Raw genomic sequence first — 115,343 nt, forward strand, 5'->3', positions numbered from 1 at the left:
GAACTGAAGGAAACTCAGCTCTTGCGGGAAATCGCCCGTCCGACGAGGCCGGCGAAGACCGAGCCGAGGGTGGCGCCGGACGCCTCGATCGCCACCGGGACGATCGACGTCTCGGTCAGGCCCGGTGACAGGTTCACCGCGAGAAAGTAGACCGTGCCGTCTTCGGCGACCACGGCGTCGGTGCGGGAGATGTCGCGAAGCCCGAGTTGCCGGTGCACGGCGACGGCCAGCTCGCCGACCGCCTTGGCGGCGTCGTCGGGGATCCGCGCGGGGGTGAAGAAGTCGGTCAGCCCGGCGGTGTAGCGGGCGGTGTAGTCGTACACGCCGCTCTCCGGCACGATCTCGACCGCGGGCAGGGCTTCGGGCCCTTCTTCGCCTTCGATGACCGTCACGGCCACCTCGACGCCCGATACGAACTTCTCGGCGAGGACGGTGTCGCCGTAAGCGAAGCAGCCGACCATCGCGCCGGGCATTTCGGCGGCGTCCTTGACGACCTGGGCGCCCAGCGCCGAACCGCCCTGGTCCGGCTTGAGGATCATGGGCAGGCCCAGCGTTTCGACCATCGAGTCGAGCACGGCCTGCGCGCCGAGTTCGCGGAAGGTGCTGTGCGGCAGCACGACCCAGTCCGGCGTGGTGAAACCCGCGTCGGCGACGAGCGCCTTGGCCGTCGGCTTGTCCCACGCGCGGCGGCAGCCCCGCGAACTGGTGCCCACGTAAGGCACGTCGAGCATCTCCAGCACCGTCTGCACCGCGCCGTTCTCCCCCTCACCACCGTGAAGGGCGACAATGGCCGCGTCGGGCCGCTGGGTGCGAAGACGTTCGAGCAGACCCGCGTCGGTGTCCCACTCCTCGACGATGAGGCCTTCCGCCCGCAGCGCGACCGAGAGCCGGCGTCCGGAGCGGAGAGAGACATCGCGTTCGTGGGAAAGTCCGCCTGCGAGTACGGCAACGGTGCGGTCGACCACCGAGACTCCTTTGTGCTTGGGGACGTCCGGTCGATCAGACCGTGTCCGGAGAGGGGTTCTGCGGCCCCGAGATCGAGCGTGGGCTCGCGTTACCGAAGGTACGCGCAAGGTCCATTTCGGACTCGAGCACCGCGGCGAGCCGCCGGACGCCTTCGCGGATCCGCTCGGGCGTCGGGTAGCAGTAGGAAAGCCGAAGCTGTCTGCTGCCGAAACCGTCGGCGTAGAAACCGGTTCCGGAGGCATACGCGACGCGGGCCGTGACGGCCCGCGGCAGCATCGCCTTCGTGTCCACGCCTTCGGGGACGGTCATCCAGACGTAGAAACCGCCGTCGGGTTTGGTCCAGCTGCAGCCGGCGGGCATGTGCTGATCGAGCGCGGACAGGATCGCGTCCCGGCGCTCCCGGTAGTTCTCGCGGAAGGTCTTGATCTGACCCATCCAGTCGTGCGTCGCGAGGTATCGCGACACGATCAACTGGTTAAGCGTTGGCGGGCAAAGCGTCGCGGACTCGGCCGCGAGCACGAGTTTCTCCCGGACGGCATGCGGTGCGAGCACCCAGCCGACCCGCAGGCCGGAAGCGAACGTCTTCGAGAAAGAGCCCAGGTAAACGACGTTGTCGGGGTCGATCGAGCGGAGCGCGGGGTACGTCTGCCCGCCGAAGCCGAGCAGCCCGTACGGGTTGTCCTCGACGATGAGGATGTCGTTCTCTCGGCAGATCTCCACGATCTCCGCGCGCCGCTCGACGGCCAGCGTGACGCCGCCGGGGTTGTGGAAGTTGGGGATCGTGTAGAGGAACTTGACCCGGCGGCCCGCTTTCCGCGTCTCCGCGAGCGCGGCGCGGAGCCCCTCGGGGACCAGGCCGTGGTCGTCCATCGCGACGTGGACGACGTCCGCCTGGTACGCGGCGAACGAGCCGAGCGCGCCGACGTACGACGGGCCCTCGGCGATGATGACGTCACCCGGATCGCAGAACAGCCGGGTGACCATGTCGAGCCCCATCTGGGAGCCGACCGTCACGACGACGTCGTCCGGGTGGGCCTTGATGCCTTCGAGGGCCATGATCTCGCAGATCTGCTCACGCAGCGACGGGATGCCGTGCGCGGAGCCGTACTGGAGCGCGACCAGGCCTTCCTGGGCGATGAGCTCGCCGACCTGCGCGGACAGCGTGTCCAACGGGAGCGCGGCGAGGTTCGGCATCCCGCCGGCGAGCGACACCACTTCGGGGCGACTGGCCACCGCGAACAAGGCCCTGATCTCGGAAGCAGTCATCCCGGCCGTACGCGCGGCGTAGCGGTCGAGATGAGGGTCGAGGTTGTGTCGGCCGGGCTCCGGCCGGACAGGGCGATTCTCGGTCATCAGGCGCTTCACCCGTGCTTCGAAGTGGACATAGTCGCTACCGACTGGTAGTTCCATCGAGTGTAACCACCCTCCCTTGAGGGGCCCTGGCCTTTCGGTGTTCATCACATCGGCCTATCCTCGGTCTGGACCCCTTCGGTGAGCCCTGCTCGGGACAAGGCCGCGTCGGGTGTTTTTCATTCAGGGAGGTTTGTCTGTGTCGCGTCGCGTCGTGGGCGTAACCCTGGACAACCTCGAACACCTGCCCAAGAGCTGCCGCCGCTGCGTGTACTGGGAGCTGGCGCCGCATATGAAGGCGCAGGCCGAGGAATACGGCGCGACCGAGGTCGAAAAGGAAGCCTGGGTCTCCAGCGTGCTGCTGGAGTGGGGCTCCTGCGGCCGGATCGTCTACAGCGACACCCTGCCCGTCGGTTTCGTGCTCTACGCGCCGCCGAACGCCGTGCCACGCTCGCTGGCCTTCCCGACCTCGCCTCCTGGTCCCGACGCGGTCCTGCTGACCGCGTTCCAGGTGCTTCCCGAATTCCAGGGCGGCGGGCTCGGCCGGATGCTGGTGCAGGCCGTCGCGAAGGACCTCACCAAACGCGGTGTCCGCGCGATCGAGGCCTTCGGGGACGCCAAGCCCGACGAGACCGATCCGGACGGCGGGCACAGTTGTGTGCTGCCCGCCGCGTTCCTGCAGAGCGTCGGGTTCAAGACCGTGCGCCCGCATCCGCGGTGGCCGCGCCTGCGACTGGAGCTGCGGTCGGCGATCTCGTGGAAGGAAGACGTGGAGGCGGCCCTCGAACGGCTGCTCGGCCAGGTCTCCATCACGACGGCCGAGCCGAGCATGGGCCGCGCCTGACCTTCTTCGCCGCCTTCACCGACGCGCTTTAGCAGAGTTTTCGAGCGCGCGCAGCGACCATCCCCCGGCCTGGGGACAGCTGTGGGTAACCCGCCGAGTTATCCACAGATCGCTGATAGGAGCGGTGGAAAATCTGTGGATGGGTAGGCTGGACCTGGGGACGCCCCCCGGGAAGGGCGGGGGCTGCGCGCCGGGTGGAGCTAGGTGTGGCGTGCCCGGGCGAGGGGGCACACAACCGGTTGTGCCGAGGGCGTCGGCAGAGGGATGTGCGCCCGCGTGCGGGTGTGGAGGACTGGCTACTCCGCTTTGGCGAGCTCGTAGGCCAAGACGTCCGCGAAGGTGAACGTGCCGGTCGGCTGGTCCCCTTCGCCGAGGAGGTACAGGCGCTTCACGGCGACCAGGATGCCTTCGGCGACGACGTCGCGGAAAGCCGGGTCCGCCAGTTTGCGGCTGTCCTCCGGGTTGGTCAGGTAGCCGATCTCGATCCGGACCGCCGGGCAGCGTGTGCGGGTGAAGATCTCCCAGGTCTTGTAGTGCGTGCGGCAGTCGAGCATGCCGGTGCGGGCGGCCAGCTCGCGCTGGATGAAGCCCGCCAGCAGCTCACCGACGGTCGACGTGGTGCCGTTGCCGGTGCCGAAGTGGAAGCTCGCGATCCCCTGCGCCTTGGGCGAGGGGTTCTTGTCGTTGTGCAGCGAAAGGAACAGGTCCGCGCCCGCCTCGTTCGCGAACTTCGCCCGTTCACCCTCGCTCGGGCTCTGGTTCGGGCCGCGCGAGATCAGCGCCTCCATGCCCGTCGCCTGCATCCGGCCTTCGAGCCGCCGAGCCAGATCCCAGGCGATGTCCGCCTCACGCAGACCGCTCGCGACGACCCCGAGGTCGTCGCCGCCGTGGCCGGGGTCGATCACGATGCGCTTGCCGCGCAGCCGGGGGCCCGCCTGCCGCACCTGCTCCTGCTCGCGCAGGAAAACGGGACGGCCGCCGCGGGCGCGCGGCGAAGAGAGCCGGTGCAGCTCGCGGATGGTGGCCGGGCCGCACATACCGTCGGCGACCAGGCGCATGTCGCGCTGGAAGGTCTTGAGCGCGCGTTCGGTCTGGGGACCGAAGTGCCCGTCGGGGCGGCCGGCGTCGAAGCCGAGCTCGGTCAGCCGCTCCTGGAGCGCGAAGACGTCGTCACCCTGCATGGGGGCGGAGAACATGTAGGTCAGCGGACGGCTGCCGAGATGGAAGCCGGCGCCACGGAGCGCCTGGTAGGTCGCCGGACCCACCAGACCGTCGGTGATGAGCCCACGGCGCTGCTGGAACGCCCGCACGGCATGTTCCATCGCCGTGTCGAAGACCTCGTACTCCCCGGATTCGGTCACCGGCGGGAGCAGCTCCATCGCCGCCAGCGTGGACCTGATCTCGGCGACGTCCGGTCCGGCGTCACCGCGGCGGAGTACCCGCATGCACTCCTCGCTCTTCCCTTTGGGCACCGATCGAGCTCGATGCACGACTCTGAAAATCCTGCGGGGCGAACCCCGGTGCTCTATTGTGCCCTGTGAACTCTCGGTGAGCGCGGAGGCCCGGTCGGTGCGTCAAGTCCCCGTTCGTGGAACTCGTCCGGGCGTCGCCGTAACCGAGAGATCTACCCATTCCCCGTGACGACGAAACCCGGAGCCTGGGCAGGCCCCGGGTTTCGGCTGGTAAAACGCGAGATCAGAGGACGTCGGCGAGGTCCGACAGCAGCGCGGCCTTCGGCTTGGCGCCGACGATCTGCTTCACCGGCTTGCCGCCCTGGAACAGGATCAGCGTCGGGATCGACATCACCTGATAGTCACGCGCAGTGTTCGGATTGGCATCGATGTCGAGCTTGGCGACGGTCAGCTTCTCGCCGTTCTCCGCCGCGATCTCCTCGAGCACCGGGGCGACCATCTTGCACGGACCGCACCAGGTCGCCCAGAAGTCGACCAGGACGGGCTTCTCACTCGTCAGCACGTCGTCGACGAAGCTCTTGTCGGTCACCGTCACGGTGTTGGCCATGGTGTCTCCTTCTGGGTGGTGAAACTCCGGTGTGGGAAAAGTCAGTTGGTGGTGGCGCCGTAGCCGCCACCGACCAGCTCAGGGGTCTCCTGGGCGGCCTCGACACCGGCGTGCTCCGCCAGCCATCGTTCCGCGTCGATCGCCGCGGCGCAGCCCGAGCCCGCGGCGGTGATCGCCTGCCGGTACGTGCGGTCGACCAGGTCGCCCGCGGCGAAAACGCCGGGAAGGTTCGTGTACGAGGTGCGGCCCTTGGTGAGCACGTAGCCGTCCTCGTCGAGGTCCACCTGACCGCGCACCAGCTCGCTGCGCGGGTCGTGACCGATCGCGACGAAGAACCCGGTCACGTCCAGCTTGGACTCCTCGCCGGTCACCGTGTCCTTGAGCTTCAGGCCCTCGACCTTGCCTTCACCCTCGACCTCGGTGATCTGCTTGTTGAGCGCCCACTTGATCTTCTCGTTCTCGCGGGCGCGCTCCAGCATGATCTTGGAGGCGCGGAACTCCTCGCGGCGGTGGACGATCGTGACGGACTTGGCGAACTTCGTCAGGAAGGTCGCCTCCTCCATCGCCGAGTCGCCGCCGCCGGCGACCACGATGTCGTGATCGCGGAAGAAGAAACCGTCGCAGGTGGCACAGGCCGAAACACCGCGGCCGAGCAGCTCCTGCTCGCCGGGCACGTTCAGATAGCGGGCCGCGGCGCCCATCGAGAGCACGACCGCGCGGGCCGCGTAGCGCTTGCCGTTCGCGAAGACGTACTTGACGTCACCGGTCAGCTCGACGGACTCGACGTCCTCCTGGCGCAGGTCCGCGCCGAAACGCTTGGCCTGCTCACGCATCTCTTCCATGAGGTCGGGACCCTGGATGCCTTCGCGGAAGCCGGGGAAGTTCTCGACCTCCGTCGTCGTCATCAGCGCACCACCGAACTGAGTGCCCTCGAATACCAGTGGTTCGAGCTGCGCCCGTGCCGCGTAGACAGCGGCGGTGTATCCCGCAGGACCCGATCCCACAATGATCAGGTTCCTGATCTCCTCGGCAGCCACCCGTGACCTCCGCTCGTAGTGACCTGTTCACCAGGCTCAACACGATCGTAGGGGCCGGTGTTCCCGTGGTGACCGGCGCTACTTTCTCTCGCCTTGCGCCGCGACGGAGATCCGACCTCTAGCGCCGCTAGGAAAGCTAGCGCGATAGCAAAGGTCCCTCGCTCCCCCTGAAATGGGGCTGGTGGGGAGCGAGGGACCAGTGAGGTTTCGGTCGGCTACTTCTGTCCGATGATTTTGTCGAACAGGACCGCCGGGTTGCCCGGGCCGCAGTCGGCACCGAAGGCGACGATGCGGAACTGGGCGAGTTTGCCTGTGGTGTAGATCACCATCACGCCGTCCTTGCCCGCGACGTTCACCGGCCGGATGCCCTCCGGCCGCACGTCGGCGTCCATTCCGGCAGCGGCGACGCAGGCGTCGAGGCGCTCTTCGGTCTTCAGCGAGCCGAAGTCGCGGACGCCGATCGCCTTGCCGACGAGAGCTTCGGCCCCGCCGCCGTCTCCGCCGACCGAAGGTCCGGAAGAAGCCGATGGCGCGGGCTGGGCGATACCGCCCGAATCCGGCTCCCGAGTGGTCGGGACGACGATCGCCACGGCGGCGATGGCCGCCGCCGCCACGGTCGCTATCCCGGCGCCCCAGCCGATCCGCTTGTTCCGCCGCCGCCGTGCGGCCGCGAGGTCCACCACCGGGGCGACCTGCTCCTGCGGCCTTTCAGATGCGCCTTGAAACGCAGGCGACACTCGCATTTCGGCGGCCAGCGCGGCGTCGATCCGCGCCGCGTACTCCGCCGGCATCGGTGCGACTGGCTCGTTCGCGAGTTCCGCGAGGTCGGCCGTGGTCGCTTCGAGTGCTTCGATGATCGCCAGTGCTTCGGGGTCGGCGTTCACCAGCGGCCACAGCTCGGCCGCTTCCCGCTCGTCCAGCACACCTGCGTGCAGGTCGGCGAGCACATCGACAGACCACGGCGGACCGACGGTCCCACCGATCCCCCTGCTCTCGTCTGTCATCGTCCCTCCCCGTCACCCGGCGTGCCCTGAGGACGCCTGGCACCCCGTTGCGGGGTAGCGCGCTCTCGTTTGCTTTCGTGAGTTGGGACGTTCGCAATCGCATCGGGGTTCCGTAGATGTCCGAGAACCTTCGCGAGCTTTCCGCGACCTCGGGCACATCGGCTCTTGACCGTGCCCTCGGCGATGCCGAGCATCTTCGCCGTCTCGGCGACGGAGTATCCCTCGACGTCGACCAACACGATCGGGGCACGCTGCTCTTCGGGGAGCTGGTCGAGGGCTTCCTTGACGACCAGGCTCGTCTCGCGTTCCGACATCGAGTCACGCGGTGAAGCGGGCTCGTTGAACTGCCCGGTCTCGGGCAGCGGAACGGTCGGTCTGGCCTTGCCCCGCCGGATGCGGTCGAGGCACGCGTTCACGACGATCCGGTGCAACCACGTCGTGACCTGCGATTCGGCTCTGAAGTTGCCCGCTGCTCGGAACGCGGAGATGAACGCGTCCTGCAGGGCGTCCGCGGCTTCTTCCGGATCCCGCAAGGTGCGCAGGGCTACCGCCCACATGCGGTCTCGATGTCGCTGGACCAGTTCACTGAACGCGTGCGGGTCTCCAGCGGCATGCGCCGCTATGAGATCCGCGTCCGTGGGAGCTGCAGCTGTCACCCGGGAGAGCCTACTGACCCCGTGCCTTCGGTCACCCCGCAGGCAGGAAGGTCAGCTCTTTGAGTTCGGTGACGAACTTTCCTTTGCCATCTTCACCCAGCTGAGTGATCCAGAGGATGAAGTACTGACCCTGCTGTGGCTGCTGCAACGCGATGGTCGATTCGCCCGCCGCGAGGTCTCCGGTCCCGACGACCTTCGTCTCGTCGAGCTTCGGGTTCTTCTTGTCGGCGGAACGGATCTCGACCTTCGAGCCGGGGCTCGCCGCGTCGATCTTGACCTGGGTGAGGTTGATCGGGTCCTTGAAGGTCACGACCAGCCCGACGCCGTCCTTGAGCACCGGGAATTGCTCGTCGTACTGGTCGGTCTTCCACGAGGTGACCGTGTCGCCGTCGGTGGCGTTCCTGGCCTTGCCGGGGCTGTCGCCCTTGCTGCCCGGGTTGTAGACGGCCACGGCCGACGGCTTTACCGCGGCACCCACGGCGGGGGACGGCTTCTGCTGTGCGGGCGGCGGCTGCTCGCCCGAGGGCGGCGCGACCTGCGAAGAGGACGCGGCGACGTTGATCTTCGGGCCACTGGACTTCGACTCGCCCTGGAACAGGTTGATCAGCATCATCCCGCCCCAGGCGAGGATGACCACGGTCGCGACGACCAGCACGGTCACACCGAGCGCCAGCTTCTTGCGCCGCGCGACGTCCTTGACCGGCTTCTTCGTCGTCCAGACCGTGCCGTCCGATTCGGCCGCGGGCTCTTCCTCGCCAACGGCCTTGATCAGCTGGGTGCGCTCTTCGGCTTCGGCGACCTGGTCCAGCACGCGCAGGATGGCCGCGCTGGTGCGGATGCCGCCGTGGCCGCCGTCCTCGATGGTGCGGACGGCGAGCGAGGACAGCTCCACCGGCACCGTCGGGACCAGCGAACGCGGCGGGATGACACGGCCGGTCGGCGCGTGCGGCGCCGCCGGGATCGCGGCCGGGCCGCCGGGAAGGGCCCAACGGCCGGTCAGCAGCAGATACAGGACGGCACCGAGTGCCTTGACGTCGTCACGAAGGGTCGCTTCGGGCAACGGGCCCGGGAAGGCGAGCTTCAGCGCGCCGTCCGGCGTGAGCCGGAGACGCTGCGGGTGGTCGAGGCCGAGGACGAGGCCGTTCTGGTGGGCGTGGTCCACGGCTTCCGCCAGCGCCTGCACCATCCTGGCCGCCGCGGCGGGCGCCACCGGGCGCTGCGCCACCAGGTCGACCAGGTCGCTGCCCTTGGTCCATTCCGCGACGACGACACCGAGCAGACCTTCGCTCGAGGTGACGCCGCTGCCGAGGCTCAGCACGTCGAGCACGCGCGCGACCCCGCCGTGGCCGAACTTCGAGGCGTGCGCGGCACGCTCCAGCGTCCGGCGCGCGAGCCGGGCGGCTTCCGCGTCCGCGGGGTCGCCGACCAGCAGCGTCAGCGCCACGTCCCGCTTCAGCTGCCCGTCGCGGGCACGCCAAAGATGCGCGGCGGCCCGCTCGTCCACCCCGAACTGTGCGAGCAGGCGATACCGGCCGTCACCGACGACCCGGCCAGGGGCCAACGACCCGCCTTGGGCCCGGATGCCCATCTGGCCGGCCTCCCCTGCCTGTTCGCTCCGTCTCGTATCCACCGCACTCTCCCGCGTAGCTCCCGCCCCGAGAGTACCCAGAATACGACCCGTGAACGCGCGCCATCCGTACGTGAATCGTTATCCGCGCTTGATCAACCGGGTGATCCTCGCCGTGGCGGGCTTCAATTCCTCGACCTTCAAGGCCATGAGCACGCCGAACGACACCACGATCCCGACCACCGTCTGGAGCAGAAGTTTCACCCAGGCATGGAAAGTAGGCCCGAACGAGTCAGGGACGATCTGCCCGGCGAGCCACGCCGCGCCGACCCCGAGCACACTCGCGACGACCGTGAAGAGGATCACCCCGAGAACCCGCTTGCTCCGGAGATTCCCGAGGGTCACCCACAGCCAGACCTGACCGAGGATCGCGCCGACGACGAACGTGAGGCCGTTGACCATCATCACGCCGAGCACGATGTTGTCCGGCGACAGCAACGCGGGGCACAGGTACAGCAGCGGCACCTTGACCACGGTCATCACGATCATGATCAGCACCGGCGTCCGCGCGTCCTTCATCGAGTAGAACACCCGCATCTGGAGCATGACCAGCGCGTACGGCAGCAGCGCGAACGCGGAGATGGCCAGCGCCTCGCCCATCCGCGACGCGTCCTCCACCGTGCCCTTGCCCAAGGTGAACAGGGCGATACCGACCGAACCGCCCACGACGGTCATCACGGCGGAAATCGGCACGAGCATCACCGTCGAGATCCGGGACGCGTACGAGAGGTCGCCGATCAGCTTCTTGTGGTCGCCGTCGGCGGCCGCGCGGCTCATCCTCGGCATGATCGCGGTCAGTAGCGACACCCCGATCACGCCGTACGGCAGCTGGAAGAGCAGCCACGCGTTGCTGTACGCGGTCACACCACCCTGCGAACCGCTGGTCAGCACCCGGGTGGTGATCGTGTAGCCGACCTGGCTGACCGCGACGTAGCCGACGGTCCACAGCGCCAGCCCGCCGAACTCCTTCATGCGCTTGTCGATGCCCCAGCGCCATTTGAACTTGAACCCGGACCGCAGCAGCGGCGGGATCAGCAGGACCGACTGCGCCACGATGCCCGAGGTCACGCCGATGCCCAGGGTCAGCAGCTTGGGGTCGGTGATCGACACCGGATCGGTGGAGATGTTCCCCGGCATGATCCACACGACGAGGATCGTGAAGATGACCACGAGGTTGTTGATCACCGGCGCCCACGCCGTCGGGCCGAAGATGTTCTTCGCGTTCAGCACCGCGGAGAGCAGCGCGAACACGCCGTAGAAGAAGATCTGCGGCAGCAGCAGGTACGCGAACGCGGTGACCAGCTCGGGATTCGCCTGGCCCTTGTCGTCGACGTAGAGCTTGGTGATCAACGGCGCCGCGAAGACCGCGATCGTCGTCCCGACCACGAGCAGCGTGCCCGCCACCGTGACGAGCCGCTGGGTGTACGCCTCGCCGCCGTCCTTGTCGTCCTGCGACCGCACGAGCAGCGGGACCACGAGGCTGGACAGCACGCCGCCCATCAGCAGCTCGAAGATGATGTTCGGCATCGTGTTGGCGACGTTGAACGAGTCGTTCTCCACCTGGGCGCCGATGGCCGCCACCAGCAGCAGCTTCCACGCGAAGCCGGTGATGCGGCTGATCAGCGACGCGATCGCCATCCGTCCGCTCGACTTCGCGATCGACGGCGCCTTCGCCGGAGCGGCGACATCCTGCTCGCCCGTGTCCCCCGGCCGTGGTTTGACCAGCGGCGCGTCCTTGATCGCCGGCATGACCTGCGTGGCTAGCTGGTCGTACGGGCGGAGGACGTCAGGGTCGGCGACCGGCCAGCGCGAGCCCATCGGGACGCCGGGGGTGCGCGGGATGAACCGCGTCGCGTCGGGTTCGTCGCGGCGGTCGACCTGCCACGGGCGGACCGGTGGCGGCTGACGGCGCCCGCGATGCGGCGGAGGCGGTGTCTGGTGAAGCGCCTGGGGTGGCTGGGCAGGCGGGGGTGCTGCCGCCGGACGCCGCGGTGGCGGATTCTGGGACGGCTGCGGCAGCGGCGGGCCCTGCGGCGGCGGAACCGGCTGACGGCGAGTCGGCGGCGAAGGCGTCCCCTGGGCAGGGGGCACCTTCCGCGGCGGTGCCTGGTTCGGCGGCGGCGGGGTCTGCGGCGGCCTCAGCCGCCGTGTCTCGTCGTCGGGGCGGCCCGCCACCCGCTGGCGGCGTCCGTCCACCGGCGGCGGCGGAGGAGGCGGCACGGCCCGCCGCGGACGCTCACCGCGTTCGGGCGGGGGCTGCTGCGGGGGCGGCTGACGACGCTCCGGACGGCGTGGGGGTCCATCGGTGCGGCGGGGCGGTGGCGGAGTGTCTTCGCGCCGGGGACGGCCTGCACGCTCGGGCGGTACACCCGGCTCTCTTTCCAACGCGTGCCCAATCCTCGGTGCTCGGCTACGTGATGCCCGGCGGCATCGTTCGACCCAGGGTAATCGGCAACGCCCGGAAACACTTAAACCTGTGCGTCCTCGGTCACACGCGGGGCGGTTTCGTTCGCTCGATCGGCTCGCGAGTCCTTGATCCTCCGGTAGATCCGCCGGGACGACAGGAGCAGCAGCGCACCGGCCGCGGTGACGGTGATGATGATGGTGATCGCGCCGTACTCCGTGGACGTCAGCTCGAACCGCGCGGCCGAACCGAGCGGGGTCCCGTCGGGCGTGGTCAGCGAGACGTCGACGCTGAACCGGCCCGCCCGCAGCGCCTCGACCGGGAGCAGCCGGTTACGGGCGCTGTTGGCCGGGACCATCTGAGCCTGCAACTGGGTGTCGTCGGTCGGCCGCAGGCCCACGTTGTTCTTCAAGGCGACCTGGACGGCGACGCCGACCGGCAGGTTGTTGGTGATGAACACCGGCAGCGGCGCCGCGCCGGAAGCCAGCGCGATCGTCTGCTTCGGCCGCTCGACGGTGACCTGGCTGCGGATCGCCTCCAGATCGCCGCGGGCGTTGCCGGTGACGGTCGCGGCGTCCGCGCCGCGCCACGACGTCGACGCGGCCCGGATGAGGGCGAGCCGGACCGGGGCGACTACGTCGGCCGGATTCACTCGTTTGGTGGCGTCCATCGTCATCGCGGACGACAGGCCCAGCGTCTCGTTGTCGAGCTGGGACATCTTCGCGGTGACGTCGCCGCTGGTCGAGGCCGTCAGATCCTGCGGGTCGTAGTTGACCGAGGCCGTCCCGGCCGGGCTTTCGCCGAGCAGTTCGGGAAGCGGCGCCGACTTGAGGAGACCGGCGTCGTAGAAGTCGCCCATCCGCTCCAGGAACGTCGTGAGTTCGGTGCCGGTCGCGGCCCAGTGCCGCGGCGGCGCGATCAGCAGGCGCGAGCGCTGCGGCCCCTCGTTCTGCCCGCCGAGCCCGGCGCGGAAGGCGATGGCGCCGAGCCCGTTCTGGGTCGCCCCCGAGCCGTTCAACGCGGACGAGACCAGCGCGTCGATCGGCTGCGCCCGCAGGTCCGTGCCCTCGATCGACACCCCGCTCGAAAGGGGCGTGCGGGACTGGAGCTTGCCCGAATCGGTCAGCACGGTCTTGACGCCCGCCTTGCCGATCGCCTCGACGGTCTGCGAGTCGAGGGCGCCGCCGGGCCAGAGCACGCCGTCCTGCGGCTGGATGCCGAGCAGGTTCTTGATCGTCCCCGCGCCGCCGAGCGCGGTGGTCATGAGCGCGGTGTCGGTGGCATCGCCGGCGCGGACCTTCGTCAGCGCGGTGAGGTCGGCGTCGGCGAACGGGAGGGTGACCACGCACCGGCCCGCGACCAGCGCCTTCAGCCTGCCGAGCCAGTTCTTCGCGGTCTCGACGCCCTTGCCAGGAGCGCCGCCCGCGACCTGGTAGCCGCGGGTCATCGCGTCGACGGTCGCGACCAGGTCGGGGTCGATGGCCAGGCACAACGACGACGAGACCTTCGTGTCGGCCTCGGCCGCGCGCGCCGCCTCGACCAGCGAGTCCAGCCGTCCGCCGGCGGCCAGTTCGTCCGCGAGCCGCTCGTCCGCGAGGGTCAGCGGGCCGCCGAGCGGGGCGGAGACGACGTGCACGGCGCTGTTGGCGATCGGCCACAGCAGGCTCGTCGACGGCGCCGACGAAGGACGCGACGCGGGTGCCTTGCCGGGGACACCGAGCACCGGCATCAGCAGGGTGACCGCCGCCAGCCGTTCCGGGCCGCCGAAGTCCGGGGTGCCGTTGACGTTGACCAGCAGCGGGTACACGCCCGGCCTCGGGAACTGCAGTTTGGCGGCCTGGCCGAGCGGGACGGCCAAGTTCAGCGCGGCGCTCTGGCCGGGCTCCAGCTCGTCCGGTTCGAGGTCGACGAACTCGGTCGCCGCGAGATCCTTGAACTTGTCGCCGGCGAGGACATCGCCGATCTGCTGCTCGCTCTGCAGCCGCGTGCCCAGTTGCAGCCGGACCCCCAGCTTGCTGATCCGCCGGTCGCCGATGTTGGTGACACGGCCGGTGACGGTGAGCGAAGCCGACGTCGAGGTGATCACGCGGGGGTTGAGCTGGTCGAGGTCCACGCGCAGCCGGGGCTGCTCCTGGGCCTGCGCGCCCGCGACGGGCAACGCGATGAAGGCCAGGAACAGGATCGACAGGACAGTGGCGGCAAGCCGCTTCACTCAGGTGCTCCCTCGGCGGTGTGCTGTTGCTGCGCGAAGAGTTCTTTGGCCTTCCGGACCAGCTTGCGCTCGTCGGAGTAGGCGAGTTTGGTCTCCAGGTCGGCGAGCGGTACCCAGGCGACCTCGGTCACCTCTACATCCTCGTCCGAAAGTTCGCCGCCGGTGGATTCCAGGATGAAATGGTGCACCGTCTTGTGCACCCGCCGTCGCTCGGCCACGAACCAGTAGTCGATGGTGCCGAGGGGCCGCAGGACCTGCGCGGAGATGCCGGTCTCTTCCTTCACCTCGCGCACAGCCGTCTGCTCCACCGTCTCACCGTCCTCGATGTGGCCCTTCGGCAGCGACCACAGCAGTCTGCCGTGCCGGTCGAGCCGCCCGATCAGCGCGGCGTTCGCCCGTTCGGCGTCGACGACGAGTCCGCCGGCCGAGGTTTCGTCGACCGTGGTCAGCCGCCTTCCCCGCCTGCGCCTCCGCCGGCGGCCCGGCTTCGAAGCGCCGGAGCGCCCGGCTGATCCAGACATGCTGCGATGCTAGAGCAAACGGCGGTACGGGTACGCTGGCTCACCGTGCCCGTGTTGGGCCGGGCCGTAGTAAGTACATCCAAATCGTGGTGGGATTGTCGTGAACAAGGTGGTCGCCGGGCAGGCGATTGCGGGGAAGAGCACTGCGATGCAGAACGCCGTGACCGAGCTGATGCGCATCTCCCCGCTGGCGGACGAGCTCGCGAAGCTCTTCGTGAAGGCGGGGCACAGCCTCTACCTGGTCGGCGGCAGCGTCCGGGACATGATGCTCCGCCGGCTGTCGAACGACCTCGACTTCACCACCGACGCCCGCCCGGACCAGGTGCTCAAGATCGTCAGCGCCTGGGGCGACGCGGTGTGGGACGTCGGTATCGCGTTCGGCACCGTCGGCGTGACCAAACAGGGCATGACCCTGGAGATCACCACGTTCCGCGCCGACAGCTACGACCGCGTCGGCCGCAACCCCGAGGTCACCTTCGGCGACAGCATCGAGGGAGATCTGCTCCGCCGCGACTTCACCGTCAACGCGATGGCGATCGACCTCGCGAACAAGACCTTCGTCGACCCGTACGACGGGCTCCAGGCGCTGCAGGACAAGGTGCTCGACACGCCCGCGACCCCGCAGGAGTCCTTCGCCGACGACCCGCTGCGCATGCTGCGGGCCGCGCGGTTCTCCGCGCAGCTCGGGTTCACCGCGGCGCCGCGCGTGGTCGACGCGATGTCGTCGATGGCCGAGGAGATCGACCGGATCACCGCCGAGCGCGTGCAGGCCGAGCTGTCGAAGCTGCTGCTGGCGGACGACCCCCGGCCCGGTATCGAGCTGCTGGTCGACACCCGCCTCGCCGACCGCGTGGTGCCCGAGGTGCCGGGGATGCGGCTGGCGATCGACGAGCACCACCAGCACAAGGACGTCTACCAGCACTCGCTGACCGTGCTCGCGCAGGCGATCGACCTGGAGAAGTCGCACGAACCGACGTCCGAGCCGGATCTGATCCTGCGGCTCGCGGCGCTCCTGCACGACATCGGCAAGCCCGCGACGCGCGAGTTCCAGCCCGGTGGCGGCGTGAGCTTCCACCACCACGAGGTCGTCGGGGCGAAGATGGCGCGCAAGCGTTTGCGCGCGCTGAAGTTCTCGAAGGAGATCGTCCAGGACGTCAGCCAGCTCGTGTTCCTGCACCTGCGGTTCCACGGCTACGGCAAGGGCGAGTGGACGGATTCCGCGGTGCGGCGCTACGTCACCGACGCCGGCGACCTGCTGCCCCGGCTGCACAAGCTCGTGCGGGCCGACTGCACCACGCGCAACCGCAAGAAGGCGGCCGCGCTGCAGGCGACCTACGACGACCTCGAGCGGCGGATCGAAGCGATCCAGGCGCAGGAGGACCTCGACAAGGTCCGCCCGGACCTCAACGGCGAGGAGATCATGCGGATCCTCGATCTCAAGCCCGGGCCGGACGTCGGCAAGGCGTGGAAGCACCTGAAGGAATTGCGGCTCGACCGCGGTCCGCTGGAGCACGACGAGGCGGTCGCCGAGCTGAAGAAGTGGGCCGCCGAGAACGGCATCGGCGGCTGAGCCGGGCGAACACGCCCGGTTCGTCACGTTTCCGCGCCATCAGCTGAGATAAACCCCGTTGGTCTCTGGATCCATGTGGCGTAACCGGAGATACTCCTGCCGGTGCTCCGGGCAGGGGGAAGATCCATGGCGAAGCGGCCGCCCAGTTTTCTGGTGACGTTGCTGCGTCGTGGCGCGCCCGCGCTGGCGACGGCGACGAGCGAGCTGTCGGACGAGGTCGGCGACCCGACCCCGATGCGCGCGCTCCGCCGGATCCAGCACATGTCGGGCCCCATCGACACGGCCCATCGCGACAACCTGCTGCTCAGAGCCGCCCGTTACGTCGCCCTCGTCCCGCTGGTCTACCGGCTCTTCGCGGTGCCCGGCGCGTTCGGCGTCTACGTCTCCACGCACGGCATGATCGGGATCGGGCCGGTCGGTCTGGTGGCCCTCGGTTCGGTCGGGCTCTCGCTGTACGGCATCCGGTGGATGCTGCGCTCGGCGCCGTTCCGCCCGCAGTTCGCGGCCCGGCTGCTGGCGATCGACCTCGTGTTCACGCTGCTCGCGCCGCTCGCGGTCGGGGCGCTGGTGCCGTCTTCGGTCTTCACCGAGGCGATGGCGATCCCCGGCAAGCACCTGCTCGGCGAGGTCGCCCTCCTGGCCCTCGCGCTGGGCATGCCCGCCGCGGCGGCGCTCGCCGTCGGCAGTTTCCCGGTGCGGATGCTCGCGTCCCTGATCGGTACCGGCCAGGCCGCGCCCGGCGACGCCATGGCCACCTTCCCGTCGATCCTCGGTGTCCTCTTCACCGCGAGCGGCGCCCTGGTCCTGATCGGGCTCGGGACGCGGCTCGCCCTCGCGTACGGCATCCGCAACGGCCGCATCGCCGAACGCGCCCGCCAGCACCGGATGCTGCACGACTCCGTGCTGCAGACCCTCGAAGCGATCGCGCTGGCCAACAAGGGCGACCCGGTCGCGCGGCTCGCCGAGGTGCAGCGGCTGGCGCGGGCGCAGTCGATGGAACTGCGCCGGACGATCGAGAGCGAGACATCGGAACGGTCGGAGGCCGGTTCACGGCCGCTGGGCGAGAAGCTCGCGTCGCTGGCGGCGGAGATGGCGCGAGACGGGCTGCGCGCCCAGCTCGTGATCGCCGAACTCGACGACGACACGCTTTCGGAGGTCCGGCAGATCGCGATCCGCGACGCCGTCCGCGAGTCCCTGCGCAACACCCTCAAACACGCCGGGACGGACAAGGTCGTCGTCCGGGTCGAGGAGCAGGAAGGCGGCGTCGCGGTGATCACCCGCGATCACGGCGCCGGATTCAGCATCGACTCCCGGCCCGCCGGTTTCGGGATCAGCGAGTCCATCACCGCCCGGCTGAACGAGGTCGGCGGGACCGCCAGGGTGGAGTCGGCTCCGGGCAATGGCACCAGAGTCACCCTTTGGGTGCCTTTCTGACGGTAAACAGGAGAACATGAAGAAAACGGACGTCCTGGCCGCAGCGCTCACCGCGTACCGCGACGGTGACCGGGCCACGGCAGCGGACCTCGCCGAGCGTGCCGGATCCACGCTCGGCCGCGAACTGCACCGGTACCTGACCGAAGGCGGCGGCGGAGGTGTGTACGACCAGCCCGCCGCGTTCACCGCGTTCATCCGCGGCGGCGGGAACGTCAAGCTCTACCGGCAGCTCAGCGCCATGCTCGCCCGGCGCTACGGCAGCGTCGGTTCGCTGCTCGACCTCGGCTGCGGCGACGGGCTCGCCGTCGTCCCCGCCCTCGAACAGGCGGACCGGCAGCCGGGCCGGATCGACCTGGTCGAGCCATCGAGCGCGTTGCTCGCCGAGACGCGGAAGCATCTCGACGGCACCCACGGCCTGCACACCTGGGACGCCACCGCGCAGGAGTTCCTCGCCCGCGACGACGACCGGCAGTGGCAGCTGACGCAATCGACCTTCGCGCTCCAGTCGATCCCGACCGCCGAGCGCACCGAGGTCCTGCGGGCGCTCCGGCCGCGCACGTCGTGCCTGGTGCTCGCCGAGTTCGACGTGCCCGAGTACGACGAAGACTCCTCCGAGTACCTGCTTTCCCTGGTCACCCGCTACGAACGCGGGATCTCGGAGTACGGCAAGGAGGCGTCGCTGGTGGCACAGGGGTTCCTGCTGCCGATCCTGCTCGGCCTGGTCAAACCCGGCGCGGACCGCACGAACTGGGAGCAGCCCGCCACCGATTGGGCTTCGCAGCTGAAGGAAGCGGGTTTCACCGGCATCCGGATCGAGCCGCTCGCGGACTACTGGTGGTCGCCCGCCGTGCTGATCACCGCTTCCTGACCTCTGCTACCGCACTACTGGACGCGGGACAGCGCTCCTGCTTCGAGATGCTGGGCGATCGGCCGGGGCAGCACGTAGGCCACGGCCCCGCCCGGGGTCCCGTTCCACGGCGCGGTGATGCCGGTGACCACGCGCAGCGGACGCACGACGCGGTACAGCCGGCGTTCCCGTTCGCGGTCCGCAGCCAGCGACGTCTCGATGAACCGCGCCGATTCGGCGTGCACGAGGTTGCCGGTCTCGTTGCCGAACCGCTGCACCGTGGTGCCCGACGGCAGGACGACGATCCGCTTGCGGCGGAAGAAGTTCAGCGGCGGCTCGCCCCGCAGCGGCAGGATAGGCCAGTCGGCGGGGTTGTCGGACTCCTCGTTCGCGCCCACCGCGGCGCGCGCCGGGTACAGCAGCAGGGTGCCGAGGAAGAAGCGCGCGGCCTCTTCGAGCTTGGCGAACGCCACCGGCTCGTCCGTCGGCGGACGTGAGACCTCCCAGCCGCTCTCGGTTCGGCGCAGGGTCCAGAGCCCGGGCTCCGGCACCGCGTTCGCGCCGATCCGGTAGGACGTCGGCGCCACTCCGTGCTCGGCCAGCCGCTGGTACAGGACGTCCAGCACCTCCACAGCGCGGATGTCGCGCGAGGGTTCGCCGTCGCGTTCGACGCGGGTGCGGACGTTTTCGTCCGGCAGATCCGCGGCGGTCTGCGGAGGTCGCGGCTTGCCGACGATCTCCGCCTCCGCGGTCGCCCGCACCAGCTCGCCGACCAGCGGCGGCCGGAAGCCGGCGGCCCGGATGTGCTCGATCAGCTCCGGCTCCGGCGGCACCCCGTACTTGCGCAGGTAGTGCGGGACGGCCGCGGGCCAGATCCAGACGCCGTCGGTGTGGAAGGCGTTCGGCACGTCCGGGGGGCCGTTCGGGGTGAAGATGTCGGGCTGCGGACCCGGCCGGGTCAGCGCCACCGGCGAACGGAAGAGGTAGTCCAGGACGCCGCGCATCATCTCCGGCGGCACCGGCGGCCGGTTGACGACCGGTCGTTCGCCCTCGTTGTGCGCGTCGACGACCTTCGCGTGCCGGAACACGATGTCCAGCGGCAGTCCCGCCTTGGCCGAAAGCCAGGCCGGGACGTGCTTGGTGTCGCGCGGGAAGATCGCGAGCTCGGTCGCGTACGCGCGCGGTGACGGCTTCCCGCCCTCGTTCGGCGCCAGCCGCCAGGTCGGTTCCTGCTCGGCATCGAAGTCGAAGTCGAAATGCGATTCCGAGTCGAGCGTGAAGGTGCCCTGGAACCAGGTGCCGGTCTCGGGCTGATGCATCGCCGCGCGCAGCCGCGCGAAGAGCGAACCGAGCTCCGGCGGGGCCGCGATCGATACCGATACCGGGCCGTTGCCCTCGTCGCCGACCGAGCGGACCTCGAGTTCGGAGTAGTCGCCGACCTGCCGGAACTGGGCGCCGACCCGCTGCCAGCCCGGCGGCAGCACCCGCAGCAGGGTCCGGCCGATGGCACGCAGCAGCGCGCTCTGGTCACCCGTGCCGATCTCCGGCCGGGCTTCCGGCGACTCGACGAAGTCGTGCCTCGTCTGCCACAACGCCGTCAGCCGCGACGGCGAGGCGGTGGTCGAGAAATCCGTCAGGCCCAGTTCGGCCGCGCGGGCCGCGTCCTCGCCCGCCCAGCGCAAGGTCAGCTCGCCGCCGGTGTTCGGCGCGATCTGGAAGTGCTCGTCGTCGAACCGGCCGTACGACTGGAGGCTGAAGGTCGCGCCGACCTCGCCGTTCAGCACGACCCGGGCCGGACGGCCGTTCCAGTCGCGATCGAAACCCTCGGGCGCCGCTTCCCCCGGCGGCGCGATGAGCAGCAGCGTGCCGTCTTCGGTCGACCGCTGGGCCGCGAAGACGGTGTCCCCCCAGACGGCGTACAGGCCATCCGGCCGCTCCGCCGCTTGAACCCGGTAACGCACTATGTGTCCCCTCCCCAAGTTCCCCAAACCGGGGGTAAATCTAGTGGGCCGGATAGCGGGCGTACCACCGGTCGTCACCCGGGGCGTTCCCGCCGAACTCCGCGAGCGCGTCGTCCGCCAGCTGTCCGATCACTTCGCTCAGTTCCAGCTCCACGAGCCAGCTCGTCTCGAGCTCTTCCTCGCCGTACATGGCGCCGACGAGGTTGCCGCAGACCGAGCCCGTCGAGTCGCTGTCGCCGCTGTGGTTCACCGACGCGAGCAGCGCGACGTTCGGGTCCGTGGTGGTCAGGGCGACGTAAACCGACATGGAGAGCGCGGTTTCGCCGATGTTCCCCTGTCCGAGCGTCTCGAGCTTCTCCGGCGTCGGCGGCCCTTCTTCGGCCAGGGCGAGCGCCTGGTCCAGCGCGACGCTCTGCTCTTCGTGCCCCTGGTATTTCTCCAGCTCGGCACGGGCGGTCGTGATGGCGTCGAGCAGCGGTTTCCCGCGCAGCAGTTCGTGCACGATCACCGCGAAAGCACCCGACGAGAGATACCCGCTCGGGTGACCGTGCGTCAGCGCCGCGCTCTCCGCGCCGAGCCGGAACACCTCGGCCAGGTCGTCCGACCACAACGCGACCGGTGCGGCGCGCATGATCCCGCCGCAGCCCTTCGAGTTGTTGACCGGTTTGGCCATGCCGGCGCGCACTCCGGTCTTTCCGTACGCCTCCAGCTCGCTGAAGCAGGTGAGGCCGGGCGCGCGACGGCTGAACAGCTCACGGTTCGTGATCAGCCAGCCGTCCGGTTCCGGGCTCGTGTCCTGCGGGCCGCGTGCGCGCTCCCACGAGACGCCCTGGGTGTGCAGCCAGCGCTGGTAGGCCAGCTGGAGCGACTGCTCGACGGGTTCGGTTCCGTGGTGGGCTCTGATCAGGCCTTCCAGGGTGAACAGCGTCATCTGGGTGTCGTCGGTGATCCGCCCGAGCCCGCCGTACGCCGGGATCAGGCCGGTGATCCCGGCCGGTCCGGCGATCTCGCGGATGCGGTCGATCGAGTCGAACTCGGTCTTCGCGCCGAGCGCGTCGCCGAGCGCCCCGGCGTACAGGCTGCCGCGCAGCCGCGACCTGGTCGCCGAATCCTGAAGCCACTCGCGCATTTCTCTACTGATCTCCTCGTGGATACCGGTTCGCGTCCCAGCGTCGCCGCTCTTCGGGCTCGCGGGGCAGGCCGAAGCGGTTGAAGTAGTAATACGCGTCGCCCGCCATGGCGTCGACGACGCCCAGGTCGGCGTACGCGGCGAGCCACGACTCCGGCAGGCCGGGCACGGTGAGCCTGGCGCCGACCATCGCGCCGGTCAGCGCCGCGGTGACCGGGCCGCCGCGAGCGGCCAGCGCCAGCGCCGCTTCGGCGTCGTAACCGCGTTTCGCGGCGGCGAACACGGCCCGGCCGAGCACCGAAAGCGGCGTCCGGCCGTCACCGATGCTGTCGAACTGCTCGACGTCATCGCCGTCGATGTCGTTCCGGAGGTCGAGCACGGTCTTGACCAGCTCCCCGACCTCGCCGCTGTACTCGTCGAAGCCTTCGAGGAAGTTCGCGACCGCCGGTTCGCCGTTCCGGGCCGCGAGCTGGGCGCGGAACACGTTCACCAGCAGTTCGGCGCCGTGGACGACCTCGTGCCCCGCCGCGGATCCGACCAGTTCGCGGACGACCTTCATCGCGTAGAACGTGCTGTCTGCGGGGCCTTGCACCCCGCCGGTCACCGTCGCGGCGAGCGCGGTCGCCAGCATGGCCGAGAACTCCGCGGGGGGCGGACCCGCGCCTTCGGTGGCTTTGGCGACCCAGCCGTCGGGCCGTCCGCCCGCGGGCAGCGACGCCGGGATCTCGGGTTTGTCCGGGGTCGGGTCCAGGCCGCGGATCACCGATTCGGTGTGGAACAGCAGTTGCCGGGTCAGCCCGCCGAGTGGCAAACCGTCGGCGGGATCGGCGCCCGAGCCCAGCGCGTCTCCGAGCGCGAAGCCGACGTACGCGCCGAGAAGCCGCGGATACGCGAAGCTGCCGACGGGGAGCGTCGGGTCGTAGAACTTCCCGAACGTCCAGGCGCTCGGGCGCGGTTCGCCGTTGTCGTAGAAGTGCGTCACGAGCCCGTTGGCGAACAGGTCTTCGGGCAGTTCCGGCAGCGGACGGCCGTCGTGCTTCGCCCGGGAGCGCTCGAACGACAGCGTCGCGGCGCGCGTGTAGCGGGTGAGCTCGTCGCTGCTCAGGGTGTAGCCGTTGTCCCTGGCCTGGTCGACGAGGCTCCGCAGGTTCGCGACGGCGGCGCCTTCGTACTCGCAGCTGAAGTACGCGGGACGCCCGACGGATTCGGGGCGTTCGGTCCCCGCCGGGAGTTCGAGGTCGGCGACCTGCCGCAGCGTCTCCGGGTAGACGTTGAAGGTTTCCGGTCGTCCCGGGTTGACCAGCAGGCCGACGCCGGGGTTGTCCTTGGCCCGCCGCAACAGCACGCGGGGCTGGACCCGTTGCCACATCGTGTACTCCGACGGCACCTGCGCCTCGGAGGTGTAGACGACGAACCGCGCGCCCGCGTCGCCGAAGTCGCGGACCTGGAGGTGGCCGTCCTTCGCCGGGGCCAGGACGTCGAGGTCCAGCATCCAGTGGACGAACTCCTCCGGCGTGATCCACTCGACCCGGAGGTAGCCGAGCAGCGTTTCGACCGGGCTTTCCGGTGCCGGGCGGCCGGAGAACCGCGGTCCCGGCCGGTGCTCCGGGTTCGCGCGGACCGCGCCGGTCGGCTCGCCGAACAGCGTGTGCTGCTCCCAGCGCAGGATCGCCGCCTTCGGCACGGGCAGGCCAGGAACCGCGTCCGGGTCGAACTCGGGATCGACGACCTCGGCCCAACGGGTGAAGGCGTCGCTGTCGCCACCGGCCGCCGAAACGGCCATCAGCTCCAGGTCGAGGCGGATCTCGCCGCCGTCGTCCGGCACGAAGGCGACCGGACTGGGGAACAGACCGGCGCCGGGATCGGTCCCGTCGAGCCAGCCGACGGTGTTGTAGGTGACGTTCCAGCCGTCGGTCGCGCGCACGACGTAGTCGCGGCGGACCCGCAACGCGCCGGTCCCCTCCCCGCCTCGGCCGACCAGCCACTCCTCGACGCGGCTGACGGCTTCCTCTTCGTTCATCGTCCCCATTCCAGAATCTTTCACCAGCGCGGATACCGCTGGGCCCAGCCGTCGACCTCGTGCAGCGCCGAGTGACGGTCGAAGTGCCAGAACGCGTCCGTGGCGATGTTCTCCACCAGGTAGCGCAGTTCCAGCTGCTCGACCCACTTCTGCGGCAGACCGGGGATGCCGGTGCGGGCGCCGAGCAGGGCACCGGCGATGGCACCGGTGATCGCGCTGCGGCCCGAGTGGTTGACCGCCCGCAGCAGCGCCTGCTCCGGGTAGTTCTCGAAACCGGACAGCGCCGCGAACGCGCGGCCCAGCACCGAAAGCGTGCCCTTGCCGTCGCCGATCAGCTCGGGGACCCGCAGATCGGGCAGGCCGTGCTTGCCGAAGAACGGCACCGATTCCGCGACCATCGCCTTGAGATCCGCCCAGACCGGCCCCCGCTGGTGCGGGTTCTGGTCGCTGAAGATCTCCCGGGAGGTGTTCCAGATCGGGTAGCTGAACGCCTCCGAGGTCAGCGCGGGTTCGAACAGCCAGGTCAGGTAGGTCGCCGCTTCGACGTCGACCTCGCCCGGATGGGTCACCGCGACGAGGTCGCGTACCGCCTGGCGGACGCCGCCGCTCATCGCGCTCCCCGGGCCGGCCGCGGTCATCGCCGCAGGCAGCGCCGCGACCAGCGCGTCCGGTCCGCTCATCGGCATCGCGGTCGGCGAGATGGTCGCCAGCGCGTGATAAGCGTTCAGCTCGGCGTCGTCGGGCGTGCGGCGGACGCGGAGTTCGGGCACCTTGACGAGCCAGCCGTCGGCATTTTCCAGCGGTGCGCCCTGGGTGTGCAGCCAGCGCATCAGCGAGTTCCGCGCGACCGTCCCGAGCGCCTTCTCGGCGTCGCGGTTCTCCGGCTGCTCGCGATGCGGGCTGCGGATCACGGCTTCGGTGTAGAACAGCAGCCGCTGGGTGAGCGGCCCGATCCGGCCGGGCAGGTCGAACGCGACCGGCAGATCGGTGACCCCGTCGGGGCCGTAGGTGTTGTGGATCTCGTCGAGCCGCATCCGGTCGACGGCCGCGCCGAGCGCCTCACCGAGCGCGAAGCCGACGTACGCGCCCGTGACGCGCTGCCAGCCGTAGCGCGAGCTGGAGCGGTCTCGCTCGAAGTACTTGCCGAAGGTGTCCAGACGCGGCTGGATCTGCCCCTCGTTGTCGTAGGCGGGCGCCAGCCCGTTGGCCCGCAGATCGTTCGGACGGCCGCGAGGTGGTTCCGGCTGCCGGAGCCGTGCCAGCCACGACTGCCCGAGGACGGTCTTCTGGCATTCCTCGACGCTCAGCTCGAACCCACGTCGGCGGGCCCGTTCGGCGGCGGCCAGCGGCGGCTTCACCGGTTCGGACAGGCCCATCTTCGCGGCGGTGTCGGCGGCGAGCGCCTCCAGCTCCGGGTCGGCCTCCGGGCAGCGCTCGTTGACGTCGACGCCGGGGCCCCGGCGCGGGAACCGGAGCGCGGTCTCGGCGAGTTCCGCGCTGCTGACGTCCTCGAACGTCGCGGGACCGCCGTTGATCACCAGGTTCGGGGGGCTCTCGTAACCCGCGAGGGTGGCGATGTCGACCTTCCAGTACCCGTGTTCCCGGGACGGGAGGTTCCTGGTCGAGCTGAACACCCTCAGCTCGGCGCGTTCCTCGTTGAAGTAGAACCGTTCCGTCTTGCCCGACGCCAGGTCGAGCGGGACGTAGACCTCGCAGCGCAGCAGGCCGACGAGCAACTGCTCCCTGGTCAGCCAGCCGACGCTGGCGAACGACAGCAGCGTTTCGAGCTTGTTCTCCGGCTTCGGGTAACCGCGGCGGACCGGACCGGCCTTGTACTCCGGGTTCTCCCGTTCCTCCCCGGTCTGCACGCCTTCCGCGTTGACCTTGACCCAGCCCGCGACGACCGGCGGCGGGACACCGAGGTCACCGAGACCGGCCTTGGCGTACTCCGGGTCGACGACCTCGCGCCAGGCCTCCTGGCCCGGGAACGCGACCGGGACGCTGAGCCCGCCGGGCTGCGGATGCGCCTGGCGCAGTTCGCCGTCCGGTTCGCGGACGATCACCGACGGCGGCGGGAAGATCTCCTTCTCGGCATGACCCTCGTCGAGGAAGGCGATCGTGTTGTAGGGGACCGACCAGCCCTCGGGGATGCGCAGGACCTTCTCGTGGTTCACGCGCAGGCCGGCGCCGCCCGGTTCGGACACGTCCGGACCGTGGACCGCGCGCAGCCACTCTTCGACCTTGGCTACCGCTTCCGCCGATTCCACCTACTCGATCCTCTCCAGGCTGCCGTCGGACACGTGCTCGGCGATGGTCCTCGGGAGCACGTAGGCCACCGCCCCGCCGGGCATGTTCGCCCACGGGACGGTGACACCGATGATCACGTGGAGCGGGCGTCGCAGCCGGTAGGTCCCACCGACGCGCTCCCGTTCCAGCGGCAGGGACGTCGTGGCGAACCGTACCCCTCCGTGGTGAACCAGATTGCCGGTTTCCTCGCCGAACCGCAGTACGACCGTACCGGCGACCATCCGGCTCACGCGCTTGTTGCGGAGCAAGGTGAGGGGAGGCTCACCCGGCGCCGCCTGCACCGGCCAGTCGGCGAGTTCCTTCGCCGTCTCGAGTGGCGTCTCGTGCCCGGCGGTCATCCTCGCCGGATGCAGGAGAAGCGCGCCGAGGAGCTGATGCGACGCGTCTTCGAGTTTGTCGAAGTACTTCGGCGACACGGGGGCGCCGCCCGAGTAGGCCGCGACCTCCCAGCCCTTCTCGGTGAAGTTGAGGCACCAGGCGCCGTCCGCGCGGTCGCCGATGCGGTAGGCCTCTGGCCAGACGCCGTGCTCGCCGAGCCTGCTGACCAGCACGACCAGGAGTTCTTCGTCGGTCAGTGCCGGGTTCGGCGACGTCTCCAGCTCCGCGGCGATGTCGCCTTCGGTCTTCTTGACGTCGGAGCGGCCCGGCTTCGGCCGCGGTTTGCCGAGCAGATCCGCTTCCGCGGTCCGCCGCACGAGGTGCTCGACGTACGGCGGCTGGAACCGCTGGCCCCGGATGTGCCCGACCAGGTCCGGCTCCGGCGGGATCCCGTATTTCCGCAGGTAGTGTGGCACGGACGCGTGCCAGATCCAGGTGCCGTCGGTGTGGTAGCTCTCCGGGACGTCGCCGTCGGCTTCGGGATCGAAGATGTCCTTGCCGAGCCCGCTGCCGGAGAGGATCGCCGGCTCACGCTCGAGATACTGCGCGATGAGCGGCGCTTCGGACTCGTCGAGCTCCGGTCTCTCCACCACGGGCGGCTCGCCCTCGGTGTACGCGTCGACGATCCGGGCGTGCCGGAACTCGACGCGCAACGGCAGCTGCGCGCGCAGCCGCCACCAGTCCGGGACGTGCTCGTCCTCGCGCGGGAACGCGGCCAGCTCGTCCGGGTACGCCGAAGTCGCCGGTTGCCGGGTCCACGCCGGTTCATCGTCGAGGGTGAAGTCGAAGTCGAAGGTGCCGTCGGGTTTGAGCGTGAACCGCGACTGCAACCAGGTTCCCCGGCCGGTCGCGTACATGCCGGTGCGAAGCCTGCCGAAGAGATCGTTCAGCTCGGGCGCGGGCGCGCAGTTGTGGACCTCGAGTTCGGTGTGCTCCCCGGCCTGCCGGAAATCGGCGACGGCCGGATGGGCCGCGTCGGCGACACCCGAGCGGATGAGCTTGCCGATCTCGACCAGCAGCCCGCGTTGCTGTTCCGGAGTGAGTTGTTCCACGTGAATCATCGCGCCCGGTTCGGGAAACGGGGTTCCGCCCGGAACGACGGCGGCTCACCGGCGGCGCGGCGGGCCAGCTCGTCCTCCCACATCTTGAAGGTGCGCTTGCGCAGCGACTTGATCAACGCCGATTCCTGCGGTTCCACGCGGCGGTTTTCGCGCTTGGCCTGCGCGTACAGCCCGTCGATGGTCTCGTACAGCGCGAAGATCGGCCCGCCGCCTTTGAGCTCGTAGGCACGGGCGCGCTCGGTCTCCTGGACGAACTTCTCTTCGGACACCTTGCTGATGTCCGAGCTCGCCATCGCCCACATGACCTCACGCACGTGTTCCGGCTTTTCGTCGAACTCGCCGGTGCTCAGGTTCAGGAGAAAGCCGGTCAGACCTCCGTCGGGGGTCGGCTCGACGCGGTAGGTCTTCCCGAAGTACGTGTAGAAGGACGGCGTCTGGCTCACGTGGTCTCCTCAGGAGGCAGGCCCTTGCGGAGACCGGCCATGAACTTCTCCCGGACCCGGTCCATCAACGCGGCTTCCAGCAGGGCCTGTTCCGGGGACAACCTCTTCTTGGTGTTCTCGTCCAGTGTCCGGTTGTACGTCGGGAAGTCGCGGCGGACCTCGTACAAGGCGTGCTCGTAGGCCGACACGGTGTCGATGTGCTTCAGGTGCAGCCGCAGTTCGGCGACGTGCCCGTTCGGCAGCCGGACGTTCATCTGCAGATCGCGGTACCCGCTGTCCTGCGGATTCGCGAACCGGTCGTCGAAGCTGACGATCCGGAGATCCGGATCGTCCATCACCGCGTTCAGCGCGTTGTAGACGTCGGCCAGCGTGTCGAACTGGATCTTCACGCCCACCAGGTCGGTCAGTTTCGACGCGTCACCGTCGTAGCCCGCGATCTTCGCCTTCGCGCGGTCGTCGTCCTTCGGACCGGGCCTGCCCGACGCGTCGCCGTTGTTCTCCTCCGCGATCCGTTCGGCGATCCGGTTGAGGTCGCCCTGGTTCCGCGGCCACGCCGCCCGCTCGGCGTCCAGGAATTCCTGGATCTTCGCGGCATCGCCCTTGTCCGCCCGATCGAAGCCGGCGTGGTACTGATCGCCGGGCTCCACGTCGGCGGCGATGTCCGCCGCCGCGTTCGCGAGGTCCCGCTGCTCCTGCGTCAGCGGAGTGTCGCCGGGACCGTCCTCGCGGACGTCGTCGATCATCTGGTAGCCGCGTTCCTCGACGTCACGCAGGGCGTCTTCGAGGATCGGGATGGCCTCCGGGTGCAACAGCAGGCTGCCGATGGTCATCGGGTTGTTGAGCAGCGAAGCCCGCAGGTACGCGTTGTCCGGGTGCTCCATCAGCCGGACGAGTTCCGGATGCGCGGGCAGCTGCTCGCGGATGAAGTCCCGCATCGGCCCGACATCGTGCTTGACGCCGTTTTCGTCCTCGTGGACGGCCCGCTTCTTGTCCGGGTCGAGCCCGTCCACCGCGGCCGCGACCTCGGGATCGTTCAGGAACCGCTCGCCATCGGCCCGGTTGTGCTGGGCCGGCTCGTCGTGGGCCATGCCGTAGCCCGCGTCCACGATCGGACGGCCGTCCGGTCCGATCCGCGACGGCGGCACGTCGGGGGTGTCGTCCCTGGCGAACGCGATCCGCGGGTCGACGGGCTGCGCGGCCGGGCCTTCCGGGACGCCGACGTGCATCAGTTTCACGCCCAGCGGCGGATGCGGCAGGTTCATCAGCGCACCCGACTGCGGGTCGATGAACGCGACGCCGTCCCGCGTGTTCGCCACCATGGCGACGTGGCCGCGTTCGACGCCGTTCTCGTCGAGGTACTTCACCGCCACGACCGCGTGGTGATCGGTCGGCATCCCCCGCATCTCGCGGATGACGGTGTCGTAGTCGGCGCGGTCGGAGAACTCCCCGCCGAACCGCTCTTCGACGTGTTCCAGCGTGCCGCGGCTGTCCATCTCGTGGACGAGCAGCGGATCGGCGGTCGAGTCGATGCCGTTCAGCCGGTCCATGTACGCGCCCGGCGTGCGGGTGCAGTTGGAGCGGTAGCCGTTCGCGAGCGCGTCGGGGTCGTTGAAATGCGGGTTGACCTCGCCGAGCCGCGGGTGCCGGTCGGCGATGTACGCGGCCTGCTGCGCGGGGCTCGCGGAACCGGCGTGGATCGCCGGTTCGCTCGGCGGGTTCGTCGCGACCGCCAGCGACGAGTAGTCCCGCTCGGGGACCCGCAGTTCCAGGGTGTCGTCGGTGGCCGAGTGGTCCTGAGCGGGCTGGTCGCCGTACTCGGGTCCCTTGTCGGCGTCCGCGACGCTGTGCTGCGCCGGGTTCTCCGTGGTGACGTGCGGAGTCCGCGGCTCGTCGAAGCCGCCGAGGCGCGCCATCGACTGCGCCTGGGCGAGACGCGCGAGTTCCGGCGCCTCCGCGGCGTGCCGGGCCCGCCGCTCGTCCATCTTCTGCTTGGCGGTCTCGGCGTCGAGGTAACGCGGGTCCGGGGGAACGACCTCTTCGGCGTGGATGACCCACTTCGGCCGGTCGACCAGCGGCGGAGTCTTGAACTCCTTGCTGTGCACGTAAAGCTGCGTGGCCGGCTTGTTGATGGCCTCGTTCTCGCGCGGGTTCTCGGCGAGCGACGAGACGTCCTTGCCCGTCTTCGAGACGATGTGGATCTCGACGTCTTCGCCGAACTTCGACTTCGTGTCCGGCGACGTCTTGATGGTCGAGCTGGTCATCGTCGGCTCGGGGACGGTCTGACCGGGTTCGTAGTGCGCCGCCATGATCTCGGCGGCCCGCATGTCGCCCTTGGTGTCGATGCCGCGGATGGCCTCGCCGTGGAAGTCCGGCAGCTCGTTGAGCGCGCCGACGATCGCCCGGGTGCTGCGCTGGGCGTTCTCGAAGTCGGGGTGCGCCTCACCCCGGCGGTTCGCGTCGTTGATCGTGTACGCGTGTTCGCGCGAGTACGAGTAGATCGCTTCGGCGGCCTCGGGCGAGACGCGGTCCTTCAGCGGGCTGGCTTCGAGCCGCTTGAGCGCCTTTTCGCGAGCCTGCTCGGCGAGTTCGGCGCTGTCGTAGCGGTCCCGGAGGCTCTTGTGATCCTCCGGCGTGCCACGGAATCCGTCGTCGGAGAGGTAGCTCTCGTCGACCCGCGTGGGGGTTTCTTCCGGGCCCTTGAGGCGATCGGCGATGTCGAGTTCGGTCTTGGGCGCCTGCTCCTGGACCGGGGTTTCGGTGTGCGTGCGCTCCGGTGCTTCCGGCGTGTGCGGAGCGTCGCCGCCGCCCATCGGCATCGCCTTGATCGACGTCGGATCGTCGGGCAGCGTCGCGAGCCGCCCGGTCATGGGGTCGGCGAAGACCACGCCGTGCGGCGTGTTCACCGCGGCGACGATCCGGGTCTCGACCCGGTCCTTGGACCGCGGCGAGCCTTCCGGCGCGTTCGGATCGCCGGCGGCGTGATGTTCGAACGCCACCGCGGTCCGCGCGCCGACCGGGCGTTCGCCCACCTCGCGGGCGATGTCGGCGAAACCGTTCCGATCCGACCACTGTCCGCCGAGCCGGTCGCTGACGTGCTGCAGCGGTGAACCGCCCGCCGACGGCGCGGCGACCGAGTCGCCGCCGTTCATCCGGTCCTCGAACGCGACCAGCGCCTCGGCCGAGTTCGTCTGGTAGCCGTCCTTCCACGACTCGGGCGCGTAGTAGTTGCGGGTGTTGGCCTCGCCGATCGCGGGGATCTCGTCCATGACCAGCCGGACCTGCTGGTGCGGCGTCTCGGTCGAACCGGCGTGGATGACCGGCGTCCCGCCCGCTTCGAGCGGCTTGGCCAGCTCTGACCAGCCACCGTCGGGAGCGTGCTCCTTCGGCGGCTCGGGGGTGTCCCGGGCCGGGGCGTCGGTGGCGTCGATCCAGCCGCCCTTGCCGTCGGCCAGCTTGGTTTCGAGCCCCGCGAGGCCCTGGCCCTGGAACAGCTCCGGGTGATCGCGGCGCAGCTGAGCCTCTTGCTCGGCCGCTTCCTGCGCCAGCCGCTCCTGCACCGCGTTGTTGTAGTCGCGCCGTTCGGCGACCTTCTGCTGGACCTGGTCCGAGGTCAGATGGCCGTCGTCACCGGCGACGACCTCTTCGCATTCGACGATCCACTTCGGCAGGTCGTTGGGCGAACCGTCGTCGAGACGCTTCTTGTAGTGCGGGTGCTCGGGATGCCCCGGCCCCATCTTGACGTCGGTGACGCGCAGCTGCGTCGCCGACTTCATCAGGACTTCGCGTTCTTCCTTCTTCGAAGCGAGGTCTTCGATGTGGCGCCCGGTCTTCGACTGGATGCGCATCTCGACTTCGCCGGGGAAGTTGCTGTGCGGATGTTCGGCGGTGACCCGCGATGTGCTCAGCATCTGCGGGTCGACGATGACCTGGCCCTTGGCGTGCGCTTCGAGGAAGGCCCGGATCGCGCTTTCGTTGCCGCCGAAGTTCACCCGCCGCGAGACGAGACCCTCGTAGGCGGGCATCTCGTTGAGGCCGGAGGTGATCGCCTCGATGTGCGGACGGAGCGCTTCCAGCTCCGGGCCACCGTGCCGCTGGGCGTGCGTGATCCGCTCGGCCATGTCGGTGCGCGTGTAGCTGTGCACCGCGTAGGCGCCCTGATCCGACATCTGCTTGACGCGCGGATCTTCGTGGGCGTCGCGTTTGGCGAGACCTTCGCGGCGGACCTGTTCGCTCCGCGCTTCCCCGGTGTCCTTGTCGAAACCGCGCTTGTCGATCTGCGTCTCGGCGAGCGCGCGGTAGGCGGCGGGATCGTCCGTGTGGAAGTCCGGATCCGTCAGGTACCGCTCGTCGACAGCGGAAGCGAGGTCGTCGGCGGTCTTGTCGCCGGGCGTGACGTCCTTCGGGGTTTCGGCGTCCTTGGGAGTCTCGACGTCCTTCGGGAGCTCGGTGTCCTTGGGCAGGTCGTTCCCGACGCGGTCCTGGGGCGGCGCGTGTTCCATCGGCCGCACCGGCTGTTGCTGCGGCGGACGCTGCTGGGGGCCCGTGTTCCCGTCGTGGCCGGGACGCGGCGCCGGAACCTGCGGCGGACGCTGCGGACCGCCGAACCGCGGCGGCTCGGCGCCGGGCGGCATCGGCCTGCCGGGCTGCTGCCCCGGATGCCCCGGCCTGCCGGGGTAGTGACCGGGTGGCGGCATGGGGCCGCGGTTGCCGGGGAACGGACCGTTGCCCGGATGCTGGGGCCGCGGCGGAGGCGGCGGATGGCCGGCCGGACCACGGTTGCCCGGAGGCGGACCGGGCGGAGGCGTCTGCGGACGCGGCGGGACCCCACCGTTCGGGCCAGGTCCAGGCCTGCCCTGATAACCCTGAGGCGGCCGCGGCGGACCCTGCGGGCCAGGAGGCTGCGGCGGCTGCTGAGGACGCTGACGCGGCCCGCGGTCCTGCGGATATCCACCCTGACCGGGGTGCTGCTGCGGAGGACGCGGGCCCATCGGGCCGGGCTGCCCCTGCGGTCCTCGCGGCGGCATGGGGCCACCACCACCGGGAGGCGGCGGCGGAGGCGGCGCGAAACCACCCGGAGGCGGCGGCTGCATCGGCTGCTGGCCCTGGAAGGGCATCGGAGGCGGCGGCTGGTCGAAACGCGGCTGCTGCGGTCCGCCGTTGCCCGCGAAACCCGCGGCCTGGACGCCGTCGTTCGGCCGGACCGGCCGGGACGGATCGTGTCCGCCCGGCGGGAAACCACCGGGGGCGGGCCCGTTGCCGGGCGGGTTGCCGCCGGGAGCCATGCCGTAGCCACCCGACGGGGCGGGCGAGTTCGACGCCATGCCATATCCGCCCGAGCTCGACGGCGCACCCGTGGAAGCGGCGGCGGGCGGCATCGCGCTGGACTGCGAGGGGCTCGGCGAAGGACTGTGCGACGGGCCCGGCGCCGGACTGGACGCCGGTCCCTGAGACGGGCTCGCCGCAGGGCTCGAAGCCGGTGTCTGGGCCGGGGTCGCCGCGGGTGTCTGCGACTGGGCAGCGGGTGCCTGCTGCTGATTACCCGCCGCGTTTTGCTGCTGCTGACCGGAACCGTTGTCCGCGGCGGCCGCCGGAGCGTTCTGGTGGGTCTGCGGCGCACGCTGACCGTCACCGGTGTTCGCCGGGGCGTCGGCCGGACGTTCGGGGGCCTGCGTCGAGGACTGGCTGACCCGGTCGCTGTCCGCCGCTCGCTGCGGGCCGCTCTCGGAACGCGGCTGCGGATCAGCGGCGCCGTCCGAACCGCGGCTCGAAGCCGCCTGACTGTCCGAAGTGGACCGTGGCGCCGAGTCCGACGAAGAGTCCGACCGCGAAGAAGAACCGGAATCCGACGAGGAGTCCGAATCCGCGGAAGAACGAGAGTCCGAAGAAGAACGAGAGTCCGAAGAAGAACGAGAGTCCGACGAAGAACCGGAATCCGAAGAGCCCGGAGTACGCGAAGGCGTCCCCGCATCCCCGGTGTCCACATCCGGCGTGGAAGGGCCGTCGCCCGCCGAAGCGCCGGGCGTGTTCGCGGCCTTGATGTCGCCGATCTGGCTCTTCGCCCCGTCGACACCACCGCCGACCGCGCCGCCGGACGCGCCCATCAGGACGTCCTTGGCCGAAAGCTTGTCCAGGTCACCCGTGACGGCGGCCTGCCCGACCGTGCTGGCGACCCCTTCGGCCGCGCCGCGCACGGCACCCCGCGCCGCGCTGTCGACGATCTGGCCGCCGACGCTGTCGGAAAGTCCCTTGGTGGCGCCCTTGCCGATACTGCTGCTGCCCGCGCCGACCACGCCGTCGACGGCGCCGCTGATCGCGGAATCCTTGGTCTTGCTGAAGTCCCAGCTCTCGCGGTCGCCCTTGGCCATCTGCAGGCCCTGGATGCCCGCGTCCATGGCGAGGTTCATCGCCGTGTTCTGCAGGACCTCCTTGCCGATCTTCTTCAGGCCCTCCTTGAGAAGTTTCTCCAGGAGTTCCTTCGCGACCTTCTTGAAGCCTTCCTGCGCGAGCTTCTGCATCAGCTGCCGGAAGATCATCTGGACGGTCATGCGGGTGGCGATCTGCGCCGGGGCGATCCCGGCGGTCGACCCGCCGAACGTCACCGCCGCGGCCGCGATCATCGCGACGATCTGCGCGGCCAGGATCACCAGCGAGATGATGATCATGTACTTCGTGTACTCGACGTCCAGCGCGGTCGCGTTGCACGAGTCGCCGAGCGCCTTCGAGGAATCGGCCAGCGACTTGAAGTACGCCTCGTCGCCCTCGACGAACTTCTTCCAGGCCTCGGCGAACTTCTCCGCGCCCTCGCCGCTCCAGCCGCCGAGGACCTCGGTGGCGCCCTTGGTCGCGGTGTCGGCGATCGGCTGAATCGCCTTCGAAGCGTTGTGCCAGGCGTCGCGCAGTTCGCGGAGCTTGTCCTCGTCGCCTTCGGGCCAGCTTTCCCCGACGACGATCGGCAAGAGCCACTTGACCGCGTCGGGCATCTCCATACCCACGGCGCTAGACCTTCTTGTCCAGCGTCGACTTGATCTCTTCCTCGGCGTTCGTGTACGCGGTCATCGACCGTTCGACGTTGTGCTGCATGCCTCGCAGCGCCTCGACGATGTTCGCGAACCCTTCGGACGAGCCCTGCGCGCCGGGCTCGTAGTCCTTCGCGAACTCCTTGCCCGCGTCGTCGTTGCCCCAGCACTGGCCGAGCGAGTTCATCGCGGCCACCAGTTCCTTGCCCGCCTCGTCCAGCTGGTCCGCGGCGATCCCCAGTTTGGCCGCGGCCGACTTCACCGCATCCGGATCCGCGGTGAATCCGGCTCCGCCCCCACCGTTCGGCATCAGACTCCCCTGGTCAGCCAGCTCGAAGGCGGCTCTTCCTCATCGTCGTCCTGCTGACGCACACGCTTCGGCACCGGTTTCGGCGTCGGCGGGGCAGGCGGCGGAGGAGGCGGCGGCGGGGTTTCGTCCTTGATCATCAGCGGGGCGTCGAAGTCCTCGTCGGACTTCGACGGTGCCTCTTCCTCTTCAGCCGCGAGGAAGTCGGGGATCGCCGGCATCAGCCCCTGGAGTGAAGGCGCGCCTTCGATGAGGTCCGACAGGTCCGGCAGTCCTTCGGTGATCGGCGCCATCAGCTCGGCGACCTGCTGCTTGACCTGCAGCGATCCCTGACGGACCAACGTCAGCACGGTGTTGGCCAGCTGCGCGGGAGTGGTGCGCTCGAAGGCGTTCGGCTGGATCTCGAGCTTGGCGAGCGTGCCGGTCGCGTCGATGGTGGCGCGGACGAGGCCGTCCCGCGAAACCACCGTCGCCGACGTCTGCGAAGCGGCTTCCTGCGCGTCCCGGAGCTGGGCCGTCTGGCGCTCGAACTGTTCGAGCAGCGTGTCGACCTGGTCCTTCATGGCGGCATTGCGCGCTTCGAGGCGTGCGCTGTCGTCGCCGGCCGTCGTCACTTGAGCCCCCGCTAGTGCTTGATCCCGGGCATACGCCACCCGGTGTCGGTAAGCGTCACCCTAATGCCAAGGGCGGAGCCTTATCAGCCGTTCTCCTTTTTCGCACCGCGAGCAGGTATCCGGCGGCGCCCACCAGGTAGAGGACGGCCGCCGTGATCAGGAGTCCCGGCGACCGGCCGTCGTCCGGGATCACCGTCGCGGCCAGCGAGACGGCGGCGACCTGGGTGACGTTGAAGAGCGTGTCGTAGAGCGCGAAGACCCGCCCTCGCGCTTCGTCGGCGACGTCGAGCTGGACCGAGGAATCGACGCAGAGTTTCAGCACCTGCCCGGCGCCGGTCACCAGGAACGCCGCGAGCAACGCGGCCGGGACCACCATCGGCAGGCCGAGCGCGAGCTGCGCGATCGCCGCGAGCACCAGCGCGCCCACCACCAGCCGGACCCTGCCCAGCCGCCGGAGCAGCCGGGCGGTCAGCAGCCCGGCGACCAGGATCCCCGCGCCGGCGAACGCCGCCATCTGCCCCAGCCCCGCCATGCCCGCGCGGAAGACGCCCGCGTCGGTGAAGTGGTTGCGCATCAGCAGCACGGTCACCAGCAGCGAGATGCCGTACGACGCGCGATGGGCGAACAGCGCGACGAACCCGGCCGTCACGCTGGGCGTCCGCCAGGCCGCCTTCGCGCCGTCCGCCAGGCCGCGCGCGACGGCGAGTGCCGGGTTCGACGGCTCGTCGACGGTCGACGGCCCGAGCAGCCCGCGCGCGAACCCCGAGGCCAGGACTGCGGCGCCGATCCCGCCCAGCGCGGCGACGGCGGTGACCCACGCGGAACCGGCGTCGTCGGCGCCGGTCAGTGCCCGGAGGCCGATCGCGCAGCCGCCACCGACGACGGCGAGCACCGAACCCCAGGTCGCGGCGAAGGCGTTCGCGGCGACCACGGATTTCTCTTCGACGACGTGCGGAAGCGACGCGGACAGCCCTGAGCCGATGAACCGCGAGATGCCTTCGGACGCCAGAGCCAGGGAGAACAGCCCGATCCCGGCCGCTCCCGTGCCCACGGCGACGGCCGTCGCGAGGATGGTGAAGGACCGCAGAAGGCTCGCGAAGATCAGGACCTTCCGGCGGTCCCAGCGGTCGAGCAGCGCACCCGCGAACGGTCCGACGAGCGAATAGGGCAGCAGCAACGCCGCGAACCCGCCCGCCATGGCGAGCGCGTCGGCGGCGCGTTCGGGGTTGAAGAGGACGGCTCCGGCCAGTCCGGCCTGGTACATGCCGTTGCCCCAGTGCGCGGAGAACCGCGTGAACAGGAGACGGCGGAAGTCACGGTCGCGAACGAAGGTTCGAGAAGGCGCCGGGGCGCTGATCGTCACGGATCCGCAGCTTAGAGAAGGTGGTCGATGCGCTTTGAGGTCGCCTCTCGGCGGCTATGCGCAGTGTGGCTCCAGCCGGACGGTATTCCACAAAGGCGGTTCTTCAGTGAGCCCGGGGGACACGGAAAGCGCACCGACCGTTGTGTCCAACGGTGCTCGTGATGCTGTTGTTCCCAGAGCCGGACGATTTGTCTTCGCTCGAAGTGGGATCATGGCGGACGTGCCAGCGGACGCCGAGGTCGAACCGGGAACGCTCCTGGTCGCCGCCCCCACGATGTTCGATCCCAATTTCCGGCGAACCGTCGTGTTCGTCATCGATCACCGGGACGAGGGAACGCTCGGCGTCGTGCTCAACCGGCCGAGTGACGTCCCGGTGTACGACGTGCTCCCCAATTGGGGCGGGCACGTCGCCGAACCGCAGTCGGTGTTCGTCGGCGGTCCGGTCGAGAAGAAGACCGCGCTGTGCCTGGCCGCGCTGCGGACCGGCGAGACGGCGTCGAGCGTGCCCGGCGTGATCGCCGTCCGGGGCCCGGTCGCGCTGGTCGATCTCGACACCGATCCCGAGATCCTGGTGCCGAAGGTCCGAGGTGTGCGGGTCTTCGCCGGCTACGCGGGCTGGGACTCCGGCCAGCTGGCGAACGAGATCGAACGCGACGACTGGGTGATCGTCCCGGCGCTGCCCAGCGACGTCCTCGCTTCGCCGCACCACGACCTCTGGGGTCAGGTGCTGCGTCGTCAGGGCATCCCGCTGGCGCTGCTGGCCACGCATCCGGGAGACCTCCAGCGCAACTAGGCGGTGTCCTGGTGCGGGCCTGCGTTGTCGCCTGCGCCAGGCCACCGAGACCCGCTGTCAACCACGATGAAAAGGGCTCATTCCACGGCGATTCCGCGGGCCTTGAGAGTGTCCTCGGCGCCGGGGACGGCCATGATGGACCCGGCGATGTCGTGGATCACGCGGAGGTTGGGCAGCAGGGCGAGGTCGTCCAGTGAGGTGATGTCGAAGAGGTCGTCCTCGCCGTCCCAGAACGGCGAGCACTGGTGATAGATGTCCAGGCCGCCGTCCGTGATCAGTTCGTCCACGGCGGCCAGCTGGTCGGGAGTGAACTCCAAATCGGTGAAGTACTGGCGGGCTTCATCGAGGACGGTGTACAGCAGGTCCTGTTCGTCCAGGTACTCCCACAGGTCGCCGGTGGCGCCCTTGGCGTGGAGAACTTCGGCGATCTGGAAACGGGGCTGGATGAGCTTGTCCTGGTACATGAGCTTGTCGATGACCAGCAGCTTGAAGTTGAAGTCGCGGAACATGGCGCATGATCTACCAGACCGCTCCGACAATCCGGGCAGTCGGGACGCGACTTCTGATCGGCTAGGCGGTGGCGGTGTCGGCCTTCTTGAAGACGCCGCAGGTGCCGCAGGCGCAGCCACTGCATCCGGCGGGCCGCTCGGGCTCGGGTTCCGGCACCGTCGCGGCCGCGCGGTTGCCGAGCACTCCCCCGGCCGCGACCAGCGCGATCATCCCGAGCACGCCCACGAACGAGGCGAGCAGCAGCCCGAACGTCGTCGGCATGACCAGCGCGGCGATCCCCGCGAGCACGGCGATCACGCCGCCCGCCAGCGTCGGGACCCCGGCGACCTTGTTGCCGAGCCGGAAGGCGTCCTCGCTGCGCATCGTGGCGGCGGTGCGCACGCCGGCGCCGCGGTCACGCGGCAGCTTCTCGCGCAGGCCGAGGAACCCACCCCAGCCGACGAGGACACCCAGCACGATCGGGACCAGCGCTATGACGAACACTCCACGAGGATAAGCGTGACGTTCCGGCAACCTGCCGGATACCCTGATCGACTGTGCTACAGGCCATGTCACGCCGAGTTCTCGTTACCGCCCTGATCGGGGCCGTCCCCCTCACCCTGATGGCGGCACCCGCCGCCGAAGCGGGTCACCGTCCGCTTCGCCTGATCGGGGAACAGATCGTCCCGAACGCCCTGCCCTACGAGGGCACTGTCGTCGGCGGCCTGTCCAGCATCGATTTCGACCCCCGCACCGGCGAATACGCGCTGATCTGCGACGACCGGTCCGCGATCAACCCGGCGCGGTTCTACACGGCGAAGTTCTCCCTCGACGCCAAGGGACTCGGCCCGGTCACCTTCACCGGCACCAAGCCGCTCCTGCGTCCCGACGGCACGCCGTACCCGCCGCTCGCGAAGAACGACCCGGCGCAGCCGCCGAACATGCAGACCATCGACCCCGAAGAGCTGCGTGTCGACCCCTGGACCGGCCGGTACGTCTGGTCCCAGGAGGGCGAGCGGTCGGCGGCGGCCCGGATCGACCCGTCCATCCGCGAGGCGGAGCGCGACGGCTCTTACGTCCGTGACCTGCCGATTCCCGCCAACGAGAAGATGACCGAGACGACGGGGCCGCGGCAGAACCTCGCCCTCGAAGGCCTCACGTACGCGGGCTTCGGTTCGCTGGTCGCCAGCTCGGCCGAGGGGCCGTTGCTGCAGGACGGTCCGGAGGCGAACACCACGTCGGGCGCCCTGTCGCGCATCACGCTCCAGTCGCGGTTCGGGCCGGTCCTCGCGCAGTACGCGTACCCGCAGGAGAAGGTCTTCGCGTCGCCGAACCCGCCCGGCGCCTTCGCGACCACCGGCATCTCGTCGCTGCTGGCCGTCGACCAGGCCGATCCGACGCGCTACCTGGTGATGGAGCGTTCGTTCGTCACCGGCGTCGGCAACAAGGTCCGCATCTACGAGATCGACACCAAGGGCGCCACGAACATCCTGAAAACGCCCTCGCTGGCCGACGCGAAGAAGGTCAAGCCGGTCAAGAAGCGCCTGCTCGCGGACCTCGCGGACTTCACGTTGTCCACTGTGGACAACGTCGAGGGGATGACCTGGGGGCCGCGCCTGCCGAACGGCGAGCGCAGCCTGGTGCTGGTCAGCGACAACAACTTCTCCGCGACTCAAGTGACCCAGTTCATCGCTCTGGCGGTCCCCTCGGAACGGCTTTGACCAGCGCGTTAAACTGGCCATATGGACACGGCTCGGCTGCTCCTTAGCCTGCCGCGCTGAACTCGGCCCCACGGCCGGGACCAGCGCGGCGACCCCTCATGCCCTCCGGGCTGAGGGGTCGAGTTGTTTCTGGAGTGGCTTGACGTGGATGAGCACGGAGGATTTCGGCGATGAACCAGGCGAGCGAAGGCGCCGACGCGGCACCTCAGCACCGCTACACGGCGGAGCTGGCGGGCCAGATCGAGCAGCGCTGGCAGGACTACTGGTCCGACCACGGCACTTACCACGCGCCGAACCCGGTGGGCCCGCTCGCGGACGAGAGCGGGGAGGTCCCGTCGGACAAGCTGTTCGTCCAGGACATGTTCCCGTACCCGTCGGGCGCCGGCCTGCACGTCGGGCACCCGCTGGGTTTCATCGCGACCGACGTCTTCGCGCGGTACCACCGCATGATCGGCCGCAACGTGCTGCACACGATGGGCTTCGACGCCTTCGGCCTGCCCGCCGAGCAGTACGCGGTGCAGACGGGGCAGCACCCGCGCAAGACGACCGAAGAGAACATGGAGACCTACCTGCGCCAGATCCGGCGCCTGGGCCTGGGTCACGACGAGCGTCGCCGGATTTCGACGATCGATCCGGACTACTACAAGTGGACCCAGTGGATCTTCCTGCAGATCTACAACTCCTGGTACGACGAGAAGGCGGGCAAGGCCCGGCCGATCGTCGACCTGGAGACCGAGTACGCGCAGGACAAGCGGCGTACGCCCGACGGTCGCAACTGGTGCGAACTGACCCGCGCCGAGCAGCTGAAGATCATCGACTCACATCGCCTGGTCTACCTGTCCGAAGCGCCGGTGAACTGGTGCCCCGGCCTGGGCACGGTGCTGTCGAACGAAGAGGTCACCTCCGACGGCCGCAGTGAGCGCGGCAACTTCCCGGTCTTCCGCCGCAACCTGCGTCAGTGGATGATGCGGATCACCGCCTACGCCGACCGCCTGGTCGACGACCTGGACCTGCTGGACTGGCCCGAGAAGGTCAAGTCCATGCAGCGCAACTGGATCGGCCGCTCGCACGGCGCGCGCGTGTCGTTCGAGGTCGGCGAGCAGAAGATCGAGGTCTTCACCACCCGTCCCGACACCCTGTTCGGCGCCACATACCTGGTGGTCGCGCCCGAGCACCCGCTGGTCGACGAACTGACCGCCGCCACCTGGCCGGAAGGCGTCGACGCCCGCTGGACCGGTGACGCGGCGACGCCCGCCGAAGCGATCGCCGCCTACCGTGCGGCGGCGGCGCGGAAGTCCGAATTGGACCGTCAGGAGAACAAGGAGAAGACCGGCGTCTTCACCGGCTCCTACGCGGTGAACCCGGCCGACGGCAAGGAGATCCCGGTCTTCGTCGCCGACTACGTCCTGATGGGCTACGGCACCGGCGCGATCATGGCTGTCCCCGGCCAGGACACCCGCGACTGGGAGTTCGCCGAGAAGTTCGGCCTGGAGATCATCCGCACCGTCCAGCCGACGGAAGGCTTCGACGGCAAGGCGTTCACCGGCGACGGGCCCGCGATCAATTCTCGGCAAGAAAATGGACTCAGCCTGGACGGCATGGGCGTCGACGAGGCCAAGAAGACGATGATCGGCTGGCTGGAGGAGCACGGCCACGGTCGCGGCACCGTCCAGTACAAGCTGCGCGACTGGCTGTTCTCGCGCCAGCGCTACTGGGGCGAGCCGTTCCCGGTGGTCTACGACGAGGACGGCCAGGTCCACCCGCTGCCGGACAGCATGCTGCCGGTCGAGCTGCCCGAGGTCGCCGACTACTCGCCGGTGACCTTCGACCCGGAGGACCGCGACAGCACGCCGTCCTCGCCGCTGGCGCGCGCGACCGACTGGGTCGAGGTCGAGCTGGATCTGGGTCAGGGCAAGAAGACCTACCGCCGCGACATCAACACCATGCCGAACTGGGCGGGTTCCTGCTGGTATCAGCTGCGGTACCTGGACCCGACCAACCCGGACGTGTTCGTCGCGCCGGAGAACGAGTCCTACTGGGTCGGCCCGCGTCCCGCCGAACACGGCGTCGACGACCCCGGCGGCACGGACCTGTACGTCGGCGGTGTCGAGCACGCGGTGCTGCACCTGCTGTACTCGCGGTTCTGGCACAAGGTGCTGTTCGACCTGGGCCACGTGTCGTCCAGGGAGCCGTACCGGAAACTGTTCAACCAGGGCTACGTCCAGGCCTACGCCTACACGGACGCACGCGGCGTCTACGTCCAGGCCGACCAGGTCGAGGAGCGGGACGGCAAGTTCTTCTTCGGCGACGAAGAGGTCAAGCAGGAATACGGCAAGATGGGCAAGAGCCTGAAGAATGTCGTGACGCCTGACCAGATGTCCACCGACTACGGCGCCGACACCTTCCGCTTCTACGAGATGTCGATGGGCCCGCTGGACGTCTCGCGGCCTTGGGCGACCAAGGACGTCGTCGGCGCGCAGCGGTTCCTGCAGCGGCTGTGGCGCCTGGTCGTCAACGAGGAGACCGGCGACCTGCGAGTGTCCACTGTGGACGCCACGGACGAGGATCGCAAGCAGCTGCACAAGACGGTCGCCGGGGTTCGCGAGGACTACGCGGAGATGCGGTTCAACACGGCCGGCGCGAAGCTGATCGAGCTGAACAACTACGTCACCAAGACCTACGGTTCGGCCGAGGCCACGCCGCGGGAACTGGTGGAGCCGCTGGTGCTGATGCTGGCGCCGCTGGCCCCGCACCTGGCCGAGGAGCTGTGGAAGCGCCTGGGTCACGCGGATTCCCTGGTGCACGGGCCGTTCCCGGTCGTCGACGAGAAGTACCTGGTCGAGGACTCCGTGGAGTACCCGATCCAGGTCAACGGCAAGGTGCGCTCGCGCGTCACCGTGCCCGCTGACGCGGGCAAGGACGCCGTGCAGGCGGCCGCGCTGGCCGACGAGAAGGTCGCCGCGCTGGTCGGCGACGGCACGCCGCGCAAGGTGATCGTCGTGCCCGGACGGTTGGTCAACATCGTGCTGTAGCGCCGTGGCCGATAGCCGCCAGCGTCGAGGGTCATGAGGCGATTCGATGGAGTTGTTCAAGGACAACGAAATCGAACGGAGAACACCCCATGACCCTCGACGGCAAGGTGGCTTTGGTGACCGGCGGCAGCCGCGGGATCGGTGCCGCCACGGCGATCCGGCTCGCCGAGGACGGCGCCGACGTGGCGCTCACCTACCAGAGCAACGCCGAACTCGCGGCCGGCGTCGTGGACCGGATCAAGGCGCTCGGCCGCCGCGCGCTGGCGATCCAGGCCGACAGCGCCGACGCCGCGGCCGTGGTTTCCGCGGTCGACACGGCGGTCGCCGAATTCGGCAGGCTCGACGTGCTCGTCAACAACGGTGGCGTCGGCTTCGTCGGCCCGCTCGACCAGACGAGTCTGGAGGACATCGACCGCGTGCTCGCGATCAACGTCCGCGGTGTCTACGTGGCCACCCAGGCCGCGGCCAAGCACCTCGGCGAGGGCGGGCGCGTGATCACCATCGGCAGCTGCGTCTCGGACCGCGTGCCCGGCCCCGGGATGTCGCTGTACGCGGTGAGCAAGACCGCCCTGCTGGGCATGACCAAGGGGCTGGCCAGGGAACTGGGGCCGCGCGGCATCACCGTGAACATCGTCCACCCCGGCCCGACCGACACCGACATGAACCCGGCCGACGGCCCGTACGCCGCCGACCAGCGGAGCATGACGGTGTTCGACCGCTACGGTTCGCCGTCGGAGGTCGCCGCCACCGTGTCGTTCCTGGCGCGGCCGGAAAGCAAGTACGTGACCGCGGCGACCGTTTCGGTCGACGGCGGGCACGCGGCCTAGTCGGTGGACAGGCCGATCTCGCGCGCGAGATCGGCCAGCATCGCGTCGAAGAGGACGTCCGGTTTCGAGAACGGGATCGGATAGTTGCCGAAGACCTCGAGCGTGACGTGCCCGTAGAGCCGGGCCCAGAACTGGATCATCAGGTACGTCACGCCGAGGTCGAGCTTTTCGAGCGGGAACGTCGCCCCGGACTCCTTCAGCACGGCGAGCAGTTCCTCTTGGAAGGACGTGAGATCGTCGCGCAGCTCGACCGGGACCACGTCGTTCGACGGTGTCACCAGGTCGTGCATCGCGAGCACCCGCCCCGCCGCCGCGAGGAAGATCCGCCCGAACGGCTCGTCCAGCCTGCTCAACGTGTCGTCGCCCGAAGGCGACGCGAAGACCAGCGTGAACTCCTTGGTGTGCGTGAGCGCCCACCGCCGGAATCCCTTGCAGATGGCGAAAAGCTGCAGCGCGCCCTCGTCCGGCAGCTGCGCGATGTCCTCGGCGAGCCCGGCCGCCAGATCCGCGACGACGTCCGCGCGAAGATGCTCGACCAGATCGTCACGGGAACCGTAGTAGCGGTACAGCGCCGGCGCCGTGATGCCGAGCTCGCGCGCGATCGCCCGCAGGGTCACGGCCTCCGGGCCCTGCTCGACCAGGAGCGCCCGCGCCGTCCGGCGGATGTCCTGATCGGTCGCCGCCCGCTCGCGGCCCCTGCGGCTGGGGTTGGTCATCCGGGCATTCTAGGTGGTCAGTACGGGGATTACCCCAGAAGGCGGGCCTGAATCCTCGTGAGTGGCCGGAGCGCCAGGAAGATCGGAATCGCCATCCCGGCGGCGATGAGGAAGTGCACGATCCACGCGCCCGCCAGCGTCGGCCCGCCCCACGTGCCCTCGGGATCGCTCCCGGTCCAGAAGAGCCCGTAGGTCGCGATGCGCCCGACGAGATAGAAGAGCAGCAACGCGAGCAGGAACGCAATCGCGCTCGGACCGAAGGCCGCCACGAACCGCGGCCGGGACCCGCCCTCCCACCCGAGCCAGTGCCGCGCGAGTCCGTGCTGGACCTTCGCGCCACCGACGTAGCCCGGCAGCACGAGAAGCGCGTAGACCGCGCGTTTCCAGTCCGAAATCGTCATGCCCACTAGGCTAGGAGCCACTGACCTGCGAGAACATGGGGTAAGCCGTCGGATCCGGTAGGGAAAACCGGAGGTCGCTGTGGTGATCCACACGACCGGGGTGCGGATGTCCGCCAAACGTTCCCCGATGTCAGACGGGTATGCCACACTCGGTCGCCGAACGGCTACGACGTGAACAGGGGAGGTTCGCGTGTCGAACCCTGAGCAGCTCTTCGCTGATTACGAGGCCAAACTGGCCGACGCCCAGCGAAAGGCGAATCAGATGCGCACCGAGATCGAAAGCGTCTCGGTGTCCGAACGCAGCAAGGACGGCCAGATCTCGGTCAAGGTCAACCACGCGGGGAACCTCGTCGGCCTGGAGATCGGCCCGTCCGTGCGGGACAACCCCGCGCTCGCGCAGGAGATCCTCCGCGTCGTCCAGAGCGCACAGAGCAAACTCGCCGGCGCGATGCAGACCGGCGTGCCGTCCATCGCGGGCACCGAGACCATGAACGAGCTGGTCAACCAGCTGCACAACGAATACCCGGAACCCGAACCGACGGGCTTCGTCGAGGGCGGTCACCAGGAGATGGACGAGGACGACCGCTTCGTCGCCGAAGACGAACTCGACGCTCCGCCTCCGCCTCCCGCTCCGAAGCCGCCCGCCCCTCCGTCTCCGCCCGCACCGCCGCGTGCCGCGCGCAGGCAGCAGACGGACCACGAGGACGACTACTTCACCGGCGGAGACTTCCTGCGCTGAGCGGGTTCTTGAGGGAGGGAAAACATGGGGCAACCACAAGGCGACCAGGGCTTCAATGTAAATCCGGACCAGATCGACGAGCACGCCAAGCAGGTCGCGACAACGCTGGAAACCATTCAATCGGCGCTGGCGGCCGATCAGCAAAGTCGGATCCAGGCTGGAGATTTCGGTTTGATCGGGCAACTCGTAGCTCTCGACGTCTGGTGCAGCAGCACCGCTGACAAGGCGGCAGAAGCGCTTAAGAGCGCTGTCGATGCGGGCGAGCATCACGTCACGACAGTGCGAAAATGGGCTCAGGCGCGTCGGGTCGACGAGGAGTCGGCGACAGAGCTGATCAACCGCTCGGGTCAGGTGCGGCATGGCTGACGGAGAGAACAGCATCCTCCATGCCGCCAAGGAGGAGACAGATTCCGAGAAGAGGCCCGTCGATAGCTTCCTCGAAGGCGCGGGTGCGATTCAGGATACCTATGGCGGCATCGAAAAGCTGGCTCAAGGTGACTGGACCGAAGGCCTGCTGAGTTTGGGTTCGGCCGGATTCGACGCCGCGTCGATGATCACCAGTGGTGGAAATCCGCTCGAAACTCTCTTGAGTTGGGGCCTGGGGTGGGTCATCGAGCACGTCGACTTCCTGAAGGAGCCTCTCGACTGGCTCACCGGCAATCAGGACGCGCTCGATCTCGAGGCCCAGAAGTGGACGGCCATCAGCAAGAAGGTCCAGGAGACGGCTGAACAGCTGACAGCCGAGGTTCGGAAGAACACCGTTGGCTGGACCGGTGCGGTGGCCGACCGCTACCTCGAATACGTTCAGGAACAATTGCATTCGTACCGAGCACTGTCCGACGCCGCACGTGATGCCGGCGCCGTCGTCGAGGTCTGCAAGATCATCCTCGATGTCGTTCGGACGGTGATCCGTGACCTCATCACGGACACCTTGGCGAAGATCATATTCATTCTTATGCGCTATCCCCCACCTGGATACCCCGCTGCCCTGGCGGCTGAGGGAGTTCCTTTCGCCATCAAGAAGGCGGGAGAATCCCTTACGTGGGTTCAAAAGCTTCAACGAGCGTTCGCCAACGCCATCGCACTGCTGAAGAAACTGGACGTCGTATTCGTCGACTTGGTGAAGAAGTGGGCCAAAGATGGCGGCAAGTACGTGGCTGACGTCGTCAGCCACGTCGGTGGCGTTGCGATGCAAGCCGGCCTGGACACGTTGGGCGGCGTCGGTAAAGCAGCTGTCAAAGAAGTGGTCAAGGGTGCGCTGGATTATGGCGCGTCGACCGAGAACAGTGAAAGTGCGGACGACGAAAAAGAAGATGAGGAGAAGACCACGATCGACCCGAGGAAATCCGGGGTGGTCGGCAGTGGTGCTGCTCCTGCGCCATCCGGAGTGCGGCAAGAGGACAAGCCCATCTTCGGGCAGCAGGGTGGCCAGAGGATCTCGGGGTCGCTGTAGTGGCAACACCGTTCAACGATTGCTGGTGAGGCGGCTTTGAATTCGTTCGCGAAGGGACTGTCCGCCTCACTCGCCGTCCTCATTCTGGCCTTGGGGCTGGCGCTGCTCCCGGCTCTCACGATCCACCGGCTGGCCGCGGCACCGGTAAGCCTGACAAGCTGGTCGAACGAGGGCAAGGACGGCACGGCTTCGGTGACCTCCTGTGTTGCTCGTGGCCCGATCGGCCTTGGCGGTGTCGGGTACTACTGGGTTTGCACGGCGGACGTCGCCACCGACACCGGAACGCGGACCGGCATGGAGTTCGAAGGGGAATTAACGCCGGGCGATCAAGGGAAACCGGTCGCCGTCATGGACGACGACGGGAAATGGAAACGTAACGTCGCTCATCCGTACTGGTTTTTGGACTATGTTTTCGGCGCCTATCTTTTCATCTTCATGTTCATCGCGGTGGTTGTAGCCGGTGCTGTCTATTCAGAGTTCAAGAAGGAAGAATCTGACGAGAGCGCTGCGGAAGCGGCGACGACTTCGGTGGATCTGCCGGTCAGACATCATGAGGCACATGAGAGCAACCCGAGCTGGGCGAAGGTCGGCGCCATCTTGGGACTACTATTGGCAGCGCTGGGGATCTTCATCGGTTGGTTGGTCTTCGAGGTGCGAGTCAGCGGCTTTTGGGACCCGGCCTATCTGATCGCAGGAACGATCTTCGCGGTCGGTGCGACGATTGTGTTCTACAGCCTCAGTAGGAAGGAGCCGCTGAAGGAGGCGACGTTCCTCGTGGAGCCTGACGGGCTGACGGTAGAGACCAGCGATGGCCGGGGGACTTTGTTGGCCTGGTCGACCCTGGAGCGGATCGTCTTCGATCAGCCTCGTGCTATGCGGTTCCGGAATGTCGTTTCGGTCCTGCTCGTTCCAGTTCCTTCGAAGCGGGATGGTCTTCATGGCTGGATCCGGACGTATTTCCGAGGAGTGGGGACAAGCTTCGGATACGAGTTGTCACCCGGCGTGCCTCGGGTGGCGGCCACGACGTTCTCGGACCTGATCGAGCAGCATTGTCCCGGTCTCACCCGATGGCCTCGGCGCGAGATCCGGCGTTGGGGCTTCGGCCTGTTCGGACTCGTCGATCGATTCCGTCGGGCCAAACGCCGGTAGGACGTGAGAGGAATATGCGGAAGGCCGAGAGCGTCGATTTTCGAGCGGAAAGCGGCTAGCCCAGCGAATCCAGCCAGCTGCTCGCGGCCAGCATGGATAACAGCTCCTCGGCCATTTTCCTGGCTGGACCGCTGTCCGACCGGTCGTCGGCGATGGTCCGCAACCCATCCGCTGCGGCCCGGATCCTGCGCTCGATCGCCTCGACCAAGTCCGTCGGCTGGTCGTCTTCATCCCGGTAGCTCGCATATCCGGGTTCAGGCGCGAAACAACCCCACCAGTCCAGCAACACCGTCAAAGCCTCGGCGCGCGGCTTTCCCGGTCGATCCCGGGCGACTCGCAGCAGGACTGTCACGGCGGGGACAGCGGCCGGATATAGCGTTCCGGCGTGATCGTTGCTCACTGCGCCGGCCAAGCGGCCGACCGCCAAGGCGGCAGAACTGTCCTTCGATGCGGGTGTTTCCAAGATTGCGACCGCGTCGGCCGCTTCTTCTGGCCGGTACCACTCCGGGCCGGGAAGTGCAGACCAGTTCCCCGGGGTCATCGCCTCACTGTCTTCATGGTCTGAAAGCTTCGGCGCCGCCGAAGCCGGGGCGCCGCCGGCGCCGATCACTCGGGGGGCTACGTGATCGACGCCGGCGACCCGATGCCCTCTTCCCGGCACCGGCCGGGATCGGGGCAACGTCACCGCTGGAAAGCGGCAACGCATCTCAAGAGCGGGCGTGATCGCCGAAGTGACGCCCGGGGGAAGGTTATCCCCCGAAAGAGTGACGGCGTTCCGCTGCTCGCCTGATTGTCGCACTACGCGCCGAGAAAGTTACAAAGTTCTTCACATCTTCGCCCGGAGAAGGGTCATGACCGGACAACTGCTGGTCATGGCATCGTTTCCTCCATGACTTCTCAGGTGCTGGTCATCGGGTCCGCCAATGCCGATCTCGTCGTCCCGGTCGACCGGCGGCCAGGTGGTGGCGAAACCGTACTGGGTGGCGACACGGTCTTGTCGCCGGGTGGCAAAGGCGCCAACACCGCGGTCGCCGCGGCCAGGCTCGGCGCCGACGTCGCGTTGCTCGGGGCGGTCGGCGACGACCCGTACGGCGAACTGCTCAAGCGGTCGCTTGCCGAGTCCGGAGTGAACACGGAATCGCTGCGCACGAGCGAGCGTCCGACGGGGATCGCCTACATCACGGTCACGCCCGACGGCGAGAACTCGATCCTCGTTTCGCCTGGCGCCAATTCGGCCCTGCGGCCCGAGAACGTCGACCTCGACGGCGCCGAGGTCGTGGTGTTGTCGCTGGAGATCCCGCTCGAAACCGTCGAGCACGCCGTCGCGAAGGCCGTCGAAAGCGGTGTGAAGACCTTGTTGAACCTGTCCCCGGCGGCCGAGCTTTCCGCGAAGACGCTTCAGGGGCTCGACGTGCTGTTGGTCAACGAGCACGAGGCGGCCTTCCTGCTCGGTGGCGAGGCGGACTTCCCCAAGCTGCTCGACCTCGGTCCGAAGGCCGCTGTCGTGACGCTCGGTGCGAAGGGGGCGGCGGTGGTGACCGCGGACGGGGTGACGGAGGTGCCGTCGCCGAAGGTCGAGGCCGTCGACACGACGGGCGCCGGTGACGCGTTCGCCGGGGCGCTCGCCACCTCGCTCGCGAAGGGCGACGAGCTGGCCGACGCCGCGCGCAAGGCGGTGAAGGTGGCGGCGATCACCGTGACCCGCCAGGGCGCGCAGCCCTCGTATCCGACGGCGTCCGAACTGGAATGATGTCTGCTTCTGTGTTCTGCTGATGGCTATGAGTGAGGTCACGCCGCCTATGAGATATGGTCTAGACCATGCAGTCTGAGTCACTGTCCGGGGTCGCCGTCAGTCCCGGCCGCGCGAGCGGTCCTGTCGTCCGGGTCGCCGAGCCGCTCGGCGAACCCGCGAGCACGCCGGCACCGGCCGATCCCGCCGCCGAGGCCGCCCGGATCGCCCCGGCCGCGCAGATCGTGGCGGGCAGGCTCGAAAAGCTCGCCGAGACGGCGACGGGTGAGGCCGCGACGATCCTCATCACCACCGCGGCGATGGCGGCCGACCCGGCACTCGTCTCCTCGGCGGAGCAGCTGGTCAAGGATAAAAACCTGCCTGCGCCGCGTGCGGTGCATCAGGCGGCGGGCAAGTTCGCCGACGCGCTCGCGGCCGCGGGCGGCTACATGGCCGAGCGCGCCCGCGACGTCCTCGACGTGCGAGACAGGCTGATCGCCGAACTGCTCGGCATCGCGCCGCCCGGCGTTCCCGACCTGGATTCGCCGAGCGTGCTCGTCGCCCGCGACCTCGCGCCCGCCGACACCGCGGGCCTCGACCCGGACAAGGTGCTCGCGCTCGTCACCGAAGAGGGCGGCCCCACCAGCCACACCGCGATCCTCGCCCGTGCGCTCGGCATTCCCGCCGTCGTCGCGGTCCGCGGCGTCCTCGCGCTCGACGCGCAAGCGCTTGCGGTGGACGGCGACACCGGCGTCGTCGAGGTCGCGGACCCGAACGCCGAGGTCGTCACGGCCGCCAAGACCGGCGCGATCGAGTGGGACGGCACCGGCGCGACGTCCGACGGCCACCGGGTGAAGGTGCTCGGCAACGTCGGTTCCGCCACCGACGCCCAGGCCGCGGCAGAGGCGGGCGCGGAAGGCGTCGGCCTCTTCCGCACCGAGTTCTGCTACCTCGACGCGTCCGCCGAGCCGAGCGTCGAAGAGCAGCGCAAGGCCTACACCGCCGTGCTGACGCCCTTCCGCGGCAAGCCGGTCATCGTCCGCACGCTCGACGCGGGCGCCGACAAACCTCTCGCGTTCCTGGAGCCCGAGGTCGAGCCGAACCCGGCGCTCGGCGTGCGCGGGCTTCGCGTCGCTTTCGACCGGCCCGAGATCCTCGACCGCCAGCTCGAGGCCATCGCGGGTGCCGCGCAGGACTCCGGAGCCGAGGTTTCGGTGATGGCCCCGATGGTCGCCACCGCCGCCGAGGCCGCCTGGTTCGCCGAGCGCGCCCGCGCCGCCGGGATCGCCCGCGTGGGTGTGATGATCGAGATCCCGGCCGCCGCGCTGACCGCCCGCGAGATCCTCGACGCGGTCGACTTCGTCTCCGTCGGCACCAACGATCTCGCGCAGTACACCTTCGCCGCGGATCGCCAGCTCGGCGCGGTCGCCAAACTCAACGACCCGTGGCAGCCCGGGCTGCTGCGCCTGCTGAAGGTCATCGGCCAGGCCGCGAAGGACACCGGCAAGCCCGCCGGTGTCTGCGGTGAGGCCGCCGCCGACCCGAGGCTCGCGCTGGTGCTGGCCGGGCTCGGCCTGACCAGTCTTTCGATGAACGCGCCCGCCGTGCGCGCGGTCGGCGCGAGCTTGGCTGCGACGACGCTGGCCGAATGCGAGTCACTGGCCGAGGCCGTTCTGGCCACATCGGACCCGGTCGCCGCAAGGCAAGCCGCCGCCGAGCGGTAGCAAAGGTCCCTTGATCCCAAAAAGGATCAGGGAGCATGTCGAAATCCGGTCCACCGCTTCGACGCCTAGGTGAAGACACCGAAGCGACGAAAGGACCGGACCATGACGACCACCATGACCCCGACGCGGGCTGGACGCCGGGAATGGGTCGGGCTGGCCGTGCTGGCCCTCCCCACCTTCCTGGTCTCCCTCGACGTCTTCGTGCTGATCCTCGCGCTGCCGAAGCTCAGCCAGAGCCTCGGCGCCGACAGCGTCCAGCAGCTGTGGATCATGGACGTCTACGGCTTCATGATCGCCGGGTTCATGGTCACCATGGGCACCCTCGGCGACCGCATCGGCCGCCGGAAACTGCTGCTCATCGGCGCCACGGCGTTCGGGCTGGCCTCCGTGCTGGCCGCGTTCTCGACCAGCGCGCTGATGCTCATCGCCGCCCGCGCGCTCCTCGGGATCGCCGGTGCGACGCTGGCGCCGTCGACGCTCGCGCTGATCAGCAATCTGTTCCTCGACAGCCGCCAGCGTTCGCTCGCGATCGGCATCTGGGCGGGCTGCTTCACCGTCGGCGCGATCGTCGGGCCGATGGTCGGCGGCGTGCTGCTGGAGCACTTCTGGTGGGGTTCGGTGTTCCTGCTCGGTGTCCCCGCGATGGTCCTGCTGCTCGTCGTCGGCCCGAAGCTCCTGCCCGAGTACCGCAACGAGAACGCCGGCCGCCTCGACCTGGCGAGCGTCGCGCTTTCGCTGGTCACGATCCTGCCCGCGGTCTACGGCGTCAAGGAACTCGCCCGCGAGGGTGTGCACGTGGTCCCGGTGGTCTCGCTGCTGGTCGGACTGGCCTTCGGTGTGGTGTTCGTGCGGCGCCAGCGAATCCTCCAGGACCCGCTGATCGACCTGACGCTGTTCCGTGCCCGCGCGTTCACCACGGCGATCGGCGGGATGTGCGCGTTCACCATGCTGGGCGGGACGACCATGCTCTTCGTCGCGCAGTTCTTCCAGATCGTGCTGGAGCTTTCGCCGGTCGGCGCCGCGCTGGCGTTGCTGCCGGGCATGCTCGCGTCGACCGTCAGCTTCCTGGCGGCGCCGGTCCTCGCCCGACGTGTCCGCCCCGCGACGCTGATCGCCGCCGGGCTGGCGGGCGCGATCGCCGGATTCCTGCTGCTGACGCAGGTCGAGGCGGGCGCCGGTCCGGTGGTGCCGTCGATCGCCTTCGCCATCACCTGCCTGTGCGGTGGCCCGCTGGTCACGTTGGGCACGGATCTGGTCGTCGGCTCCGTGCCGCCGGAGAAGGCCGGTTCGGCGGCCTCGCTTTCGCAGACGGGCAACGAATTCGGCTACGCGCTGGGCATCGCGACGGTCGGGACGCTGGGCAACGCCGTCACTCGGTCCCGGCTCGCCGACGCCGTCCCCGCGCACGACGCGTTCGCCAGCGGGATGCACGCGGTGTCCGGGCTGGCCGCGCTGGTCCTGGCCGTCGTCGCGTACTTCGTGCTCCGGCACCTCCGCCACGTGCGGCCGGTCGGCGCCTAACCGAAGAAGCCTCGCCGCGGGTACTTGATGATCAGCGACCCCCCGTGCACGCGCCCGGTGATGACGAACCGGGGCGTGCCGGGGCGGCCGTTCGACCGCGTCCGGTCGTCGAGGTTGCCGAACTTGATGTCGGTGATCGAGTTGGTGTCGACGGCGCCGTTCTCGGGGATGGTGATCTCCACCGGACCCCATTTGGCCTGCAGTTCGATATGCACCACCGGGTGCCGGATCTCGGCCTGGGAGAAGTCCAGTTTCGTGGCGCCGTACTTGTTCCGGATCACCATCGACTCGGGGACCAGCCAGTTCCCGTTGCGCTGCAACGCCGAGTACTTGCCGTTGAGCTCCATGACCTGGCCGGATGCCTGGGCGTAGGCGTGCTGCCTCGGCGGCGCCCACGGGTTCTGCTGCTGCCGCGGCGCCATCGCCGCTTCGGGATGCACCAGGCCGGGCAGATCCGTGAGCACCGCGTTCAGCTCACCGCGGGTCTTGGAGGCGAGGGCGCGGTCGGTCCGTTCGGTGAACTCGTCGAGGTTCAGCATCCCGAGGCCGATCGCCTTCTGCAGGACCTCGACGACGTGTTCGCGCTCCGCGTCGGAGACCCGGATGTCCCGTCCGGTCAACGGCTTGGTTTCGGTCGCCGGCTGCTCTTCCTCGCCCATGCCTGGAATGGTAGAACCGGATCTCACGCGCGAGATCGGGGAAATACCCTGAACAGACCCGCATTTCTCCCCTGTGCCGCCCTGCTGGCGGCTGTCCTGCTGTTGTCAGGCTGCACGAGCGCCACGCCGCAACCCGCCCCTGCTCGTGAGCCGACCACTCCACCAGCGTCGAAGCTCGAAGGCGAACCGGTGGATTACAGCGGTTTCCGGCTCGTCATGTCGACTTCGCCGCCGTCGGTGCTCGATCCCGCCACCGGCGTCACCACCCCGCTTCCGGGTGCTCCGGCCGGGGATCGGGTCAACGAGGTCCTCCGCGTCGGCAAGTTCCCGGTCGTGCTGTCGGCCTCCCGCTGCGGGCCGTCGTGCCTGGAGCCGGCCGAAGTCCTCGTCTACGGCGACCCCAAGGACCAGCCGTGGAAGCTGGGCAAGGCCCGCAGCGTCGCCCCGTCGGCCGACGAGAGCGGTGTCTGGCTGATCCGCGACGACGGCGACGACCTGTGCCGCCTGCAATTCGTGTCCCTGCTCGGCGCGGAGCGCGATCGCGGCCGTCCGGCGAGCTGCACGACAGCCGTGCGCCAAGAAGTGCCGAAGGGACTGCTGATCACGGTGAACAGCGGGACGGCCAGTGCCGAGGACGTGCTGATCGATCCCGCCACCGGCCGCGCCGTGCACCAGTTCCCCCGGGTACTGGCGGTCACCAAGGAACGGATGCTGCTGGCCGAGCTGACCAAGTTCTCCGTGCTCGACCTGCGCAACGATCAACGGATGCCGGTCGACCGGCCGGTGGCCGACGGCACGCCCGGCATGGTGGTGCCGAGCCGCGACGGCTACAAGGTCGCCGTGCTGTTCGGCGACCCCGCGTGGGCGGGGACGGCGACGCAGACGGCCGACGTCTGGGTGCTCGCCCTCGACACGCTGACCTGGACGCGCGCGCCCGCGATGCCGATCGCGACCGAGCTCAAGCGGGTCGCGATCGAGTGGACCGAGACCGGCGACCTGGTGATCGCGACCGACGTCGTCGCGAACTGGCGCCTCGACCGGCCGGGGTGGACGGTCGTCAAGACCCCGTTGCCCGCCGAGCGGAACCAGCGGGTGGTGGCCGTCGCCCAGGGCTGAGCTACTCCTCGTCCAACCCGTGCTCGATGGCGTACCGGGCCAGTTCGACCCGGTTGTGCAGCTGGAGTTTCCGCAGCGTCGACTGGACGTGGTTCTCCACCGTCCGATGCGACAGCACGAGCTTCTCGGCGATCTGCCGCGCCGTCATCCCCTTCGCGACCAGGCGCAGGACGTCGGTCTCGCGTTCGGTCAGCCGCGGCGGCGCGGGCCCGTCGTCCGGCGCGTCGGCCATGCGGCGGTACTCGCCGAGGACGAGGCCGGCGAGTCCGGCGGTGAACACCGGGTCGCCCGCCGCGGTCCGCTTGACCGCGTCCACGAGTTCGCTCGCCGAAGCCGATTTCACCAGGTAGCCGGACGCCCCGGCCTTGACCGCTTCGAGGACGTCGCTGTGCTCGCCGCTCGCGGAGAGCACCAGGACCTTGGTCGACGGCAGTTCCGAGGTGATCTCGCGGGTGGCGTCGACCCCCGAGGTCTCGCCGAGGTTGAGGTCCATCAGCACGACGTCGGGCCGGACCGTGCGCGCGATCCGCACGGCGGCGGGCGCGTCCGGCGCGGTGGCCCGCACGTCGAAACCGTGTTCGGCCAGGTCGCGTGCGACCCCGTCCCGCCACATCGGATGATCGTCGACCACCATCACCGAGACCTGAGCCTCACCGGTCATCGCTTTCCCCTCGCCGCGACTGGAACCTTGATTTCCCATTCCGTGCCCTGGCCGGGCGCGGTGTCCAGGGCGGCACTCCCGCCCAGATCCCGCACGCGCCCCTTGATGGACTCCGCGATACCTAGATGTCCCTCGGCCGCCGCGCGTTCCAAAACGCCGGGCGCGATTCCCGGGCCGTCGTCGCGAACGCTGACGACGACCTCGGTGCCGAGGTCCTCCAGCAGCACCCAGGCGTGCGCCTCTTCGCCCGCGTGCTTCTCGACGTTGGACAGCGCCTCGCGCGCCACGGCCACCAGCTCCGACGTCATGTGCTCGGGCAGTTGGACCTCGCCCGCAGGGGTCGAGACCTGCACAGACGGCGTCGCGAGCAGCTGCAACGCGGACCGGAGATCGGTGGTCCCGTTCTCGCTCGGATGCGTCGGCTCGGTGGTGACCAAGGCCCGCAGCGCGATCTCCTGCTCACCGGCCAGTTTCGCCAGCTCGGCCGCTTCCCCGCCGAATTCGGCGCCGCGTTTGCGCACCCGCGCGAGCACCTGGAGGACGCTGTCGTGGATCGAGCGGGCGAGCCGTTCCCGTTCGGCCGTCGCGGCTTCCATCCGCAACGCCCTGGTCAGCGCGTCCGCCGACCGGCGGGCCATGGTCGCGGCGAGACCGATCACGAACCCGCTCGCGGTCAGCAGGAAGCCGTCCCGCGCGACGTCGACGTCGAACCGCCAGCGCACCAGCCCGGTGACCACCGAGACCACCAGCCCGGCGAGCACCCCGCCGACCGCGCCGAACCGCGTGCCGGCGGCCGCGGGCGGGACCGCCGCCCACACCGTCGTGATGAGCGGGATGTTGGCGTCGAACTGCGCGGTGGTCAGGATCCACGCCGACGTGAACATGAGGACGACGGTGAGCGCGAGATCCACGCCCACCAGCCACGGCCAGCGGCTCGACGGTCGCGCGTAGAACACGCTGCTGACGACCGTCCACGCCGTCATCACGCCGAACGACGTCCACGCCAGCCACTTGGTCCCGTAGCCGTCGTAGTGGACGATGAACGAGCCGAGCGCGAAGAGCAGCGTCGTCACGCGAAGCACGATCACCCCGCGCCACAGCGGAGTGGCCGGGTCCCGCGTGCCGAGCGCCGAGACCGCGCGCCAGAGCGGGGTCTCGGTCATGACTTGGCTTCGGACTCTTCCCCGGGATCGTTCGGTTGTGCCGCCTGATCCCGCAGGACGTCGATCTCGGCCGGATCGGGATCGTGTTCGTGCAGCAGCGACCGGATGCCCGCGTTGAGCACCGCGAGCAGCGGCACCGAGAGCAGCGCGCCGGCGATCCCGGCGGTGACGAGACCGGCGGTGATCGCGAGCACCACGGCGAGCGGGTGCAGCTTCACCGCGCGGCCGAGCAGGATCGGCTGCAGCACGTGGCTTTCCAGCTGCATGACGCCGATGACGATGGCCAGCACGATCAGCGCGCCGACGACGCCCTTGGTCACCAGCGCGATCAGCACCGCGACCGCGCCCGCGATCACGGCGCCGATGATCGGGATGAAGGCGCCGAGGAACACCAGCGTCGCCAGCGGGATCACCAGCGGAACGCCGACGATCGCCAGCCCGACGCCGATGCCGACCGCGTCGACCACGGCCACCGCCGCCGTCGCGCGCACGTAGCTGACCAGCGACGCGAACCCGCGCCGCCCGGCGACGTCGACCCGGTTCCGCACGCGGCCCGGCACACCGAGGACCAGGAACTTCCAGATCTGCTCGCCGCCGGAGAGGAAGAAGATGAGGATGAACAGCGTCAGGATGAAGCCGGTGACGATCTCGCCGACCGTGCCCGCGGTGGTGAGCGCGGTCGTGGTGATCGACGCCTGGTTGTTCTGCAGGAAGCTGATCGCCTGGTTGATGAACTCCTGGATCTGCTCCTGGCGCAGGTGCAGCGGCCCGTCGATGAGCCAGACCTTGATCTGGTTGAGGCTCTCCGTCAGCTGCTTCTGCAGCTCGGGCAGGCCGGAGGAGAACTGCGCGACGACGAACGTCAGCAGCCCGCCGAGGACGGCGAGCCCGGCGATCAGCACTATCCCGGCCGCGAGCCCGCGGGGGAATCTCAGCGTCGTCAGCTTGGAGACCGCCGGCGCGAGCAGCGCCGCGAGCAGCAACGCGATCGACAGCGGGATCACGACGACCGACAGATAGCCGATCAGGAACACGATGACGTAGAGCGCGGCGATCACCACGATGAAACGCCACGACAACGCCGCACCTATCCGCAGGCCGCGGGGCACCAGGTTGGTCACGTCTTCGGTCGACTCGGAGAGGAACGGGTTCGCCGGGTCGAATTCCGGCTGTTTGCGCTGGGGCTCGCTCACGCGCTCACCGTATCGGTCCGAGACGACGTTTCCCGGCCATTCCGGGCGACGCGCACGGGTCGGATTCGCCCGATGCGACGCTTGACACATCGCCTGTCGGTCGACTCTGGAGTAACCGGGCTCCGCCAGCGTCGATCACTGATCGTGATTTCGGGCTACACCGTGTGTTCTTCACACGATCGTGCCATCAAGGTGGTTCAAAGTCGCGCGGGCCTTCCGCACTTTGCTTACCTCGGTCCCGCAACCACGAACGGCACACCGAAGCGACAGGAGACCGAGTGACGAACGCGGCGAAGAACGAGAGGCGGGGCGCGGCGCGCTTCGGCCGTCTCGCTTCGCGTGCGCTGTTCGTGCTCGGCGGCGCCGTCGCCGGTTCCGCCGCCGCGTGGGCCGTTTCGGGCGCTTCCGCCTCCGCGGACATCGCCCCGGTGGTCTCCGCTCCCGAAACCAGCGTCACCCCGGTCACCGACGCCACCTCGGCGGGTTTGACCGACGTCTCCCACGGCGCGTCGAAGTTCGCGGGTGACGTCGCCGGTGCGATGTGCGGCGACGGCCAGCAGGACGCCACCACGTGGTCGATGCCGGGCGAGAACGGTTCCGCTTCCGGGAAGCACCACTGCGGCGACATCCGCGCCGACCGGCACGAGGTCTCGACGCGCGTCAGCGACGCTGTCACCGACTTCGCGGACAACTCGGTGGTCACCCCGGTCAAGCGGACCCTCGGCGCGGTCGAGCACATCGTGCGGAAGCCGCAGGACACCCGCCAGGTGCTGGACGAGACGTTCACCCCGTCGCCCGACTTCGGCCGCAAGGTCTGGGACCTCCTCGACCCGAACGGACACGGCGACCTCGTCCCGGAGCTTCCGGTCACCGGCGGTCCGGTCGACCCGAACACCCCGCTGGACACCATCGGCGCCGGTGAGCAGGTCACCGACTTCGCGCAGCTGGCGACGACCCAGTTCCCCGCTTCCCTCGAAACCGTCCTCCCGATGCCGGCCCTCGTGCAGCAGCACGGTGCCTTCGATCAGGTCGAGGACGTTCCGGCACGTGACGGTCACCGCGGTGACCTCCCGCGTCCGATCACCCCGGCGCCGCTTCCCGCCGCGCCTTCCTTCCCGACTGTCCCCGGCGGCTCCGCCCCCGGTGGTCACCTCGACGGCCTGACCCACGGCGTTCCCGCCTGGGTCGTCGCCGCCGTCGAGCGTTCCCTGACCGGCTACTCGCTGGCAGGCACGCGGTACATGCCGCTCACCCCGGGCTCGCAGCCCGGCGTCACTCCCGACTGAACACCTCCCTCCGCGGGGTAGCCGACGCGCCTCACGCCTCCCGATTCCGGGCTTGGCTTCGCGTCCGCTCCTGATCCCCCGCGAAACGGCGGTGCGCATTTGTGCGCCCGCAATCGCTCCACCCCCCTCTGGTGCCGCTTCGAAGGCACCTCTCTGAACCCGAAAGGGAACCCGAAATGAAGGAGAAAAACCCCATGCAATCCTGGGCAAAGCGCGGACTCCAGACCGCGTTGGTCACGGGTGGGTTGTTGATGCTGGGCACCGGCATCGCCTCGGCTGACGAACACGTCAACCCCGACACCCCGGCCTCCCCGCTCGACGCGAACGTCACCGTTCCCCTCGAGATCGACAACAACGCCGTTGGCACGCCCCTCGGCCAGGCCGACCTCCCCGGCTACAAGGGCGAGGTCAGCACCAAGGCCGTCACCAAGCCCGTCTCGGACGCGCTGGACTCGGCTTCCTCGCCGGGCAGCGGCACCGATGGCATCGGCGGAGGGCTCCCGTCCCTCCCGACCACGGGCGCCGTCCCCGCGCCGCTGGCCGCCAAGGACTCGGCCCGTCAGGTCAGCGGTGGGCTGACCGAGGGTGGCTTCACCACCACGGACGACATCCTCAAGGGCAACAAGGTCGTCGGTGACGTCGTCGTCCCGATCCAGATCGTCGACAACGCCATCGGCGTGATCGGCGACGCCGAGGTCGAGGGTGGCACCCACGACCAGACCTGGTCGCACAACCAGGACATCGAGACCACCGGTGAGGACTCCAGCCTCGCCGGGAACGTCGTGTCCCTCGACTGGGCGCTGCCCGTGCAGATCGCCGGCAACGGCGGCGGGCTCGCCGGCGGCACCGGCCGCGTGGTCGGCGGTTCCGCCAGCCAGAGCACCACCGAGACCGGCAACATCACCACCGACGGCGAGGGCTCCGCCCTGTCCGGCAACGTGGTGGCCGGCCAGTTCGCCACCCCGGTCCAGGTCACCGGCAACGCCGCGTCCTGGATCATCGGCAACGCCAACAGCTCCGGCTACGAGGCCGAGACCGACGCCACGTCCGGCGGCTGGGTCGAGACCGACGGTGACGACTCCGCCCTCGGCGGCAACGTCGGCGCGGTGCCGATCGCCCTCCCGGTCAAGGTCAACGACAACGCCGCCGCCGCGTGGGGTTCGCTCGCGAACTCCAACAGCAGCTCGTCGGCGGACGCCACCGCCGGTGACACCACCCCGGGCTGGAGCAACGTCCCCAGCTACGTGCAGACCTCCGGCGAGGACTCGGCCGTCGCGGGTAACGCGATCGTGCCGCAGACCGCGGACGTCGCGAACGTCGGCGGCGTGGCCGCCAGCTGGATCGGTCTCGCGAACACCGGCACGGAAGGCGGGACGAGCCAGTCCAGCACCGTCGACGCCGGTGGCTTCGTCAGCAGCGAGGGCGAAGGCTCCGCCGGTGGCGGCAACATCGTCGACCCGGCCGTGGCCGCTCCCGTCGAGGTGACCTGCATCGCGGGCACCTACATCGGCAGCGCCAACGTCGCTTCGTGCGAGAACACCGTCGACGCGAACGCCGGCGACGGCAGCCACACCACGGGTGACGACTCCACCCTCGCGGGCAACATCGTCAACACCCAGGCCGCGCTGGCCCCCGAGGTGTTCGGCGTCGCCGGCTCGCACATCGGACAGGCGACCGCCGAGGCGTCCGAGACGAAGACCGTGACCGCCGGCAACTACGACGGCACCACGGGCAACGACTCGTCCGGCTCGGGCAACATCGTCCAGGTCCCGGCCGCCGTTCCGGCCGAGGTCTTCGGCGTCGGCGGCTCGTTCATCGGTCAGGGCACCGCCTCGGCCGAGGAGACCAAGGTCGTCTCCGGTGGCGGCGGCGGGAACACCGCCGACGACAACGGCTTCCTCAGCTCCAACCTGGGCACCGTGCCGGTTTCGCTGCCGGTGCAGGCGTTCGGGATCGGTGGCGCGTTCATCGGTCAGGGCCACGGTGCCGCCGACGGTGACACCACCTCCAACGCGGGTGGCGACGTCCACGCGACCGGTGACGGTGGCGCGGGCTCGGGCAACCTGGTCTACGGCCCGGTGTCCCTGCCGGTCCAGGCGCACAACTTCGCCGCCGTGCTCGGCGGGATCACCTCGGGCAAGGGCACCAACCTCACCGACTCGAGCGCGGGCGGCGACGCCACCGCCAACGGTGAAGAAGGCGCGCTGGCGGGCAACATCGTCCAGACGCCGGTCGGCGGCGCGGTCCCGGTGACCGGGCACGGCATCGCCGGTGCGGGCATCGCCGAGGGCGACAGCGTCAGCGACGTCCTTTCGGAGGCCGGCGGCGACGCCACCACCACCGGTGACGAGGGCGCGGTTTCGGGCAACATCATCGGCGCGCAGGCGCTGCCGATCGTGCCGGTCACCCACGACGCGGTCGCGGCCGCGGGTCTCGCCGACGCCGAAGGCGCCAACACCGTCGACGCCCTTTCGGGTGGGGACGTGGAGACCTCCGGTCTCGACGGATCGCTCTCGGGCAACATCCTCGACATCCCGGCCGCGGTCGACCCCGAGGTGTTCGGCAACGCCATCGCGGCTGCGGGCGGCGTGTCCGAGACCGAAGCGACCAGCATGATCACCGGCCAGGCCGGTGGCGACAGCATCACCGACGGCAGCGGAGAGGCCCTCTCGGGCTTCAACTTCCACCACCCGCTGGTCTTCGTGATCCCGGTGAACGAGCTCGAAATCCCGATCCTCGCGATCGCGGACGAGAACTCGGAGGACAACACCGAGGTCAACGACGAGGAGTACACCCGCGCCTTCACCGACTCGGTCGGTTCGGAGATGCCGATCGACGCGCTGCCCGCGCTGCCCTTCGGTGCTCCCGCGGTTCCGTCGCTGAACGGTGCCGGCACCCTGCCGACCACCCCGGCGATCGGTGGCGCCCGCGCCGACGGTCCCCAGGTGGCCACCCTGCCCGTGCAGGTGGCGGGCCTGACCGCGCTGAAGCAGCTGACCGCCGTCCCGGCGACGCTGCCGAAGTCGGAACTGCCCGAGCTGCCCGGCACCCCCGGCCTGCCCGGTCTCCCGGCCCTGCCGAAGACCCCGGGTCTGCCCGGTGACGCCGCTCGTGCGGACGCCCCCAAGCTCGCCCAGCTGCCGGCCCTCCCGGCGCTGAACGGGCTGCCCACCGCGGGCAAGCTGCCGGTGCAGCTCCCGACCGCGGGCGCGCTGCCCACCGCCGGCAACCTGCCGGTGCAGCTCCCCGCCGCCGGCAACCTGCCCACCGCGGGTGCGCTGCCGACCGCCGGTGCGCTGCCGGTGCAGCTGCCCACCACGGGCACCCTGCCGGTCGTGAACAACACCCCGGCGATGCCGACCGCGCAGGTCCCGGCTCTGGCGAACGTCGACTCGTCGCCGCTGAGCATGTTCCAGCGTTTCATCGGCACCCTGACCGGCAAGAAGTTCCACACCATGTGAACCTGCCAGTCGGCTAGCGCCACTGAATGAACCGAAGCGGGCCCGGAGTCACTGACTCCGGGCCCGCTTTGTGTTCGGTACAGGGAAGGGCTGAAGGACGCTTTCACCGCATCACATGCAGTGAAAGCGTCCTTCACCGCGTCGCATGCGGGGAAAGCTCCCTTCAGCTCCCCGGGGTGAAGAGCGCGTCCTGGGCGGCGCCCATCGCGGTCAGCACCGCGCCTTCCAGCACCGCGCCGCCGCCGACGGTGCCCGCCCGGACCTCGGTCCGCAGCGGCGAGATCTCCGAGAGCCGTCGGCTCACCCTGGCCGCCAGCGCGTCGCCGCCGGCGCGCCCGATCTCCCCGCCCAGCACGAGACAGCCAGGGTCCAGGACCGCGGTGACCGCGGCGGCGCCGATCGCGATCCGCTCCGCGACGATCTCGAGGAAGACACCGGCGTCTTCGGAATTCGAGTCGATCGCGTATCCGACAGCCGCTTCGGCCGCTTCGGCGTTGTCGGCCGACGAAGCCGGGATGCCGTGCGCGCGGGCGAGTTCGCAGATCGCGGCGCTGCCCGCCAGGGTGTGGAAGCCGCCGTCGCAGTCGGTCGCCGTCGGCAACCGGCCTGGACCCAGCATCGGCAGGAACCCGATCTCGCCCGCGCCACCCGACGCGCCCCGCCGCAGCGAACCATCGAGGACCACGGCCGCGCCGACGCCGAAACCCAGCCACAGCAGCACGAACGTGTCCCGGTCGCGGGCGGCGCCGAGCCGCTGTTCGGCGGCGGCCGCGAGGTTGACCTCGTTCTCCAGCAGCACCGGGACACCGAGCCGTCGCCGGAGTTCGTCGACGAGTTTCCCGTGCCACGCGGGCAATCCCCCGGCGTGCCGCAGGCCGCCGGTCGCCGGGTCGACGAGACCGGGAGCGCCGACGGCGATCGTGTGCAGTTCGGTCGCGCCCGCCTCGGCGGTGGTGGTCTCCAGCAGGGCGATCGCCCGCTCGACGGCGACGTCGGTGTCGACGTCCAGGTCGAACGGCAGCGAGGCCTCCGCGCGGGTCCGGCCCAGCAGGTCCGCGACCGAAACGGCCACGCCGTGGGTGCGGACGTCGAGGCCGGCGAGGTACGCGCGGTCGGCGACGATGCCGTACAGCTTCGCGTTCGGGCCGCGGCGCTCCGCGCCCGCCTCGCCGACGACTTCGATCAGCCCGGCGTCCTGGAGGCGTTCGACGAGGTCCGCGACCGTCGGCCGGGAGAGGCCGGTCAACGTCTTGAGCTGGGCGGCCGTCAGTGAGCCTTCGCGGTGAAGGAGGTCGAGGGCGAGGCGGTCGTTGATGGCACGTGCCGTGCTCGGGGAGGCGGACGGCATCCGGATGACACTCACCGGCAGATCCTCCCAGAATTAATTATCAGGTTCCCTTCCTGATAGTTTACGCTGACGGCCGTCGAGTCGTCTCATGGACCTTGGGGGCCCAGTGACCAACACAGTGGAAACCGTCGGCGGGCCGACGCGGCGGGTGCGGCAGGCGCGGATCGCCACGGCCGCCGTCTTCGCCGTGCACGGCGCGGTGACCGGCAGTTTCGCCACCCGGATCCCCTGGATCCAGGAACACGCGGGGATCAGCGCGGGCCAGCTCGGCCTCGCGCTCGCCTTCCCCGCCATCGGTGCCTCGCTCACCATGCCGCTCGCCGCGCGGATCGGGCACCGGCTCGGCAGCAGGCTCGGGCTCCGCCTGCTGCTCGCGTACTGGACGCTGGCGCTGATCCTCCCCTCCCTGGCGGGGAACCTCTTCACCCTGTGCCTCGCGTTGTTCGTCATGGGCACCGCGGCGGGGACCTCCGACGTGCTGATGAACGCCCTCGGCGTCGACGTCGAGGAGAGGATGGGCAAGTCGGTCATGTCGGGGCTGCACGGCATGTGGACCACCGGTGCGCTCGTCGGCTCCGCCGCGGGCACGCTCGCCGCGCATGCCGGGCTGGACGCCCGGATCCATTTCGCGCTCGCGTCGGCCGTGCTCACCATCGCCGGCGCGCTCATCTGTCAGGGCGTCTTCGACGTCCGCAGCGCACCGGACGAAAACCCGCCCCCGAGGTTCGCGCTCCCGCCGAAATCGGCCGTGATCATCGGCGCGGTCGCGTTTTGCGCAGTCTTCGCCGAAGGGGCGAGCCTCGACTGGTCCGCCGTCTACCTGCGTGACGTCCTCGGCACTTCGCCGGGGATCGCGGCGGCCTCGACCACCGCGTTCACCTGCACCATGGCGGTCGCCCGACTCTCGGGCGACGCGCTGGTGCGGCGCTTCGGCTCGGTCAACACCGTCCGCGCGGGTGGCGCCTTCGCGACACTGGGCGGGCTGCTGGTGGTCTTCGCCGTCCATCCGGTGATGGCGATGGCCGGTTTCGCGCTGATCGGGCTCGGCGTCTCCGTCGTCGTGCCACTCGCCTTCGCGGCGGCCGGACGCAGCGGGCCGACGCCGAGCCAGTCGATCGCGGGCGTCGCGACCATCACCTATTCGTCGGGTCTCGTGGCGCCGTCGCTGATCGGCGGGATCGCCGACCTGACGTCGCTGACGGTGTCGTTCGCGGTGGTCACGCTGCTGGCGCTCGGCCTGGTGGCGGGCGCCGGCGTCCTTCGATCCCGCTAGTCGAACTGGAGGGAACGCTTGGCGAGGCCGTGCCAGTAGCCATCGATGACGGTTTCGCCCTTCCCTTCCGAAGAGCTCGCGCCGAGCGAGACGAACAGCGGCGCGAAGTGTTCGATCCTGGGGTGCGCGAGGGCCGCGGCGGGAGCCTTGTGCTGGAAGTCCAGTAACGCGTCGAGGTCACCTTCACGCAGGGTTTCCGCACCCCAGTGGTCGAATTCGCTCGACCACGACGGCGGCGCCCCGTCGGTGCCGTCGGTCTGGCCCAGCGCGCTGAGGTTGTGGGTGAAGAAGCCGCTGCCGATGATCAGCACGCCTTCGTCGCGCAGCGGTGCGAGCTTCCGGCCGAGGTCGAACAGCTCCCGCGGGTCCAGCGACGGCATGGACACCTGCAGCACCGGGATGTCGGCGTCCGGGTACATCTCCACGAGCGGGACGTACGCGCCGTGGTCGAGGCCGCGCTCGGGCGCGTCGTGCACCGGCGTCCGGGACGAGCGCAGGAGTTTCCGCACCTTGCCGGCCAGTTCGGGAGCGCCGGGCGCGGCGTATTCCACCTGGTAGTAGCGATCCGGGAAACCCCAGAAGTCGTAGACCAGCGGCACCGTGGTGGTGGCGCCGAGGGTCAGCGGTGCCTCTTCCCAGTGCGCCGAGACGACGAGGATCGCCTTCGGTTTCTCGAGGTCCGCGGACCAGCCGGCGAGCTGGCGGGTCCAGGTGGCGTCGTCGGCGAGCGGCGGCGCGCCGTGGCTGAGATAGAGCACCGGCGTCATGTCAGCTCCAGGTGTTTGAACTTTCAACTACCAGGATAGACGACGTCGCCCGGCTCCGCCTTATTCCCGCGCGAGGTTGGCCGCCATCCGTTCCAGGGTGGCGACCGTCGTCCGGTAGTCGTCCTTGCCGATGCCTTCGGTCACGCGCGAACGGAACGCGCCGACCTCGGCTTTCAGCCGGAGATGTGCTGCCCGGCCGGCTTCGGTCAGGCCGTCCTCGTCGATCCAGCCGCGAACGCGCAGGTCGGAGACGGTTTTCTGGAGATCTCCAAACGGCTTCAGTGCTTCGCTGTCGGCGGTATTCAGGACCTGCCAGTGGCGACGGGTCAGTCCTTCGCCGTCGAGGATCCGGTCCAGGGAGGATTCAAGTGCCTGGTGAAGGTGGGCGAACCAGAAGCCGATGGGTTTCATGGATACTCCTTCACGCAGACGGCAACTATATGTAAAAGTACATGCACTTGGTGAGGATGGGCAATGACGGACGCCGTGGCCGACGTGGAACGCGCGATGATCGCCATCCGGCGGAGCCAGGCGAGGCGATCACTGTCGAAACTCGCCCGCGACCGCGCCGAAACGATGCCGGACCAGGCGATCCAGGGACTTCTCGACGCCGTCGAAGCGGCCGAGGAGAGCGGCGAACCCGGGACCGTCACCAGCCTCGCGTCGGCGCTGACCATCGATCAGCCGCGAGCGAGCCGTCTCGTCGCCCGCGCGGTCGAGGACGGTTTCCTCCGGCGTGAAGCCGATCAGCGCGACGGCCGCCGCGCCGTCCTCGTGCTCACCGAGACCGGCCGGGCCGAAGTGGCGCGCATGCACGAATTCCGCCGCTCGGTGTTCGCCGAGGCGATGGCGGACTGGACGGACGGCGACCGCCGCGAGTTCGCGCGGCTGCTGACCGCGTTCGTCCGGAACTACGGGGCGCTCGGCGTGAAGTAGTTGACCAGGTTGCCGTCGGGGTCGCGGAACAGCAGCGACCGGTTCCCCCACGGCATCGTGGTCGGCTCCTGCACGATTTCGGCCAGGTCTGCCAGCCGCTCGTACTCCCGGTCGACGTCCTCGACGCGGAACTCGAGGATCGCGGTGCGGTTCGACTCGGGCACCGCGGCGCCCGCGCCGAACAGCGTCATGGTCTCGGCGCTGCCGATCGCCAAGGTGCACGCCGGGCCGACGAGTTCGGCGAACTGCTCGGAACGCCATCGCGCGGCGAGGCCGGTCGCCTTTTCGTAGAACCCGGCGAGCCGGGCGACGTCATGGGTGATCACACGGACGGACACGAACTGCACGGTGGATCCTTTCGGGGCCGGAAAGCGGGACAACGGCCACGCTAGGAGCAATACCGGGCAGGATCCGCCCGGTATTCTCGGCGCTGTGACCAGGCCCATCGCCCGCGTGCTCGCGTTGCTGGAGATCCTCCAGAGCGGCGGGACGCGCACCGTCGCCGAGCTCGCGGGACGGCTCGACGTGGACGAACGCACCGTCCGCCGCTATGCCGAACACCTCGTCGACCTGGACATCCCGGTCCGCTCGGTGCGCGGCCGGTACGGCGGCTACCGGCTGGCCCCCGGCTACCGCATGCCGCCGCTGATGCTCAGTGACGAAGAGGCGCTGGCCGTCCTGCTCGGCCTGGTCGCGGGCCGACGGGCCGGGCTGATCACCACGTCGGTCGCGGCCGTCGAGAGCGCGGCCGCGAAAGTCCGCCGGGTCCTCCCCGAAACACTGGGCCGACGGCTGGACGCGCTGCTGGAGACCGCCGACTTCACCGCACCGGCCAGGAAAGCCCTCTCGGCCGAGGCCGAGGTCCTCCTCACCGTCGCGGAGGCGGCCCGGGACCGGCATCCGATCCGGCTCGCGTATCTCGCCGGGCACGGCGGTGGCAGCGAACGCGTCGTCCATCCGTACGGAGTCGTGGCGCATTCCGGACGCTGGTACCTGACCGGTTTCGACTCGGTCGGCGGCGAGGTGCGGACCTTCCGCGTCGACCGGATCAAGTCGGCGGAGCCGCGGCCGGGGACCTTCGAAGCGCCCGAAGACTTCGACCCGGCGGAACGGGTGCTGACGGCGTTGGCCGAGACGCCGTACCGGCACGACGTCTCCGTGCGGATCCAGGCGCCGCCCGAGGAGATCCGCGCCGTCTTCCCGCCGTCTGTGGCGATCCTCGAAACGGACGGCGAGTGGGTCCTCGCCCGGATCCGCGCGCAACGGCTCGACTGGATCCCGTCGCGGCTCGCCGCGCTCGACCGGCCGTTCGTCATCGAGCGGCCGGCCGAACTTCGCGACCTGGTCGGCGCGCTGGCGGCCCGGCTGGCCGAGCGGGCGCGCTGACCGGCCGTGCTCACTTGCCGCAGAACACCGTCCGGACGAGCTTGTTCAGCGCCGCCGGGAAGGCCCGCGCCGGGTCGTTCTCGGCGTCGCCCCCGGTGATCGACGCGGTCAGCGTTTGGCTGCCGTCGGGCGTGCTGTACATCAGCGACCCGTAGCCGTTGAGACCACCGTTGTGGTTGAGAACGGTGCCGACGCAGCCCGGGCCCAAGTCCTGCGAGTACTGCCCGAGACCGTAGAAGCCGTAAAGGCTTTCGCTGCCGGGGTGCGTCTCGCGCATCTCCGCCATCAGCCGGGCGGGAAGGAGCTTTCCGCTCTGCAGCGCGGAAAAGTACGTCTGGAGATCCTTGGTCGTCGAGATCATGTCGCCGGCGCTGGAGATCCAGGACGGGTTCTGGTGGGTGACGTCGATCGTCTTCCACTGCCCGGCGTCCTCGTAGCGGTAGTAGGCGTGGGCGTACGGCTTGGGCATCCCCGGCCACGCTCCCGGCGACACCGTGTCCCGCAGCTTGAGCGGCCGCAGGATCCGCCGGTCCAGCTCATCGGCGAAGGGACGACCGGAGAGCTTCTCGACCAGCAGCCTGGCGACCACGGTGTTGGTGTTGGAGTAGCTCCAGCCCGCGCCCGGCTCGAAGACCGCGGGCTTGGACACCGCCAGCCGGACCAGCTCCTCCGGCCGGTAGGTGTGGAACCGCATGTCCACCCATTCCTTGCCCGCCCACGGGATTCCCGGCGTGACCGTCCCGTCCGGGTGGTACTGGCCGGTGTGGTTGAACAGCCCGCTCGTGTGCTGCAGCAGCATCCGCACGGTGATCCGCGAGTCCAGCCCCAGTTCGGGCAGGAGACCGGCGACCGGGGTGTCGAGCCCGATCCTGCCCTCGGCCACGAGCTGCAGCACCAAGGTCGCGGTGAAACTCTTCGACGTGCTGCCGACCCGGAAATGGCCGTTGGTCGGCGGTTTCGCGGTGCTGCCCAGCTCGCGCACCCCCGCGCTGCCGGTCCATTCGCCTCGCTCGTCTCGGACGCGAAGCTGTATGCCGCCGAACCCGGCGTCGACGAATTCCTGGACGGCCTGTCGCAATTCCGGACGGTCCTGCCCGGCGGAGGCCGTCGGCGCGGCGACCCCCGTCAGCAGTGCGGCGGCCAGTGCGGTGAGACCGATGCGGCGGAAGGTCTTCAGTGTCCTGTTCATGACGACCACGTTCGCGGGCCGCGCTGACACGGGACGGTCACGGCGCTGACACGCGGGCCTCGATGCCGTCGAGAAGGAAGTCGAGGCCGATCCGGAAGGTCTCGTCGGCGTCCAGGTGGACGGCGTCGCGCACCACCGCGGCCAGCGCGGGGAGCTTGCCGGTGGCGAAGGTCCGGGTCAGGTAGGGCCCGAGCGTGGCCTGCCAGCGCTTCTCGTCCATCCCGGTCGCCCGTTCCGCTCGACGCTCCGCGATCTCCCGGCGCACCGCGCCGATCGTGTACGCGTTGACCGCCGAGACCACGGGCATCGCGGAATCGATGCCGACGTCGCCCAGCGCCGCCATCACGGCCTCCGAGGTCGCCAGCGCGTGCGGGCCGAGCTGGGGCCTGCCGCCGAGCAGGTCGGCGAGCCATTCGTGCCGGTGAACCGCGTGCCGCACGGCGTCGGCGAGTGATCGGAGCGCCTCCCGCCAGCCTTCCCCGGTGGGCCGGATCTCGGCGTGGACGGCGTCGACCATCAGGTCGAGCAGCTCTTCCTTGCTTTCGATGTAGCCGTACAGCCGCATCGGGCCGACGTCCAGCGCGGTGGCGACCTTCCGCAGCGACACCGCGTCCAGGCCGTCCGCGTCGGCGAGCCGGATCGCCGCCCGCACGATCAGCTCCCGGCTCAGCGGGGCCAGCGCCGGACGACTCGGCGGCTCAGGCCGCTCCCACACCACCATGCGGTGACAATACACCGCATCGTTCGATACAGTGTATTGACCAATACACTGTATCGAAGGAGTGGATCATGGCCATCGCCATCGTCGGAGCGGGTCTCGGCGGCCTGGCTCTCGCCCGTGTTCTGCACGTCAACGGCATCGACGCCGTCGTGTACGAACGTGAATCGTCGCGTGACGCCCGCGGTCAAGGCGGCATGCTCGACATCCACGCCGACACCGGTCAGCGGGCGCTGCGTGAAGCCGGTCTGTTCGACCGGTTCTCCGCGATCGCCCGCAACGAAGGCCAGGACATGCGGCTCCTGGAGCCGGACGGCACCCTGTTGCTGCAGGAGGACACGCCCGACGACGCGCCGTTCGAACGCCCCGAGGTCGACCGCGCCGACCTGCGTGACCTGCTGCTGGACTCCCTCCCCGAAGACACCGTGCGCTGGGGGCACGCCTTCGAATCCGCCGAAGACGGCGTCTTGCGTTTCTTCGATGGGCGCACCGCGACCTACGACCTGCTGGTCGGCGCCGACGGCGCGTATTCCCGGGTCCGCCCGCTGCTCACCGACGCCCGCCCGGCGCATCTCGGCCACAACTTCGTCGAGCTGCGCATTCCCGACGTCGACCGCACCCACCCCGACCTCGCCGCGATGGTCGGACGCGGCACCTACTGGGCGCTCGGCGACGGCAAGTCCCTGGCGGCCCAGCGCAACGGCGACGGCACCGTGCGCGTCGGCCTCAGCTTCCACGGCACCGGTGAGGACTGGTTCGCCCTCAGCGGGATGCCGCTCGACGATCCGGCCGGCGCCAGGGCGTGGCTGATCGGGGAACTCGACGGCTGGGACGCGCGGTTCACCGCGCTGATCGCGGCCTGTGACGACGCGGTGGTACCCCGGTCGATCGCGGCTCTCCCGGTCGGCCTGACCTGGCCCTCGGCGCCGGACGTCACCCTGGTCGGCGACGCCGCGCACCTGATGCCGCCGGTGGGGGAAGGCGCCAACATGGCCCTGCTCGACGGCGCCCTGCTCGGTCTCGCCCTGGCCGCGCATCCGGGCGACTTCCCCGCCGCCGTCAAGGACTACGAACGCGAGATGTTCGACCGCGCCGAAACCGCCGCCCGGATGTCCGCGCGGGTCCACGAACTCCTGAGCGCGCCGGACGCCGCCCGGAAATTGCTCGCGTTCTTCCAACCGGACCGACACCAAGCTGCTATGAACGAAAAAACATCTCGTCCGTAGTCGAACAGGAGCAGGATTGCCGACCGGCTGATCGACATCGTCGCGGCGGACCGACCAAGGAGTGACCATGCGCGAAGGTGTACTGGCAGGTGGCGCCCCGTACCTCGAGTTCGGGACGGGAAGCCCGCTCGTGGTCTTCCGGACGGCACTGCCGGACTCGGCCAACCCCACCGGGTTCGCCCGCTGGGCGGAGGTGCGGTCCCTCAAACCGCTGGCCGAGCGGTTCACCGTGCTGACGGTCGGCAGGCGGCCGGGGCTCCGGCCCGGCGTCACCATGGCCGAGCTCGCCGCCCACCACGCCGAGGAGCTGCGGCAGCGGTTCGACCGCCCGGTGGACGTGCTCGGCCTGTCCACGGCCGGTTGCCTCGCGCTGCAGTTCGCCGCCGACCATCCCGGCCTGGTGCGGCGGCTCGTGGTCGGCGCCGCGGGCACCCGGCTCGGCGTGGAAGGCCGTCGCGTCCAGCGCCGGTACGCGGATCTGCTGGCCGCCGGGCGGCACCGGGCCGCGGCCATGGCGCTGGCGCCCACGGTCGCGGACTCCGGGTCCGGACGGGCTCTGCTGGCCGGGCTGCTGGGCCTGGCCTCCGGCCGCCCGGCGGATCCGGACGGCATGGTGGCCATGCTGCGGGCCGAGGACGCGTTCGACATCGAAGACCGGCTCGGCGAGATCACCGCGCCCACCCTGGTGATCGCCGGTTCGGAGGACGCCCTTTACCCGCTCGAACTCGCCGAGCGAATAGCCGACAAGGCTCGCCGGGGCGATCTCAAGGTCTATCCGGGACGACGGCACCACAGCGTGATGAGCGATCGCCGCTTCACGAAGGACATCTTCGAATTCTTGCTCTAGTCGTGTGACAGGTCGACGAAGCGGCTGTAGTGCAGCTGGTGCGCGACGGTGATCGTCGCCGTCGGCCCGGCACGGTGCTTCGCGATGATCAGGTCCGCCTCGCCGGCGCGCGGGTCGTCCCGCTCCCAGGCGTCGGGGCGGTTGACCAAAATGACGAGGTCCGCGTCCTGCTCCAGCGAACCGGACTCACGAAGGTCGGACAGCATCGGGCGTTTGTCGGTCCGCTGCTCGGGACCACGGTTCAGCTGGCTGATCGCGATCACCGGGACCTCGATCTCCTTGGCTAGCAGCTTCATCTGCCGCGAGAACTCCGAGACCTCCTGCTGCCGCGACTCGACGCGTTTACCCGAGGTCATCAGCTGGAGATAGTCGAGGACGACGAGTTTGAGGTCGTTGCGCTGCTTGAGCCGCCGGGCCTTCGCGCGGATCTCCATCATCGTCATGTTCGGCGAGTCGTCGACGAACAGCGGCGCCTCGGAGACCTCGCTCATCCGGCGCGCGAGCCTCGTCCAGTCGTCGTCGGACATCTTGCCACCGCGCATATCCGCCAGGCGGATCCTGGCCTCGGCCGAGAGCATGCGCATGACGATCTCGGTCCTGCTCATTTCCAGCGAGAAGATGACGCTGGTCAGGCCGTGTTTGATGGACGCCGAACGCGCGAAATCCAGTCCCAGCGTCGAGTTGTGGGTCGGGACCATCGAGCGCCCGGCCAGATACAGATGGTCCGGCGCGTCGACTTCCACGCACCGCACCGGGACGGACGGCACGGGGCGGACGTCCACGACGTAGCGAAGGTGGGGCCGGACGCGGACGTTGGTGAGCCGTTCCTTCTGCAGCAGGTGCTTGCGCTGCAACCAGAACACCCGGTCCTGGGTGGTGAAGCCGAGGATGTACGCCGTCGAGGTCTCCTCGCTGCGGCCCTTGACCTTCTTGGTCGTGAACGCGCAGCGGTACCCGAGGCTGACGATCAGTTCCCGGGTCTGCTCGGCGAGTACCTTGTTCGTCACGGCGAACTGGACCGCGCCCGAGTGGTTGACGGTGCCGTCGGTGTCGAGCAGCCCGGCCAGCAGTGCACGGCGTTGCTCGACGGACGCCCGCAGATACTCCACCGGGATGTGCTTGTTTCCGAGCACGCCCAACGTGCGGAGGATCGCCTGCACGCTGCCGTGTTCGTTGCGGCAGGCCTGGCAAAGCCGCATGCCCGACGACGGGCGTCCGCAGTCGGGGCAGGTCGGCGCGGGCACGGGGGAGCTTTGGAAACGTACTTTGCCGCCGCAGGAACGGCCGCACGTCCGCACCTGGGAGGTCTGGGGAAGGAACGGCTCTCCGCAGACCTCGCAACGCCGGTACTCCACCGGGTCCGGCGGAACCAGGCGCAGGGTGTACGACATTTCGCCACGGCGTTCCACCAGGAGGCCCGCTTCCCCCTCCAGGTAACAGATGATCTCGGGATCCGCCGTGGTGAAGCGCGCACTCGCTGAGTGGCCGTCGCCCAGCCAGGCGCCGAGCGCGTAGGGATGAAGCGGGAGATCACGTTCGGGCAGCTGCAGCGGGGCCGTGGTCGCGATCGAGTGGTTGGCACGTCCGTCCGCTGTCTCGCAGCGCAGGGTGGCCGCCAGTTCTTCGGTCGTACGCACCGCCGGACCGGCGGCCGAGCGGCGGGACGACCTCGTGTCGGTCAGCCACTGGTGTTCGGCGTCCGCGAGGAGCACCGTGCCGTCCGAGAGCTCGACTTCGTAGCAGGGACGGTCTTCCATGACCTCGGTCGCCGCGACCACGGTCGTGGGGCGTCCGTTCGCGCCGATCAGCCGGTCGCCGGGGCGGACCTCGCCCATGGTCGTCCAGCCGTCGGGAGTGGCCAGCGGAGTGTCCAGGGCGAGTGCCTTGCCGACACCGGGACGCGCCGCGACGATGATCATCTGGCCTGGGTGCAGGCCGTTCGTCAGATCGTCGAAGTCGGCGAACCCGGTCGGGATGCCCTGCGACTGCCCGCCGCGGGACGCGATCGCGTCGATCTCGTCCATGGTCGGCTGGAGCAGTTCTTCCAGCGCGACGTAGTCCTCGCTGGTGCGCCGCTCCGTGACGTCGTAGATCGCGGCTTGGGCGCGGTCGACGACCTCGTCGATGTTCGCGCCGTCGGCCGCGGCCGCGCCGTAGCCGTACTGCACGATCCGCGTGCCCGCCTCGACCAGGCGCCGCAGCACCGCCTTCTCGGAGACGATCTCGGCGTAGTACCCGGCGTTCGCCGCCGTGGGCACCGTCGCGATCAGGGTGTGCAGATACGGGGCGCCGCCGACGCGGCCCAGCTCGCCTCGGCGTTCCAGTTCGGCGGAGACGGTGATCGGGTCGGCCGGTTCGCCGCGACCGTAGAGGTCGAGGATGACGTCGTAGATCGCCTGGTGCGCGGGCCGGTAGAAGTCGTCGGGGCCGAGGGCTTCGATGACGTCGGCGACGGCGTCCTTCGACAGCAGCATGCCGCCGAGCACGGACTGCTCGGCCGCGATGTCCTGCGGGGGCTGGCGGTCGTACTCGCCGCCACGCGGACCGGGGTCACCGGGACCCGGGTCGGACTCCGCGTACATCGGATTGCGGTCGTCGGTCAGCGCCACCGCTGCTGCCACCTCCTCAAGACATCGAACACGCGTTCGATTATGCCAGAATTTCCCCGGTCGGTCCGCCCGCGCCCGCCTGCCCCTCCCGCGGCTTCCGGCGCTCCCCTGTACTCCCCTTCTCGGCCGGACGACCACCACGGTGTGTACCGGCCCGGCGGGCACGGTAGGCCCCCCGAAAGGACGAGCGCAATTTCGCCTGGGGACCGCCCTGTGGATAACCTGGGGATGACTGGGGGCAACCCTTCACAGGTGGCCCGAAGCCTGTGTACAACTTGTGGGCAACGGTGGGATGGTCTGACAAAAGTGCTGGTCAGGGCCTGTGGAGACACTGTGGAGAACTTTATTCACCTCGCCACGGCGTGTCGGGCAAAACTCGTCGTTCGGCGTGTCGCACGCGGGCGCACAGGGGTGCCCTGTGGATGAATGCCACGGAGAGTAGAGGGGTCATCCGCCCGGTCGACCGGCGCCGGATTCAGGACGCGAACAACCTGCCCTGTGCGCTCCGTAGTCGTTCTCCGAGAATCTGCTGGTCGGCGGGTGTGAAGGCGATCCTCGGTTCGCCACTCCCCGGTACCTCTTCGGTCAGCCAGCGGCCCTCGGTCGTATCGATGTAGTTCACCGGGCGTTCGATCCGCTGCCGCGCGCCGCTCCGGCCGCGCGCCGCGACGTAGAGGCTTCCGCTCCCCAAACGGCGTAACGCGAGGATGCGGCGAAGCTCGTCGGCCTCCTGGCTGCCGGTGCTCTGCCGTCCGCTGCGAAGCACCTCGAAGCCCTCGTCCTGCGCAGTCGACGACGAGCGCGGCGCCTCGACCTGGCTCTTCGGGACGGCGATCGGCCGCCCGCGTCCCGGCGCGAGCTTCGGGATCTGGTCGAGGAACTCGGTGAGCAGCTCTTCCGGCCGCACCGACGCGAGCGCGACGCCGTCGTGCTCGCTGTGCCGGGCGAGGACGAAGCCCTCTCCGCCTGCGCTCCCCGCGAGCAGGGTGAAACTCAGCGCCTTGCCCTCGAACCCGCCGTCGACCCAGCCGTAGTACTCCAGAGACGGCCTGGCGATCGCTTCGAGCGTCGCCTTGAACCCGGGATGCAGCCCCCGCGCGCCGAAGAGGCCCTGGCTCGCCAGCTCCTCGTTGGTCCGCTCGTCCTCGGCCCGCTGCGCGTCCTCGTCGTACCAGGTCGGCGTTTCCGACAGGATCGTGTGCGGTTCGCCGCCGCGGCGGCGGATCAGCGTGATGAGGGTGCCGGTCGTGATCGTGACCTGCTTGTCCAGCACCGGAACTGCCCCCTAGTCGTTCTTGTTCGTCCAGCCCGGAACAAGACAAGCCGGGCGCGCGCCCCAATCTTGGCACGCGCCCGGCCCGCTCGTGACGACTACTCGCCGATCACCGGCGGTGCGGTGAGTTCGTCGGTTCCGAAGATCTCGTTGGGATCGTCGCCGACGAGGAATTTGGAGCTGCGCTCCTCGTCCTCGGCGCCCTTGCCCCTGGCGCCGCCGGCTCCCATACCGCCCATTCCGCCCATCATCCCGCCGGCGCCACGGCCCGCACCGGCACCGGCACCGGCCGCGCCGCCGCCCATGCCCGCGCCGCCCATCGCGCCCGCGTTGCCGGGCAGGGCCGCGCCGCTCCCGCCACCGGGGCCGAACCCCGGGCCGAAGCCACCGTCCGGGCCGAAGCCGCTCGCACCGGGGATGTCGGCGCCACCGAAGCCGCCACCGGCGCCTCCTCCGCCACCACCCGGGCCGAAGCCGCTGGCACCGGGGATCTTCGGCGGGGTGTAGCCGGACGCGTTCGTCCCGTCGTCCCAGGACGGCGGCTTGTAGTTGCTGCCGGGGATGTTCGGGTTGTACTGCCCGCCGGGCAGGTTCGAGCCCGGCAGGTTCGACCCGGGAAGATTCGAGCCGGGCAGGTTGCTGCCCGGCAGGTTCGACCCCGGGAGGTTCGAGCCCGGTGTGCCGATACCCGGCATGTTCGAACCGGGGACGCTCGGCATCCCGCCGGGCGGCATCGAACCGGGCGGCGTCGAGATGCCCGGCATGCCGTTGTGCCCGTTCCGGTCACCCTGGCCGTTGCCGTTGCCGTCCTTGTCCCCTTTGCCGCCGCCGTTGACGTCGACGTTCGTGTTCTGCCCCTCCATCTTGCTGTAGGTGGGCAGCTTCTTGCCGTTCTCGGAACTGGCCTTGAAGTACTCGTTGAACGCGTCGACGTTCGCTTGACCCTTGTCGTTGTAGTCCCGGATCGCGCGGTCGGTGTCGGTGGTCCACGGGGTGATGGAGTTGAGCAGGTTGTTCTTCGGCGGGTCCTTCGGGACCTGCTGCACCTTCGCCTTCACCGTGGTGAAAGCGGTGTTCTGCTCGCCGAGGTACTTGTCTGAGTCCACCAGCTTCTTGCCGGAGTCCTCCATCCAGGCCCGCAGCGGATGCGCGCCGGACTGTTGCGCGGCTTCGGCGCTCTTGCCGGTCCAGGCGGCGTCCATCTCCTTCGACAGGTTGTCGATGGTGGTCAGCCGTTCCTGGTAACCGGCCTTGAGCCGGGTCGCCGCGGCTTGGCCCTCTTGGATCGACCCGGTGCCCGGACCGGTGACGATCTTCTCCCAGATGTGGTAGCAGTCGATCTTGCGATCGCCGCCCGACGCTTCGAAGTCGCCGGATTTCGTGGTCGCCAGGTTGTAGGCCGAATACCCGGCGATGATCGGCAGCAGGAACACGCGTCAGCCCTCCTTCAACGTCTCGATCATCGCTTCCCCCACTTTGAGCGCGACGGGGCACGGATCGCTCGCGCCCGGTCCGTTGTCGTACTGCACCAGGATGTTCACGGCCAGCTGGTCGGTCACGCCGACGAAGAGGCCGCATTTGCCCTTGTTGCGGGCGTCGAGCGAAGCGGCGTACACCGCCGGATAGCCGCCGACCTCGGTCGGCTCGAAGTACTCGTTGTTGGCCTTCGTGTCGTAGACGTCGCTCAGGCCGTTCTTGTTCGCGAGCACCGGGCTGATGTCGACCTGGTTCAGCTTGTCGTCGGCGGCGAAGAGCGTGCAGCCTTGGCCCACGCTCGTGGTCCCGCGCTCACCTTCGCCGAGCCCGAGCTCGGATCGCTTCGCCGCGGAAAGCGCGGAGCAGGCGTCGCTCTCGATCGACGAGGTCTTCAGGGGATTCGACACCTTGGGCGCGGAGCCGGACGAGCCGCTCGACGCGCTGGGGGAACCGGCCCCGGTCGTGAACGACGGCTCGGACGAGGCCGTGCCGTTCTTGGTGCCCGAACAGCCGGCGACCAGCGCGCCCGCGGCCAGGAGGAGAACGAGGGAACGTCGCATCACACGGCCTTGTGCTTGTTGAGCGAAGCCTGCGTTTCGGCCTCGTTCGTGGCGATCTTCTGCTTCGCGGCGGTCAGCTGGTCGATGTAGTTCTTGACGTAGTCCTGCATCTTCTGGTTCTGCTCCAGGAACGCCTTGCCCGACGGGTTCGCCAGCTTCTCCCAGTCACCGCTCGCGAACTCCTTGCCCGGCGCCTTGACGTTCGCCATCAGGTTCGCGTCGCGGTAATCCTTCTTGAGCTCGGCCTGCAGATCCGTCCACTTCTTGATGATGCCGTCGATCTTGTCCTTGTCGAAGGTGAACCCGCCGCCACCCCCACCCGACGACGACGGCTTGTCGGGATTGGCAGGCGCGGACACCGTGACCTTCTCCTGCCGGTTCTGCTCGGCGTTGCTGTCGTAAGCCATTGGTTCCAGATCCCCTTTTGCGTCCCCGTGCCTCGACGTCGAGTCAATCCTAAGACGTGATCCGGCCGAGTGGGGTTCCGCGTAAAGCAAAGGGCGGGACGTCTCCGCGCTGGAGACGCCCCGCCCTGTGCCGAAGCGGTGTTACTTGGCCTTGACCTCGAGCCGCACGTCGACGCGGACGTCGGGGTGCAGCCGGGCGCCGACCGAGTGCTTGCCCACGGTCTTGATGTGGTCCTTCAGCTCGATGACGCGCTTGTCGAGCAGCGGGCCACCCGCGGCCTTGATCGCGTCCACGATCTCGGCGGTGGTGATCGAACCGAAGAGCTTCTTCGAGCCCTCGGCCGCCTTGCCGCTCAGCTGGATGGCGCCGAGGCCCTCCAGGGTCGCCTTGATCTCCTTGGCGTGGTCGAGGTCGCGGATGCGACGGCTCTCCTGCGCCCGCTTGATCGTGCGCACGTTCTTTTCCGCGCCCTTGGTGGCCACGATGGCGTAGCCGCGGGGGAGCAGGTAGTTGCGCGCGTAGCCGTCCTTGACCTCGACGATGTCGCCGGGCCCACCGAGGTTGGCGACGTCGGTGGTGAGAATGATCTTCGCCATTGACGTGCCTCCTTAGCGTGCGGTCGAGGTGTAGGGCAGCAGCGCCATTTCGCGGGAGTTCTTGACCGCGATGGCGATGTCACGCTGGTGCTGGCTGCAGTTGCCGGTCACCCGGCGGGCACGGATCTTCCCGCGGTCGGAGATGTACTTCCGAAGCAGGTTGGTGTCCTTGTAGTCGATGTTCTCCGGGCGGCCCTTCTTCTCGGCCTTGCAGAACACGCAGACCTTCTTCTTGGGCTTGCGGATGGGTGGCTTGGCCACGGTATTTCTCCTGGATTTCTACGTAGTGGTTGTCTCGAGGCGTCTCGCGGAGCTTTCGCCCGCGGCGGAGCGCCTGATCAGAAGGGCGGCTCGTCGGAGAAGCCGCCGCCACCGCCGCCACCGGCGGGCGGGGCGGAACCCCACGGGTCGTCGGCGGGCGGGCCGGACTGGCCGCCACCGCCGCCGCCACCGAAGCCGCCGCCTCCACCGCCACCGGTGCCACGGCTGACCTTGTTCACCTTGGCGGTGGCGTAGCGCAGCGACGGGCCGATCTCATCGACCTCGAGCTCGACGACGGTGCGCTTCTCGCCTTCCTTGGTCTCGAAAGACCGCTGCTTGAGGCGCCCCTGCACGACGACACGCGCGCCACGCGTCAGCGACTCGGCGACGTTCTCGGCCGCCTGACGCCAGATGTTGCAGCGCAGGAACAGGGCCTCGCCGTCCTTCCACTCACCGGACTGCTTGTCCAGCGTGCGCGGGGTGGACGCGACCGTGAAGTTCGCGACCGCCGCACCGGAAGGGGTGAAGCGAAGCTCCGGGTCGGACGTGAGATTGCCGATCACCGTGATGACGGTGTCTCCAGCCATCGGAAAAGTCCTTCGGCTCAGGCCTTGGCGGCGACGGGCTTGGCCGGCTTGATCTCGCGGCGCATGACCTTGGTGCGGAGCACGGTCTCCTGCAGCGAGAGCTGACGGTCCAGCTCCTTGACCGCTTCCGAAGTCGAGTTCAGGTCGAGGAGCGCGTAGATGCCCTCGGCGTGCTTCTTGATCTCGTAGGACAGCCGGCGGCGGCCCCAGACGTCGACCTTCTCGACGCTTCCGCCCGAAGTGCGGATCACGTTGAGGAAGTTGTCCAGGGTCGGGGCCACCGTACGCTCGTCGAGCGTGGGGTCCAGGATGACCATTACCTCGTAATGGCGTGACACAACCACTCACCTCCTATGGGCTCGCGGCCACGGACTGTCCGTGGCAGGAGGGTTTGTCCAGGTAAGCGTACCTGGCGGTCAGGAGACGCGGCGCAGGACCCAGGTGCGGACCAGCGCGGCGGTCACGCCGGCGAGCACGAGCACCGCGAGCAGCATCGGCAGCTGGACGTCGCCGCCGGGCATGCCGTCGGTCGCGAGCGCTTCGGCGTTGCCCGCGTTGCGGACGTCGGGGCCGCCCTGTCCGGCCTGGCCGTCGGTGGTGCCGTACTGCGGGGCGCCCTCGCCGGGGAGCGGGCTGTTGGCCGGGTAGCGCACGCCCGGCGCCACCGCGACACCCGGCTGCGCGACCGGCAGGTTGCCGTAGTCGCGCGGCGGCGCGTAGCCGGTGCCGTTGCTGCCGCCGGGGAGCAAGTTCGTGTTCGGCGGGGTGCCGTGGGTGCCGCCGCCGGTGCCGCCCTGCTGCGGGGCCGTGGTGCCCGGGGTCGGCAGGGCCGGGGCGACGTAGTTCGTCGCGACCGTCGTCAGGCCGCAGCTGCCGGCGACCTTGTGCTCGATGGAGTTCAGCGTCTTTTCCGGGTTCAGCCCGAGGCCCCAGGACTTGGTGTCCTTGACCGCCTGGCGCACGGCCGTGCCGATCGCCTTGCCGTCGATCGAACCGCCCGCGGCGTTCGGGACCGTGCCGAGGTCGATCCTGTTGACCTTGGCGATGTCGTTCGCGGCGACGTCGTAGAGGGCCAGCGTGCCGGCTTCCCGCGCGCCGGCGCGCACCAGTTCCTTGACCGAGGTGCCGGTGATCGCGACGGTGTCGCCCATCCCGCCGTTCACGGTGCCGCTGCACGCGCTCGCCAGCGTGGTGGCCGCCGAGGCCGTGCCCGCGGTCAGGAGCGCGCCACCGGTGACCATGGTCGCGAGTGCGGTGACGGTGAGCGCCTTGCGGGTGGTCTGCCAGATGGTGGTCTTCCGCACGGGGGCGATCCTCCGGGTCGGTGGGGGCGTGTGGCAGTGCATGAGGAATCACTGCAACGGGGATAACGAGGGAGTGACCCGAAAGATACTAGGCGGTAGGACTAACTTGCAGCGGCCATTCGGCGGAGAGCCCAGGTGCGGACAAGGCCCGCGCTGACTCCGGAGAGTGCCAAAACGGCGATGAGCAGCGGCAGTTTGCCCTCTTGAGTGAATCCGTCGCTCACATTCGGTAGCGCCTCGGCCTGTCCCGCGGTTTGGACGTCCGGGTTGCCGTTCTGGTTTTCGGTCGTGACGCCGAACTGCGGCGTGTATCCCGGGATCTGACCGCCGTACCGGAGGCCGGGCGACGGGCTGAAGAGACCGGCCGTCGCCATCGGGATGGAGCTGTAGTCGCGCATCGGGGCGTAGCCCGTGCTGATACCCCACGGCAGGTTGCCGAAGTTCGGGGTGAAGGTGCCGGGCAACAGCGGGCTGTTCGCCGCCGGGATGCCGCCCGCCGGTCCCCCGCCCTGTGCGGGAGCGCCCGGTCCGCCCGTCTGCGGTCCCCCGCTGCCGGGCGTGCCGGGAGCGGGTTTCCCTGGCTGGGGCTGGGTTCCGGGAGCGGGCTTGGCGCCACCGGTCAGGGCCTGGGTGGTTCCGGCGACCGCGCCGTTCAGCGCCTCCGCGGCGGGTTCACCGACGACCGGGACCGGCGCGACGACGGTGTTCACGATCGTCACCGTCACCTTGCAGACCGTGCCGAGCAGCGCGTTGATCGTGCCCGTGAGCACCCCGGAGACCGGACCGGCCTGGCCGAGGTTGAGCGGAATGCCGAGCAACGGGGTCTTGCCGAGGATCGTGTCGCCGGGCTTGGCGGTCACCGATCCACCGCAGGTCGCGGTCTTGGTCTCGGCGGCGGCGGCCGTGCCGGGCATGGCGAGGGCGGCCGAGCCCGCGAGAATGAAGGCCGACGCACCCAGGGCCGTCGCCCTCCGTGTCCGTTCGCGCATGCCTTCGACTCCTCCGTCGTCGGGGTCACCTACCTGCACAACGACGCTAATGGAGACGAGTAACGCCCGCTCACTCGAAGAAGTCAGGCATTCGAGTGGAAGCGGGCGTCACTTTCGGTGAATCAGGCGGGTTTCCCCCGGAGCCAAGCGCGGACCAGAGCGGCGGCGACGACGGCCAGCGCCAGCACCGCGAGCAGCAGCGGCAGCTTGGCCGGGGCGACCGGCGCCTGGATGGCCTGCGCGTTGCCCGCGTCCTTCTCGTCGACGGTCGGCGGCGGCACCTCGCCGGGGATGATCTCGGTGATCACCGGCGCCTGGACGAAGCTGCCGGGCAGCAGCGCCGCGTTGCTGATCAGGCCGGCGATCGAGTCGCCGCCGATACCGGTGGAGGAACCCGGGCCGGTCTGCACCGGGAGTTCGCTGCCCGGACCGCCGGGCTGACCCGGCCCCGGCGTCGGAGGCTGCGGCGGCTTGGGGTCTTCCGGCGGTCGTGGGGACGGCGGCTGCACGACCGGCGGCACGTCCTTGGTGACGTCCTGCGTCAGATTCCCGAGCGCGTTCACCGTGCCCTGCGCGGGCTTGCAGACACCCTGCGCGGCGAGGTCCCCCACCGCGTTGTCGGTGAGGCCGGTGGGCCTGACCAGATCGCCGACCGGCAGCGAAAGCAGTGGTTTCCGGCCCTGGGCGGTCTTGGCCTTCGAGTCCAGGCCGACCGTCAGCGCTTCGGGCGAATTCAGCGGAGCGCCCGCGTCGAGAACGAGTCCGTCGGCGGACTTCCCGTTCTGCAGCGTGGCGGCGCAGTCGCCGGAAAGGGTCGGATTCGGTTCCTCGGCGGCCGTCGCGGTCATCGGGAACGCGAGTCCGGCCGTGACCGAGAGCGCGAATCCCCAAGCCGTGATCCGCCCGGCAGTCTTCCCCATCGAGTTCGTCCTCCGCCCCTCAGGACCCACGCGGTTTAACGGAACGCGCTCACGCTACCCCACGAGCGTGACCATCCGGTTCGCGACGGCGTAAAACCCGCGAGGGTAAGTTGCCACCATGAAAATCGGTGCCCATGTCCGCGACGACGACCCGCTGGCCGCGGTCGCCGAGCGCGAAGCCGAAGTCCTCCAATTCTTCCTTTCCGACCCGCAGGGCTGGAAAGCTCCCCAACCTCACCCGCACGGTGAGGCGATCAAGGAATCGCCGGTCGAGGTGTTCATCCATTCGCCGTATCTGATCAATGTGGCGTCGATGAACAACCGCATCCGCATCCCGTCGCGGAAGAACGTCACGCAGCACGCGAACGGCGCCGCCGCGATCGGCGCGAAAGGGCTCGTCGTGCACGGCGGCCACGTCGGTTCGGCGGAGGACGTCGAAGAAGGTCTCGTCAACTGGCGCAAGCTTTTCGAGCGTGAACAGGAAAAGGGCGGTTTCGCCGTCCCGATCCTGATCGAGAACACCGCGGGCGGTGACAACGCGATGACCCGCGACCTCGACACGATCGCCCGGCTCTGGGACAAGGTCGGCGAATTCGGCGCGGGGTTCTGTTTCGACACCTGCCACGCGTACGCGGCGGGCTGGGAGCTGACCGAGGCGGTCAAGAAGGTCAAGGCCATCACCGGCCGGATCGACCTGGTGCACCTCAACAACTCGCGCGACGAGTTCGGTTCCACCCGGGACCGGCACGCCAACGTCGTCGGCGGTGAGGGCACGATCGATCCCGAGGTGCTGGTCGCGGTCGCGGCCGAGGCAGGCGCTCCGGTGGTCGTCGAGACCCCGGCCGACGGGCAGGCCGCGGACATCGCCTACGTCCGGGAGCGCGTCGCCTGACCTCCCGCTCTCGCACCTGCGAGGGAGATCGTTCCCTCTCCGGCGGGAGGGCCGGGCACGCCGAACGCGGAAGGCTCGATTCCAGCCGGGACACACCCGGTTCTGGAGGGAAGCCATGAACATCAAGTCGAAGATCGCCGCGGTCGCCGTGCTCGCCGTCGCGGCGGGAACGCTGGGGGCGACGCAGGCGACGGCGGCTCCGTCGTCCGGTTCGGTCGTGATCGGATCGGCGGGCGGACCGCTGACGTTCCCCGGTTTCGAGGGCGATCCGGTCCGGTTCGACTTCGCCGCGTTCGGTGATCCGGGTCAGTCCTCGGGCCGGTTCCACGTGAATCATCTGACCAAGGACGGAAAGCCGTTCGCCGATTTCGACGGCAAGATCGACTGCGTCTCCCGTGATGGCGACCTCGCCGTCCTGACCGGTGTGATCGAACGCGCCGACATCCCAGGCTTCCCGGCGAACCTGGTCGGCCGCCGGGTCGGTTTCTCGGTACGGGACGTGCCACGCGGGCACGACCGGATCGGCTGGAGCTGGGCCGTCGGCGGCTTCGACCAGGACGTCTTGCGGTGCACGGCCCCGATTCCGTTCTTCGAGACGAGCACGGGTGGCTACGTCGTGCGCTGAATCGGCTTGACCCTCACGCCACGGGAGGGTCGAACCTGTGCCGCATGAAGAATCGGACCGTGTACCGGGCGGAGGACGGCGAGCACGTCGGCTACGTCGTCCCCGCGCCGGAAACCCGTTGGCAGGCACTGACCGTTTTCGGCTACCCGCTAGGCGGGCCCGCCGCCTTCGACGACTCCGTCGCGTTGCTGGAGGCCGAGGGGCTGGCCATCCTCGCCGAGCGCTGGTCGGTCAAGCAGGGTGACGACTGGGTCAGCTGTCGTCTGGTCGAAACCTCGCCCGAAGCCGTCGTGGTGCGGATCGACGACTTCGGGGCCGAGGACTTCGGCAAGCACGTCAGGCTGGAACGTCCTGGGCCTGAGGTGTTGAAGCGCGTTTGACGGTGCGCGAATCGGGGGCGCCGTCGAGGAAACCGCCGATCGGATCGTCGTCCCCGGCGGCGCGGACGAGGTCTTTGCGCGGCTGGTAAATCTCCCGGATCACCAGCGCGCAGAGGCCGACCACGGCGAGGTCGCGGACGACGACCGTGCCGAGGAACCAGTCTTCGGGCAGGCCTTTGTTGTCGACGCCGAGGTAGTACATCATCCGCGGCGCCCAGACCAGCGCGTCGAGGACCATCCAGCCGAGCAGCAGCCGCCAGCGCGGGATCGCGAGCACCGCCAGCGGCACCAGCCACAGCGAATACTGCGGGCTCCACACCTTGTTGGTCAGCAGGAACGCGGCCACCACGAGAAACGCCAGCTGGCCGAGCCGCGGGCGGCGCGGCGCCTTCATCGCGACGTACCCGATGCCGGCGCAGGCGGCGAGGAACAGCACCGCGACGACGACGTTGAGCACGACCGGTGTCTGGCCCGTGGCGAGTTTCCCGTCGAACCCGGCCCAGCCGGAAAGGTGGGAGATCACGTTGTAGAGCGAGTCGGGGTCCATCGGCCGCGCCGTGTTGAGCCGGAAGAACTCCCACCAGCCAGTCGGCGCGGCGAGCGCGAACGGGACGTTGACCACCACGAACGTCGCCGCGGCGAGCCCGGCGGTGAGCGCCCAGTGTTTGACCTTGCCCGCGCGCAGGCACAGGAAGAACAACGGGATGAGCAGCAGCAGCGGATACAGCTTCGCCGCCGCGCCGAGGCCGAGCAGGAAACCCGCGATCTCCGGACGCCGACGGGCCCACGCGAGCAGCGCGGTCGCGGTGAACGCGGTCGCGATGGCGTCGAAGTTGGTGAAGACGTGCACCAGCACCAGCGGCGAGATCGCGACCAGCGCGGCGTCCCACGGGCGGCGTTTCAGCGATCGGCCGGTCGCCCACACCGTGACGAGCCAGGCCAGCGCGAGCCAGAGCGCCGAGATGTTGAAGTACACGGCCACCGGGAGCGCGCCGGGCAGCCAGCCCGATTCCGCGACCGAAAGCCACGCTTCGGTGAGCTTCGCGTTGATCCACTGGAACAGCCCGGTCGCGACCGGGTACTCCATGTACCGCGTGGTCTCCTTCGCCGTTCCCGCGTCTTCGGTCCACGAAGTCACGTACGGGAAGGTGTCCGGATCGTTCAGGCGCTCGGAACTGTAGAGCGGGATGATGTCCGAGTAGCACATCGCGACGAACGGGCGGCCCGCCCGCCAATCGAGCTGATGGGTCCCGGAATCGTCGGTGTACTGCTGGATGCACGACGCCTTGCCGAACCACGAGAGCAGCAGCGCGAGGCAGGCCAGCAGCAGCCCGACCCGCTGCGGCGACCAGAACCAGTGCCGCCCCACGGCCGCGTGCTCGCCGAGCGGGCCGCCGATCGGTCTCGTGGCCGCGGCCACGAGCGGTTCGTTCCAGCTCGGGATGACCCGCTCGCCGGGGGTGAGGGAGAGCGGAGCCTCGGGCTGGGTCGTCTGGTCGGACACGTGGCGGATGTTAGCGCCTATCCGGGTGACCACCCGGTGATGTCGCCGCTGGGTTGCTTCGGGCCTGCCGTGTCGTCCCTCTGATCACGCGTGTCGTCCACCTGATCACGCGAAAACGCCGTCGCGCTGTCTTTTTGAGCCGAAAGTCAAAGGTGTCGTGGCGGGACCACGGAGCAAGGAGGCCTTCGGGGCGAGGTGCGGGCGCTGATATGAGGACTGGCGTGCACTGATCGTCTGCAGACGACAGTTTCTGGCGACTTACCGGAGCTGAAGGCTCCTTTCATCGCATTAGACGCGGTGAAGGGAGCCTTCAGCCCACCTTCTTCTCCTCAATAGAACCCGGTCGGCGGTCTACTGGTGTCCACAAGCCCATTTCCAGGTGGCGTCGCCGTACGCCTTGGCCGCGGTGTCAGCTTTGTCCGTTACCGGTTTCACCCGGTGATGTCGCCGCTGTCGTAGAACCCGGCCAGCACCTCCGCCGCCGCGCCGAACGCGACGACGTCGTCGCCCATCTCGTCGAGATCGACCTGGATCCGTTGCCAGTGCGGCAAAGGCAGCAGTTCCCGCAGCCGCGCCGCGACGGTGTCGCGGTAGACCTCGGGTTCGGCGCGGACCGAACGCCCGGTCAGCACGACCCGTTCGAGGTCGAGGACCTGGACGAGGTCGGCGAGACCGATTCCCAGCAGGCCCGCCGCCTCTTCCGTGGTCGCCGCCGCGTTGTGCAGCACCTCGACGCAGCCGCGGCGGCCGCAGGCGCAGCGCGGTCCGTCGAAGGCGAGCGTGGTGTGCCCGAACTCGCCGGCGTTGGTCCGAGGCCCGCGATACAGCCTGCCGTCGATCAGCAGGCCGACGCCGATCCCGGTGCCGACGAGCACGACGGCGGTCGCGGCCTGGTCGCCCTCCGGCCAGTGCTGGGCGAAGGCGGCTGCGTTGGTGTTCTTGTCGAGCCGCACGGGCAGCCCGGTGCGTTTCGCGAGCAGGTCGCGCAGGGGGACGTGGTGCCAGCCCGGCATGTTCGTGGCGTCCCGGACCACGCCTTCGCGGTGGTCGAGCGGGCCGACGCTGCCGACGCCGAGGCCGAGGACCCGTTCGCGTTCGACGCCGTCGAGTAGCGCTTCGGTCGCTTCGCCGATGGCGGAAACGGCCTGGTCGGGGGTGAATCCGGGCGACAGCGGCCCGCCGCACGACGCGATGATCTTCCCGGTCAGGTCGGTCCTGAGCACCCGGAAGGAGTCCCGGTCGAGCTGGGAGCCGAGCGCGTGCCGGGCGTCCGCGCGCACGCGCAGCAGGGTGCGCGGCTTGCCGACTCCGGACGCGGGCTGGCGTTCCTCGTCCAGCAGGCCGGCTTCGAGGAGTTCGGGGACGATCTTCGAGACGGCCTGCTGGGTGAGCCGGGTGCGTTCGGCGAGTTCGACGCGGCTGAGGCCGCCCGCGCGCAGGATGTGCGTGAGCAGCAGTGTCCGATTGTGCTGGCGCAGGCCGCGCAGATTGACCCCGGTCTCCGGCATAGCGCGCATCCTGCCATGACTGGCTGATTACGCAACACTGTTGTTTAATGGGGTCATGGCTGACTTGCGAGTGGGGATCTTCGGATACGGCACCGGCGGGCGCGTCTTCCACGCGCCGCTGGTCGACGCGACACCGGGGCTGACCCCGGCCGCCATCGTCACCTCGAATCCGGACCGGGTCGGGCAGGCGAGCGCCGACTATCCGGCCGCCGACGTGCTGCCGGACGCGGACGCGTTGTTCGCGAAGGCCGGCGAACTGGACTTGGTCGTCGTCAGTACGCCGAACCGCACGCACGTTCCGCTGGCGCTCCGGGCGATCGAGGCTGGTTTGCCCGTCGTCGTCGACAAGCCCTTCGCGCCGACAGCGGCCGAAGCGGCGAAGGTCGCCGAAGCGGCGAAGGCCAAGGGCGTCGGGCTGACGGTGTTCCAGAACCGGCGTTTCGACTCGGATTTCCTCACCGTCCGGAAGGTTCTCGAGTCCGGCCGTCTCGGCGACGTCTTCCGCTTCGAATCACGCTACGACCGCTGGGTGCCGAAGCCGCGGGACAACTGGCGCGAGTTCGGCGACCCCGCCGAGGCGGGCGGCCTTCTCTACGACCTCGGCGCGCACATCGTCGACCAGGCGTTGCAGCTGTTCGGCCCGGTCGCCGAGGTCTACGCGGAGGTCGACCGGCGCCGCGCCGGGGTGTCCGTCGACGACGACGCCTTCGTCGCCCTCCGGCACACCAACGGGGTGCGCTCGCACCTGTGGGCGTCCGCGCTCGCAGGCACCCGGAACCCGCGATTCCGCGTGCTCGGCGACAAGGCGACCTTCACGAAATACGGCCTCGACGTCCAGGAGCCGCAGATCAAGGACGGGCTGCGGCCCGGCGACCCCGGCTGGGCCGTCGAACCGCCGTCGGACGCGGGCGTGCTCGGCGTGAACGACGACGTCGAAACGGTGCCCACCGAGGTCGGCCGGTACGAGGAGTTCTACGCGCGGGTGCGCGACGCGCTGCTCGGCAAGGGCGACTTCCCGGTCGATCCCGCCTCCGCCGTCGAGGCGCTCCGGGTCATCGAAGCCGCTCACCTCTCGGGTGCCCAACGGCGCGTCGTCACCCTCTAGCGCTACTCGTTGTCGCCTCTGCCGCCGCCTCGGCCGGGACCGTTGCCCCCGCCTTCCTCGCCGCCGTTGTTCTCACTCGACGAAGGCGGGTTCCGCGAGCTGGACGTCTCTTCTTCCTCGTTCCGCGAAGACGAAGGTCCGGTGGACGGGCCGGTCGACGGCGTGCCGGTCTCGGTCGAGCCTTCGTCGTCGCCCGGCGGGGTCTGCGTCGACGGGACGGTGTTGCTGTCGTCCCCGCCGATGATCTTGACCTTCTCGAAGCGCTCCCCCGGTTTCCCGTTCAGGTACAGGGAAAGGAACTTCTGCCAGATCGGCCCGGCGATCGTCGAACCGAAGATCGACTTGCCGTTCTTGCCCTTCAGCGCCTTGTCGCCGTCGCCGCCGACCCACACCGCGGCCGAGATCGACGGCGTGTAGCCGACCATCCAGGTCTGCGAGTTGGCGTCCTTCGCCGACGCGGGCTCGCCCGGACGGTAGGTGTGCTGCTGGGTTCCGGTCTTGCCCGCGCACTCGTGGTTGTTGGGGCACTTGAGCTTCGAGAACGGGATGACACCCTTGAGCGACTCGGTGACGTTGCCCGCGATCTGCTTGCTCTTGTCGGCGTCACCGGAGAACGCCGGTTTCGCCTCTTCCGCGGCGGAGTGAGCGGTCTCGTCCTGCGAGTTGGTCACCTTGGTGACGAAGTGCTTGTCCCGCCGCTGGCCCTCGCCCGCGAAGGTCGCGTACGCGGCTGCCATGTCCTCCGGACTGATGACCGTCTTGCCACCGCCGAGCGCGATGTTGTTGTCGGCGAACAGTTCGGAGGCGCCTTCGGGGGCGGGTTTGACCCCGGCGTCCTTGGCGGCCTGTGCCACCGGCCCCGGCTTGGTCACGTTCACGACCATGTCGTAGAACACCGTGTTGGCCGACCGCTGCATCGCCTCGGACACCGTGCACTGCTGCGAACAGGTGCTGCCGGGACCGGCGTTCCGGATCGTCTGCTTCCCGAACTGCCGGTTGTTGGACCCGTCGAACGTCGAGTTGATGCCGCCCTTGCCGAGCTGCATGTACGCGGTGAGGTCGAACGGCTTCATCGAGGACCCCGGGTTCTGCGGCGTGTTCGCCCAGTCCCGGCCCTTCTGGTCCTGGCCGTTGGGTCCCTTCACGATGGACGGACCGCCGTAGTACGCCTTCACGCCGCCGGTCTTCGGGTCGATGGCGACGAGCGCGTTGAGCAGGTTCTCGTCGGTCTGGCCCTTCATGCCGTCGGCCACCGCCTGCTCGGCCGCGGCCTGCGCCTTCGGGTCGATGGTCGTGTAGACCTTGTAGCCGCCCCGGTAGTAGACGTCGTCGGTGATGCCGTGCGCCGCGAGCTCTTCCTTGACCTTGTCGCGGATGAACGGGTTGACCACGCCGGCCTGTTCCTTGTCGGCCTGCGGGATCGGCGTCGGGAACTGCAGGTTCGCGCGCTCCGCGGCGGAGAGGAAACCGTTCTGCACCATGCGGTTCAGCGCGACGTTCCAGCGGTCGTTCGCGACCTTCGGGTTCTCCGAACGGCCCGGCTGCTGGATGAGGCCCGCGAGCAGTGCCGCCTCGGAGGCGTTCAGCTCGCCGGCCGGCTTGCCGAAGAACGCCTGCGCGGCCGACTCGATCCCGTACGCGCCGCGGCCGAAGTAGATGATGTTCAGGTACGCCGAGATGATGTCCTTCTTCTCGTACGTCTGGTTCATCTTGAAGGACTTGGCGAGCTCGGTCCATTTACGGGCGAGCGACGATTCGTCGTCCCCGCTGGCGACCTTGATGTACTGCTGGGAGATGGTCGAACCACCGCCCTTGCCCGCGGTCACCTGGTTGTAGACCGCGCGCAGGATGCCGCCGATGTCGAATCCGGAGTTGGTCTCGAAGGAGGCGTCCTCGGTGGCGATGACGGCCTTCTTGACGATGTCCGGGATCTGCTCCGGCGTCAGGATCTGCCGGTTGCCGCCCTTGGGGACGTCCTTGCCCATCTCGGTGTTGTCGGCGTAGTAGTACGTCACCGCCTGGCCCTGCGTGGCCGCGACGGACTGCGGTGACGGCACGTCGACCACGAAGTAGGTGATCACGAACGCGATCGCCGGGATGACGACGAAGAGGCAGAACAGCGCGAGCAACACCCGCCGGGTCCGTCTCCACCTGCGCTTCTTGCGCTGCGCGGGGGTGAGGATCGGCTTCCCGTTCTCGTCGGTCTCCGGGGCGTACGGCTCGTCCTCGTAAGGCTCGTCGTAACCGCGGTCGGTGGTGCCGTTGTGCTCGTGATGCGTGATGAGGTCCGGCTCGTGCTGCGGCGCGACCGGAGGCCGCTGCGAGCGCCGCGGCGGCGGCTGCTGAGGCGTGCCCTGCCGTTGCCACGGTGCCTGGCCAGGGCCCTGCGATCCGGGACCCGGCCGCTGCCCGTACCCGGGGGGCGGGCCGGCGGGTCGGCGGGGCGGTCCGGCCGGGCGTTGCGGACGACGTGCGGGGTCAGGGTCCTGACCTGGCCATCCGCCGTGGGGATCGTCGTTCACTGGGACGTCCTCCGAACCTTCCGTGGTGAGCGCGGTCCTGCGGTCGCAGGTCTCCTTCTAGTTAAGACGTATCAAAGCGGTTCAGGTTCATCGGTGCGAAGAAAAAAGGTGTGCCGGGCGCTCGCCCCGGCACACCTTTCAGCACCTGTTCAGCCCGATCGTCACGGATCTTCGGCGTTCGGGAACAACGGATCCGAAGTCCCCGGGCCCGGCCTCGTCCAGCTCGGCCTCGTCGGCTTGGTGGGTTTCGTCGGCGTCGTCTCGGTCGGCTCGGTGGGCGTCGTCGGCGTCGGGGTGGTCGTCGGCGTCTCGGGTGTCGACGTCGTCGGCGGCGGCTTCTGGGCCGTCGTCGTCGGCACGTACCGCGCGTCCTTGCCGATCGGTTTGACGCTCTCGAACTTCTCCGACGGCTTGCCGGTCATGTACCGGGACATGAAGTCTTCCCAGATCGGACCGGCGATCGTCCGGCCGTAGATCGGCTTGTTGTTCTTGTCGTGCAGCGGCTTGTTGCCGTCGCCGCCGACCCAGACCGACGTCGAGATGGACGGCGTGTAGCCCACCATCCAGGTCTGCGCGTTGCGGTCGCGGTAGCTCGCCGGGTCGCTGTCCTTGAAGTCGTACTGCTGCGTCCCGGTCTTGCCCGCGCACTCGTGATTCTTCGGGCACTTGAGCTTCGAGTACGGGATGACCTCTTCGAGCGCGTCGGTGACGTTGCCCGCGATCTGCTTGCTCTTGGCGGCATCGTCGCTGAAGGCGGGAGTGCCCTTGGGCGTCGTCTCGTCGAACTCGACCTCGTCCTGCGAGTTGGTCAGCTTCGCGACGAAGTGCTGCTTCTGCCGGACGCCTTCACCGGCGAAGGTGGCGAAACCGGCTGCCATGTCCTCCGCGGTGGTGACCGTGCCACCACCGCCGAGCGCGATGTTGATGTCGGGGCTCAGCTTCGCCTTGCCGCCGTCGGCCTCCACCATCACGCCGGCTTCCTTCGCGGCCTTCGCCACCGGGTCGACCTTTGTCTCGTTGCGGACCATGTCGTAGAACACGGTGTTCGCGGAGACCTTCATCGCCTCGGCGACCGTGCACTGCGTGCCGCAGTTCGAGCTCTCGCCCGCGTTCCGGATCGTGCGGCCGTCGAACTTCCGGTTGTTGGAGCCGTCGAAGGTCTCGCCGAGGCCCTTGCCCATCTTGAGGAACGCGGTCAGGTCGAAGGCCTTGAACGCCGAACCGGGGTTGTGCGGCACGTTCGCCCAGTCGATGGCCTGGACGTCCTGGCCCTTGTCGTTCTTCGTCCAGTCCGGGCCGCCCCAGTAGGCGACCACGCCGCCGGTCTTGGGGTCTATCGCGACCAGCGCGTTCAGGATGTTCTCGTCCGTCTGGCCCTTCATCCCCTCGGCGACGGACTCCTCGGCCATCTTCTGCGCCTTGGGGTCGATCGTCGTGGTGATCTTGAAGCCACCCTGGTGCAGCCGGTCCTGGTCGTAGCCGCGGGCTTCGAGTTCGTCGATCACCCGGTTGCGGATGTGCAGGCTCAGCGTCCCGGCGTCGTCGGCCTTCGCCTGCGCCTTGGGGATCGGCTTCGGGAACTGGGCGGCGGCGCGCTCACCCGGGTCGAGCCACTTGTTCGCCACCATCTGGTCCATCACGAAGTTCCAGCGCCGTTGCGCGTACGCGTCGTTCTCCGACTTGCTCGGGCCCTGGATCAGCCCGGCGAGCAGAGCCGCCTCGGACGCGCCGAGCTCCTTGGCGGGCTTCTTGAAGTAGGCCTGCGCGGCCGCTTCGATGCCGTTCGCGCCGCGGCCGAAGTAGATGGTGTTGAGGTAGGCGGTGATGATCTCCTCTTTGGACATCTGGTTGTTCATCTTGAAGGATTTGGCCAGCTCGGTCCATTTACGGGTGAGCGTCGGCGCCTCGTTGGCCGTGGCCTTCTTGATGTACTGCTGGGAGATCGTCGAACCGCCGCCCTGGCCGCCGGTGACGTTGTTGTAGACCGCGCGCAGGATGCCGCCGACGTCGAACCCGGAGTTGGTCTCGAACGACGAGTCCTCGGCCGCGTACACGGCCTTCTTGACAGTCTCCGGGATGTCGCCCGGCTTCAGCAGGTATCGGCTGCCGCCGCTGGCGGGCGCGATCTTGCCCATCGGGCTGCCGTCGGCGTACATCAGCGTGATCGGCTGGCTCTGCAGGCTCGCGACGCTTTCCTGCGACGGGACGTCCACGAGGAAGTAGGTGATGACGAACGCGATCGCGGGCACCACGACGAACAGGCCGAACATCGCGTAGAGCACCCGGCGGACGATCCGCCATCGGCGCTTCTTGCGCTGCTTCGGCGTGAGGACCTTCTTCTTGCCGTCCTCTTCGTCTTCGGCGGGCTCGTCGTCATAGGGGTCTTCGCCCTCCGCGCCGAAAGCGGCGCTCGGGTGACGATCGTCATATCGGTCGTCGTACGGGTCGTAGCCGTACGGGTCTTCGGTGCCGTTGTGCGCGTGATGCGTGATGAGTTCCGGCTCGCGCTCGTACGGTTCCGGCTCGACCGGCCGGACCAGCGCGGTCGCCTGATCGGCCGGGGCGGGAGGACGGCGATCGCCGGGCGGAGGCGGCGGCGGGCGGTGCCCGGCGGCACCGTTGCGGGCACGCGGGTCACCGGCGGCGCGGCCACCGGGCGGCGGGGGTCCCTGCCTGCGCGGGGGCATGCCGTTGGGGCGGCGCGGGGGCGCGGGACGGCGGGGTTCGTTGTCGGAGGGCCACTCGGGGCCGCCGGCGTCACCGCCCGGCCACTGTGGATCGGCGGCGTGGGGGGTGGCGGCGCGCGGGTTCGCCGAGCGGGGGGCGCCGTTCGGGGGAGTCCGGCGCTGGGGGCGGCGCGGCGGGTCTTCGCTCGGCCAGCCGGGATCGTCGGCCTCGCCCGGCCACTGGGCACGGCGAGGTGCATCAGGCTCCTGGCCAGGCCAGGAGCGATTGCGGTCGTCGTTCACGAATGGGCCTCCCAGACCGGCGCTTCGGGGGACGCCGCTCTGTGCTCAACTGCGTTTTCGATACCTGTCACTGACCCGCTGTCCTCTGCGATCGGGTCCGTGGCCGGGTGGTTCCCGGATCTCCTGTTCCGAGGACGTAGGACCGCACCAGGTGGTTCCAGTGACAGCTCCCGCAGACCTCGACCTCGTAGACGGTGAACTCCGCGAAGTGCCCGTCCATCCGTACCAGTTCGTCCGGCGTCTTGGCCGATCCGGCGGCGTGCTTGAGCTCGTCGCCGTACACCCACGACACCAGGGTCAGTTCCTCCCGATGGCAGACCGGGCAGTCCTGATCGCCTGGTCGGCCGTGGAATTTCGCGGCCCGGAGGAGGTACGGGCCCGCGTCGCAGACGTCGTATGTGCCGACCCGTCCGGAGTGGACGCCCTTGAGCAGCGCGCGCCGCTGTAAGGCGTAGTCCACGACCTGCCGCTGGTTTCGCACGCCAACAGAGTACGGGCTCTTGCTGTGTGGTCCACGCCCCGTTGTCGGCGGGACGGTCCGTATGCGGTCGGACACGCCGAAGATTCGATAACTGTCCGATGAATTTCAGCGGATTTTCCGGGTACTCGTCCGGGGTTAGCTACACCACTTCGATGTATCGGCGCGATATAGTGGGCCGGTAGGTTGACCGAGCCGGTCACGGTGGCCAACGCGACCGGTCGCGGTTTGTTCCCGGAAGGGGGTGCGGTGTGCTCGAGCTCGCGATCTTGGGGCTGCTGCACGAGACCCCCATGCACGGTTACGTGCTGCGCAAACGTTTGCATGAGACGCTCGGGATGTTCCGGACGTTCTCGTACGGCTCGCTGTATCCGACCCTGCGTCGGCTGCTTCGCGCCGGTTACCTCGTCGAGGAGCTCGAAGAGGTGGAAGACCGGGCGTGGGCACGCCGGGGCAAGCGGGTGTACAAGCTCACCGCCGAGGGCAAGGAACGGTTCGCCGAACTGCTCGGCGACGCCGGGCCGCAGACGTGGGACGACGAAGGCTTCGGCGTCCACCTGGCGTTCTTTTCGAGGACACCGGCCGACGTCAGGATGCGAATCCTGGAAGGCCGTCGTCGTCGGGTCGAGGAACGCCGTGAAGGACTTCGGACGGCAATGGCGCGGGCCGAGGAGAAGATCGACCGCTACACCCGTGAGCTGCACCGGCTCGGGCTGGAGTCCAGTGAGCGGGAGGTGCGCTGGCTCAACGAGCTGATCGCGCACGAACAGGCCGAGCAGCGCGGCCCGGAGACCTGAGGCGCTCTCCGAGCGCGCTGCGCATTACCTACAACTGTTGGACTAATGAAGGAGAAACCGGCATGGGCGAGAACCGCCGCGTTCGGGTGGCCATCGTGGGCGTCGGCAACTGTGCGGCCTCGCTGGTCCAGGGCGTTCAGTACTACCGTGACGCAGATGCCGGCACTCGCGTGCCCGGTTTGATGCACGTCGTGTTCGGCGAGTACCACGTCCGCGACATCGAGTTCGTCGCCGCGTTCGACGTGGACGCCAAGAAGGTCAGCCGTGACCTGTCCGAGGCGATCTTCGCCTCGGAGAACAACACGATCAAGATCGCCGACGTGCCGCCGCTGGGTGTCACCGTGCAGCGCGGGCACACCTACGACGGGCTCGGCCGCTTCTACCGCGAGACCATCGAGGAGTCCGACGAGGCCCCGGTCGACGTCGTCGCCGCGCTGCGCGAGGCCGAGGTCGACGTCCTCGTCTCCTACCTGCCGGTGGGCTCCGAAGAGGCCGACAAGTTCTACGCGCAGGCCTGCATCGACGCCGGTGTGGCGTTCGTCAACGCGCTGCCGGTGTTCATCGCCTCCGACCCCGAGTGGGCGGAGAAGTTCCGCGCGGCCGGTGTGCCGATCGTCGGTGACGACATCAAGTCGCAGGTCGGCGCCACCATCACGCACCGTGTGCTGGCGAAGCTGTTCGAAGACCGCGGCGTCCAGCTCGACCGGACGATGCAGCTCAACGTGGGCGGGAACATGGACTTCCTGAACATGAAGGAGCTGGAGCGGCTCGAGTCGAAGAAGATCTCGAAGACCCAGTCGGTCACTTCGCAGGTCGACCGCGAGCTCGGCAAGGGCAACGTCCACATCGGGCCGTCCGACTACGTGCAGTGGCTCGACGACCGCAAGTGGGCCTACGTCCGGCTCGAAGGCCGTGCCTTCGGCGACGTGCCGCTGAACCTGGAGTACAAGCTCGAGGTGTGGGACTCGCCGAACTCGGCGGGCATCATCATCGACGCCGTGCGCGCCGCGAAGATCGCGAAGGACCGCGGCATCGGCGGCCCGATCCTGTCGGCTTCCTCGTACTTCATGAAGTCGCCGCCGGAGCAGTACGACGACGCCACCGCGCGCGACGAGGTCGAGAAGTTCATCGCCGGCGAGGCGTGACCCTCCCCTGACGTGGGCTGAAAGCTCCCTTCACCGCATGCGATGCGGTGAAGGGAGCTTTCGCTGCGTGTAATGCGGGGAAGGTCCCCTTCAGCCCTCCTTGAGCAGCGCCGTCGGCAGGTCCGTGATCTTCCCGACCACCGTCGTCTGCTCCAGCACCGCCGGATCCGGCGGGAAGTGCGGGTTCGGCACCGCGTACACCGTCATCCCCGCGGCCAGCGCCGCACGCAGCCCGTTCGTCGTGTCCTCCACGGCCGCGCAGTTCTTCGGCTCCGCGCCCAGTAGCTCGGCCGCCTTCAGATACACATCGGGCGCCGGCTTCCCCGCGCCGACCTGCTCCGACGAAACCGCCGTCGGCACCGGCAGCCGCGTGATGTCGAGGAACGCCTTGATCAGCAGCGGCGGCGACGAGCTCGCGATCGCCACCGGCCAATGCTTCGCGACCTCGCGCACGACGTCCGGCGCGCCGGGGATGATCGGCGGCTTCTCCGCGTACCGCCGCGCCATCCGGTCGATCACCACCTGCGCGACGTCGCCGGGCCGGAGCTGGACGCCGAGGTCGTGTGCCAGGTAAGCCGCCCATTCCGGGGTGCTCATCCCCTGCATCGCCCTGGTCGATTCCTCCCGCCAGGTGCCGTGGAACTCGTGGACGACCGCCCGGCGGACCTCGTCCCACATCTTTTCCGAATCCACCAGGACACCGTCGAGATCGAAGATCACCGCTTCCACACCCTCAACCCTAGGCGCTGGAAACTTGTGCGGCAGATTACTTAGCCATGCTCAGTAATTTTAGTTAGCATGGCTAAGTGACCGCGAAAGTCGCCGACCTCGCCCATCGGCTCCGCCCGCTGGTGTTCCGGCTGTACTACCTCGTCCGCCGGGAGACGCCGCAGGTGCAGCTCACCCTGACGCAGGGTTCGGTGCTGTCGGAGCTGCTCAACGGCGGTCCGCGCCGGATGAGCACGCTCGCCGGCCTGGAACGGGTCCGGATGCCGACGATGACCGACGTCGTCCGCCGTCTCGAACGGCTGGGGCTGGTCAGCCGCCGTCCCGATCCCGCCGACGGCCGGGCGGTGCTCGTCGAGGTCACCGAGGTGGGGCAGCGCTTCCATCGGCGGCTGATCGTCGCCAGGGAGGAATTCCTCCGCGAACGGCTCCTCGAACTCGACGAGACCGACCGCACCGCGATCGAAGCCGCGCTCCCCGCCCTCACCAGGTTGCTGCACGAAAACAAGAAGGAGGAACTGATCCGCGATGAGCGCTGAGCACCACTCGAGCCTGTTGGACGCCGTCAAGGGACAGCCCAAACAGGTATGGATCACCGCGTTCGCCGCGGTCATCGCGTTCATGGGCATCGGGCTCGTCGACCCGATCCTGCTGTCGATCGCGGAGGGCCTGAAAGCGACGCCCTCCGAGGTGACCTTGCTGTTCTCCAGCTACCTCGGCGTCCAGGCGGTCGCGATGCTGGTGACCGGCGCGATGAGTGCCCGGTTCGGGGCCAAGCGGACCGTGGTCGTCGGGCTGACGCTGGTCGTCGTCGCCACCGCGCTGTGCGCCGCGTCCGGGTCGATCGAGCAGCTCATCGGGCTGCGCGCGGTCTGGGGTCTCGGCAACGCGTTCTTCATCGCGACCGCGCTATCGGTCATCGTCGGCGCCGCGACCGGCGGCCAGGCGGGCGCGATCCTGCTGTACGAGGCCGCGCTCGGCGTCGGTCTCGCGGTCGGTCCGCTGCTGGGCGCCCTGCTCGGCAGCATCTCGTGGCGTGGCCCGTTCCTCGGCACATCGCTGCTGATGCTGTGCGGTCTCGTGCTGTGCTCGATCTTCCTGACCACCGACGCGAAGGAGAAGCGGCCCAAGATCCGCCTGCTCGACCCGTTCCGCGCGCTCAAGCACGGCGGGCTGCTGCGTACGTCGATCGGTTCCGCGCTCTACACCGCCGCGTTCTTCGTGGTGCTGGCGTGGTCGCCGTTCGTGCTGGAGTGGAGCGCCGTCGCCGTCGGCCTGATCTTCTGCGGCTGGGGTCTCTCGGTCGCCGTCGCGGGTGTGGTGCTGGCGCCGAAGCTCGCCGCGAAGCTCGGTGAGCGGCACGCGACCGTGGTCGCCGTCTTCGGTTACGCCGTGTTGCTGCTGGTCATGGCGATCCCGAGCAAGCCGGTGCTGGTCGTCGGCATCATCCTGTCCGGTCTGGTGTCGGGCCTGCTCAACACGCTCTTCACCGGCACGGCGATGTCGATCAGCGGCGCCCCGCGTCCGGTCGCGAGCGCCGGATACAACTTCTGCCGCTGGCTCGGCGGCGCGGTCGCCGCGACCGTCGTCGGTCACCTGGCCGAGTGGTTCGGCGCCAAGCAAGCGCCGTTCGTGATCGCCGCGATCCTGTGCGTGCTGGCCGGTGCCCTGCTGACGATCCGCGAGAAGTCCGCCGATCCGCACACGATTCCGGCCGAAGCCGTCCTCGTGGGCGAAGAGATGTAAAGCGGAACAAAGGGTGAACACCGGACCAACGAGGGGTTTCCTCTCGTCGGTCCGGTGCCTTAGCGTCGACCTCCCGAACTGCCTGACCGGAGGTCCGCGTGAAGTTCCTTCCGTTGCTGGCCGGCCACTCACCAAGCCGGGCGTCAGTGACCTGTACCTACCGCTGTGGCGACGCGTGCTTCCACGACGCGCCGAACACCTCGGACAATCCCACCTTCGCCGACGTGCTCGGCGCGGTGAGCCGCCGCGGCGCGTTGAAGGCGACCGCCGTCGTCGCACTGGCCGCCGGTACGCCGCTCGCGCTGGCCGCGCCCGCCTCCGCCGCGCCCGCGGGCCGTCCGAAACCGCCACCCGGCACGGACTACGAACGGGTCCAGCCGAACACGCTCGACGCCGTCGTGGTGCCCGAGGGCTATGAGCAGGGCATCGTGATCCGCTGGGGTGACGCGGTGCTGCCCGGCGCGCCGGAGTTCGACTTCGACCATCAGACCGCCGAGGCGCAGGCGAAGCAGTTCGGCTACAACTGCGACTTCGCCGCGCTGCTGCCGCTCGACCACTGGGGCCTCTCCGCGCTCCTGGTCACGAATCACGAGTACACCTCGGAAGAGTTCATGTTCCGCGGTTACGACCGGGACAACCCGACCGAGGAACAGGTCAAGATCGCGTGGGCGGCCCACGGGCTGACCGTCGTCCAGGTGTCGCGCGGACGCGACACCGGGCACCTGCGGCCGAAGATGTCCCGCTACAACCGGCGGATCACCCTGCACACGCCGTTCAAGGTGACGGGTCCCGCGGCGGGAAGCGACCTGCTCAAGACGGCCGCCGATCCCACCGGCACGGTGGTGCTGGGCACGATGAACAACTGCGCGGGCGGTGTCACGCCGTGGGGCACGATCCTGTCCGGCGAGGAGAACATCAACCAGTACTTCGGCAACGCGGACACGGTGGCCGACCCCGTGAAGCGCAAGCGCTACGCGCGCTACGGCATCAAGGGCACCGCGACCACCCGCAAGTGGGAACGGTTCGACGCGCGCTGGGACATCGCCAGGGAACCGAACGAGGCACACCGCTTCGGCTGGGTGATCGAGCTGGACCCGAACGATCCGGACAGCACCCCGGTCAAGCACACGCATCTGGGCCGGTTCAAGCACGAGACGGCGAACATCCGCGTCGCCAAGGACGGCCGCGTGGTCGCCTACTCCGGCGACGACGAACGCTTCGAGTACATCTACAAGTTCATCTCGAAGGGCCGCATGAAGCCGGGCGACAGCGCGCATGCCCGGCGGCACAACATGACCCTGCTCGACGACGGCACGCTCTACGTCGGCCGGTTCACCGGCGACAGCCCGGCCGCCGAGATCGACGGCACCGGGAAACTGCCCGGTGACGGCGAATTCGACGGCGGCGGCGAGTGGATCCCGCTCGCGTCCGGCAACAAGTCCTTTGTGGACGGAATGACCGCCGAGGAGGTGTACGTCTTCACCCGCGAGGCGGCCGACAAGGTGGGCGCCACCAAGATGGACCGCCCGGAGGACATCCAGGCGCATCCGCACACCGGCCGGATCTACTGCGCGCTCAGCAACAACGTCGAGCGCGGCAACCCCGGCAAGGAAGGCGCCACCGAGCCCAACCCGCGGCTGAACAACAAACACGGTCAGGTGCTGGAACTCGAAGAGCGTCGCGGCGACGCGCTCGCGCTGACCTTCAGCTGGCGGCTGTTCCTCGTCTGCGGTGACCCGGCCTCGCCGGACACCTACTTCGCCGGCTTCCCCAAGGACCAGGTCTCGCCGATCTCCAGCCCGGACAACGTGGCCTTCGACCGGCACGGCAACCTGTGGATCTCCACGGACTCGGCGGGCGCCCTCGGCATCAACGACGGCCTCTACTCGGTTCCGCTGGAGGGCCGCAACCGCGGCGAGCTCAAGCTGTTCCTCACCGTGCCTCGCGGCGCGGAGACCTGCGGCCCGATCGTCGAGCGGAAGATCGTCACGGTCTGTGTCCAGCATCCGGGTGAAGTGGACGGCGCGAACGCCGACAAACCGGCCTCCCATTGGCCGGACGGCGGCGAAACCCAGCCCCGTCCCTCGGTCGTGGCGGTGTGGAAACCCGGCAGGCATGGCCTGGCCGACATCGGTTCTTAGTCGATAAGCAACGATCTAGCAGTACTTTTGGTCGATGGCGCGCTGCCGGGTCCGGCAGCGCGTCATCGCTCGTTCGCGCGCTGTTCATCTTCTGGCCAGAGCTGGATCGTTTTGGTCGCTTAACGTCACGGCGTTCCCCCGACTGGACTACGTGTACCCACCGCGACCATGGAGGCCCTGTGTCCTTCGAGCCTCAGCGGCTGCTGCCGTTGATCACCTCCCACCCCGGTGGCCGCTCCGCGGTCACCTGCGAGTACCGCTGCGGCAACGCGTGCGCCCACCCCGAGCCGAACACGTCGGACAACGAGTACTTCGGCGACGTCGTCAAGAACATGCTGTCCCGCCGTGGCGCGCTGAAGGCGAGCGCCGTGATGGCCGCGGCCGCCGGTGGTTTCGCCGCGCTGTCCGGCACGGCCGCCGCCGAGACCCCGGCTGACGTTTCCGCCGCGGGCCACGGCAAACCGGGCCGCCCCGGACGTCCGGTGCCGGGCACCGACTTCGAAGCGGTGCCGCCGAACACGCTGGACGCGGTCACCATCCCCGAGGGTTACGAGCAGCGCGTCGTCATCCGCTGGGGCGACGCCGTCGAGTGGGGCGCGCCGAAGTTCGACTTCCACAAGCAGACCGCGGCCGCGCAGGCGAAGCAGTTCGGCTACAACTGCGACTTCGTCGGCCTGATCCCGCAGGACCCGCTGGGCATCCGCAACCTCATGGTGGTGAACCACGAGTACACCACCGAGGTCCACATGTTCCCGGTCGACCAGTACGACCCGAAGAACCCGACCGAGGAGCAGGTCAAGATCGCGTGGGCCGCGCACGGCCTTTCGGTCGTCCAGGCCTTCCGCGACCCGATCGGCGGCGCCCTGCGTGTGACGCCGAGCCCGTTCAACCGCCGCATCACGCTGAACACCCCGTTCGAGGTGCGCGGCCCGGCCGCCGGTTCGAAGTACCTCAAGACCTCCGCGGACCCGACCGGCCGCAAGGTCTTCGGCACGCAGAACAACTGCGCCGGCGGCGTGACCCCTTGGGGCACCGTGCTTTCCGGCGAGGAGAACGTCAACCAGTACTTCGCCAACGCGGCCAAGGTCACCGACCCGGTCGCGGCGGCCCGCCTGAAGCGGTACGGCTTCTCCGGAACCGAAAGCACCCGCAAGTGGGAGCGGTTCGACAAGCGCTGGGATCTCGCGCAGGAGCCCAACGAGGCCAACCGGTTCGGCTGGGTCGTCGAAATCGACCCGAACGACCCGAACTCGACGCCGATCAAGCACACCGCGCTCGGCCGGTTCAAGCACGAGGCCGCGAACGTCAAGATCACCAAGGACGGCCGCGTCGCCGTCTACTCGGGTGACGACGAGCGCTTCGAGTACATCTACAAGTTCGTCTCCAAGGGCAAGTACAAGCCGGGCAAGAGCGCGCACGCGCGCCGCCACAACTCGGCGCTGCTCGACGACGGCACGCTGTACGTCGGCCGCTTCACCGGTGACAGCCCGGCCGCCGAGATCGACGGCACCGGGAAGCTCCCGGCGGACGGCGAATTCGACGGTGTCGGCGAGTGGATCCCGCTTGCCGCCGGTGACAAGTCCTTTGTGGACGGTTTCACCGCCGAAGAGGTCTACGTCTTCACCCGCGAGGCGGCGGACAAGGTCCAGCCGACCAAGATGGACCGGCCCGAGGACATCGAGCCGAACCCGGTCAACGGCCGGATCTACGCGGCGCTGACCAACAACAGCCAGCGTGGCCCCGCCGGCAAGGCGAACGTCGACGAGGCGAACCCGCGGCCGAACAACCGCAACGGCCACATCCTGGAGTGGGAAGAGAACGGCGGCGACGCCGCGTCGACGAAGTTCTCTTGGCGGCTCCTGCTCGTCTGCGGTGACCCGAAGACGGCGGACACCTACTTCGGCGGCTTCCCGAAGGACCAGGTCAGCCCGATCTCCTGCCCGGACAACGTCGCGTTCGACCGGCACGGCAACCTGTGGATCTCCACCGACGGCAACGCGCTCGGCTCGAACGACGGCCTTTTCTCGGTTCCGGTCACCGGGCCTCAGCGCGGTCAGGTCAAGCAGTTCCTCACCGTGCCGAACGGTGGTGAGGCCTGTGGCCCCGTCGTGACCGATCACCTGGTGCTCGTCGCGGTCCAGCACCCCGGTGAGGACGCGCCGAACTCCGGCAGCCCGGTGTCGCACTGGCCGGACGGCGGCACGTCGCAGCCGCGGCCGTCGATCGTTTCGGTGTGGAAGAAGGGCCGCTGGGGCCAGGTCGGCCGCATCGGCGTCAAGTAGTGGCCTCCGGCGCCCCGATCACTCTCGGCGAGACTTGTTCTGCCTGATCGGGGCGCCGGACGACACCCTTCGGTGATTACGGAACCCCGCCGCGCTCATTAGCTTCAGCCCTGTGAAAAGGGCACTGGTGTTCATGGCGGCAGGCGCACTCGTGGCGGGCATCCCTCCCGCGGCCGCACAGGCCGAGACCGTCCCGTCCGGCTGCACCGGTGGCGCCGCGCCGAACCCGAGCGTCGAGCAGGGCAGCCCGCCCTCCGGTTACACGTTCAACCCGGCCGCCCCGGTGCCACCCGGAACGCCGAGGAGCAAGCAACCCCGGCTGTCGACGGCCAGTGGCTATCAGCCGGACGGCGGCAAATACGCCCTGATCTCGACCCCGGACAAGATGGTCAGCACCGCCTACGCGGCGATGAAGTTCGTGCCCGGCGCCGTCTACACGTTGACCGACTGGACAGGCACGAATCTCCGGCGCGCGGACGCCGTCCAGGAGACGGGGCTGCGGTTCTACGACGGGTCCGGCAAGGTCGTCCTGGAGAACAAGCTCAAGGTCGCGCACGCCGTCGAGGCCGACGGCAAACTGGCCCGGCAGGATTTCCCGCCGTCGATCGCCCCGCCCTCGGCCGGTTCGGTGAGGTTCTTCGCCGCCACCGATCGCAACTGGGTCATGTGGGACTGCGTCCACCTGCGGGTCGACTCGTTCTCGGCGAAGGCGGAGGTGCGGGATGCGGCGAGCGGCGCCTGGGGCGCCACGGCCACCCTCGAGGCGGGCACCACCGCGAACTACCGCTTCACGGTCACCAACGACGGCACCACGACGCTGACCGCCGTCAAGGTCGAAGACCCGTACTGCGACGTGAACCCCGCCCCGATCGCGACCCTCGAAGCCGGCAAGTCCGCGACCGTCACCTGCGACCACAAGAACGTCACCGAAGCGGACAACGGCCACGTCAGCACCGTGACCGTCGTCAGCGGAACCCTGCCGAAGAAGACCGCGACCACGACCATCAAGGTCACCCCGCCGCCCGCGATCGACGAGATCGGCGAGTTCGTCTGGAACGACGTCGACCGGAACGGCCTGCAGGACTCCGGGGAGCCGGGCGTTCAGGGCGTGAAGGTGACTTTGAAGGACGCGTCGGGCACAGCGCTCGGGACCCTCGCCACCGGCGCCGACGGCAAATACCGCTTCACCAAGCTGAAGGACGGCATCTACCAGGTCTGCTTCGACATCGCCGGGCTTCCCTTCGCGTACACGGCGAAGGACGCGGGCGACGACGCGAAGGATTCGGACGCCGACCCGGCGACCGGCTGCACCGCGACCACCACCGTCGGCCCTCGCAAACGGCAGGACCTGACGCTCGCCGCGGGTCTCGTTGCGCCGACGAGCAGGCTGGGCGACTTCGTGTGGCTGGACAAGGACAAGGACGGCCTCCAGAGCCGCGACGAGCTCGGCGTCCCGGACGTGACGGTGACGTTGAAGGACGCTTCCGGCAAGGAGGTGGGCTCGACCGTGACGGGGGCGGACGGGCGGTACGCCTTCGAACGGGTGCTTCCGGGTTCGTACCAGGTGTGTTTCGACGTCGGCTCGCGGCAGCTGACCAGGTCCGGTGCCGCGCATCACGACGGCACCGACTCGGCGGCGGACCCCGCGACCGGCTGCACGCCGGTTGCCTCGCCGGGAGCTCCGGAGGATCTGACCAGGGACGCCGGGTTGATCGAGCCGTGAATTGTCGGTGGGTGCCGCTAACGTCGCCCACCGTGACTTCTCACCTCGACGCCACCCGCGACTCCTACGACACCGTCGCCGAGGACTACGCGGCGCGGATCGGACCGCTCTTCGACCAGGAGCCGATCAGCCGCGCGATGCTCGTCGCGTTCGCCGAACAGGTGCGCGGCCCGGTCGCCGACGTCGGCTGCGGTCCCGGCCACGTCACCGCTCACCTGGCGTCGCTCGGCTTGGACGTCATCGGTGTCGACTTGTCGCCGAAGATGGTCGAGATCGCCCGACGCCAGTATCCTGACCTGCGGTTTTCGGTCGGCTCGATGACCGCTCTGGATTTCCCGGACGGCGAGCTGGGCGGTCTCGTCGCCTGGTGGTCGATCTTCCACCTGCCGCCGGGGGAACTCCCGGCGGTGTTCGCGGAGTTCCGCCGCGCGCTCGCGCCGGGCGGGCGCCTGCTGCTCGGATTCCACGTCGGTGACGAGCGCTTGAGCCCGGAGACGGCGTACGGCCACCCGGTCACCTACGACGCCTACCTGCTGGATCCCGGCCGGGTCGCCGATCTCCTGGGCCAGGCGGGCTTCGAGGTCACCGCGCGGCTGGCGATGGAAGGGAGGAAGTGGCCACAGTCCTGCCTGTCCGGCCGTGCGGTTTGACTCGCGGGCCGCGGACCTGATCTCCTGCGCACGCAACCGAGGCGGGCGGGGCCATGACGCAGACGAACACGACCACGGGTGAGAACACGCCCGACTGGCCTTCGCGCACCTGGTACCTGAGGCCGTCGACCTGGACTTGGTTCGGGTTCGGCCTGGTGCTGATGGTCTACGCCGACCTGGCCTGGCGCCGCCGCTGGATGAGCGACGACGGCCTGATCGTGCTGCGGACGGTCCGGCAGATCCTCGCGGGCAACGGGCCGGTGTTCAACGTCGGCGAGCGGGTCGAGACCAACACCAGTCCTTTGTGGACGGCGGTCCTGAGTGTCCTCGGGCTGATCCCGTCGGTTTCGCTGGAGTGGATCGCGGTGATCACCGGGCTGGTCTTCTCGGTCGCCGGGTTGTTCTTCGGCCTGGACGGCGCGCGGCGGCTCTACCAGCCGCTGGCGTTCCACGGGCTCGCGCCCGCCGGGGCACTGGTGGTCTGCGCGCTGCCGCCGTTCCGCGATTTCGCGACGTCCGGACTCGAAACCGGGCTGATCACCTTGTGGCTGGGCGGTACCTGGTGGCTGCTCGTCCGCCGAACGTCCACAATGGACGGTCTGCGCACCTGGCCGGTCGCGCTGGTCGCCGGGCTGGGTCCGTTGGTGCGGCCCGACCTCGCGCTCTTCAGTGCCGTCGCCCTGGTGGCGTTGCTCGTCCTCGCGCGGCCGGGACGTCGCCGCGCGGTGGGCCTGATGGCCGTGGCGGCCGCGCTCCCGTTGGCGTATCAGGTGTTCCGGATGGGCTACTACGGTCTGCTGACGCCGAACACCGCGCTGGTCAAGGAGGCGTCGGAAGCGAACTGGGCGCGCGGATGGGCGTACCTGACTGACCTCGTCCAGCCGTACTGGCTGTGGCTCCCGCTGTTGCTGCTCGCCGCCGCGGTCGTCACGGTTTCGTCCACAATGGACAAGACCTTCGTGGTGCTCACCGCGGTTCCGGTGGTGGGAGCGGTGTTGCTCGCGGGGTACGTGATCCGGGTCGGCGGGGATTTCATGCACGGGCGCATGCTGCTCCCGGCGCTGTTCTGCCTGCTCCTGCCGGTGCTGGCGCTGCCGGTCACGAGGGTGACCGTGTCGCTTCTGGTCGCCGTCGGGATCTGGGCGTTCGTGGCCGCCGCGGCGCTCCGTCCGGAGTACTCGGCTTCTCCGCGCGCTGTGGGCGTCACGGACGAGCGAGCGTTCTGGTCCCGGTCGACTGGGCACGAACATCCGATCCTGGCGGAGGACTACGCCGGCCACCCGCTGATGCCGTCGGCACTGGCCGCCGTCCGCGGCGTCGAAGGCCCGGCGGTGCTGATCCAGGACTACACGACCAGGCGCTGGTACGCGTACCCGTCGGACCGGCCGTACGTGACCGTCGCGGCGGACAGCATGGGCGCGCTCGGCCTGCTGATCCCGCTCGACATGCGGCTGCGCGACGGTTACGGCCTCGCCAACCCGTTCGCCGCGCATTCGACGTCGCTCCCCGGCGGCCGTCCCGGCCACCAGAAATGGCTGCCGCCGGTGTGGGAGCTGGCGAATTCGGCGCGCCTCCCGATCGCCGAAGGCGGCCCGGTCCGCTCCGCGGACGTCGCCGCCGCCCGAGCGGCGCTCGACTGCCCGGCCCTCGTCGCGATCGACGCGTCGGTCCGGGAACCCCTGACGTTCGGCCGCTTCGCGGACAACCTCACCGGATCCTTCACCCGTGGCTCCGTGCGTTTCCCGAGGGTGGTGACGCCTCCGGTCGTGTGCGCCCCCTGATCACGCGAGTTACGCCCCCAATCACGTGAGTTACGCCTTCAATCACGCGAGATACCCCTCCGATCACGCGAGATACGCCTTCGAGCACGTGAGACCGCCGTACTAGCGTGGCGGTCATGGCTGATCTACCCCTCGCCCTCGTCACCGGGGCCACCCGCGGTATCGGCGCCGCGGCCGCCCGCGCGCTCGCCCCGACCCACCGGTTGCTGCTCGGCGGCCGCGACGCCGGCGCGCTCGGCGAACTGGCGGGCACATTCCCCGAGGCGAAGCCGTGGCCGATCGACCTGACCGACACGGAGGCACTGGAGACGGCGACCGCCGAAATCGGCGAGCTGGACGTGCTGGTGCACTCGGCGGGCGTGGCGCGGCTCGGCACGGTCGAGACCGCGACCGACGCCGACTGGCGGGCGAACTTCGAGGTCAACGTCCTCGGCGTCGTCACGCTGACCAGGCTGTTGCTGCCCGCCCTGCGTGCTTCGAAGGGGCATGTCGTCGTGATCAACTCGGGCGCCGGGCAGAACGCGCGGCCGGGCTGGGGACCGTACGCCGCGAGCAAGTTCGCCGTCCGGGCCTTCGCCGACTCGCTGCGCGAGGAGGAGTCCGCGCTCCGGGTGACGTCGATCTACCCCGGCCGCACCGACACCGAAATGCAGCAGGCGATCGTCGCCGACGAGGGCCGCGCGTACGAGCCGGAACGCTTCCTGCGCCCCGAATCCGTCGCGGCCGCCGTCCTCGCCGCGGTCTCCGCCACCGGTGACGCGCACCCGACCGACGTGACCCTCCGGCCGCGCGGCCTGGTCTAACCCCGCTTTGCAGCGCGTGGGTTCCCAATGTCGCATTTGAGACGCTCAGCGCCTCAAATGCGACATTGGGAACCTCGATCTCGGCCGCGCTTGCCCCCAAGGTGACACCGGGGCCGCCATGCCACATCGGGTGCGCGACCCAGTTGTCCACACCCCATCACCGTTGTGGACAACTCCGCCCTGACCAGCACTTTTCCCGGGTCCTGCCCGCCCACCCCCGATAGACTGGCCTCGGGGCCGCCCCCTGGGACGGGGGGGGGCTGCGTAGGTGAGTTAAGAGCGCAGGCGCGCGGAGGTTTGGGCGACCTCGGTCTGCACTTTCGCGCGGTCCACCCGCAGGGGTTCGCCGTCGCCGACGACCTGCTCGCCCGCCACCCACACGTCGCGGACGCGGCGGGAGCCCGCGGCCCACACCAGGTTCGCGAGCAGTTGCTCGTCGGGCACGTCGATACCGGTCGCGAAGGCCGGGTCGTCGAGGTCGACGTGCACCATGTCCGCCCATCGGCCCGCTTCCAGCGCGCCGATGTCGGTCCGGCCCAGGGCGTCCGCGCCGCCGCGGGTGCCGAGCAGGAACGCGTCGGCCGCGGTCAGCACGGTCGAGTCACCGGTCGCGAGCCGCGCGAACATCGCCGAGAGCTGCACTTCCTCCCACAGGTCGATGTCGTCGTTCGACGCCGGGCCGTCGGTGCCGAGCCCGACGGCGACGCCCGCCTTCCGCAGCTCCGTCACCCGGGCGATACCCGAGGCGAGCTTCGCGTTCGACCCGGGACAGTGCGCCATCCCGACGCCGCGCGCGGCGAACAGCGCGATGTCCTCGTCCGACAGGTGGATCGCGTGCGCGGCCAGCGTCCGGCCCCGCAGCATCCCGACCTTCTCCAGCAGCGCGGGCACCGAACCGTGCGCTTCACGCTGCTTGACGTCTTCGAGCGCCGCCTCGGCCACGTGGATCTGCACCAGCGCGCCACGCTCGGCCGCCGATTCCGCGGTCGCCCGCAGCGCTTCCTCGTTCAGCATGTACGCCGAGTGCGGCCCGTAGCCGACCTCGATCCGTTCGCCGGGCCCGAACCGGAGACCGTCGGTGTCGATCCAGCGTTCGATGCTCTTCAGCATCTCGCGCCAGTCCATCCCCGGCAGTTCCATGATCGGCGGCGCCAGCACCACCCGGCCACCGGTGGCGAGCACCGCGTCAGCGAGCTGCTCGCCTTCGAAGTACATCTCCGCGCTGGTCGTGACGCCGTGCCGCAGCATCTCGATCGAACCCAGCATCATCCCGGTGCGGATGTCGGCGGGCTCCAGCTTCGCCTCGGCGGGCCAGATGATCTCGGTCAGCCACGGCAGCAGCGGCAGATCGCCGCCCATGCCGCGCAGCAGCGTCATCGGGCTGTGCGCGTGCGCGTTGACCAGACCGGGCAGGAGGATGCCGCTCAACCGGGTCACGGGAGCGGACGTTTCGGGAGCCCCGGCCAGGGGACCGACATGGGTGACGCGGCCCGTCTCGTCCACGTCGACCACGGCGTCACGCAGCAACGAACAAGCGGGGTCGGCGGGGAGAACGACAGGAGCGTGGAAACGGCGTTGCATGAAGGGAGCTTACTTTCAGTCCACGACGCCGCTCCGCCACGCCCAGGCCGCGATCTCCACCCGGTTCCGCGCGCCGACCTTGCCCTGCACCGACGCCAGATGCGTCTTCACCGTGGACAGCGACAGGAACAGCTCGGCCCCGATCTCGGTGTTCGTCAGCCCCTTCGCGGCCGCCTTGACCACGTCCAGCTCCCGCGCGGTCAGCGGCTCCGAAGGCGGGGTGACCTCGCGTTTCACCGCTCCGCCGTCGAAATGCTTCAGCAGCCGGACGGTGATCTGCGGCGACACCAGCGCGTCCCCGCGCGCGGCCGCGCGCACGGCTTCGATCAGCAGCGCGGGCCCGGCGTCCTTCAGCAGGAAGCCGCTCGCGCCGTTCCGCAGCGCGGTGTGCACGTACTCGTCGAGGTCGAACGTCGTGACCACCACGACCTTCAGCGGATCGGCGACGTCCGGGCCCGCGAGCTGCTTGGTGACCTCGAGCCCGTCGATGCCCGGCATGCGGATGTCCAGCAGGCAGACGTCCGGCCGCAGTTCGCGCGCCTTCGCGACCGCCGAGACACCGTCCGGCACGTCGGCGACCACTTCGATGTCGTCCTGCGCGTCCAGGATCATCCGGAAGCCGATCCGCACCATGTCCTGGTCGTCGGCGATCAGTACCCGGATCACTCTTCTCCTTCAAGTGGTAGCCACGCTTCGACGCGCCATCCGCCGCCCGGCGCCCGTCCGGCGGAGAGCCGGCCGTGCAGCAGGGCGACCCGTTCGCGCATGCCGATCAGACCGTAGCCGCCCGACCCGCCTGCCGGACGGCCCTGTGGCTCGCGTCCGTCGTCGGTCACCTGGAGGTGCAGTTCGTTCTCGCTCACCTCGGCGATGACCAGCGCCTCCTTCGCGCCGGACGCGTGCTTGCCGATATTCGTCAGCGACTCCTGCACCAGCCGCAACGCCGACCGCCCGACCTCGTGCGGCACGTTCGGCGGCAGTTCGAGCTTCATCGACGTCTTCACGCCGTGGTTCGACCGTTCGATCAGCGTCCGCAGGTCGGCGGCGAGATCGGTGGTGGCCTGTTCGCTGAACTCGCTGCTCCCGGCCGGGGCGTCACCGCGCATACTCCGCACGAGCCGCCGCATCGCCGCGAGCGCCTCCACCCCGGCGTCCTCGATCCGGCCCATCGCCTCCACCGCGACCTGCGGATTCTTCTCGCCCATCATCTTCGCCGCCTGCGCCTGCACGACGATCCCGGTCACGTGGTGGGCGACCACGTCGTGCAGTTCCCGCGCGAGCGCCATCCGCTCCGACGTCTGCGCGTCGCTGATCGCCGACTGGATGACCTGCGTGCGTTCCGAATCCCGGGACCGCAACGCCAGGCCGACCGCCACCGAGATGCCGAGCAGCAGCAGCGCGACGACGGCGAGACCGGCGATGTCGTCCGGGTCGGTCATCAGCCTGGGGGAAGGACGGGTGGCGTTGAGGACGGAGGCCACGGCGACCACCGCCGACAGCGCGGTGATCCGGGAGACGGCCTTGCTCAGCCCGACCGCGCGGACCAGCGTGACGACCAGGCCCATCCCCGCCACGACCTGCGTGCCCGGCACGCCGCCGGGGGTCGGGTAGTCGTAGCGAAGCCGGAGGAACGGCGTCACCAGCGCCGAGAGCAACATGACCGCGGTGAGCGCGACCATCGCGTCGGCGGGCCGCCGAGGCGCGGCGACCGCGATGATCGCCGCGACGATCGAGCAGACCAGGATCGGGAAGCCGTGCGCCCCGCTCTCGTAGGTGAAGCCGAATTCCAGGATCAGCGCGATACCCAGCATGCCGATGAGCGGCCATTGGCCCATCACCAGCTTGTTGAGCTTCTGCAGCTTCTCGTAGTTCTTCGGATGCGCTGCCCGGTCGCGTCCGGGGATCGCGAAGAGCAGGGTGCCGCCCAGCAGGAGTCCGCCGAACAGCATCGCCTGCGCCATGGTGCCGTTCGACTCGCTGCCGTAGTAGTACCGGCCGGAGACCGCGGTCAGCGTGGCCAGCACCAGGCCGGTGATCACGGCGAACGCGACACCCGGCCGCGTCCGGCGCGCGGCGTAGAACAGGACCTCGACGCCCGCCACCACCTCGGTGATGGACAGATGGGCCAGCACGCTCGAGTAGGTCGGGATGTCGAAATACCGGACGACCAGCGTGTACGCCACCAGCACGACCGAGGCCGCGACGGCGGCGACGGCGGCCCGCTTCTGCGCCCAGAGCGCGCAGAACACCATCGCGAAGATGCCTGGGAAGAGCAGGAGATCGATCCCACGTGGGCCCGTGTCGTCGAAGGCGGCGTCCGTCACGAAGACCAGGTCGAACGCGAGCGCGGCCAGCAGGACGACGGCGGGCATGCCGATACGGCGCGCGAGCGCACTCACCCGCGCGGGGAACTTGTTCTGGGCCGGACCTGCTGTCACACCGTGACGGTAGAGGATCGGCCGCCGCCCGCACCTTGGCCGACCGGCCCGAGCCGGGTCGGCCGATCGGCCGATGCGCGGGTGATCAGCACTGGCCGTCTGCCTGAAGTGGACGGAGGTGGTTCACCGCGAAGCTCTTTCCCGAAGCAGAACACAAGTGACTGACTAGGGAGAATCACGGTGGTAGATCCACAGTGGACAGGGCAGCCGGTGCTTTCGGGCCGCGGGCTGGTGAAGCGGTACGGCACGCAGCACGCGCTGGCCGGGATCGACATCGACATCCAGGCGGGTGACGCGGTCGCCATCGTCGGGCCGTCCGGCTCGGGCAAGACCTCCCTGCTGCACGTGCTCGCCGGCATCCTCCGCGCCGACTCGGGGCAGATCTTCCTGGCCGGGCAGCGGGTCGACCAGCTCAATGAGCGCAAGCGCAGCGAACTGCGGCGCACCGAGTTCGGCTTCGTGTTCCAGTCTGGGATGCTCGTCGCGGAACTGAGCGCCGAGGAGAACGTCGCGCTGCCGTCGCTGCTGGGTGGCAAGGGCCGTAAGGAATCCATCGAGGCCGGCCGCGAATGGCTGGCGAAGCTCGGCCTCGCGGGCAAGGAGAAGCGCCGCCCCGGTGAGCTTTCCGGAGGCGAGGCGCAGCGCGTCGCGATCGCACGGGCACTGACGCACCGGCCGAAGGTGATCTTCGCCGACGAGCCGACCGGCGCGCTCGACACCCGCACCGGCCGCGCCACCATGGACGCGCTGCTCGCCGCGGCCGCCGACAGCGGCGCCGCGGTGATCGTGGTGACCCACGACCGCGAGCTCGCCGAAGCCATGCCGCGCACGGTCTCCATCCGGGACGGCCTGATCGCGACGAGGCTGGCCGCCTGATGAACAGCTTCCAGCTGGCCATGCGGGTGCTCCGGGTCGACCGCCGGACCCGCACGTCGGCCATCCTCACCGCGGTCGGGGTCGCCGTCGCGACCAGTCTGGTGCTCCTGCTGGCCTCCCTCCCGGGCGCCACGCAGGCCCGCTCCCAGCGGGCGATCTGGCAGGACACCGGCAGCTACTACTCCCGGTCCGGGGAGAGCCAGGCGCCGGGGCCGCTGCTGATGGCGGCGAACAAGGACTACTCGGGCGACCGCGAGATCACTCGCGTCGACATCGCCCAGACCGGCACTTCGCCGATGCTCAGCCTGCCTCCGGGTATCCCGCGGCTGCCCGCGCCCGGCGAGTCGATCGTCTCCCCCGCTCTCGGGAAACTGATCCAGTCGACGCCGCAGGCGCAGCTCGGGGACCGGTTCGGCAAACTCGTCGACTCGCTCGGTCCCGAATCGCTGATGTACCCGGAGCAGCTGGTCGCCGTCGTCGGCCACACCCCGGAGTCGATGCCGAAGACGGCGATGGCCGCGGACGGCTTCCCGAACAAGGAAGCGCAGCCCGATCCGCTGCTCGAACTGCTCGCCTGGGTCGGTGTGATCGTCCTGCTCGTGCCGAGCCTGGTGCTCGTCGCGTCTTCGGCCCGGCTGACCGCCGCCCGGCGTGAGCTGCGGATGGCGGCGCTCCGGCTGGCCGGGGCGACTCCCGGCCAGGTGACGAAGATCGTCGCCGCCGAGACGGCGTTGTCCGCCGTGGTCGGCGCGCTGCTCGGCATCCTCGTGGCACCTGCGCTGCAAGGCCTCTCGACCTTCGTCCCGTGGGGCGGCGGAACCTGGCTCGCGTCGGACTTCAGCCTGTCGGTCGGCTCGACCATCGCGGTCGCCGTGGCGATCCCGCTGCTGGTCGTCTTCGCCGGGGTCCTCGGCATCCGCCGGGTGCTGAAGACGCCGCTGTTCGCGGCTTCGGCGCACGCCCGCAAGCCGCTGCACTGGTGGCGGCTGCTCGCGGTCCCCGTGGCCGGCGCCTTCTTCCTGTTCGCGATCAGCCAGGACAACGCCAGCCTGCCGATGGTGATGCTCGGCCTGTT

At 69.3% G+C, this 115,343-nt stretch carries 97 protein-coding genes (2 of these 97 running past the window's edge); 40 read left to right on the forward strand and 57 right to left on the reverse strand.

Features of this window, described 5'->3' with window-relative positions:
* Window positions 1-7 carry the 3' portion of a hypothetical protein gene (locus DMH01_RS23250; RefSeq protein WP_233621643.1) on the forward strand. The gene continues 401 nt to the left of window position 1, outside the view, so 7 of the gene's 408 nt are visible here — the last part of the coding sequence; the start codon falls outside the window, past its left edge; the stop codon is at window positions 5-7.
* A gap of 7 nt (window positions 8-14) precedes the next feature.
* On the opposite strand, the gene DMH01_RS23255 is transcribed toward DMH01_RS23250, so the two are convergent.
* Window positions 15-965, reverse strand: coding sequence for a D-alanine--D-alanine ligase (locus DMH01_RS23255; protein ID WP_125679351.1), 951 nt, complete (start codon window positions 963-965; stop codon window positions 15-17).
* Window positions 966-999: 34 nt separating this feature from the next.
* Entirely contained in the window at window positions 1,000-2,319 is a 1,320-nt protein-coding gene (locus DMH01_RS23260; protein WP_125679352.1) for a PLP-dependent aminotransferase family protein, read from the reverse strand.
* Window positions 2,320-2,515: 196 nt separating this feature from the next.
* Here DMH01_RS23260 and DMH01_RS23265 point away from each other — a divergent pair, with 196 nt between their 5' ends.
* Entirely contained in the window at window positions 2,516-3,160 is a 645-nt protein-coding gene (locus tag DMH01_RS23265) for an N-acetyltransferase (RefSeq protein ID WP_125679353.1), read from the forward strand.
* Window positions 3,161-3,456: 296 nt separating this feature from the next.
* Here the strand turns inward: DMH01_RS23265 and DMH01_RS23270 are convergent, their stop codons facing one another.
* From DMH01_RS23270 to DMH01_RS23315, 9 genes are all read right to left on the reverse strand, one after another.
* Window positions 3,457-4,605: an N-acetylmuramoyl-L-alanine amidase gene (locus tag DMH01_RS23270; RefSeq protein ID WP_125679354.1), complete on the reverse strand. Its 1,149-nt coding sequence runs from the start codon at window positions 4,603-4,605 to the stop codon at window positions 3,457-3,459.
* A gap of 250 nt (window positions 4,606-4,855) precedes the next feature.
* The gene (trxA, locus tag DMH01_RS23275; RefSeq protein ID WP_034321876.1) at window positions 4,856-5,179 is read right to left on the reverse strand and encodes a thioredoxin; all 324 of its coding nucleotides are present in this window, start codon (window positions 5,177-5,179) and stop codon (window positions 4,856-4,858) included.
* A gap of 41 nt (window positions 5,180-5,220) precedes the next feature.
* On the reverse strand, window positions 5,221-6,216 hold the full coding sequence (gene trxB / locus DMH01_RS23280) for a thioredoxin-disulfide reductase (RefSeq protein WP_034321873.1): 996 nt from the start codon (window positions 6,214-6,216) through the stop codon (window positions 5,221-5,223).
* 215 nt (window positions 6,217-6,431) lie between these two features.
* Entirely contained in the window at window positions 6,432-7,220 is a 789-nt protein-coding gene (locus DMH01_RS23285) for a hypothetical protein (RefSeq protein ID WP_125679355.1), read from the reverse strand.
* Entirely contained in the window at window positions 7,217-7,876 is a 660-nt protein-coding gene (gene sigM / locus DMH01_RS23290; protein ID WP_037333997.1) for an RNA polymerase sigma factor SigM, read from the reverse strand. Before sigM ends, DMH01_RS23285 begins: the two co-directional genes overlap by 4 nt.
* A 31-nt stretch (window positions 7,877-7,907) precedes the next feature.
* Window positions 7,908-9,464 carry a protein kinase family protein gene (locus tag DMH01_RS23295; RefSeq protein WP_199745623.1) on the reverse strand — a complete coding sequence of 519 codons (1,557 nt, stop codon included), beginning with the start codon at window positions 9,462-9,464 and terminating at the stop codon, window positions 7,908-7,910.
* Window positions 9,465-9,584: 120 nt separating this feature from the next.
* A complete protein-coding gene (murJ, locus tag DMH01_RS23300) occupies window positions 9,585-11,699 on the reverse strand; it encodes a murein biosynthesis integral membrane protein MurJ (RefSeq protein ID WP_125679357.1) in 2,115 nt (704 codons plus the stop codon).
* Between the two features lie 272 nt (window positions 11,700-11,971).
* Entirely contained in the window at window positions 11,972-14,119 is a 2,148-nt protein-coding gene (locus DMH01_RS23310; RefSeq protein ID WP_125679359.1) for a DUF6049 family protein, read from the reverse strand.
* On the reverse strand, window positions 14,116-14,640 hold the full coding sequence (locus tag DMH01_RS23315; protein WP_125679360.1) for an NUDIX hydrolase: 525 nt from the start codon (window positions 14,638-14,640) through the stop codon (window positions 14,116-14,118). The genes DMH01_RS23310 and DMH01_RS23315 overlap by 4 nt, the downstream gene beginning before the upstream one ends.
* Before the next feature lie 148 nt (window positions 14,641-14,788).
* Between DMH01_RS23315 and DMH01_RS23320 the strand changes: the two genes are divergently transcribed.
* From DMH01_RS23320 to DMH01_RS23330, 3 genes are all read left to right on the forward strand, one after another.
* Window positions 14,789-16,210: a CCA tRNA nucleotidyltransferase gene (locus tag DMH01_RS23320; RefSeq protein ID WP_125679361.1), complete on the forward strand. Its 1,422-nt coding sequence runs from the start codon at window positions 14,789-14,791 to the stop codon at window positions 16,208-16,210.
* A 126-nt stretch (window positions 16,211-16,336) separates the two neighbouring features.
* Entirely contained in the window at window positions 16,337-17,644 is a 1,308-nt protein-coding gene (locus DMH01_RS23325) for a sensor histidine kinase (protein WP_125679362.1), read from the forward strand.
* Between the two features lie 16 nt (window positions 17,645-17,660).
* Window positions 17,661-18,512 carry a class I SAM-dependent methyltransferase gene (locus DMH01_RS23330; protein ID WP_125679363.1) on the forward strand — a complete coding sequence of 284 codons (852 nt, stop codon included), beginning with the start codon at window positions 17,661-17,663 and terminating at the stop codon, window positions 18,510-18,512.
* 14 nt (window positions 18,513-18,526) lie between these two features.
* Here the strand turns inward: DMH01_RS23330 and DMH01_RS23335 are convergent, their stop codons facing one another.
* Genes DMH01_RS23335 through DMH01_RS23380 form a run of 10 tightly spaced genes read right to left on the reverse strand, consistent with a single transcriptional unit; the run spans window position 18,527 to window position 37,090 of the window.
* On the reverse strand, window positions 18,527-20,452 hold the full coding sequence (locus DMH01_RS23335; protein WP_125679364.1) for a TNT domain-containing protein: 1,926 nt from the start codon (window positions 20,450-20,452) through the stop codon (window positions 18,527-18,529).
* Between the two features lie 40 nt (window positions 20,453-20,492).
* Window positions 20,493-21,581 carry an ADP-ribosylglycohydrolase family protein gene (locus DMH01_RS23340; RefSeq protein ID WP_125679365.1) on the reverse strand — a complete coding sequence of 363 codons (1,089 nt, stop codon included), beginning with the start codon at window positions 21,579-21,581 and terminating at the stop codon, window positions 20,493-20,495.
* 4 nt (window positions 21,582-21,585) lie between these two features.
* Window positions 21,586-23,601 (reverse strand): YrhB domain-containing protein, encoded by a 2,016-nt coding sequence (locus tag DMH01_RS23345; RefSeq protein WP_125679366.1) that lies wholly within the window; start codon window positions 23,599-23,601, stop codon window positions 21,586-21,588.
* Window positions 23,602-23,621: 20 nt separating this feature from the next.
* A complete protein-coding gene (locus tag DMH01_RS23350) occupies window positions 23,622-25,868 on the reverse strand; it encodes an ADP-ribosylglycohydrolase family protein (protein ID WP_125679367.1) in 2,247 nt (748 codons plus the stop codon).
* Window positions 25,869-27,338 carry a TNT domain-containing protein gene (locus tag DMH01_RS23355; RefSeq protein ID WP_199745601.1) on the reverse strand — a complete coding sequence of 490 codons (1,470 nt, stop codon included), beginning with the start codon at window positions 27,336-27,338 and terminating at the stop codon, window positions 25,869-25,871.
* 5 nt (window positions 27,339-27,343) lie between these two features.
* Window positions 27,344-27,790: a hypothetical protein gene (locus DMH01_RS23360; protein ID WP_125679368.1), complete on the reverse strand. Its 447-nt coding sequence runs from the start codon at window positions 27,788-27,790 to the stop codon at window positions 27,344-27,346.
* On the reverse strand, window positions 27,787-34,776 hold the full coding sequence (locus tag DMH01_RS23365) for a toxin glutamine deamidase domain-containing protein (protein WP_125679369.1): 6,990 nt from the start codon (window positions 34,774-34,776) through the stop codon (window positions 27,787-27,789). The genes DMH01_RS23360 and DMH01_RS23365 overlap by 4 nt, the downstream gene beginning before the upstream one ends.
* Window positions 34,777-34,786: 10 nt before the next feature.
* Window positions 34,787-35,116, reverse strand: a complete 330-nt coding sequence (locus tag DMH01_RS23370) for a WXG100 family type VII secretion target (RefSeq protein WP_125679370.1) — start codon at window positions 35,114-35,116, stop codon at window positions 34,787-34,789.
* Window positions 35,116-35,727 (reverse strand): YbaB/EbfC family nucleoid-associated protein, encoded by a 612-nt coding sequence (locus tag DMH01_RS23375; protein WP_233621644.1) that lies wholly within the window; start codon window positions 35,725-35,727, stop codon window positions 35,116-35,118. Before DMH01_RS23375 ends, DMH01_RS23370 begins: the two co-directional genes overlap by 1 nt.
* A gap of 55 nt (window positions 35,728-35,782) precedes the next feature.
* A complete protein-coding gene (locus DMH01_RS23380) occupies window positions 35,783-37,090 on the reverse strand; it encodes an MFS transporter (protein WP_125679371.1) in 1,308 nt (435 codons plus the stop codon).
* 211 nt (window positions 37,091-37,301) lie between these two features.
* Between DMH01_RS23380 and DMH01_RS23385 the strand changes: the two genes are divergently transcribed.
* The gene (locus DMH01_RS23385; RefSeq protein WP_007032276.1) at window positions 37,302-37,883 is read left to right on the forward strand and encodes a YqgE/AlgH family protein; all 582 of its coding nucleotides are present in this window, start codon (window positions 37,302-37,304) and stop codon (window positions 37,881-37,883) included.
* Between the two features lie 77 nt (window positions 37,884-37,960).
* Here DMH01_RS23385 and DMH01_RS23390 read toward each other — a convergent pair whose 3' ends face one another.
* Together DMH01_RS23390 and DMH01_RS23395 are read right to left on the reverse strand one after the other, a co-directional pair.
* On the reverse strand, window positions 37,961-38,392 hold the full coding sequence (locus tag DMH01_RS23390; protein ID WP_125679372.1) for a hypothetical protein: 432 nt from the start codon (window positions 38,390-38,392) through the stop codon (window positions 37,961-37,963).
* Window positions 38,393-38,453: 61 nt separating this feature from the next.
* Entirely contained in the window at window positions 38,454-38,876 is a 423-nt protein-coding gene (locus DMH01_RS23395; RefSeq protein WP_125679373.1) for an SdpI family protein, read from the reverse strand.
* A gap of 65 nt (window positions 38,877-38,941) precedes the next feature.
* Between DMH01_RS23395 and DMH01_RS23400 the strand changes: the two genes are divergently transcribed.
* The 3 genes from DMH01_RS23400 to DMH01_RS23410 all read left to right on the forward strand — a co-directional run bounded on the left by DMH01_RS23400 (window position 38,942) and on the right by DMH01_RS23410 (window position 43,952).
* Window positions 38,942-40,093, forward strand: coding sequence for an esterase-like activity of phytase family protein (locus DMH01_RS23400; RefSeq protein ID WP_125679374.1), 1,152 nt, complete (start codon window positions 38,942-38,944; stop codon window positions 40,091-40,093).
* A 170-nt stretch (window positions 40,094-40,263) separates the two neighbouring features.
* Entirely contained in the window at window positions 40,264-43,125 is a 2,862-nt protein-coding gene (leuS, locus tag DMH01_RS23405) for a leucine--tRNA ligase (protein ID WP_125679375.1), read from the forward strand.
* Window positions 43,126-43,214: 89 nt separating this feature from the next.
* Entirely contained in the window at window positions 43,215-43,952 is a 738-nt protein-coding gene (locus DMH01_RS23410; RefSeq protein ID WP_125679376.1) for an SDR family oxidoreductase, read from the forward strand.
* Here DMH01_RS23410 and DMH01_RS23415 read toward each other — a convergent pair.
* Both DMH01_RS23415 and DMH01_RS23420 read right to left on the reverse strand, forming a co-directional pair.
* Window positions 43,949-44,668 carry a TetR/AcrR family transcriptional regulator gene (locus tag DMH01_RS23415; protein ID WP_125679377.1) on the reverse strand — a complete coding sequence of 240 codons (720 nt, stop codon included), beginning with the start codon at window positions 44,666-44,668 and terminating at the stop codon, window positions 43,949-43,951. The two genes, DMH01_RS23410 and DMH01_RS23415, sit on opposite strands and share 4 nt — an antisense overlap.
* Window positions 44,669-44,697: 29 nt before the next feature.
* Entirely contained in the window at window positions 44,698-45,069 is a 372-nt protein-coding gene (locus DMH01_RS23420) for a hypothetical protein (RefSeq protein WP_125679378.1), read from the reverse strand.
* A 190-nt stretch (window positions 45,070-45,259) separates the two neighbouring features.
* Between DMH01_RS23420 and DMH01_RS23425 the strand changes: the two genes are divergently transcribed.
* The 4 genes from DMH01_RS23425 to DMH01_RS23440 are packed head-to-tail and all read left to right on the forward strand — an operon-like array spanning window position 45,260 to window position 48,410.
* Window positions 45,260-45,808, forward strand: coding sequence for a YbaB/EbfC family nucleoid-associated protein (locus tag DMH01_RS23425; RefSeq protein ID WP_125679379.1), 549 nt, complete (start codon window positions 45,260-45,262; stop codon window positions 45,806-45,808).
* A gap of 24 nt (window positions 45,809-45,832) precedes the next feature.
* The gene (locus DMH01_RS23430) at window positions 45,833-46,174 is read left to right on the forward strand and encodes a hypothetical protein (RefSeq protein ID WP_125679380.1); all 342 of its coding nucleotides are present in this window, start codon (window positions 45,833-45,835) and stop codon (window positions 46,172-46,174) included.
* Entirely contained in the window at window positions 46,167-47,261 is a 1,095-nt protein-coding gene (locus DMH01_RS23435) for a WXG100 family type VII secretion target (protein ID WP_125679381.1), read from the forward strand. The genes DMH01_RS23430 and DMH01_RS23435 overlap by 8 nt, the downstream gene beginning before the upstream one ends.
* A gap of 36 nt (window positions 47,262-47,297) precedes the next feature.
* On the forward strand, window positions 47,298-48,410 hold the full coding sequence (locus DMH01_RS23440; protein WP_125679382.1) for a DUF6346 domain-containing protein: 1,113 nt from the start codon (window positions 47,298-47,300) through the stop codon (window positions 48,408-48,410).
* 55 nt (window positions 48,411-48,465) lie between these two features.
* Here DMH01_RS23440 and DMH01_RS23445 read toward each other — a convergent pair whose 3' ends face one another.
* Complete coding sequence (locus DMH01_RS23445; protein WP_125679383.1) at window positions 48,466-49,020, reverse strand: hypothetical protein; 555 nt, start codon at window positions 49,018-49,020, stop codon at window positions 48,466-48,468.
* Between the two features lie 279 nt (window positions 49,021-49,299).
* On the opposite strand from DMH01_RS23445, the gene DMH01_RS23450 reads away from it, so the two are divergent.
* The 3 genes from DMH01_RS23450 to DMH01_RS23460 all read left to right on the forward strand — a co-directional run bounded on the left by DMH01_RS23450 (window position 49,300) and on the right by DMH01_RS23460 (window position 53,384).
* Window positions 49,300-50,160, forward strand: a complete 861-nt coding sequence (locus tag DMH01_RS23450; protein WP_125679384.1) for a ribokinase — start codon at window positions 49,300-49,302, stop codon at window positions 50,158-50,160.
* Window positions 50,161-50,228: 68 nt separating this feature from the next.
* Window positions 50,229-51,863, forward strand: a complete 1,635-nt coding sequence (gene ptsP, locus DMH01_RS23455) for a phosphoenolpyruvate--protein phosphotransferase (protein WP_125679385.1) — start codon at window positions 50,229-50,231, stop codon at window positions 51,861-51,863.
* A gap of 102 nt (window positions 51,864-51,965) precedes the next feature.
* Entirely contained in the window at window positions 51,966-53,384 is a 1,419-nt protein-coding gene (locus tag DMH01_RS23460; RefSeq protein ID WP_125679386.1) for an MFS transporter, read from the forward strand.
* Here the strand turns inward: DMH01_RS23460 and DMH01_RS23465 are convergent.
* Window positions 53,381-54,043, reverse strand: coding sequence for a DUF1707 domain-containing protein (locus DMH01_RS23465; protein ID WP_125679387.1), 663 nt, complete (start codon window positions 54,041-54,043; stop codon window positions 53,381-53,383). The two genes, DMH01_RS23460 and DMH01_RS23465, sit on opposite strands and share 4 nt — an antisense overlap.
* Before the next feature lie 189 nt (window positions 54,044-54,232).
* Here DMH01_RS23465 and DMH01_RS23470 point away from each other — a divergent pair, with 189 nt between their 5' ends.
* Window positions 54,233-55,159, forward strand: a complete 927-nt coding sequence (locus tag DMH01_RS23470; RefSeq protein ID WP_233621645.1) for a hypothetical protein — start codon at window positions 54,233-54,235, stop codon at window positions 55,157-55,159.
* 1 nt (window position 55,160) lies between these two features.
* On the opposite strand, the gene DMH01_RS23475 is transcribed toward DMH01_RS23470, so the two are convergent.
* Genes DMH01_RS23475 through DMH01_RS23485 form a run of 3 tightly spaced genes read right to left on the reverse strand, consistent with a single transcriptional unit; the run spans window position 55,161 to window position 58,176 of the window.
* Window positions 55,161-55,820, reverse strand: a complete 660-nt coding sequence (locus DMH01_RS23475; protein WP_125679388.1) for a response regulator transcription factor — start codon at window positions 55,818-55,820, stop codon at window positions 55,161-55,163.
* Window positions 55,817-56,983 (reverse strand): MacS family sensor histidine kinase, encoded by a 1,167-nt coding sequence (macS, locus tag DMH01_RS23480; RefSeq protein ID WP_125679389.1) that lies wholly within the window; start codon window positions 56,981-56,983, stop codon window positions 55,817-55,819. Before macS ends, DMH01_RS23475 begins: the two co-directional genes overlap by 4 nt.
* Complete coding sequence (locus tag DMH01_RS23485; RefSeq protein WP_125679390.1) at window positions 56,980-58,176, reverse strand: AI-2E family transporter; 1,197 nt, start codon at window positions 58,174-58,176, stop codon at window positions 56,980-56,982. The genes macS and DMH01_RS23485 overlap by 4 nt, the downstream gene beginning before the upstream one ends.
* A gap of 278 nt (window positions 58,177-58,454) precedes the next feature.
* Here DMH01_RS23485 and DMH01_RS23490 point away from each other — a divergent pair, with 278 nt between their 5' ends.
* Together DMH01_RS23490 and DMH01_RS23495 are read left to right on the forward strand one after the other, a co-directional pair.
* Window positions 58,455-59,462 carry a hypothetical protein gene (locus DMH01_RS23490; RefSeq protein ID WP_125679391.1) on the forward strand — a complete coding sequence of 336 codons (1,008 nt, stop codon included), beginning with the start codon at window positions 58,455-58,457 and terminating at the stop codon, window positions 59,460-59,462.
* 194 nt (window positions 59,463-59,656) lie between these two features.
* Window positions 59,657-62,923 (forward strand): PE-PGRS family protein, encoded by a 3,267-nt coding sequence (locus DMH01_RS23495; RefSeq protein WP_125679392.1) that lies wholly within the window; start codon window positions 59,657-59,659, stop codon window positions 62,921-62,923.
* A 163-nt stretch (window positions 62,924-63,086) separates the two neighbouring features.
* Here DMH01_RS23495 and DMH01_RS23500 read toward each other — a convergent pair whose 3' ends face one another.
* Window positions 63,087-64,286 (reverse strand): ROK family transcriptional regulator, encoded by a 1,200-nt coding sequence (locus tag DMH01_RS23500; RefSeq protein WP_199745603.1) that lies wholly within the window; start codon window positions 64,284-64,286, stop codon window positions 63,087-63,089.
* A gap of 91 nt (window positions 64,287-64,377) precedes the next feature.
* On the opposite strand from DMH01_RS23500, the gene DMH01_RS23505 reads away from it, so the two are divergent.
* Entirely contained in the window at window positions 64,378-65,544 is a 1,167-nt protein-coding gene (locus DMH01_RS23505) for an MFS transporter (RefSeq protein ID WP_125679393.1), read from the forward strand.
* On the opposite strand, the gene DMH01_RS23510 is transcribed toward DMH01_RS23505, so the two are convergent.
* Both DMH01_RS23510 and DMH01_RS23515 read right to left on the reverse strand, forming a co-directional pair.
* Window positions 65,541-66,311, reverse strand: coding sequence for a dioxygenase (locus DMH01_RS23510; protein ID WP_125679394.1), 771 nt, complete (start codon window positions 66,309-66,311; stop codon window positions 65,541-65,543). The genes DMH01_RS23505 and DMH01_RS23510 overlap by 4 nt on opposite strands.
* A gap of 60 nt (window positions 66,312-66,371) precedes the next feature.
* The gene (locus DMH01_RS23515; RefSeq protein ID WP_125679395.1) at window positions 66,372-66,722 is read right to left on the reverse strand and encodes a MarR family transcriptional regulator; all 351 of its coding nucleotides are present in this window, start codon (window positions 66,720-66,722) and stop codon (window positions 66,372-66,374) included.
* Window positions 66,723-66,785: 63 nt separating this feature from the next.
* On the opposite strand from DMH01_RS23515, the gene DMH01_RS23520 reads away from it, so the two are divergent.
* Window positions 66,786-67,247, forward strand: coding sequence for a MarR family winged helix-turn-helix transcriptional regulator (locus DMH01_RS23520; protein WP_125679396.1), 462 nt, complete (start codon window positions 66,786-66,788; stop codon window positions 67,245-67,247).
* On the opposite strand, the gene DMH01_RS23525 is transcribed toward DMH01_RS23520, so the two are convergent.
* Complete coding sequence (locus DMH01_RS23525; protein ID WP_125679397.1) at window positions 67,223-67,594, reverse strand: VOC family protein; 372 nt, start codon at window positions 67,592-67,594, stop codon at window positions 67,223-67,225. The two genes, DMH01_RS23520 and DMH01_RS23525, sit on opposite strands and share 25 nt — an antisense overlap.
* Before the next feature lie 85 nt (window positions 67,595-67,679).
* On the opposite strand from DMH01_RS23525, the gene DMH01_RS23530 reads away from it, so the two are divergent.
* Window positions 67,680-68,633: a YafY family protein gene (locus DMH01_RS23530; RefSeq protein WP_125679398.1), complete on the forward strand. Its 954-nt coding sequence runs from the start codon at window positions 67,680-67,682 to the stop codon at window positions 68,631-68,633.
* A 10-nt stretch (window positions 68,634-68,643) separates the two neighbouring features.
* Here the strand turns inward: DMH01_RS23530 and DMH01_RS23535 are convergent, their stop codons facing one another.
* Window positions 68,644-69,822, reverse strand: coding sequence for a serine hydrolase (locus DMH01_RS23535; RefSeq protein ID WP_125679399.1), 1,179 nt, complete (start codon window positions 69,820-69,822; stop codon window positions 68,644-68,646).
* A 37-nt stretch (window positions 69,823-69,859) separates the two neighbouring features.
* Window positions 69,860-70,543 (reverse strand): TetR/AcrR family transcriptional regulator, encoded by a 684-nt coding sequence (locus DMH01_RS23540; protein WP_125679400.1) that lies wholly within the window; start codon window positions 70,541-70,543, stop codon window positions 69,860-69,862.
* A 68-nt stretch (window positions 70,544-70,611) separates the two neighbouring features.
* On the opposite strand from DMH01_RS23540, the gene DMH01_RS23545 reads away from it, so the two are divergent.
* The gene (locus tag DMH01_RS23545) at window positions 70,612-71,766 is read left to right on the forward strand and encodes an NAD(P)/FAD-dependent oxidoreductase (RefSeq protein ID WP_125679401.1); all 1,155 of its coding nucleotides are present in this window, start codon (window positions 70,612-70,614) and stop codon (window positions 71,764-71,766) included.
* A 67-nt stretch (window positions 71,767-71,833) separates the two neighbouring features.
* Window positions 71,834-72,613, forward strand: coding sequence for an alpha/beta fold hydrolase (locus DMH01_RS23550; RefSeq protein WP_125679402.1), 780 nt, complete (start codon window positions 71,834-71,836; stop codon window positions 72,611-72,613).
* Here DMH01_RS23550 and dnaB read toward each other — a convergent pair.
* From dnaB to DMH01_RS23610, 12 genes are all read right to left on the reverse strand, one after another.
* Window positions 72,610-75,222, reverse strand: a complete 2,613-nt coding sequence (gene dnaB / locus DMH01_RS23555; RefSeq protein ID WP_199745624.1) for a replicative DNA helicase — start codon at window positions 75,220-75,222, stop codon at window positions 72,610-72,612. The genes DMH01_RS23550 and dnaB overlap by 4 nt on opposite strands.
* A 475-nt stretch (window positions 75,223-75,697) precedes the next feature.
* Window positions 75,698-76,495 (reverse strand): ESX secretion-associated protein EspG, encoded by a 798-nt coding sequence (locus DMH01_RS23560; RefSeq protein WP_125679403.1) that lies wholly within the window; start codon window positions 76,493-76,495, stop codon window positions 75,698-75,700.
* 98 nt (window positions 76,496-76,593) lie between these two features.
* A complete protein-coding gene (locus DMH01_RS23565) occupies window positions 76,594-77,928 on the reverse strand; it encodes a PPE domain-containing protein (protein WP_125679404.1) in 1,335 nt (444 codons plus the stop codon).
* Between the two features lie 3 nt (window positions 77,929-77,931).
* A complete protein-coding gene (locus tag DMH01_RS23570) occupies window positions 77,932-78,531 on the reverse strand; it encodes a DUF3558 domain-containing protein (RefSeq protein ID WP_125679405.1) in 600 nt (199 codons plus the stop codon).
* Entirely contained in the window at window positions 78,531-78,938 is a 408-nt protein-coding gene (locus DMH01_RS23575; protein WP_199745604.1) for a hypothetical protein, read from the reverse strand. The genes DMH01_RS23570 and DMH01_RS23575 overlap by 1 nt, the downstream gene beginning before the upstream one ends.
* 141 nt (window positions 78,939-79,079) lie before the next feature.
* Window positions 79,080-79,535 (reverse strand): 50S ribosomal protein L9, encoded by a 456-nt coding sequence (rplI, locus tag DMH01_RS23580; protein WP_005168124.1) that lies wholly within the window; start codon window positions 79,533-79,535, stop codon window positions 79,080-79,082.
* A gap of 12 nt (window positions 79,536-79,547) precedes the next feature.
* Window positions 79,548-79,796, reverse strand: a complete 249-nt coding sequence (gene rpsR / locus DMH01_RS23585) for a 30S ribosomal protein S18 (protein WP_005168122.1) — start codon at window positions 79,794-79,796, stop codon at window positions 79,548-79,550.
* Between the two features lie 77 nt (window positions 79,797-79,873).
* Complete coding sequence (locus tag DMH01_RS23590; RefSeq protein WP_125679406.1) at window positions 79,874-80,383, reverse strand: single-stranded DNA-binding protein; 510 nt, start codon at window positions 80,381-80,383, stop codon at window positions 79,874-79,876.
* A gap of 17 nt (window positions 80,384-80,400) precedes the next feature.
* The gene (gene rpsF / locus DMH01_RS23595; protein WP_173426372.1) at window positions 80,401-80,721 is read right to left on the reverse strand and encodes a 30S ribosomal protein S6; all 321 of its coding nucleotides are present in this window, start codon (window positions 80,719-80,721) and stop codon (window positions 80,401-80,403) included.
* A gap of 78 nt (window positions 80,722-80,799) precedes the next feature.
* A complete protein-coding gene (locus tag DMH01_RS23600) occupies window positions 80,800-81,687 on the reverse strand; it encodes a hypothetical protein (protein ID WP_125679407.1) in 888 nt (295 codons plus the stop codon).
* Window positions 81,688-81,788: 101 nt separating this feature from the next.
* Window positions 81,789-82,676 (reverse strand): hypothetical protein, encoded by an 888-nt coding sequence (locus DMH01_RS23605; RefSeq protein WP_125679408.1) that lies wholly within the window; start codon window positions 82,674-82,676, stop codon window positions 81,789-81,791.
* 122 nt (window positions 82,677-82,798) lie between these two features.
* Window positions 82,799-83,596, reverse strand: coding sequence for a hypothetical protein (locus DMH01_RS23610; protein ID WP_125679409.1), 798 nt, complete (start codon window positions 83,594-83,596; stop codon window positions 82,799-82,801).
* A 118-nt stretch (window positions 83,597-83,714) separates the two neighbouring features.
* On the opposite strand from DMH01_RS23610, the gene DMH01_RS23615 reads away from it, so the two are divergent.
* From DMH01_RS23615 to DMH01_RS23625, 3 genes are all read left to right on the forward strand, one after another.
* Window positions 83,715-84,488: a deoxyribonuclease IV gene (locus tag DMH01_RS23615; protein WP_125679410.1), complete on the forward strand. Its 774-nt coding sequence runs from the start codon at window positions 83,715-83,717 to the stop codon at window positions 84,486-84,488.
* A gap of 115 nt (window positions 84,489-84,603) precedes the next feature.
* Window positions 84,604-85,113, forward strand: a complete 510-nt coding sequence (locus DMH01_RS23620) for a hypothetical protein (protein WP_125679411.1) — start codon at window positions 84,604-84,606, stop codon at window positions 85,111-85,113.
* Window positions 85,114-85,157: 44 nt separating this feature from the next.
* Window positions 85,158-85,493 (forward strand): hypothetical protein, encoded by a 336-nt coding sequence (locus DMH01_RS23625; RefSeq protein ID WP_125679412.1) that lies wholly within the window; start codon window positions 85,158-85,160, stop codon window positions 85,491-85,493.
* Here DMH01_RS23625 and DMH01_RS23630 read toward each other — a convergent pair.
* Both DMH01_RS23630 and DMH01_RS23635 read right to left on the reverse strand, forming a co-directional pair.
* Complete coding sequence (locus tag DMH01_RS23630; RefSeq protein WP_125679413.1) at window positions 85,450-86,997, reverse strand: glycosyltransferase family 87 protein; 1,548 nt, start codon at window positions 86,995-86,997, stop codon at window positions 85,450-85,452. The two genes, DMH01_RS23625 and DMH01_RS23630, sit on opposite strands and share 44 nt — an antisense overlap.
* A gap of 431 nt (window positions 86,998-87,428) precedes the next feature.
* Window positions 87,429-88,505, reverse strand: coding sequence for an ROK family transcriptional regulator (locus DMH01_RS23635; protein WP_125679414.1), 1,077 nt, complete (start codon window positions 88,503-88,505; stop codon window positions 87,429-87,431).
* Between the two features lie 55 nt (window positions 88,506-88,560).
* Here DMH01_RS23635 and DMH01_RS23640 point away from each other — a divergent pair, with 55 nt between their 5' ends.
* Entirely contained in the window at window positions 88,561-89,610 is a 1,050-nt protein-coding gene (locus tag DMH01_RS23640) for a Gfo/Idh/MocA family oxidoreductase (RefSeq protein WP_125679415.1), read from the forward strand.
* Between the two features lie 2 nt (window positions 89,611-89,612).
* On the opposite strand, the gene DMH01_RS23645 is transcribed toward DMH01_RS23640, so the two are convergent.
* From DMH01_RS23645 to DMH01_RS23655, 3 genes are all read right to left on the reverse strand, one after another.
* Window positions 89,613-92,132 (reverse strand): transglycosylase domain-containing protein, encoded by a 2,520-nt coding sequence (locus DMH01_RS23645; RefSeq protein ID WP_125679416.1) that lies wholly within the window; start codon window positions 92,130-92,132, stop codon window positions 89,613-89,615.
* Window positions 92,133-92,293: 161 nt separating this feature from the next.
* The gene (locus DMH01_RS23650; protein ID WP_125679843.1) at window positions 92,294-94,672 is read right to left on the reverse strand and encodes a transglycosylase domain-containing protein; all 2,379 of its coding nucleotides are present in this window, start codon (window positions 94,670-94,672) and stop codon (window positions 92,294-92,296) included.
* Between the two features lie 496 nt (window positions 94,673-95,168).
* Window positions 95,169-95,582, reverse strand: a complete 414-nt coding sequence (locus tag DMH01_RS23655) for a DUF5318 domain-containing protein (protein WP_125679417.1) — start codon at window positions 95,580-95,582, stop codon at window positions 95,169-95,171.
* Between the two features lie 248 nt (window positions 95,583-95,830).
* Here DMH01_RS23655 and DMH01_RS23660 point away from each other — a divergent pair, with 248 nt between their 5' ends.
* Both DMH01_RS23660 and DMH01_RS23665 read left to right on the forward strand, forming a co-directional pair.
* Window positions 95,831-96,376, forward strand: coding sequence for a PadR family transcriptional regulator (locus DMH01_RS23660; RefSeq protein WP_005168208.1), 546 nt, complete (start codon window positions 95,831-95,833; stop codon window positions 96,374-96,376).
* Between the two features lie 62 nt (window positions 96,377-96,438).
* Window positions 96,439-97,521 carry an inositol-3-phosphate synthase gene (locus DMH01_RS23665; RefSeq protein ID WP_125679418.1) on the forward strand — a complete coding sequence of 361 codons (1,083 nt, stop codon included), beginning with the start codon at window positions 96,439-96,441 and terminating at the stop codon, window positions 97,519-97,521.
* A gap of 90 nt (window positions 97,522-97,611) precedes the next feature.
* Here the strand turns inward: DMH01_RS23665 and DMH01_RS23670 are convergent, their stop codons facing one another.
* Window positions 97,612-98,250 (reverse strand): HAD family phosphatase, encoded by a 639-nt coding sequence (locus DMH01_RS23670; protein ID WP_125679419.1) that lies wholly within the window; start codon window positions 98,248-98,250, stop codon window positions 97,612-97,614.
* Window positions 98,251-98,327: 77 nt separating this feature from the next.
* Here DMH01_RS23670 and DMH01_RS23675 point away from each other — a divergent pair, with 77 nt between their 5' ends.
* The 8 genes from DMH01_RS23675 to DMH01_RS23710 all read left to right on the forward strand — a co-directional run bounded on the left by DMH01_RS23675 (window position 98,328) and on the right by DMH01_RS23710 (window position 109,373).
* Window positions 98,328-98,786, forward strand: coding sequence for a MarR family winged helix-turn-helix transcriptional regulator (locus DMH01_RS23675; RefSeq protein ID WP_125679420.1), 459 nt, complete (start codon window positions 98,328-98,330; stop codon window positions 98,784-98,786).
* Window positions 98,776-99,993: an MFS transporter gene (locus DMH01_RS23680; RefSeq protein WP_125679421.1), complete on the forward strand. Its 1,218-nt coding sequence runs from the start codon at window positions 98,776-98,778 to the stop codon at window positions 99,991-99,993. Before DMH01_RS23675 ends, DMH01_RS23680 begins: the two co-directional genes overlap by 11 nt.
* A 98-nt stretch (window positions 99,994-100,091) precedes the next feature.
* Complete coding sequence (locus DMH01_RS23685; RefSeq protein ID WP_125679422.1) at window positions 100,092-102,134, forward strand: PhoX family phosphatase; 2,043 nt, start codon at window positions 100,092-100,094, stop codon at window positions 102,132-102,134.
* A gap of 179 nt (window positions 102,135-102,313) precedes the next feature.
* On the forward strand, window positions 102,314-104,416 hold the full coding sequence (locus DMH01_RS23690) for a PhoX family phosphatase (RefSeq protein WP_125679423.1): 2,103 nt from the start codon (window positions 102,314-102,316) through the stop codon (window positions 104,414-104,416).
* A 127-nt stretch (window positions 104,417-104,543) separates the two neighbouring features.
* Window positions 104,544-106,139 (forward strand): SdrD B-like domain-containing protein, encoded by a 1,596-nt coding sequence (locus tag DMH01_RS23695; RefSeq protein WP_125679844.1) that lies wholly within the window; start codon window positions 104,544-104,546, stop codon window positions 106,137-106,139.
* Window positions 106,140-106,171: 32 nt separating this feature from the next.
* Window positions 106,172-106,789, forward strand: a complete 618-nt coding sequence (locus DMH01_RS23700) for a class I SAM-dependent methyltransferase (RefSeq protein WP_125679424.1) — start codon at window positions 106,172-106,174, stop codon at window positions 106,787-106,789.
* Between the two features lie 53 nt (window positions 106,790-106,842).
* Complete coding sequence (locus DMH01_RS23705) at window positions 106,843-108,570, forward strand: hypothetical protein (protein ID WP_125679425.1); 1,728 nt, start codon at window positions 106,843-106,845, stop codon at window positions 108,568-108,570.
* 116 nt (window positions 108,571-108,686) lie between these two features.
* A complete protein-coding gene (locus tag DMH01_RS23710; RefSeq protein WP_125679426.1) occupies window positions 108,687-109,373 on the forward strand; it encodes an SDR family oxidoreductase in 687 nt (228 codons plus the stop codon).
* Between the two features lie 273 nt (window positions 109,374-109,646).
* Here DMH01_RS23710 and DMH01_RS23715 read toward each other — a convergent pair whose 3' ends face one another.
* Genes DMH01_RS23715 through DMH01_RS23725 form a run of 3 tightly spaced genes read right to left on the reverse strand, consistent with a single transcriptional unit; the run spans window position 109,647 to window position 113,392 of the window.
* Window positions 109,647-110,954: an amidohydrolase family protein gene (locus DMH01_RS23715; RefSeq protein ID WP_125679427.1), complete on the reverse strand. Its 1,308-nt coding sequence runs from the start codon at window positions 110,952-110,954 to the stop codon at window positions 109,647-109,649.
* A gap of 15 nt (window positions 110,955-110,969) precedes the next feature.
* Entirely contained in the window at window positions 110,970-111,620 is a 651-nt protein-coding gene (locus DMH01_RS23720) for a response regulator transcription factor (protein WP_125679428.1), read from the reverse strand.
* The gene (locus tag DMH01_RS23725) at window positions 111,617-113,392 is read right to left on the reverse strand and encodes a sensor histidine kinase (RefSeq protein WP_125679429.1); all 1,776 of its coding nucleotides are present in this window, start codon (window positions 113,390-113,392) and stop codon (window positions 111,617-111,619) included. The genes DMH01_RS23720 and DMH01_RS23725 overlap by 4 nt, the downstream gene beginning before the upstream one ends.
* A 180-nt stretch (window positions 113,393-113,572) precedes the next feature.
* Here DMH01_RS23725 and DMH01_RS23730 point away from each other — a divergent pair, with 180 nt between their 5' ends.
* Both DMH01_RS23730 and DMH01_RS23735 read left to right on the forward strand, forming a co-directional pair.
* Complete coding sequence (locus DMH01_RS23730) at window positions 113,573-114,268, forward strand: ABC transporter ATP-binding protein (protein ID WP_016338261.1); 696 nt, start codon at window positions 113,573-113,575, stop codon at window positions 114,266-114,268.
* A protein-coding gene (locus DMH01_RS23735; protein WP_125679430.1) for an FtsX-like permease family protein crosses the window boundary here: on the forward strand, window positions 114,268-115,343 show its beginning. 1,174 nt of this gene lie beyond the right edge of the window; the window shows 1,076 of its 2,250 coding nt (coding positions 1-1,076); its start codon is at window positions 114,268-114,270; the stop codon falls past the right edge of the window. Before DMH01_RS23730 ends, DMH01_RS23735 begins: the two co-directional genes overlap by 1 nt.

The organism is Amycolatopsis sp. WAC 04182 (assembly GCF_003947465.1).
Classification (GTDB): domain Bacteria; phylum Actinomycetota; class Actinomycetes; order Mycobacteriales; family Pseudonocardiaceae; genus Amycolatopsis.

Coding starts and splice junctions, on each gene's coding strand:
- DMH01_RS23260 (WP_125679352.1), bottom strand. CDS start 2,319: ATGACCGAGAATCGCCCTGTCCGGCCGGAGCCCGGCCGACACAACCTC.
- DMH01_RS23270 (WP_125679354.1), bottom strand. CDS start 4,605: ATGCGGGTACTCCGCCGCGGTGACGCCGGACCGGACGTCGCCGAGATC.
- trxA (WP_034321876.1), bottom strand. CDS start 5,179: ATGGCCAACACCGTGACGGTGACCGACAAGAGCTTCGTCGACGACGTG.
- DMH01_RS23285 (WP_125679355.1), bottom strand. CDS start 7,220: ATGACAGACGAGAGCAGGGGGATCGGTGGGACCGTCGGTCCGCCGTGG.
- DMH01_RS23295 (WP_199745623.1), bottom strand. CDS start 9,464: ATGGGCATCCGGGCCCAAGGCGGGTCGTTGGCCCCTGGCCGGGTCGTC.
- DMH01_RS23315 (WP_125679360.1), bottom strand. CDS start 14,640: ATGTCTGGATCAGCCGGGCGCTCCGGCGCTTCGAAGCCGGGCCGCCGG.
- DMH01_RS23320 (WP_125679361.1), top strand. CDS start 14,789: ATGCAGAACGCCGTGACCGAGCTGATGCGCATCTCCCCGCTGGCGGAC.
- DMH01_RS23325 (WP_125679362.1), top strand. CDS start 16,337: ATGGCGAAGCGGCCGCCCAGTTTTCTGGTGACGTTGCTGCGTCGTGGC.
- DMH01_RS23330 (WP_125679363.1), top strand. CDS start 17,661: ATGAAGAAAACGGACGTCCTGGCCGCAGCGCTCACCGCGTACCGCGAC.
- DMH01_RS23340 (WP_125679365.1), bottom strand. CDS start 21,581: ATGCGCGAGTGGCTTCAGGATTCGGCGACCAGGTCGCGGCTGCGCGGC.
- DMH01_RS23345 (WP_125679366.1), bottom strand. CDS start 23,601: ATGAACGAAGAGGAAGCCGTCAGCCGCGTCGAGGAGTGGCTGGTCGGC.
- DMH01_RS23365 (WP_125679369.1), bottom strand. CDS start 34,776: ATGGAGATGCCCGACGCGGTCAAGTGGCTCTTGCCGATCGTCGTCGGG.
- DMH01_RS23370 (WP_125679370.1), bottom strand. CDS start 35,116: ATGCCGAACGGTGGGGGCGGAGCCGGATTCACCGCGGATCCGGATGCG.
- DMH01_RS23385 (WP_007032276.1), top strand. CDS start 37,302: ATGGCGGACGTGCCAGCGGACGCCGAGGTCGAACCGGGAACGCTCCTG.
- DMH01_RS23390 (WP_125679372.1), bottom strand. CDS start 38,392: ATGTTCCGCGACTTCAACTTCAAGCTGCTGGTCATCGACAAGCTCATG.
- DMH01_RS23400 (WP_125679374.1), top strand. CDS start 38,942: ATGTCACGCCGAGTTCTCGTTACCGCCCTGATCGGGGCCGTCCCCCTC.
- leuS (WP_125679375.1), top strand. CDS start 40,264: ATGAACCAGGCGAGCGAAGGCGCCGACGCGGCACCTCAGCACCGCTAC.
- DMH01_RS23410 (WP_125679376.1), top strand. CDS start 43,215: ATGACCCTCGACGGCAAGGTGGCTTTGGTGACCGGCGGCAGCCGCGGG.
- DMH01_RS23415 (WP_125679377.1), bottom strand. CDS start 44,668: ATGACCAACCCCAGCCGCAGGGGCCGCGAGCGGGCGGCGACCGATCAG.
- DMH01_RS23420 (WP_125679378.1), bottom strand. CDS start 45,069: ATGACGATTTCGGACTGGAAACGCGCGGTCTACGCGCTTCTCGTGCTG.
- DMH01_RS23430 (WP_125679380.1), top strand. CDS start 45,833: ATGGGGCAACCACAAGGCGACCAGGGCTTCAATGTAAATCCGGACCAG.
- DMH01_RS23435 (WP_125679381.1), top strand. CDS start 46,167: ATGGCTGACGGAGAGAACAGCATCCTCCATGCCGCCAAGGAGGAGACA.
- DMH01_RS23450 (WP_125679384.1), top strand. CDS start 49,300: ATGACTTCTCAGGTGCTGGTCATCGGGTCCGCCAATGCCGATCTCGTC.
- ptsP (WP_125679385.1), top strand. CDS start 50,229: ATGCAGTCTGAGTCACTGTCCGGGGTCGCCGTCAGTCCCGGCCGCGCG.
- DMH01_RS23460 (WP_125679386.1), top strand. CDS start 51,966: ATGACGACCACCATGACCCCGACGCGGGCTGGACGCCGGGAATGGGTC.
- DMH01_RS23465 (WP_125679387.1), bottom strand. CDS start 54,043: ATGGGCGAGGAAGAGCAGCCGGCGACCGAAACCAAGCCGTTGACCGGA.
- DMH01_RS23475 (WP_125679388.1), bottom strand. CDS start 55,820: ATGACCGGTGAGGCTCAGGTCTCGGTGATGGTGGTCGACGATCATCCG.
- macS (WP_125679389.1), bottom strand. CDS start 56,983: ATGACCGAGACCCCGCTCTGGCGCGCGGTCTCGGCGCTCGGCACGCGG.
- DMH01_RS23495 (WP_125679392.1), top strand. CDS start 59,657: ATGCAATCCTGGGCAAAGCGCGGACTCCAGACCGCGTTGGTCACGGGT.
- DMH01_RS23510 (WP_125679394.1), bottom strand. CDS start 66,311: ATGACGCCGGTGCTCTATCTCAGCCACGGCGCGCCGCCGCTCGCCGAC.
- DMH01_RS23515 (WP_125679395.1), bottom strand. CDS start 66,722: ATGAAACCCATCGGCTTCTGGTTCGCCCACCTTCACCAGGCACTTGAA.
- DMH01_RS23520 (WP_125679396.1), top strand. CDS start 66,786: ATGACGGACGCCGTGGCCGACGTGGAACGCGCGATGATCGCCATCCGG.
- DMH01_RS23535 (WP_125679399.1), bottom strand. CDS start 69,822: ATGAACAGGACACTGAAGACCTTCCGCCGCATCGGTCTCACCGCACTG.
- DMH01_RS23540 (WP_125679400.1), bottom strand. CDS start 70,543: ATGGTGGTGTGGGAGCGGCCTGAGCCGCCGAGTCGTCCGGCGCTGGCC.
- DMH01_RS23545 (WP_125679401.1), top strand. CDS start 70,612: ATGGCCATCGCCATCGTCGGAGCGGGTCTCGGCGGCCTGGCTCTCGCC.
- DMH01_RS23550 (WP_125679402.1), top strand. CDS start 71,834: ATGCGCGAAGGTGTACTGGCAGGTGGCGCCCCGTACCTCGAGTTCGGG.
- DMH01_RS23570 (WP_125679405.1), bottom strand. CDS start 78,531: ATGCGACGTTCCCTCGTTCTCCTCCTGGCCGCGGGCGCGCTGGTCGCC.
- DMH01_RS23575 (WP_199745604.1), bottom strand. CDS start 78,938: ATGGCTTACGACAGCAACGCCGAGCAGAACCGGCAGGAGAAGGTCACG.
- rplI (WP_005168124.1), bottom strand. CDS start 79,535: ATGGCGAAGATCATTCTCACCACCGACGTCGCCAACCTCGGTGGGCCC.
- DMH01_RS23590 (WP_125679406.1), bottom strand. CDS start 80,383: ATGGCTGGAGACACCGTCATCACGGTGATCGGCAATCTCACGTCCGAC.
- DMH01_RS23605 (WP_125679408.1), bottom strand. CDS start 82,676: ATGCGCGAACGGACACGGAGGGCGACGGCCCTGGGTGCGTCGGCCTTC.
- DMH01_RS23610 (WP_125679409.1), bottom strand. CDS start 83,596: ATGGGGAAGACTGCCGGGCGGATCACGGCTTGGGGATTCGCGCTCTCG.
- DMH01_RS23615 (WP_125679410.1), top strand. CDS start 83,715: ATGAAAATCGGTGCCCATGTCCGCGACGACGACCCGCTGGCCGCGGTC.
- DMH01_RS23620 (WP_125679411.1), top strand. CDS start 84,604: ATGAACATCAAGTCGAAGATCGCCGCGGTCGCCGTGCTCGCCGTCGCG.
- DMH01_RS23625 (WP_125679412.1), top strand. CDS start 85,158: ATGAAGAATCGGACCGTGTACCGGGCGGAGGACGGCGAGCACGTCGGC.
- DMH01_RS23635 (WP_125679414.1), bottom strand. CDS start 88,505: ATGCCGGAGACCGGGGTCAATCTGCGCGGCCTGCGCCAGCACAATCGG.
- DMH01_RS23640 (WP_125679415.1), top strand. CDS start 88,561: ATGGCTGACTTGCGAGTGGGGATCTTCGGATACGGCACCGGCGGGCGC.
- DMH01_RS23665 (WP_125679418.1), top strand. CDS start 96,439: ATGGGCGAGAACCGCCGCGTTCGGGTGGCCATCGTGGGCGTCGGCAAC.
- DMH01_RS23680 (WP_125679421.1), top strand. CDS start 98,776: ATGAGCGCTGAGCACCACTCGAGCCTGTTGGACGCCGTCAAGGGACAG.
- DMH01_RS23705 (WP_125679425.1), top strand. CDS start 106,843: ATGACGCAGACGAACACGACCACGGGTGAGAACACGCCCGACTGGCCT.
- DMH01_RS23710 (WP_125679426.1), top strand. CDS start 108,687: ATGGCTGATCTACCCCTCGCCCTCGTCACCGGGGCCACCCGCGGTATC.
- DMH01_RS23715 (WP_125679427.1), bottom strand. CDS start 110,954: ATGCAACGCCGTTTCCACGCTCCTGTCGTTCTCCCCGCCGACCCCGCT.